Below are 115,343 nucleotides of genomic sequence, written 5' to 3'. Positions count from 1 at the left end.
CTTCAGAATATGCTTTGTAATCTTCTTCTCCGGGAGGCCGCATGCTCTGCCATACAGGACATAATCTTCGTTCAGGTTGCTGATCATCGCACTGCGGACGAAACGGAAGTAAATGCCCGCATAGCTGATCGCGATCACAATAACCGGAAGAACATAGCTGGCTAACGAGTCCATCCCGCTTGTCGGCAGTAAGTCCAGCTTCACGGAGAAGTACCAGATCATCAGAGCCGCAAGCCAGTAAGAAGGCATCGAAGTCAGGAAGAACGATATGCCTCTGACCGATTTATCCACCAGCCTTCCTTCTCTTAGCGCACAAATCACACCCAAGGCGATCGACAGCAGGACAATAACTGCAACCGATACCAAGGTAAGCTTTAAGGTATTGAAGAAAGCCGGCCCCAGGATCGACCACACCGGCTTTCCAGTTACATACGACTCTCCAAAATCCAGCCGCAGGCATGCCACCGCCCACTCTATGTACTGGACCAGGAAGGGCTGATCCAGCCCCAGTTCTTCCCTTGTTTGAACAAGCAGTTCCTCCGTAATGACAGGGACCTCCTGAGCCTGCAGCACCAGCTCGGCTGGATCATGTGGAGACAGATTGATAAGGATAAAGGTCAGGAATGAAATCACCAGTAGTAAAGGAATAGAGATCAGCAGCCTGCGAACGATATAGCGCCCCATAGCAAATCTCCTTTACTTATTCAAAGTGCATGCGTTCAAATGGCAGCTCGAATTGTGTTTGCTTGAATGATATGCCCTGCAGCTGCTTAGGCGCAACCATAGTGACACTGCCATTCGTCAACGGGATAAAGACAGCTTCATCATGAACCACCGTCAGAATGTCAGCATACAGCGATTTTCGTGTTTCCTCATCGGTCGAAACCATAACATCCTCGATTTTCTGGTACAGCTCATCGGCTTTCGCAATTCCGCTTGTCGTATGCAGATAAGAAGACGGTGAGGTGAAAGCAGAGATGGTGCTCTGCGGATCATATGCCAGTCCCCAAGTCTGGTTAAACAATAAATCGTAATCCCCCGTTGATCTCCTGTTCGCAATAGAGGTGGACTCCTCGCCGATCAGCTCCAGCTCCATGCCGATCTCCTTCAAGGAATGCTGAATAAATTCCGCCTGCACTTTCTGAGAGGATGAATTAACGTCATAATACAGGCTCATGGCTAAAGGCTTGCCGCCTTTCGTTCTGACCGCACTGCTATTCTCCCGAGTCCAGCCTGCCTCTTCCAGCAGCTTGACTGCCTGCTCCACGTCATAGCCGCGTTCCTTGAGGTCAACATTAGCGTAATTGACATTGGAAGAGAACAGCGTATTCGCCGGGGCTTCCGTACCCTCAAATATTTGCTCGCTGATCGTATCACGGTCGATGGCATACCAGATCGCTTCACGGACAGCTGTTTCCTGTACCGGATTACCCGCTCTGCTGCTGTTGGCCACAATCATCTTCGTATTCATCGGCTCACTTCTGACAAGCTGATAGTCACCCGATTCAACCAATGTGTTCATCGCTTCGACGTCCAGGCTGTCAGCACCCCGGTCATCCGTGAATACCATATTCACTTCACCTTTTTGCAGGGCCAGGAATGTCGTTTCTCCCTGCGGAAGAACTTTGGATATAATTCTCTTCACCTTTGGCGCGCCGCCCCAGTAGCTTTCATTGGCCTCAAAGGTCGCATACTGATCGACCTTGTGTTCCACCAGTTTATAAGGGCCGGTACCGCTGAAGCCATTCACGCCATCCTTGGTTTCTCCGTTCTTGAAATCGTTCGGGGAGATGAACACATAGGGTCTGGTCATCGACAATTCTACCAATGCAGGATAGTAGGTATCGGATAGAACGAGCTCGACTGTGTGTTCATCCTTCACATTGACGCTTACGATTTTTGTAGACAGCTTGATCCACGAATGCTTCTCCGCATTGTTCTGTACAGCATCCATGTTCTTCTTCACGGCTTCGGCGTTAAACGGTGAGCCGTCATGGAAGGTGACACCTTCACGCAGATGGAAGGTATACACCTTACCGTCCTCGGAGATATCCCACGATTCAGCCAGCAGCGGCTTGATTCCATCAGCGGTATTCTCTACCAGTGACTCATACACCATTCCTTGGGCCGGCATGGAGCCTGAATACAGATGCGGATTCATATCGAGAATATCCTTGGACGATGCATAGATAATCTCCTGCTTCGTTTCCTTGGAAGCTGATTTGGCTCCCGTATCTGTTGTCGTTCCTGTATCTGTATTGCTGCCGCTGCTGCAGCCTGCCACCAGGACAACGGATAGTGTGCAGATGGATAGAAATTTGGTCATTTTGCTCGATTTCACTTGGCTTCCCCCTGTTAGTAAACGCTAGTTCAACGCTTCTGATTCTGTAAATTTTACAATCCCGCTGCATATCATCTTCAAATCTTCCTCAAAGCTGCGGATGACGAAGGCATCGGATAGTAATTCGCCCTGACGGGCTTCAGCAGCATGCCTCAGCTTGCTTTCATAAGTTGCGATGAAGGTATCAATGGTTGGACAAGCAACGCCCAGATACTTGGCGATACCCTGAATGATCTTGATCCGGTAATAATCCTCCTTCGGCATTCTCGGGATATCAAGATATCCTTCCCTGTTCACAAACAGCTGCCGGAGCGGCACAGCAGAGAAGTCGAAGTACCTGCCCTGATCATCCGGTTCGGAGAACGGGTCAATCAGCAGAGATGTATAACGTATGTACAGCAAGTATTCCTGATGGATTGGTTCCAGGCGGGAGAAATTCTCGATATCATGCCGCGATAAGCTCTCCAGTCTCACCGGATAATTGTCATCGGTCATGAATTTCAGCAGGTTAACGCCCGTCATATTCAGCCTCTCGGTAACAGCCGTGATCTCCTTCCACTGGGCCAGCATACTGCGGATCAGCTGCTGTGTGATCGGCCCCTCCGGAAACATCTTATACACGTACTTGGGCACGTTAACCTCTCCGAATATGACAGCCAGCGAGAAGTCGTTCATGAACAGCGGCGGATGTACGTACAGCGATATGTTCCGGCTCTCTGCCTCAAGCGGCGAATCCATGACTTCCAGAGTCATGCCCAGCTGCTCATACAGCTCACACAGCCTGCCAATATTCTGGGAAGGACGGCGTGTTGAGCCGATGAAGACCTTCCTCTTCACTGCAGTCGTCAGTACCTGGTTGGATGGCCGCTCATGCTTCCAGCGTGTGTCTCCCAGATAGGTGGAGAAGCTGATGATCTCCGCATCACTGTTCCGGTCCTTCATATATTGTCTCACCAAGCTGTTGGAGCCGAACGTTGGCGAGATGAGAACGATGCATTTGACCTGCTTCTTCACCTGGTCATTGATCTGCTTCAGGACACTGATATACGCATCCGTTGTTACAGACATTATCAGAGTGTCCCATTCCCCCGTTATCGTTCCGTACCCCCGGAACACTTCATCCAGCAAGCATTCACCTTCGAGCTGTCTGTGCTGTTCATTCTGAATATCTGCCCGGATGAGCTGACTGCTTTCCTTAACAGCCTGGAAGAAGGATTCCGAACGGACCGATTCCCGCCCGGCTATTCCAACTGCACATCCCAGCTTATTCTTAAGGGACACAGCAAGCTGAATGGAAGCAGGACCCGTCCCCAGTACCAAGACACGCTTGAAATCACTCATACAGACCTCCCTTTCCCGAAAAAAGATGATCTACGCTTTCGTATACAAGGCGATATCAAAGATATGATCCGGACGAAGAATACGGTTGGCCAACTGCCACTTGCTGCCATCCACCTCACGCATTGGATAATTGAACAGGGACTTTAATTGGTCTCCGTAACGCATAGCTACGACCACCCGTTCGTTGGTTAAGCTATGTAACTGGTCGAGCAGGTCATACTTGATTGCTACAGTCGAACTAAAGATAATATGAGTCACGTCCTGAATACATTCGAGCTGATCCACATACAGTCTCTCCAGCCGGATGTTTAATCCGCTTCCTAACCGGTCCACCACCTGTCGTCCGAGATCAATAGCTTCCTCGTCTATATCGATGCCGACCACCTCGGCTCCTGTCCGCTTAGCAATTAATAATGGCGTCATGGGAAAAGATCCCGATCCTACCAATAACACTTTGGAATCAGAAGTCACCTGGAAGCTTCCGAATTCCTGCTCAATGCAGGCCTCAATGTTCTGAAAATAATCACCCAGTTCGACTTGGCCGCCCAGCAGCTTCATGGCCCGGTATTTCTCCATAATGGCGACGCAGCGCGCCGACTGCTGTCTCAGTTCCTCAACAAGCGAATTGAATGCCTTTGAATCCTGCTGCTCAAGCTGCTCCCATATGTCCCTGTTACTCTTGTTCGTTATGTAGGCGGAATATTGATCAATCAGCTGCTCCAGCTCCAGGCTGTGCTGCGTAGTGTGATTATATCTCGCTGCCAGATCGTTAAACTTATCCAGAAAATCAGTTAAATGCAGCTGTACACTTGCGGTTGCTTGCACTTGTGATCACCCCGATCCGATTGGTTGGTGGACTAGTTATGCAGGAAAGCCTTGCCTTCAGCTACGATTGCGACAGCTCCTTGGATTGTAATATTTACGATATAACCCTGGTGATAATCAGCTTTTACTTGGATCGTCCCGCCGGGCTGCTTGATATGAGCCGCGATAGCCCCGCCGCTCTTCCATGCCAAGTAGGCTCCGATAGAGGCTGTACCTGATCCGCACCCCCTCTCCCATACCATGCTGTCGAGAGATGGAACGTAGATAAGCGGAGCCATTTCCTCCGAAGCCGGATTGTACAGCAGAATGCCTATCAAGCTCGCTCCCAGCGTCACGCCAAGCAGCTTAGCCAGTGATTGCGCCCTTGTCCTCTCAAGCTCGTTGAAACGCTCTTCCTCCATGACAATATGAATACATTCCTGATACCTGACAATGATAATCTCCAGCTCGGTGCCATCGTAATGGATGGACCGCAGTTCAATCTGCCTCGGAACCGGCATCGAGACCTGACAGTCGTAGAGCTCGGCATTCTTCTTCACCAGACACTTGACCAGATAATCGGTCCCCGACGTCTCCAACACAATTTCCGTCCATCTTTGCTGCTCCACTGCCTGTTCGGATGCGATCAGGGCGGCCAGTGCCATACAAGCGTTCCCGCAAAACTCGCCTCCAGCCATCTGCAGGTGTGCTGCTGCCTCCTTATTCGCCGGTTTGCCAATAAATCCGACCTGTTCCGCATACACACTGTCATAGGACATGATTCGAGTAGCGATCCGCGTGTAATCCTCAGCCGGATGATCGGTCCGAACTAGGATGGTCATATTCTGGGTCGGACTGCATTTAATAAAATCGATTACCTGTGCCATCTCAACATCCCTCTAGAACAAATTTTTAAATTAGAGTCGCTTGCCCTGTTGAGTAAAGAATGTAAAGATTACGATTATCATTTTCAACAAGATTATATCCGCTGTGTCCTACAGCGTCAATATAAATCTCTCTTTTTTTGTAAAAATTACTTTAAGCTGCATGGAGCTCCGTATTCAAGCCAAACAAACCAGCCGGAACCGGTTGGTTTGTTTGAACGTTCTATACAAAAAGCTGCCTTTTTGTGTGCTAACTCTCAGACCATTATCCCTTCAGAGCGCCCTGCGTAATCCCCGCTACAAACTGCCGCATGAAGATCGAGACCATTACGAGCAGAGGAATTGTCGCAAGGAAGGTTCCGGTCATAATCACCGCATTGTCCTTGTAATACACCTTGTTCAGGTTGCGGATCGCAATTTGGATGGTCTGTACCGAAGGGTCCTTCAGGACGATCGACGGCCACAGAAAGTCATTCCACACATTCATGAAGGTCAGAATAGCCAGAGTAGCCATAGCTGGTTTCACAATCGGAACCACAATCTTGTAATAGGTCTGGAAGTTGGTGCAGCCGTCCATTCTCGCTGATTCGATCAGCTCGCGGTGAACCGCACTGTCCATATACTGCTTTAGCCAGAATACACCGAATACACTGACGAGACCGGGAAGCAGTACGGCCCGCAGATCATTAATCCAGCCGAATTTAGTCATAATAATATACAGCGGCACAATGCCGAGCTGCCCCGGAATCATCATCGTCATGAGCAGGAAGATGAACAGGAACGATCTGCCTTTAAAGCTCAGTCTGGAGAATGCGAATGCAGCCAGCGAGCAGAAGAACAAGGCGCTGAGTGTCAGCGTTGTAGCCAGCAGTGCCGTATTGCCAAGGGCCCGGAAGAATTGAATGTTGTACTCATTAAACATCTTGTCGATATTGCTCATGAACTGACTGCCCGGGGTGAAGGCCGGCGGAAACTTGTTGGTGTCGGCAGTCGTCCGGGAAGCGATTACGAACATCCAGTAGAACGGGAAGATCGAGAATACCAGCATCAGGGTTAGGAAGCTGTATGATATGATTTTGCCGATCGGTTTATTCATCCTGTATCCCCTCCTAGTCCGCCGAATTGATTTTGCGCGTCAGGTAGAAATTAAATACTGAGAACGCTACGATGATCAGGAACATCAACCAGGCTATTGCGGAAGCATAACCGAATTGGTTGTTGGTAAAGGCGGTCGTATACAGATACAGCACCATGGTGAGCACCTGTCCCTTCGACCCCCCCTGGTCTCCGGCGAATATCATCGGTTCAACGAACAGCTGCATGCCGCCAACCGTGGATACGATTACCGTAAACAGGATAATCGGACGCATCATTGGGATCGTAATATTGAAAAACTGCTGGACTCTGGAAGCGCCATCAATTCTGGCCGCCTCATATATATCACTCGGGATGCTCTGCAGAGCCGCCAAATAAATAATCGCGTTGTAGCCGAGCCATCTCCAAGTGACCATTAGCGCAACAGCGAACTGAGCGCCCCAGTAGGAAGCCAGCCAGTTAAATTTGTCGAATCCAAGCTGGCTGAGCAGCCAGTTAAGAATACCGTAATGAGTGCCAAATATGCTGCCAAAAATAACAGCCACCGCTACCAGCGAGGTAACGTTCGGAATAAGTGCAGCGGTCCGGAAAAGAGCTTTTCCCTTCAGCATGCTTTGATTAAGTACAGTTGCCAGGACAAGTGCGAAGAACAGCTGGGGAATCGTACTAATAATCCATAATGTAAACGTATTGCCGACTGCCTTCCAGAATCTAGGGTCGTCTGTCAGAAGCCAGATGAAATTTTGAAAGCCGATAAACTCTTTGCTCCCCAGGATGTTCCAGGAATAGAAGGAAATCTGGGCAGACCAGAGGATCGGAAACAGTGTAAATATGCCAAACAGAATAAAGAAAGGGGCTATATACAAGTAACCTGACACATGGTCCTTAAAGGACTGTGAGTTGCGAAGCTTGCGGGTTTTCTTCGTGTGTGTGCCTATTCTCGGTTGCATCTTGGCGCCTCCCTCGTGAATCATTTACGCCGGCCGACTCGCTGTCGGCCGGCGTCATGATTCCCTGTTATCTTCTCAGTTCACGTTCAATTTGAGTAATGGCATCCTTCCACATGGCTTCCGGATCCGCATTATTGTTCTGTACTTCGCCCAGCGCATTCGTGATCGGCGTATTCGCAATCACATAGCTCGGTCCATAGTAGACTGGCACTACCTTCTGTGCGGCTTCGGCATAGATCTTGCCTACCGGTGCATCACTGAAGAATGGATCGCTGAATGTCTGGATGGCTTCGCTGTCATAAATGGAAGGCGTTGAAGGGAAGTTGCCGTTTGCCTTGAAGTTCTCAAGCTGCATCTCCGGAGACAGCAGCCAGGAAATCAGCTTGTAGGCTTCTTCTGTGTTCTTGCCCTGCTTTGGAAGCGTCAGGAAGGAACCGCCCCAGTTGCCAGAGCCCTCAGGCATTTGAATGACATTCCACTTGCCAGCCGAGTCCGGTGCATTGCCTTTCATGAAGCCCATCATCCAGGCTGGCGAAAGCATTACAGCGAAGTCGCCATTGTTCATGCCTGCACCCCACTCTGGTGTCCACTGTGCAATGTTCGCTGAGAGCCCTTCTTTGGCTACACGAACGGCAAAGTCATAGGCTTTCTTCATCTCCGGATTTGTTCCCGCGATCAGCTCGCCCTTGCTGTCGAAATAGTGCTCATTCTTCTGGCCCTTCACAACATCGAATACGGACAGGATGCTGTCGACCATTGGCTTACCTGTTTCTGCCTTGATCGTTTTGCCTACGGTAATGAAATCTTCCCAGCTCTTGATCTTCTCCTGCAATGCTGCAGGGTCAGTCGGCAGGCCAGCCTGCTCGAAGATGTCGGTCCGGTACATCATAGCCATCGGGCCTACGTCAGTCGGAAGGCCGAAGATGAAGCTGCCGTCCTGGCTGGATGCCTGAACAACCTTCCAGTCCAGGTAGTTGCCCATAATGTCATTTGCGCCGAGGTCCGCAAGGTTGTGGAAGTTGTTCTCTTCTGCCTTGAAGCGATCCAGATAGCCAATCTCCACCAGGGAAATGTCTGGTGCGCCGCTGCCTGCTGCAAGTGCTGTAACGAGGCCGTTATGATGATCCGCATATTCTTGCGCTTGAATATTTACTTTCACATGAGGGTTTTCCTTCATATACTGATCGACTAAAGGTTCGAGTCCGGTACCCGTGAACAGCCACATATTCAGTGTTACCTGCTTCTGACCGCCGCTTCCCGATGCTTCGCCTCCTGCATTATTAGCAGGAGTGCTGCCGCCGGAGCTGCCGCCGCATGCCGCCAAGGAAAAAACAAGCACAAAACTCATCAGCATTATTCCGAGTTTCTTCATTGTGTTTCATCCCCCTATGGTGTAAGTGGACTTCTGTTTCGTCCTGATTAAATTGTACTTCAGCGGAACCATTAAAGGTATGTGAGCGCTTTCATATTTGCTGATGTTTTTTAAGATGTTCACCTGAGAATCTTACACCCAAAAGAAATAACCGGAGGGTTACCTCCGGTCCGGCCTCATTATTAAGTTCTCCCAGGCGGTTCAGGTACGCGCATGCTTCTCACGGTATTCATACGGGTTCATGCCTTCGAGTGACTTGAAGACGCGGCTGAAGTGAACCTGATCACTGTAGCCGACCTCGCTGCTGATCTGATAAATCTTCAAATTCGTCTCTCTCAGCAGCCGCCGGGCATGCTGCATCCGAGTGCGGGTTACATATTGGCTGAACGTCTGGCCCGTCTCTGCTTTAAACAGGGATGACAGATAGTTCGGATGGACAAACAGCTTCTCCGACAAAGCAGTTAGCGTCAGCTCGGAGGCATATTCCTTGTCGATCGTCTCCTTGGCCATTCTAATAATGCGGTGCAGCTTCGCTTCCGGCTCGTTCTTCTCCGGTCCTTGTTCAAGGACTCCGATCTGCCTTAGCGCCTTCTGATACAGCTCACTAACGGCAGACAGCTCACGGGCTGTGCCGCCCAGCCTGATCGTCAGCTTCAAGCGCAGCATTCCGCTGATCGTCTCCTGCGCATTCTCTAGAATTCCTTCCCAGTCTGCTTCCCGCTCGTTATTCAGGAACAGAATACAGGTCAGATGTGTTTCCTCAATGACGGTTACCGATGTGCCGTATTCGGCCAGCAGATCACTCAGCATGTTCTTAATGGAAAACCGGATATTCCTTGTCCGGAAGCCGGGATCTGATGATGTCAGACACATCACGCCCAGCTCCCTGAAATCAGGGAACAGGGATTCATCATAATAAGGCAGGGGCATCTCATAGAGCAGGTCCGTCACCTTCTTCTCGAATAAATCCCGGGTGCGCAGCTGGGTAATTTCTGCTTGCTTGCGTTTATTGGATAATCTCTCTTCTACCTGAGCGATGATACCCTTCACAACATCAACAGCTACCGGTTTCAATAGGTAGTCCTTCACACCATATGCCAAAGCTCGCCTTGCATAATCGAATTCCGCATGGCCGGTTAACATGACAATTGCAGTATCAGGGTAGTGCCCGCGAATATGCCCGGCCAGCTCCAGACCGTCAACGGCCGGCATCTGTATATCCGTAATTACCAGATCAAACGCCTGGCTATCCAGCATTTCAATGGCGTCCTCCCCATCCTCAGCTTCGTGCAGCCGGTAATGGTCCGCTATACCGGAGATCATTCGTGCCATTGAGCTCCGAACGATCGGTTCATCATCAACAAGAAGTATATTCACAGCTGCTCACCTCCTGGTCTTGACCGTCCGGTCTATCAGATCCATCGCTTCCTGCCAAGCCTGCGCTGGTTCGGCTTCTCCCCGCTCCACCTTGAATATGGCGTTCTCCATAATGGTAGTAATCTGATGCTGCCTGGGTCCTTCATAGACCATCGGGACCTCGGCCGCCGCCTCGGCAAAGATTTTCCCCAATGGGGCATTATTGAAATAAGGATCACGCTTGTTCTGAATGCTCTCTGTATGATAGATACCCGGTGTGGACGGAAAGTTGTTGTTCCGGTTGAACATCCGCAGCTGCTGTTCAGGTGCGGTTAGCCAAGTGATAAGCTTATAGGCTTCTTCAGGGTGTTTGCCCTGCTTCGGCAGGGTCAGGAACGACCCGCCCCAGTTTCCCGCTCCTTCTGGAACAAATGCGACATCCCATTTGCCAGCGGCGCCCGGAGCGGTCTGCTTGATATGATCCAGCAGCCAGGCTGCAGCAAATATGACGGCAAAATCCCCTTTCTCAATGCCTTCACCCCAGCGTATACTCCAGGTCGGCGCATCAGCGGACAAATTCAATTCATTCGCCTTCATTGCCAAACTCCAGGCGCCCTTCACAGCCTCGCTCTGCTTGACGATCAGTCCGCCGGTATCCCGGTCATAATACTGCTCGGGCTCCTGAGCGAGCCGGAACCGGTAAAGCATGTTAATGGTATCAACCATAGCTGTGCCTGTGCGATCCCGAATCTGCTGACCCGCCTTCAGGAAATCGTTCCAGGAGGTCATCATGGCACTCACTTCCCAGCGGTCCGCCGGTAATCCGGCAGCCGCGAACAGATCCGGCCGGTAAGCCATTACCATAGGACCGGTATCAGTAGGCAGGCCGTAAACCATGGATCCGCCGCCGTCAACAGCCTGGTTCCACTTCCAGTCTAGGAATAGCGGCTGCCGTTCTTCCGCTCCATAGTCCGCCAGATTGTAGAACTGTCCGGGGAAAGCTTTGAAAGTTTCCAGGAAGCTGATTTCTACCAGGCTTATATCGGGCGCGCCATACCCCGCAGCGAAGGCGTTAAGCAGGTTCTCATGAACATGCTCGTACTGCGCAGTAACAACATTGATCTGAATCTCATCATGCTGCCGGTCATACTGCCCGATCAATTCTTCCAGGCCGGTGCCCGGCCAAAGCCACAGGGTAAGTTCAGCCGGCTCTCGAGTCTTCGGACCGTTCTGAACTTCCACATCAGGCGGTGACGGGCTGCAGGCTAATGGCATTAGCATTATGATAACCAATACAGGGATTAATCGGCACAGTCTGTTCATCATGAGATTCTCCCTTCGTCATCCGATTCGGGCGTTACTTCTGTATCCGTCATGAGCAGTGGAATATCTATCGTTACCTTGAGACCCCCAAGATCGCTGCGAGACAGATGAACGCCATGCTCCCTTCCGTAAATAAGACCAATCCGCTGATTCAGGTTGGTTAGTCCGATTCCCGTATTCAGCGTCTCGGTTACATCAGCTGCCGGTATGCCAGCGAGTACCTTGCTTATGCTGTCATCCGACATGCCGATCCCGTTGTCCTCCACAACTATATGAAGCCGGTCCTGCTGTCTCCCCAGCGAGATGCGAATACGCCAAGGCCGGCCCTTGACCCGTTCAAGACCATGGGTAAGCGCATTTTCGACGAGCGGCTGGAGCAGCATCTTCATCATCTTACTCGGCAGGACTGTATCCTCCACTTCTATCTCTGTATGAAGCTTGTCACCGAACCTTGCTTGTGCGAGATCAAGATAACGTTCCAGCTGCTTAAGGTCCTGCTCAACCGTCACTAGCTCCGACCCGGGCTGAATACTATACCGCAGCAGGTCGCTTAAGGTTAGAACCATACGGGCTACCTTATCCTGTCCTTCGTTAACCAGTGTCCAATAGATCGTGTTCAGCGAGTTATACAGGAAGTGCGGCCGGAATTGGGCCTTCATCGCAATCAGCTGGGCCTGCTTTTCGCTGATCTGTTTGGCAGACAGGTCCCTCACCGTTTCATTCAGGTCGCGGAGCATCTTGTTATAGCTCTCATACAGAACATGTACTTCCTTGTTGCTGAACCTTGTCTTCGCTGGCGTCAGAAGACCTTTATCCAGCCGCTGCAGCTTGTGGGCGAGCAGCCGGATTGGGCTTGAGAACGTCCAGGAGAAGAAGGAAATGAACAGAATGGCAATGAGAACACCTGCTATCCCGATAACGATGGTGGAGCGGCCAACTTTCATTAAATCGGCAAACAAATCATCCGCCGGAACGAATGCAGCCACAGTCCATCCGCTGTATTCCGACTTGGATGAGGACACATAGGAAAGCGTGTCATCCTCCTTCCAGGTAAACATTTCACCGGCATGCTGCTCCAGCGACATAAGCAGCTGGCCGCCAGCAGGACTTCCGGCACGTATTCCCTCCCGGCTGGAATATACCACCCTGCCTTCAGGGTCAATAATGAGTATGCTGCCTGTCTGCCCGAGATTGACCTGGCCAATGATCCGTTCAAGGCCTGCAACGGGGAAGGCCGCGTACAGATTGCCGAGCTTCTCTAACGTTTCGCGGTTATTTACCTGTCTCGCTCCTACGACAGCGGGCGTCAGCCCATTCCTCCAGACCAGGCTGGACACCCAGACCATTTTGCCTTCACCTGCAGCTATTCGCTCATACCAGGGAAGGTTAACAGCCAGTTCCGCCTCTCCCCGCCAAGGCAGCGACTGGGTTGTTGTGGAACTATAATGGTTGTCAGCCAGATCATTAAGCAGGATGACAACATCATTTTCAAGATAGCGTCCGATTCTGGAGAAGTGCCGCTCGACCTCATAAACGCTCAACAGCGGCCGCTGGTTCTCCTCTACTCTTGTCAGATGCTCCTGAACGTCCTCCGAGAACATCAGCAGCTGCAGCAGCTTATCATATTCCAGCAGTTTGACATCAATCTTCCCCCTCAGCTGTGCGACAGACTCCTGCAGATACTGTGAGGTTTTATTCAAAATAATCTGGGCTGAATAGCGGTAGCCTACATAGCTTGTCGCAGCCAGAATGAAGAGCAATATAACCGAGAACAGGACAATTAACTGGATCAGCAGCGGCACTTTACGGCTCATGATGTCTTCCCCTCCATGCAAAAAAATAGACTGTGCGGCTACAGTTGTGACTGTGAGTCTACAAATATGATATATCACGATCCGGCAGAAAAAAGTAAGCGTTTTCATGATGTTTTACTTTCAGTATACTCGGATAATTAAGCTGCTGCCATATCGTTCGTTCGTTAATCAAGGAACGATAAGGAAAACTGATATAAGTTGTCGAAACAAGCTGTTCTTATGTATAGACCGATCATGCCTCCAACCGTAATGCTTGTGAACAGGTTATTTGTCATGAATGAGAACCCCTCCGCGCTAGTTTGGCTTAGTTTGTGCCAAAAGCAGGAACAACATTCCGAGTGCACGATTCCTATTTGCTGTATCATATGACTGCCTTGTTTTCCTTCCTCTCTGATTGGGGAAAAACATATATATACATAGGGAGGGAATGCCATGAAGATCAGATCGGCAGAGCTGCCGGGCATCGGCAAAAAAATCAGCTTCATTACCGCTGAGAACAGCATGATTGTTATCATCATTCACCATACTGGCAAACGGGACTTGTATTTCTTCGAGGACAGCGATAATGATGAAGCGGATTTCAGCATCAACCTCTCCTCCGAGGAAACACGGGAGCTGGGCGCTCAGCTTCTAGGTGCATTGTACCAGCCCGTCGATCTCGACAGGCTCGAATTCTTCCGGAAGCAGATTCGGATTGAATGGCTGGAGCTTCACCCTGAATCGCCTCTTGCAGGCAAGAGCATTGCAGAATCGCGTATTCGTTCCCGTACAGGTGCTAGCATCATTGGCATCGTGAAGGAGGATGATGTTCAGGCAGTTCCGGATATTGACATTCTGCTGCATCCGGGCGATACCCTGATGGTTCTGGGTAAGCGAGAGCAGGTCCGGGAGCTGGAGGCATTATGTCGTAAGGAACCAGAATAATGAACAGTCATCTGCCTTTTCCGTTGCTTGCAGGATTACTGCTGTTATTCCTGTTCGTTGGCGCGGCGCTTGGGAACCGCCTGCGTATTCCCGGCGTCATTATCTTTATTCTTACGGGACTTGGCCTCTCCTTCTTCCTGACTGACGATCACTTGATCCACACAGCGGCGGAGCTCGGCATCATTCTCTTGTTCTTCCTGCTGGGACTGGAGTTTCCGGCCAAACGGCTGCTAAGCATTGCGTCCAGGGTATGGCGCGGCGGCATGCTTGATATTCTGCTGAGTTTGGGAGTGACGGCATTAATTTGTATCCTGTTCGGGCTGAATGTTACGACATCCCTGCTGATTGCAGGCCTCGTATACGCCACCAGCTCTTCAATCACGGCCAAGCTTCTGGAGAATACCAAGCGGCTGGCAAATGCCGAATCCGAGTTCATTCTTGCGCTTCTGATATTCGAGGATCTGGTTGCGCCAATCGTGGTCGTACTGCTGGTAACACTTACCTCTGGAGAAGAGATGACTGTACTGCTGTTCCTTGGTGTAATGGGAAAAGTGGCGGCCTTAACAGCGGGAGCTGTGCTAGCAGGCAGATATGTATTCGCCAAACTAAGACGGTTCATTGACCGCAATCATGAGAGTGATCTGTTCGTATTGTTCTCAGGCGGAAGCGCATTTGCTTATGGCGGACTCGCACTGTACCTTGGCCTGTCGGAGGTGCTTGGCGCCTTCCTGGCCGGCCTAATGCTCGCTGAGGCCAGACAGACTGAGAAGATTGAAGCTTCCTTGCTCCCCATGCGCAATCTGCTGCTGCCTTTCTTCTTCGTATATTTCGGCACGACAATCGTATTCGACGAGGGAGTTCCCATGCCACTGCTGCTCGGTGTCATTCTCTTGTGGTCGATCGCAGGCAAAATTGCAACGGGTTACCTGGGCGGCCGCTGGTATGGTCTAAATCCCAAGCCGTCACTGCGCGCCGGTCTTTCTCTTGTCTCTAGAGGAGAGTTTTCCGTTATCATTGCAGCATTAGCAGCAGATACGGTTAAACCATTCGCAGGCATCTATATTATATGTATCTCAGCTGTCGGCATTATTCTATTCCAGAATGCATCCCGTCTCTCGACCAAATTGTATGGCGGTAAATCAAAGGCCAAGCGGGGGAAGATTGCGGTGCCAAAGGAATAAGTATCTGTCTGGTCATATAAACTGTTTGCAAAAAAAACAGTAAAAGCAGTCTGAGGAAGAGCTGCTTTTACTGGTTTTTTGTTGTTTCCCATATATTTAATGCAATTAATGACTAACTCGGTTAAACAAATGTTGTGTTAGCAATTGTAAAGGTTACCGCGGCAATTTCGGCACTTTCACCGGTTTGACGCTTGACTCTCTCTTGTGCTTCCAGCAGGTCGAAGTATTTGAAGTACACTTCCGCATCCCCAAGCTGGCTGACCTTATACGGTGCCTCTTCAATGAAGAAGCAGCCATCAGCATAACGCAATACATAGCCCTTTCTCACCCGAGACAAATGTCTTCCTCCTCCTGTCGCGTTAATATACTCTTTCACTTCTTCTGTTGATCCGGTTGATCTCGCAGGAGAGAGCGTAATTCTTGCATATCTTACTGCCGCTGCACAGCTGGTCAGAAGACTAACGGCGAGCACATGATTAATATTGCTGGTGTTATTATTCGGCTGCCCTGGCCTTTCATACCTGTTCTCATACCTAAAAAGTTGTGTGCATATCGAATGCTTTTTTGTATAATAAGTTCGATATCGGTCGCATTACGCGTTATGACGGTTTCTCCACTTCTAAATCTTAACACATAACGCGAACATCAGAAAGTTGACTTATTTTGCGAGGATTAGGGAGGTGGTCTGTGATCTTTGCTTCGCTATATAACTCTGTATACAGTTTGATTAATAATTATGGAGGTGCCGTTTATGAGGTTCCTGTCTAACGTCCGTCCAAAGTGGATTACAGCGTTATGCCTCACAGTTATTCTGCTGTGCAGCTCTGTCCCGGTTGCGGTGGCTGAGCGGAATATTATCGACGAGTTCAGCAGTTCGCCTAGTGATTTCGACCTTAAACGTTACCTCTATTTCGGTACCAATGCAATCCGTATACACGACCGCCAAACCAATACAGATATCTCGGTCAATTTTCCGACCCAAAATCTGCAGAGTGGCTACCTGACTGGCAAGGGTGCTGTGCTGGTAACGCGGACGAAGTCCGGAACCGGCTGGGATGATTACAGCTACAGCCTGTACGAATGGTCGGATGGCTCCGTTCGCAAAATTACAGATGGTATCGTTAACGACACGATGAGAAATAACGGCGATTATATTGCATTCGTTGTACGCACAGATGGTCAGCAGCATGTGTGGCTGTTTGATAAACGAGATCATTCTTACCGCAATATTACGAATGAAAACAATTATCCGTTCTTGAGGTTAATCAGTCTGTCACCGCAAGGCCATCTCGCTTATACCACGACGGACAACAAGCTGGTCCTCTATTCTAACGGACATACGGAGCTTACGGACATTACACCCGAGGACAATATCGCATACGATGGCTCTAAGCTTGTCTATGATGATTACGTGGGAACAACACCAGGAAACGAAAGATACGCCATCCTTGTCCTGGAAAACGGTCAGCGAAATGAGCTTTCGGATACCAACTATTATTATAACCGAAGTCCACTCCCCTTCTTGTTCAATAACGGATGGATTGTCTACCAGAAGCAATCTCAGCACATTCTTAGATCCCCAGAGGGCGAAGAAACCGGATTAACAATCCCCTTATCCGACAATGGAGTTGTTATCCCCTTATTCCTCTCATCGAGTGGAGAGGTCATTTACGGGAGCGAGAAATATTACTGGTATACCAATTCACAGATGAACGGTTCTGCCATCATAACGGAATCCATACATGACAGTCTGCTGCCGTATTCGGGCTATTCTTACTTTAGAGGGTTCGAAGAGCTGGAGGATGGAAAGATATATGGAATCATGACGGACTACATGGATTTTGATCAAGACGTGCTGTTTGAATATCAGCCGGTCCCTGCACAGATTAAAGACATCTATGTACAAGGTGAGATTAATCAATTGACCAAGGGAGAGTCCATGCAGCTGAATGCCAGTGCTGCGCCGCCTTATGCAACAGAAACTGCATTACTCTCCTGCTCTTCCAGTGATGAGTCGGTCGTTACCATATCCTGTCCAGATGACGGGAGCAGATACTATGTCTCCTATACGATTACTGCGGTGGGCGGCGGAACGGCCACCGTCACGATCACTGCCAAAGACACGATTACAAGGTCATGGGATATAAACGTGTATTCGCCGCTTGAAGGGCTAAGCCTGGATCACAGTGAACTGACTTTAAATACGGATTCGAATAAAACCGCTCAGCTGCAGGCGATTTTCCATCCGGCAGATGCAACCGATAAGCAGCTGACCTGGACCTCAACGAATCCGGCTGTAGGCGATGTAGATCAGAACGGTCTGGTTACAGCCAAGACCAGAGGGACGACGATGATTAAGGCGTCTTCCGGCGCTTTTACCGCAAACTGTATCGTAACGGTTCAGTCCAGCCAGACGGACACAACGCCGCCGGTCATCTTCGCGGCCTATGCTGCTATTGGCGGAAAGAACTATCCGGCTGTCATCAGACCCCACACGAACACCATACATTTCACGCTGCCGGGATCCCTGCCCGACTCTGCCATGTTTACCGGCATCAGCGTCCATGCATCTCCAGACACAAAGAGCGGCGATTTCACGGTATCCGGCTTTACCAGGTCGTATTCGTTCACGGAAGGTGTCGCCCAATTCACCGTGCAGCAGCTGCTCGGCCCGGAATTCGATCCCCTGGGAGACGGGCTTAGCGTGCGGACCCTTCGCAAATTCGGCGGTTTAACTCTGACTGGGACGCTTACTGATTATAATGGTAACGTCACGCAGGGGAAACTGATTTTGCATATGGAATGACTCCGCCAGCCAACAGAAGGACCCGCCCAGCGATGGACGGGTCCTTTCCTATTTTTCGGCTGTTCTATACAAAACCCCCAAGCCACAGCAAGCGCGTTTGGGGGTTTTCAGTTGATCATTATTGGAGGTGTCCAGCTCAGTACAGTTTCCAACATATGAAGCAGACCTTTGGCACGGTGCAGATCTGGCTTCCTCTTCAGCTGCTGGAATTCTTCATGAATGTGGCAGATGTAATCGTTTCTCAGCTTGTTTAGCTGTTCTTCGCTCAAGACATACAAAAAGTTTCGTACATCTTCATAAGAAAAGTATCCTTCTCTGCTCTCCAGAAATGTCCATCCGGCATGTTGATACCATTGTCTAGCGTGCTGCTTTAAGGCTATTAGCACAGCCTCATGACCATCCGACACAGCCCTAAGTCGTTCCTCCGAAATTAGATTCCGGTACTGGATAGCACTGCCTTCCGGATAAGTATTCGGCAGGGCATAGAACTGCAGGATTTTATCAAGAATTTCAACAAAGAGCTGAGGATCAGCTGGATCTGGACGAAATTGTATTTGCACTGCCGCATGGGCAATGCCTTGGAGCAAGGCGAGAGCCTCTGCCGCCTCCTGCTTGCTCGGGGTGCCTGCGAAGAATATCCCTTGGTTCCCGGCCCGTATATCCGCCCGGTCTATAGCCTCATGCAGCTCATCTTCGAAATGATCCTTGCTGTAGGGCGCCCACTGCTTCAAGCGATCCGTAAGCTCTGACTTGATTCCGAACTCTCTGCGCAATACTGACTGAAGTTCAATTCCCCCGCTGCCGCTTACCTGCATAAATATCTCATGCAGCAGACGCTCCAGCGATCTGGCTTTCCTCACAGCGCTTATGACCTGGTCGGGGACCACATAAACGGCCGCAGCCTCTTTACTCTCAAGTTCAGCTGTAAATTCAGCCAATTCAGAGAGCAGCCTGTCCTCCATCGTCATCCCACCTTCTTCGAGAACCTATCTCTATAATTGGCCAAAGGTTCCATATCCATACGAACAGATACTGCAGGCAGAGTGCAGCAGCTAATTACCGGACTTTTGTGCAAGGTCAGCCATTCCTGACTGCGTAAGCTCGTGACGGATCAGCATTTCCTTCATCTTCAAGCCTCCGCGATAACCGGTTAACGACCCGTTCTTGCCGATCACGCGGTGGCAGGGAACGAAGATAAGAGCTGGATTAGCACCGATTGCCGCTGCCACAGCACGGACCGACGCTGGTCTGCCGAGCAGAGCGGCTATATCCGTATACGACCTAGTCTCACCGTAAGGTATGCTGCCAAGCAGATCCCATACAGCTCTCTGAAACGGTGTGCCGCGCAAGTCCATAGGGATTGTAAAGGACCGCCGTGCCCCCAGAAAGAACGCTTCAAGTGCAGTCGTATAAGGCTGCAGCTTTTTGTCATCCCGAACAATCGTATAACCTGGACAACGGATATTCATCCACGCTTCAAGCTCCCGGAATGAATCACTCCAGGAACCGGCGAATACCAGACCAGCTTCCGTTGCAGCCAGATGCATGCTTCCGTGGCTTCCAGTAAATCGCGTCCAGTATAAACTGCAGTTAATCGGTGATTTCATGGCTGAATTTCCTTTCGATTGTATTCTCCCTGCTTCTGCGGTAACAAGCAGGTGTCTCACCCGTTATCCGTTTGAACAGGGTTATGAAGTAAGCGGTACTGGTTAATCCCACAGCAGCTGCAATCGCAGCTACCGAATGATTGCTCCTGCTTAATAGCTCTGCTGCTGCAGTTACCCTCTTCCTTTGCAGATACTGCACAGGCGTAACTCCGGTGATCCGCTTGAAGGTGCGCTGTAAATGATAAGGGCTGCCATGGCACAGCTCTGCTAATAACTCAAGTGTTATCGGTTCTCTGTAGTGATTATCCAGATAACTGCTGATTTGATCCACCCATTCATGATCGGGCAGGCGCTCGCCTGTCGGTTTGCACCGTTTGCATGGCCTGAAGCTATGCGACAGCGCATCAGGGGCATTGCTGAACAAACGGACATTCTCCCGTCTGGGGGGCCGGGATTTGCAGGATGGCCTGCAAAAAATACCAGTCGTCATGACCGCATATATAAACCGATGGTCGTACCTTGCGTCATTTGCCAGAATAGCCTGCCAATGCTCTTCTGTCAGCCGCTGCCGGTCCTGTTTCTCGCCAGATGATAGCATGCCGGTTCACCTCCACTTACAGTATACCTTTGCTGCCGCTCATCTGTATGCATGCTGGAATGGAAGAGCAAGATCGAGTAATGCCGCTATGCAAACAACGATAACAGAATAACCCGCCAAGTGGCGGTTATGAGGAAGATCTATAGGCTCGAAGGTTAGATCTGTGTAATCCTCTGCTGCCAGGCTGCTTTTTGCAAACATCCATCCGTCGTTAAACAGCGGCTGTTAACGATACAGACCTCCCGTACAGCAGGAACTAAGTTTTACGAAGTAAATCCTATAGTTCACCTGCCTAAACGCCCTGCCCGTGCCTAAAATGAAGGTGATATAATCGGTATCAACATCCGTTCCATTCGCTATTTAAACCCTGACTCTTCCGTTAGAAAGGAAGCTGCTGATGTTAACGACCATTCGTGAAGTGACCGATGGCTTGGTTTTACCTGCCTGCTCCGATCGCCTCGGCGTCGACAAGCTGGAAACAGGCCTGCCGGATACCGCTATAACAGCAATTGCCACAGCCTTCATGCCCACACAGCACGTGATTGAACAGGCCTTGAAGCTGGGCGCTAATCTTCTGATCGTCCACGAGGGTTTATATTACAGTCACCACGCCCACCGCTTGGACGAGAATGATCCGGTATATCGAACCAAGCGCCGGCTCCTTGAAGAATCCGGGCTCGCGGTCTACCGCTGCCATGACCACTGCCATAAGCATGAACCAGATATCATCATGACGGGATTGCTCGAATCTCTCGGCTGGGAGCGGTATGTTGAAGAAGTGCTGCCGGCTGCTGCCGTACTTCAGATTCCCGGTATGAATCTGCCTGAACTCGGGTCCTATATCAAGAGTAAGCTTGGTCTTGCTTATCTGCGGGTGTCCGGACAGTTATCCGGCACTTACAGCCGGATCGGCGTATTGGTTGGCTACCGGGGAGGCGGCGCAATGGCTATCCCTCTATTGCAAGACAAGCGGCTCGATCTTGTCCTGGCAGGAGAAGGCCCTGAGTGGGAAACACCAGAATATGTAAGGGATGCGGCGCATCAAGGCTGGAATAAGACACTGATGACGCTGGGGCATGCCGAAAGCGAGGAGCCGGGAATGCGTTATCTAGCGAGGCTTATCCAAAACAAGCACCGGGATATCCCGGTGCATTATATTCCATCTGGACCAGTTTATCATATTGTATAGCAGACCAGCTGTCCATGCAGCAGCTACAGCTTTGGTGTCCCGTACACAACCGGTATCATCACTTCATAATGAAGCTTATCGTTCAAGTAATGTCTCTCCATACTGGGACCAGCTGGTTCAAAGCCGAAGGACTGCAGAACCAGCATATGACCAAAGCATGCGTAAGGATCATTAGACAGACAGTCGAGCGATACGAATAATGCCGGGGATACCGCTTCAATGAAGGCACCAGCCTTCTGCAATTCATCTGGAATGGCATGCTTGCCGCGAAGGCGATAACCAATAATCCCCAGCATCTCATCCCCATCCATCTGGATCTGCCGGATGAATGCTTCCTGAGTGTGTAATAGATCATAGCTGCTCAACATCTCTGCCCCTTCATCAATGGCCTTTACGAATGGATTCAGCTTGCGCTCGACCCGGCTGCGGAACCAGAGCATATGAACAGGCGTATCCCATTTTACCAGCCGAACATGCTCATCCTGACTTTTGATGCCGTGCAAATATTGTTTGGCTGCGTTCAGTGATTGGATCTTGGAATCGATATCCTGCCGCCACTTCTCAAGCCAATCCGCCTGTTCGGCTCGCTCTGCCGCAAGATACGCCTTCAGTTCGGCTAGACTTACCCCTGCTTGTCGCAGAGAATGAAGCTTGATGGCTCGCGGGACCTGACTTTCGTTATAGAGGCGGTAGCCGTTATCGGCCCGTATGTCCGGTATGAGCAGACCTTCCTTCTCGTAATAACGCAGCGTACTGGCAGGGAGACCGGTCCGGTCTGAGAACGCCTGAATCGTCATTTTTCCCTGCACCTGTATCTCCCCTGTCACTTAATAATAAGTCCACACATTCAAGCGGTTGCCATCCGGGTCGTAGAAGTGAAATCCCTGCCAGCGTTCTCCCACACTATCCGAAACTTCAATCCCCTCATTCTTAAGCCATGTATTCGCCTGGTTAAAGTCTTCCTGACTCTCTATGTGAAAATACAGTCGCGCTCCCGGGTTCGCCTTGGGCTGACCGGGCGTCATATCGACCTGCTGCAGCCAAGCCACGTCCCATCCTTCTCTGTCATCCTGCATCAAAGCGAAGCCTTTGTCTGAGTAGTCCGTATCAGAAAGGGCTAATCCAAGGTAACGTCCATACCATTCAATTGCGTTATTGAGCCTGCTTACACCCAGCCACAATGGTTTGGAAGCAAACTGAATTACACGCGAATCAGGAAACTGTCCATCAAGGCTGCGGTCTTCATTCAGGGAAAGTCTAATTCCGCCAAACGCTGTTATGTCCGCGGACCGGCTGCCATCAGGCATTACCACTGGGTCTGAACATGTCACACCCTGTTCCTTGAAATAAACTAAAGCATTATCCAGATTACCTGTCTGAAAGCAGAATCTGCAGTGTCCTTCCTCGTATCCATCACGTGTAAAATGATCAATCCCGCTTTCGAAAGCCTTGAGATTAGCCTGTCCCATGCCGGGAAGCCCGAAGAAGGCCTTCCTGCCAACGGGGGTATCTGCGGTGCCCTTCAATTGCCAACCCATCTTTTCACCATACCATTCAACAGCCTCGTCGAATTGATCCCAGGGCACCATAATAAAGCCGCCGTCAAACTTGAAGTAAGGTTTATTCATCGTAATGTGTCCTCCAGTTCTGCTTAAATTTGTATGGTTAAATCATACACCTTCAAGCAGCTTTAAGGTCAACTCTTAATTCAGTCGCGGCCTTAATTTTGTTCCTTACTGCGGCTGTTCTGCTTTTTCCTGCGGATATACAGAAACCCGAAGACAGCTAGGCTTAAACCAATTAGTCCGTACACGATATTAGAATAGATATCCAGATAGCTTGTAATCTCGTTCCATGAAGAACCGACAGCCGCTCCCAAGTATACGAGTGCCGTATTCCATATCAAGGAACCGAGTGTTGTCAGCAGAATGAAGGCAATGAGGTTCATCGACGCGCTCCCTGCTGGGATGGATATCAGGCTGCGGACCAGCGGCAGCAGACGGCAGAAGAATACAGCTGGCATGCCATGCCGGTCAAACCATGCTTGTGCTTTGCGGATATTCTCCGGCTTCACGCGTAGCAGACTGTGATGACGTTGGACCATCTCCTCCAGCCTGCTCGTTGACAGCATTCTTCCAACACCATAGATGCACAAAGCACCAGCAACGGATCCGGCGGTTGAAGCCGCGACAACACCCCATATATGAAGTTCTGAAGATGAAGTCATAAAACCGCCAAAGGTGAGAATGATTTCCGAAGGAATCGGCGGGAACACATTTTCAAGCGCTATTAGAAGAAATATGCCGAAATATCCGTAGGACTCCATGAAATCGGTAATCCAGTTCTGCATACACACACCCTCCTCTAGATTTGCGGAAACCATATAGAATCGACCCGATTACAATTGGTAATCGGGCCGGTTCTATAAGCTGCATATTGGTATTGTTGTCGTGTCTTAATTGCGCCTGGGGTTACAATTGGCCTTTGATGTGATTAATTTCATCAATTAGCTGGCGTGTCCTCTTGGCATTGCCTTCCGCAAAGTTCTGCAAGCGAACCCGAAGCTCCTCATTATCCTGAATTCTCTCCGAAGCAATGACGTAGGTTCTCAGCAGCTCGTTCTCAATCTCGAGGGTCCTCTCCAGTACTCGAAGCAGCTCATCTGTATGTAAGGGAACGGTATGTTCATTATCTCCTGCCATCTCAGTCACCTCCTAAAACAGGTATTACCCGACAGGCGGCAAGGGCAATCGCTTGATCGCACAAAATAAGGGAATAATGCGAACTCCGCATTATTCCCTTACAGTTATCCTGCAGGCTTAAATAGTCTTGACAGCTGTTCGGTCACCGACCCGGCTGCTGACAGGAGCGCATCGGCGTCCAGAGGCGATGACCGATTGCCGAGCAGCAGAACGCCGTAAGCTTTATGATCAATTAATACCGGGATGGCAACTGCCGATTGCAATTGTTCAGCCAGCATGATCGGATGATCACAAGCTGTACTTTCTGTATCTCCAGCGGCTTGCGCAATCACTACCATTCGGCCAGCGCGCAGCACTTCCCCTGTAATTCCCTTGCCCGGTTTCAGAGCCATGCGTCTAAATCGCTCGTTACGGTTTCCGGATGCAGCAATCCACCGGATGCGCCGCCCTTCCTCATCCTTCCAAGCTAAGGCTGCTAGATCACTAGAAGCCGTGTTTCTCAGTTCATCCAGTATTCTGTCTATAACCTTTCGCGTCACTTCATCCATGGCCGTTCCTCCTGTTTCTAAAGCTGCAGCGGGATGAATCATTACTTCTATTGTAATATGCGAACCGCTCCTTGTATGTCGGGGGAATCCCTGAATTACCCGTTGATATTTACTTGGTTCACAAGTTTTTTTTCCTGAGGACGCGCATCAGTCAGGCTGGCGTTGTTAGAATACAGGGGATATCTGCACAATCACTCGGTCTTACGGCTGTTGTTTCTGTTATCTGATGCCATCTTGATTTGGAATGACTTCATAATCCTGATGAGGTTGCGGGTAAACAGCTGTATGCTGCCCAGCAAGAACAACAGTACACCTGTGTCCTTACTAACCGGGTAGAAGAAACAGATCGACCCTGCAATATACCATATTGAAACCATCGTATCGTTCAATATTGGAACAAGAACTTGCCGGTCATGAATGATTAACTGGCACTTCGTAAATTTGATCACCTTATAGCTTCTACGGCCTTCCTTCTTCCTGTAGATCACATTGCCTTTTGGAGTATGGATAATCATTCACCTCTTTTTCAACCCAGGTATTCTTTTGTTCTTACCACCGCTCATGCATGGACAAACCCTGCTAAATTGCTACAGACACCATTTTTTTGTATGCAAAATATACCAAACGGATGCCCTGTCTTTAGCGGCATCCGTTTGGCACAGTCAAATTATCTTCTGCTTTGTCGCTGCTTCTACATTATCGTGAATTTTAATATGGCTTCTTCCAGACTAATGCTGGTTAATGAATCCACTCTAACGCCGTTAAACTCGTCAAACAGCAGCTCAGCTGTGCTTGGGTTAGGTACTGCAATACAGCACAGCCCTGCTCTTGCTGCAGCACGCACCCCGTTCGGCGAGTCTTCGATTGCGATTGCTTCCCCGTTCGTGACGCCGAGTGCTTGCAATGCTTGTATGTAGAGCTCTGGATCTGGCTTCACTCTCACTACATCATCCCTGGTCCGCAGCACATCGAAATAACCCAAGAGTCCGTGCTTTTGCAAGAACCCGGTCACCCACTTGCGTTCAGAGCTGGAAGCCAGGCCAATCCTGAGGCCCAGCCTTCTCGCATCATCCAGATACTTCTTGACACCTTCTCTGATGTCCTGCTGCTCCAAGATGGCTTCGTGCTTCTGATATTGAGACCGCTTAAGCTCGGCACGGTCAAGCTGCCTGCCAAGCATTTGCTCAAGCGGCGCGTAAAGATCCGTTCCCTGGGTGCCAACAGCCGTCCCCCAAATCTCCCGGCTGAATGCGGCGCCGTGCTCCTTGTATATCTCGCAGAAGACATCATACCACGGTGTTTCCGTATCCAGAATGGTACCATCAAAATCAAAAATAACCGCTTTGATCATAAGACCTGTGATCCCTCATTTCCTTTGCCATACTTGCCACCTTGATGATAATATTACATTACCACATGTTCAAGGCGGAAAGTCGACTGAAATCCCGTGAATCAAGAAATGGAGAGGTGCAAGATGAAGAAGTTCATGATCGCACTAATAGCCGCTGCGTTATGTATAGGCACTGTACCGGTTAATGCCGCCGATCAGGCAAAGACCTACAAGAATTGTAAAGAGCTTAACAAGGATTACCCTGGTGGTGTCGCCAAGTCGTCAAGCACCAAGAATAAAGGCGGCAAGACCAAGCACAAGCCGCATGTCTCCAAGGAATTATACGATGCCAACAAGAAGAGCGACCGTGATAAGGACGGAATCGCTTGCGAGAAGTGACAGGCGCTTAATACATAGAAAAATCGTACATAAGTGCATAAGACTTATGTACGATTGAATAATTAGCTTTTACCTATATGTCTACGATTGATAATTATGCTGTTCCTCGATGCGTCCTTCGTCAAACCCTGTTTCTGGCCTGAAGAAACGGATAATTTCTATTACAATGACAGCAAAAAGCCTGCAATCATCTTTCAGATTGCAGGCTCAAAGCCAGCTATATTTATCAGCTTGATTCATCAGCTTTTGTCTCCTCGCTTCATTCCACCGTGTCAGTCCCAACGGTGATACTCTCGTGGTGTATATTCTAGGAAGTTGTTATCGCACCAGTCCTATTGGGTTTCCTGATTGCTTTATGTTAGTCGCGGTTGCCTCCGCGGCTTCTTTCTCCGCCTTTGCGGCCCGCTTCCTCCAAGCTCATCTTGCCGTCTTCGCCGTCTTGGTCAGCGCGTGCACGGCCGCCTTTAGAGCCGATCTCCTGGTAGAATTCCTTATCATGGGAATCAGAAGTGGACTCGCCGCCCTTCTTACCAATCTCTTGATAGAACTCTTTACCGTGGGAATCGGAAGTGGCTTCGCCGCCCTTCTTACCGATCTCTTGATAGAACTCTCTGCCATGAGATTCGGAAGTAGCCTCGCCGCCTTTGCGCCCTGCTTCATTCACCGTCATGTTGTTTTTGTTTTTGTCAGCCATTTCTAATTCCTCCTTTTGTATGGTGTTGTTTTCCTGTTACGTGATCTTATTAACCGTTGTGAGACGAATGAAACAAGAAGATGTGCGTTCTATTTTTCATCTTCGTATCCAAACACAATGGTTATCCTTGATAATGGCGTTGTTTTCCACATACTTTTTTACAGTTAATGGACAGTCAGCAACCTACCAAAAACGGCCCCCAAGCGGCGCTAAATCTTCTGCGCTGGGGACCGTTAAAAAGTGGTGTGCAATTATGCTGTTGTCTACACTAGCTGCATATCCGCTATACAGGTGTTGTCATTTTCAAATGTAGAAATTTCCGACGTAGCAGTCTTGTCTCCATACGTGATGGTTACCCGGTACTTCCGGTCTCGCGGCAGCCACAGGTCCACAAATCCGTTAGCTTGGGACTGCATGGTCTCGCTCAAGACGACGCTGCCTTCCAAATCTACAATCAACACATCAAACTTCTCATTCTTCATTTCACCCCGGCAGGTAGCCAGGTTATGGATCGCGCAGGGATGAGTATCATTGATGTAAGGAGCAATGGAGACAAAAAATTCATCCTTGGGAAGCTCGTAGGTTGACTCAGTGTTATCGCTGTTTATGACAATGAGCTGATGGGAATCGATCGAGGCGGACTGTGCTTTAATATCACCTTTACTTAAATCAGCGACGAGTTTTGTAATATCCTCACTCCCAGCATGATCGGCCCCGCTGCTGCCCGAGTTTAACGACCAGACCAACACCCCCAATGCTACAACAACCAATCCTGTAACCCCGATCAACAGCTTCTTCATTATTACAATTCCTCCTGACTAACATGGATTCTTCCTTCCATTCTATCATAACGAAACAGTCTTCCATTATGAGTAAAGTCATACGGAATAATGAAAAAAGGGAGAAAAGGCAATTATTATGCCCTTTCTCCCTTTCATTCTGCGATCATGTACCGCAGTAGGTACGGTAAGGACGCTCTGACGGCTCGGGCGGCGTACAGTAGTCGCCCTGTAACTCATTATGCGCATACGGATGCTTTAAAGCTTCGAGCAGCCGCTCCATGACGCTGTAGTCTCCGTCCTTAACGGCAGCATCCAGCGCCTCTTCGACCCGGTGATTACGCGGAATGACGGCCGGGTTGGCGGACCGCATCAGCTCGCGGGAAGCTTCCCATGCGTCCTGCTGCCCCCCGAGTCTTGCCTTCCAACGCTCATACCACTTGCCGAACTGCTCTGCATTGGCCAGGCCAGTCTCTTCTATTCTGTCATGGGTAAGCGCCCGGAAGGTGTTCGTATAATCAGTACGGTGTTCACGCATCATACCCAGCAGATCCTTGATAAGTGTCTCATCTTCCTCTTCTTCATTCCGAATACCCAGCTTCGCCCTCATGCCCGCGAGCCAGTACCCATGGTATAAACCTGGGAAGTCGGAGATCGCTTCTTCCGCCAGCTTGACGGCTTGATCCTCGTCATGATGGAGCAGCGGCAGCAGTGATTCCGCAAATCTCGACAAATTCCATGCCGCAATAGGCGGCTGATTGCCGTAAGCGTATCTTCCCTGTGTGTCGATAGAGCTGAACACGGTAGCCGGGTCGAAAGCGTTCATGAACGCGCAGGGACCATAGTCAATCGTCTCGCCGCTTATGGTCATGTTATCCGTGTTCATGACGCCATGAATGAAGCCCACCAGCTGCCACTGTGCTATCAGCGCAGCCTGCCGCTTGATCACAGCCCGCAGCAAATTTAAGTAACGGTCATCATCTGCTGCGATATCCGGATAATGCCTCTGCAAAGTATAGTCAGCCAAGGCTCTCAAGTCCTGTCCTGTGCCCATATTAGCAGCATATTGAAAGGTCCCGACACGAATATGACTAGAGGCAGTCCGGGTAAGTATGGCGCCAGGCAGCTCTTGTTCACGAAATACCGGTTCCCCTGTTGTAATTACAGCCAGACTGCGCGTAGTCGGTATTCCTAGGGCATGCATCGCTTCACTAATGATATACTCACGTAGCATCGGGCCGAGTGCCGCCCGCCCGTCGCCCCTGCGTGAATAAGGTGTTCTGCCTGGCCCCTTCAGCTGTATATCCACCCGGCTGCCTTCTGGTGTAACCTGTTCCCCCAGGAGCACTGCTCTACCGTCGCCAAGCATGGTGAAATGTCCGAACTGATGTCCGGCATAAGCCTGCGCGAGAGGTTCAGCACCGTCAGGCACTCTATTACCAGCAAGAACCGCGAGCCCTTCATGGCTCTTTAAAGCATCCGCATCAAGTCCTAGCGATTCCGCCAACGTCTCGTTTAGAACTGCCAACCCTGGTGCACGAACCGGCATTGGTTCCTGTCTGGTATAAAATGATTCCGGGAGCTGTACATAGCTGTTATCAAAGTTCCATCCTATCTTTACCACCGCTTTATTATCTGACATTCTATCACCGCCTTCATCACTTATCTGAACATCTACTAGCACCCGATAAAAAGCTTGTAATCCGCGATATTGCGGTTCTAGTGTTTACTTCTTCCAATGTATTATACCCCTTACCCGGGGGATTGGCGCAAGACAGCCGCTTAACCGTCGTTCCCTCGACTAGATGTCCGTCAAAAGTTAAAATTATCTATTCCGAATAATTGAGACCAGCTTACGAATAATATGTCCGCATGCAATAAATTGTCATAAGGAGCTCATACATGGAAACCACATACATGGAATCAATCGAGGCCGAAGATAAGACAGACTCTCCTGCTCTGCCCGACGAAGCTGTCGAGAACGCGCAGGATAATCTCTTCGTTCGCTCTACATTAAACGCACAAGCAGCACCTCCGGCATGGCTGCCTCGCCGGAGGTGCTGCTTATTGTCATAATAAACCGAGTGAACATGCTCTCCTCCTCCCTATAATGAGGAACAGATGCGACTGAAACGTCCATTAAATCCTGATTCATAACGGAGGAATCTTAAACAGTATGAAACCAGAGCATACGCAAATTAACCCGAATGACCGCCGCTCCTTCTTGTCTCTCTTGAACACCGCCTGGCACGAATGGTCTTTACGGCTGTTCCTTGCCGTTACCCTCCTTCATTGGGCGGAGCATCTGACACAAGCCTATCAAATTTGGGTGATGGGCTGGTCACGCCCTGAAGCGCTGGGCTTGATTGGCTATTATTACCCCTGGCTGGTACATTCTGAATGGCTGCATTATGGGTATGCAATCGTCATGCTCCTCTTCTTCTTCCTGCTTCAGAGAGGGTTTACCGGAAAGTCACTTGTCTGGTGGAGAATAGCGCTTATCATCCAGTTCTGGCATCATATCGAGCATGCTCTTCTTCTTGGTCAGGCACTGGCTGGTCATAATATTGGAGGCGCTGCTGCCGCGACGAGCCTTATCCAGCTGGTCGTCCCTCGAGTAGAGCTGCATTTATTTTACAATACGGTCGTCTTTGTGCCGATGATCGTGGCCATGCTTCTTCATATGCTGCCAACGGAAGCTGAGAAGTCGAGCATGAGATGCAGCTGTTCCATACGGTAGCGAGCAATCCATTGTGAAACGGGAGGCGCAATTATGTATACAATTATTAGAACTATAGGAGCCTGCAATTGGCTGCATGCCTCACACGGAGCCTCGCATCACACAGCAGGCGGCTCGTTAGCCTTTGCAGTTCTGCTGCTGTTCATCGTAACGCTCAGCGCAGCTGTGTTATTCCTCTCGTTCAAGCCGAAGCCAGACAAAACGAACAGCAATTAACCCTTAAAGAATACGCGCCTTGCTCTTCATTTCAGGATTGTCCAGAACGACAATCTGTGTGGATGCTGCTCTGGCTTCCGACTTGGTATGATGCACCAGATCAATGATATTCTGATAGGTCTGCTTGACTCCCATAAGGATCAAAGGTACACCGATCGTATTCATCTTCAAGGCACGGGACAGGAATCCGCCGATTGTCATGGGAAACGGTACGGTCGGGGACGTATTAGATAGTATAATTTTCTCCTCCAGCTTGTGCTCATCCACCAGCATTGCCAGCGTATTTACTATACCAGGCACTAGTATTTTGGACGCCCCTCTGGCTACTGTATATACCCGGCTTCCCTCCTCGTCCGTACCATGGTAGAAGAGCTTGCCGCGGTCCTTGGACACAAGCTTGTTGAAATTGTGCAGATTAAGCACTTCACTATCGGTAGGCTCCCTGTCCTCCGTCAATTTCTTGAGATGATACGAGGCTGCCAAGACAGTGGTATGCGTGCCGCCGAAATCATTGTAAATATAGATCATATCATTAACCTCCTCCATAACCGGCTCTTCTATCATCCCCTATCATTAACTTGCTTATTCTTCATGCTCTGTCATTGAGGCTGCTTGATAAACACTGCGATGAATAGTGAAAAAGCCGCTTCGCAGCGGCATGTTATCGTGAATGGCAATTTGCTGTTAGCGGCTAGTCTCCTTGGAGAGCCGTTGTGCCTGCTCCAGCTGACGCTCGATCAACGAGCTGCAGTGACTGTTGCCGTTTCTCTTATCGAAGGCTGCTGCCAGCCTGTCACATTCATCCCGTACCCACTCAGGTGTAACATGCAGCGGTACAGCTGGAACTGACCGTCTCTTCTTTCTGTACCATTGACTAAAGAAGATGCGAACTGCCAGCAGAAATTTGAACCGGGTCCAGTCTTCTCTGGTTTGCAGCGCATAGGGTGTCAGCCTTTCAACAATCCGCTTGGCTTTCGGCAGATCAACGATGGCATAATACCGGAGGTAATCAGCATAATAATCGAGATCGCCTCTCCCCTCTGCAAGCAGTCGCAAGCCTTTGCGTGAGATAGCTGCCGCCTGCTCGGCCCGGCCTGCTTCTAGCAGCGGAAGCAGCGCATTGCTGTACGTGTTCTTGGGAACTGATCTGCAGCTGATTTTCCCATCAAATATTTGCTTCACCTTCTGAAGCCCTCGCTTATAATGTCCCAGCTGATAATGATGTTGGCCGAGCGCGTCATGATCGCATGCTTGGCAGTCAGACAGGGCATCCCGCCGGGCTCGCTTCCATTCCAGGTAAGCCTCCGCCGCCGCTGAAACATCGCCCCTAGCCATTGCGAAAGCACGTAAATTCTTATAGTAAGGACCCAGATGATAATCATACTTCAGGCACTTGGTTTTGAAGTCCTCGAACATCCGGTTGATCAGCTCTAAGGGAAAATCGGTAAAGCGCCAAACCTGATTCAATATCCATTTATAATGCCAGAGAATGTGGTGGGATGAGTAATCGCCGGGATTGCGTTCAAACTCTGACAGACACCAGCCGAAGGAGATGAACATCCGCTCTCCGCAGCCGCACATCAGAGCCTCATCGGTATAATCCATACGGGCATCATAAGCCTGCTGCTTCGACATATACTCATCTGCAAGGCGAATGCTCTCCTCAAGAACCCGGAGCTTCTGATTGCCTGACGGCATGCTCCAGGCTTTGCTTCTTAACTGCTCGTAGCGTTCCTTCATGAGACGCCGCCCCCCGTGTTCGCCAAGCCAAGGTTAAGCAAAGTCATGAACGATTCGTTCATCATCTGGAGCTCTCCCGATTGCATCGGATAGCTCCCAAGCAGAAGTGACTGGGTATAAAGCGACTTGATCGTCAGGTCCTGAATCTGCAGATCCTTGCACTCTGCCATCTTGCGCACGATCGGGTTGTTATAGTTGAAGCAGAGCCGGGCGAACGGCAGTTCGTGCATCTCGTTGGTGATAATACTTGCCGCCTCATCAAACAATTCGTTCAGTTCATCTCTTCCCGATTCAGCCATACGGAGGAATCCGACATCTTCACTTGTCGTATACAGGACTGCAATATCGGCAGGCTCAAACCACCGGACAGCGGATTTGCATTGGTAAGGAAGAAGCAGGGCATCCGCCATCTCTAATACAGGGCTCATCTGCTCCGTATCCTCCCGGTCCAGCTCCTGAAACCGTTGGAAGAACTCGAGCGGGTCTACAATCGTGACCTCCAGCTCAGGATAGACATCCGGAAGCCTGCGGATGAGCTGATAATCATGCACATATCCGCCGTTCACAACCAGCAGGTCCTGTGCCTTGGCAACTCTTGAAATCTGGCGGAATTCATCCAGCGTTGAAGTCAACAGAATATGCTTAGTCTTGACGGCCAGCTCTTCTGCTTCCAGGGTTCCTTCGGAAGTCTCGAACGCAAGGTAAGGAATGAACAGCTCGTAGGAATCCTCGTCCTCTTCTGCCAGCGTTTTCAATGAAGAATAATGAATTCGAATGATTCTTCGGAGAAGCTCCGGATTTTGCTCTGCCAATTGGCGAAAATGCTGCTTGATTACTTCTCCCATCTCATTCTGGACGGCATAGTAGATATCATTCTCATAGAAGGCTTCCCTGGAGGCCGTGGGTCTTAAGCCGTTGGCATTGATTACGGAAGTGGCGAAGAAAGCCCAGGATGGCAGAATGCTGTCCATCTTGTCCGAGAGCAGCATCTGCTTCACATACATCTTATGCCTTCTCTCAGCCTGCAGGCTGACAGGATAAGGCAGGATATAAGCTACGCCCTCTACCTCTCCGACTGTTGAGCGCAGCTCTATGACATCCAGACAATCCAGATTCAATTCATCCTTGGCATAAGCGAGAGCCTCTTCGCGGGTCATAGACCAAGGCGCCTTGTCATGATTAACCTTGCACTCATAGCCGTCCTCAACCAGCCAGATTGCCGCAGGAAGATAGGCTCCATAATGTTCAAGCAGCTCATAGACACGGTACCATTCCCCATACTCTTCGTAATCCTGCTTAAGCGTCAAGTATACCGTCGTTCCGATTGACACTTCCCGGTCCAGCTTGCGGATGGTATAGGTTCCGTCCGGTCTGCCCCGCCATTCAATTGAATCCCCTTCCATAGCAGAGCGGGTTATAAGCACGATTTCTTCACTTACGACAAAGCAGGCCAGCAGTCCCACACCGAATTGGCCAATATATTCGTCGGCGCTATCGGGATCTTCCCGTTTGGACGTATGGCCGATTTGAGCCAAAAATTGTATAATCTCACGCTCTGTCAGTCCGATCCCGTTGTCTTGGACAGCTAAAGTATGGGAGGAGGGGAACAGCTCCACTGTAATTTTACCTGACAGGTTATGACCTAATCTCTTGCGGGCGGTTACGGCATCTGCTCCGTTCTGCAGAAGCTCTCGAATGAACACGCCAGGATTGCTGTACAGATGGTTGGATAGCAGATCAATCATACCCTTAAGATTAACTTGGAAATTATATTCGCTCATTCGTCCAACCGCTCACTTCCTGCTTGTAGTCGTCAACACCTTGTAAGAGTTATTTCGGTATATTGACACAGGATGTTAAGGCCTGACAGCTCTCTTGGTCTTACAACATGCAAAAAAAACGGGGGATTTGCTCCCCCGCTATCAACAACAGGAATACGATGAAGCTGAATATCGCAAGAGACCTGGCGCCACTATTGAACGACCGATTCCTTCTTTGAAAAATACTCCTGCAGCAAATCAGCTCCCCTGATGCTTCCGCCTGCTTGATGCAGGGCAGCCTGCATGACTCTTACCCTCTCCCTGATGGTTACATCGCCGGTAACCGACTGAGCGGCTTCCTTTAACTGGTCCGCATTCAGCGTGCTTATATCCATCCTTAATCCCAAATTCAATTCTTCCACACGGGCGGCTACCATGGGCTGGTCAGAGGTTAGCGGAACAGTAATGAGAGGTACCCCATACCAGAGAGATTCCATAACCGAATTCATGCCGCCATGAGAAACGAACAGGTCAGCATGCTTCAGAACCTCCAGCTGCGGCACAAAAGGATAGATCAGAAAATTCGATGGCTTATTTGCCGGCATGGTTTTGGCTACCATAACCACTTTCCAATCCGAATCTGCAAAGGCATCGATACACATGTCATAGAATCCGGGATCTTGAAGGATGCTGCCAAGCGATATATAAATAGTAGGGTGATCCTTAATCTGGTCAACAGGGAAGTCTATTTCATTCGTCCTGTCTATGATTGTCGGCCCGATAAACTCACAGGAACCTTTCAGATATTCAGCGTCAGGCTGAAATTCCCGGGGGATCGGTGCAAGAATAAGCTCATCCTTCATTCTGAACATATTCGATACCAGCTCGGAAACTTCTCCGTCAAACATTGATGAGATGTTCTGGAATGCCGGTAAATCGGTTGTAATTACAATACCCGAATAAAACATGACATGGGGAAAATGAAGCTGTTCTATAATCGTCCGTCCCCACATGCACATGGGATCACATATCACACCATCCGCACCTTCAGCCCTCACCTGGTCAAGCAGCCGGCTGGACTCCTGAATGTGAACGTTCAAGTGATGAAAGAAGTCCTCGGGAGTCACATGCTCAGGGGGAATTCCCTCCCCATCCTTTAATAAAGAGCGAAAACCAAACTCCTCCCCGATTACTCTTATTTCCGCACCCGCGCCGCGGACCCTTGTGCTGAATTCCTCAGTTGTATAATAGATGATGTCATATCCTCTGCGTACCAATTCGTTAGCTACCGACAAAGTGGGATTGATGTGACCATGAGCAGGAAGCATGAAAACCAGCAGCTTCTTCATTCATTGATCTCCTCTCCAATATAGGGTATGGAAACTTCTTACAGTACGGCAAAGCCTACTATACATAATTTTCCAGATACCTGTCAATACTGGATCGGTCTTGTTAAAGATTCTTAATATTAGTAAGTAAGCTAACTATAGCGTATGGGTCAGCCTGGCATATTTCTCCCGGATAGCCTTGGCCGCCTCCACCATGTTTCGCAGTGAAGCTGCTGTTTCTTCTATTCCCCTTGTCTTCAGTCCACAGTCAGGATTGATCCAGAACAGCTTCGGATCAAGCACACGCAGAGCACGTTCGATCATGGCGATCATCTCGCCAGGCTGGGGTATACGCGGACTATGGATATCATAGACCCCGAGGCCGATGCCCAGCTCGTAGGTCTCCTGTTCAAAGCTGCGGATCAGCTCTCCGTGACTGCGTGAGGTTTCAATGGAAATCACATCGGCATCCATCTGCTTAATTGAATCAATCATGTCATGGAATTCGCAGTAACACATATGGGTATGAATTTGGGTAGTATCCTGCACCGTGCAGGTCGCTGCCCGGAACGCCCTTACCGCCCAAGACAGGTATTCAGCGTGATAAGCTTCCTTCAAGGGAAGTCCTTCCCGCAGTGCCGGCTCATCGACTTGGATCATGCCAATGCCCGCTCTCTCCAGCGCCTCCACTTCCTGTCTTAAGGCGTAAGCCAGCTGGCAGGCCACAGCTTCTCTCGGAATATCTTCTCTCACGAACGACCAGTTAAGAATCGTGACTGGCCCGGTCAGCATCCCTTTAACCGGTCGCCGGGTCCGGGACTGCGCATAGCTGGTTTCTTTCACAGTCATCTCACCAATATAAGCCGCATCACCATAAATAATCGGCGGTTTGACACAGCGGGAACCGTATGACTGCACCCAGCCGTTCTGTGTGAAGGCGAATCCGGCCAGCTTCTCACCGAAGAATTCAACCATATCAGTCCGCTCAAACTCTCCGTGCACAAGTACATCCAGACCAATCTCCTCCTGCAGCCCGATCCACTTATCAATCTGGCTGCGGATAAAACCGGTATACTGCTCGCCGTTCCATTCCTTCCTGCGCCATAACTGACGGGCTCTTCTCACCTCTTGGGACTGCGGAAAGCTGCCGATTGTAGTTGTAGGGAACATAGGCAGCTGCCATTTTGCCTGTTGAACGGCATAGCGTTCGGCAAAAGGCCGGCTGCGCTCAAGCGGTTGTTCTCTAATAGCTGCTATAGCCAGATGAACATCCCCCCGGCTGCGCTCTTCAGATGCCTTTAGTGACTGGGCCGCCTGGCGTACGTCTTCCACCGTCTTCGCAACAACGGATTCCCCCTGTGCTACTGCCTTGGTGAGCAGAACGAGCTCATCCAGCTTCTCATCTGCGAATGCCAGATTATTCCTCAACACAGCAGGAAGCTGATTCTCCTGCCGAAGGCTTACCGGAACATGCAGCAGGCTGCAGGAGGATTGAAGCAGCAGTCTGTCAGCAGACACGGATTTTCCAAGCTCATCCAGAATAGCTGTCTTGTCATCCAGAGGCGCTCTCCATATGCTGCGTCCGTCAATGATACCCGCGCCAAGGACCTTATTCTCCGGGAATCCCTTGGTTTTGATTGAATTCAGATTATCTTTCAAGCCGTGTACGAAGTCCAGGCCAATACCTTGAACAGGCAGTGTAACGAGCTCATCATAATAGTCAACGGATTCAAAATAGGTTTGCAGCATGATACGGATAACCGGAGCCTGCTTGGTGAGATAGTCATAACTACTCCGCAGCCGCAAGAGATCAACCGGTTCCAGCTTAGTTACCAAGATAGGTTCATCCATCTGCACCCACTGCACACCCTCAGCTTCAAGCTCCTGCAGAATTTGCCCATACAGCGGGATCAGCCGTTCCAGCCACTCATCTGTATCACTCAGGCTGTACCCCTTGGACAGCTTCAGGAAGGTCAGAGGACCAAGAATGACCGGCCTCCCCTCTATGCCCAACTGCTCTTTCGCTTCACGGTAGGCGGACAGCGGCTTGTTCTCTGTGAGGACGGGCGATGAGCCATCTAACTCGGGTACAATATAGTGATAATTGGTATTAAACCATTTCGTCATCTCGCATGCCGGTGCTTCCCTGCTGCCTCGTGCCATAGCATAGTAGGTGGTCAGCGGCACGGGGCCGTGTCCCTCGTAACTGAACCGGCTTGGTACAATTCCAAGCATCACAGCTGTATCCAGCACATGGTCATAATAGCTGAAGTCATTTACAGGGATGATGTCGATCCCCTTCTTCTGCAGCTTGCTGAGATGACTTAACCTGATCGCCTGCAGCTTGTGCTGCAGTTCAGATTCCTGAAGCTTGCCCGCCCAGAATGCCTCGAGCGCCTTCTTCCATTCCCTGTTCTCGCCAATACGCGGGTAACCCAACACACTGCTTTGTACCATTCTTGTTAACGCCTCCTGCCATAATGTGGATCATGAGTGATTACAAGAAAGATACCATGGACGGCTAGCTATAAGGTAAATCCAGAAAACTATATTCAGTTATATCTACAGACTATAGCTCAATGCAAAAACAAGGCGATCAGCTGATCGCCTCCTTCAATGCTTCAACATATGCGGTTCCAAGCCTGGTGAGCGGCATACTGCGATGAGAAATCCAGCCTACATGGATGCTTTCCTCGCAATCCAGCGGAACTGGAATGATTTCGTTGCCATTGAGATCAGCGCTTAATACCCCGGTAGAGATGGTATAGCCGTTCAGCCCGATCAACAGGTTAAACAAGGTTGCCCGATCATTGACGCGGATACTCTTGGGGTGGTTTAAGGTGCTTAAGATCTCTTCAGAGAAATGAAAAGAGTTATATTCACCTTGGTCAAACGAAAGGTAGGGATAATGCTTCAGCTCTTCAATCGTTACGGCCGGCTGCTTGGCCAAGGGATTGCGAATGCTGATGAAGATATGCGGTTTAGCGGTAAATAGGCTGTTGAACTGCAGATTAGCATCCTTAAGCAGCTTGTTAATAACCTTTCCATTGAACTCATTCAGATACAGAATGCCGATCTCGCTGCGCAGGTTACGGACATCCTCAATAATTTCATACGTCTTCGTTTCACGCAGGGCAAATTCATACTCCTCCTGCCCGTGTTCCTGCACGAGCTGTACGAAGGCATTGACTGCGAATGCGTAGTGCTGCGTAGACACCGAGAAATGCTGCGTGGAAGGCTTCGCATGAAGGTACCTTGTTTCCAGCAGCTCAGCCTGCTCCACCACCTGTCTTGCATAACTGAGAAATTCAATCCCGTCCTTCGACAAGGTAATGCCTTTATTGGAACGCTCGAAGATTGTAATCTGCATTTCAAGCTCCAAATCTCTTATCGCGTTGGAGAGGCTTGGCTGGGAGATGAACAGCCGCTTGGCTGCTTCGTTAATCGAGCCCTGCTTCGCAACCTCAATCACATATTTCAACTGTTGAAGCGTCATGAATTCATCGATTCTCCTTCTATCATTCTTCTATGATGTTTAGTATACATGATCTGCATTTTCTAATCTTGTAGTCGAACTTACTTATTAATCGGTCCTTGTCTGTCTCTGTATGTCTACTTCAACAGTCCAAGATAGGCAATCCAGGGGCCGACATCTGCGCGGTACCTCCCGCCCATAATGCGCATGATCTGTGCCATGTGTGTCAGGTCATGCACTACCCAAGTGGAGATTAGTTCGCGCGCCTTAACGACTCCAAAATCGGGATGAAGCCCAGCAGCTTCAAGCTGTTCTTCGCTATGAACAAGTGCTTTCAGCTTCTTCAGGCTGCCCATTCTCTCCCTGCGAAACGCTGCAAGTATTGTCTCAATTGGATAATCCCTATCCTCTGCTGCTTTCAGATGCGCATTCCGGTTAAAGGGCGGGAATGTCCTGCCTATTCCCTCTTCCAGAATCATCTCCAGCCTTGGCAGCCAGTTGGTCCTCTCTCCTTCGGTAAGATGCGCAACGACTTCTGTTACCGTCCAGCTCCCTTCGCCTTCATTGGTATGCAGCCAGCTATTGGGCAATCCGATCAGTAAATTCTCTAGTATGGCCGGTGTCCGCTCAAGCACAATCATCGCCTCATCTAATTTAAATATCACAGAAATCCCCTCCTTCTTGAGTGTCCTCAAACGCAAAAGAAGCCGAGTATTGTCTGCACTCGGCTGCCTTAATACATATATGCTTGCTTCACATTATATCAGTCATTATCCTACTTGTATTCCTGCTTAGCGCCTGTTGAAAATTTCACTTCAATCTCCAGCTTCTTCAGCATCCTCCGCTTCACGCTTCACCTCCAGTTTGGAACCATTGGCGAACTTAATGACGGCCTTCAGTATCTTAATATCCGCTGCCTCCAGCTCGAAGGTACGGCTGATAGCCTCGACAACCTGATTGTTAATAAATCATTTGTTTATCTTGCGCTTATATCCAATATAGATAACTAGCATGATTACCATTGAGCCGGCAACCGGGAATGAATATTCCTTCAATAGCGCTGAGACCTGACTCCAATTCTCTCCAAGCTTCATACCAAGATAAATGTATGCATAGGTGATAGGCAGCATAGCCAGCGCTGTGTACACTATAAAAACGGTCAAGCTCATCTTGGCGACTCCGCACGGAAAAGAAATTAATGTTCGAACACCGGGTATAAACCGGCCGAAAAAGGCCACCCCAGGCCCATATTTATCGAAAAACCGCTCTGCCTTTTCTAATTCCTTACTGCCCAACAGAACATACCTGCCATAACGTTCAAGCAGCGGTCTTCCGCCGTAACGTCCCAGCGCATAAAGGATTAACGGGCCTGTGACACCGCCAGTTGTTCCAGCCATAACTGCCAGCACGAACCCCATATCCCCTTCATGAACCCAGTACCCGACCATTGGCAGAATAAGCTCGCCCGGAATAATCTCGATCGACAGCATGACGATAACACCAGCATACGACAATTCTTTCCAAAACAATATGATATCGTGAATCCACTGCTCCATGCCTTACACTCCCCATATAGATGAACTCTGATTACTCAGGCATTCGTGTATATGGAGATACAGCCACAAAAGTAGATGTATATTTAAGAGGGTAGAGCAGAAGCTGCTTCAGCCGAAGCGGGATAAACAGCTTCCTTCGATAGATGGAAGAAACCAAAGCAAAGGTTAGCAAAGAAGCAATTCGAACATGCGGCAGCTGCACAGGAGAATACTTGCTGATCTTGGCGGACAAGGTTGTTTTCCAGACAGCAGCCGATAAAACAGATTCATCAGCTGACAGCCTTGTCTCTGTTAAATTTGCAGGCTTGTCGTTGAAGGAAAGCGGCAGCAGCGAGAAAACGAGTAAAAACGTGAATACAATAATCGTGTGTTTACGCAGCTTATGCGTCCACAAAATCAAAGCGTCTGGCCTCCTTCTTCACAAAATTCTGCTAGAATCTTAACACGGGCTAATCCGCAAATACAATATTGGATTTGAAGCGCGCTTGTTTACTATGGATTCCGGTTCATCTTATCTCTCTCGTCTCCTCGGGCAACGAAGATCCGGCCGTTCTGATCCGCTTGTGCGATGAGAATTTCCTTAGGGTCAATCTCATCACCGTACTGCTCCCGAATCATATCGACCGTTATATCAGGTTTTATAGGAGATTTGGAAGGTTCATCCGCAAGAGAGCCATCCATGTATAGTAACCGCGGCACCCCCCTTTCCATAGAATTCAGACTCATATCCTGAACGGTTACAGGCAGCAGCGCCCCTTTCTTTTGAACGGTAACCGTCCCATCCTTTTCCAGGAAGGCAAAGGAGATCTCATCCAGGTAAAATACATTTTTCTTCCTCAGCTGCATGAGCAGATCATCCATGGTAACTCTGGATTTCTCTAAGGCCTTGCGGTCAATCACGCCGTTAATAATCAGCAAATCCTCTTTGCCATTAAACCACTTTCGCAGCAAACGGCTCTTAAGTGTCAACCAGTCCGTTCCAATTGCCAACACAGAGAAACCTGCGAGTGCGGCGAGGCCTTGGATTAGCGGAACTTTATCCGTAAGGATAATCGTGCCGCCAAGCGAGCCGAACGTTACGCCTGCAATAAAATCAAAGAACGTCATCTGGGATATAATCTTCTTGCCGACCAATCGTGAGAACAGCATGAGGAAGAGGTACGTTAAGACAATTCTGATAAACAGCTGCGACCATTCCATTGTAAACCCCCCTTGGTTTGTTAAGCTGAAATAATTCACCGGTTACTCACGAACAACAAAACCGTGTAGACAAGAGCTCCGAGAAAAAATGCCCACACGCTGCTCTGCTTCTGGTGAGGCAGCTCCTCCTTCATAACATTCACAAGGATGGCCCCTGACAGGAAGGCGAAGAGTAAAGATAGAGCATAATCGGGTATATCGAACGCTATCCCGCATCCCCAACCGATAAGTACAGACAGTGCCAGCAGCCATCTGCCGTACTTGTTATACTTGTCCCTGTGATGCTCATGCAGAGCATGATCGTTGACCAGGAAATGCATGCCCATTGCAGCAAAATACAACAGTAAATTCATTAAATCTCCGCTCTGAAAACGGTCGACCAGCAAGTAACCGATCAAACCGTTATAAACGGCAAAAGAGCCAGTATGTATCCAGAAGATCCGGGCTTCCCTATAGTTGGGACTGCCCTTCCTGCTTCCCCTGACAAATCGCTGTAAGCCATAGTAAAGCACAAGACCAGTCATGCCGGCCAGATAGGCATCCTTCTCAACAAATTCCAGCCAGTGAACGCTGCTTCTCTTAAGAACAGCCTCATGATGGCTGAGTTCGGGCAGTATATGGATGAACACATACGAAACCGCAATTCCTCCGGATAAGGAGAGCACCCAACTCTTGCTCATCATGGAGCTAACCAGCCGGATTTTCCCCAGTATGTGGATAAGGGCAAGCACAAGCGCCAGCGATAAGGTCAGCCACAGATTCATCTTCGAGGCTCCTATTAAGTGAATTTATACGACTCCTCCATCCCATTGTTTCCTGCTTGGCAAACAATAAACGCTCGCTGCTGGTTGAACTATACGACAATTTCACCTGTTTAATCGAACAAGAGCAGGGTTAATACGGCATAACGAAAATTTACCGTTAAATAACCAGTCAGACAGGAGGACTTAAATGAAGAGAAAGTAGCTTGGATGAAAGCGATGATTCCACATCACTCTATCGCCATTCTTACAAGTGAGCGGGCGAACATCTCTGATCCGCGTGTTCAAGAGCTCGCCAACCAGATTATCGAATCCCAGCGGGAAGAAATCAGTGAGATGAAGCGGCTGATTGAAGACCTGGAAGCGAGCCAATAATGATGGAGATCTGCCAGACAGGTAAGCTAAAACAAGGAGAGAGCGGACACGGCCGCTCTCTCCTTGTGTACAGCTATCCGCTTATCCTCAGTCATCTGCTGCTTTGCTCATCCAATTGAGTGGCCGAAGCTTTCCCCTTCTGGACCAAACTAGCAGAATTATGATACTTAATACGATCGTTCCGATGTGAATAAGATAGTATCCGTTCCTCGACAGGTACTCAACCTCGATGATTGCCCCGCTGTCAGGTACAACGATATACCGGACCATTTCAAGCCATGCCAAATGATAGCCGATACACATCCATAAGTTGCCGGATAGAATACGGGACAGCTGCAGAGCCGTGCCGAAAACCGCCAATGTTAGGACATACTCCCAAGTCACGGCATCCCACGAACCTATACCTGCAGCGACAAGACCTGCGATGATTGCCAGGGGAGCTAATATGAACAGCAATACCTGAGTGATTAGGGCAAGCCATGATGGCAGCTTCGTATTCAGGTTTTGGAAAATGTACCCCCGGAATGCCAGCTCCTCGGGAAATGCCTCATAGAAGAAAGCAATTAAGAGATTAATCATCATGGCGAGCAACGTCTCGGCCGGGATTTGAACACCGACCACCTTGATCCAGCCAAATACAAGACCAGTGAGAAGTGTTATGCCGGTCGACAAGAGAAGCAGTCCTGCCCCCTTTAGCAGATAGGCAAGCCCCTGCGGCGGGGAACTCAGGCCCAGGCCGCTCCAAGGCTTTCTGTCAGCATATTTCCGAAGCAGGTAAATCAGTGGGACCGATACCCCTGTGGTCACAACCGCCAATATAATTTGAATCGCTTCTCTTTGAAACCCATATGCCTCAGCCACCTGTGCTGCTGCCACTGCGAGTCCGAGCCCAATGACAAATGACAGCCATCCAAGGAGAACTCTTAATGGCATTCGCATAGCTGGTGTCCTCATAGACTTACTCTCCCTTCTTCTCTTCCAAACTAACTTTAATGAGTACCGCTACTATATATAAGCAGCTTTCATTGCTTTGGTGAGGGTGATAAACCATCACCCGGAGCTTAATCGAAACTATATATTATTTACGGATGTGATATTTAGCATATGAATTCGACAAATTATTCAGATATTTATCGACAGGTATCGACCCTTGCTATATACTAATTTTAAGCATTAACATCAAGCGTTATGTAAGCGTTAACAGGCATCTGGGAGGGATAACAAACATGGCAGCATTTACACGCAAGCTGGGATTTGAAACATTGACAGGGAAATTTCTATGGAGTATCGGTGCTGTCCTGCTTATTTTATTCTCCTCTTTATATGGATGGAGCTACAGTCATGTCAGTAAACCGATTACCGATCAGTTTATGGAAGAAGGCAAATCTTTCGCTACAGCTCTTGCTGGGACGATTGAGAGCGTTACAGAACAGGATATACGGAACGGCATTACACTCTCAACTGGCGACAAGATAAGCGGCCCGCAGCTGCGAGAACTGTTGTTTGATGATTCCCTTACCCCTCTCTCCGAGAATGAGGCTGTTGCCGAGCTGAGGCAGCAGGATCCTGAATATGCGGCTGCCAAGCAGCTGTTGTTCGATGGCTCTGAGATTCCTTTGTGGCAGTATGAGCAGAAATTCACCAGTGTCTACGAAGGATATACGGACGAACGCTGGCAGGGAATTATAGATAGCTTGGCTCTAAGTGATGCTGTTGTGTTTGCGCTCCCTATCGCGTTTTCCGAGAATAAGGAGGCGGCGGGCTTTATTGCCACCCACAATACGGAATACAGTCCTGTTGGGGAATCTTCGGTGGATAAGTGGGGCAGCGAGGACATTCTTAGCCAAAAATATCGGGCAAACCGCGTATTTAACGATGCTATTGGTTACCGCGCGGCGGCTTACACCAACAAGGAAGCCCCTCTCGTTCAGACCTATCCGCGTGTGATCGAAGGCAAGATTGTTACGATGTGGGACATCTCCTATCCCCTATATTTTGACGGAGATCACTGGGGAGCCGTCCGGATTGCGATGTCGAAGGAAAAGGCAGACATGATGATTGCGAAGCAGCGGGAACAGCTTCTCATGCAGTACGGCTTCATGTTTATCTCCATCATGCTGATGCTGTCCGTTCTTACCAAGTTCCTGGTTCAGCGGCGGATTAAACGGCTCACGGCAACGACTAAGCAGATTTTTGCTGCAGGAAAAGTAGATCTAAGCCAGCGTTTCACACTAAAGGGACGAGATGAGATTAGCCAGTTGTCCGCTGAGATTAATACACTGGTGCAGCATCTAAGCGCGTTGGTGCATTCGATCCGTACAACTTCAAACGAAGTGAGCGCCTCCTCCCGCTTCCTTCTGCAAAGTATCAATAATTCGAAGGATTCTGCTTTACAATTCCATACCACCATGCAATCTGTTAGCCGCGGCGCAGAGCAGCAGGCGGCCGGAGCGCATGAAGGGGCGTCTGCGATGAACGAAATGGCTGGCAATGTCAGACACATCGCAAACTTCTCAGTTGAAATAGCAGAATCATCCCAGGAAACACTTAATCAGTTTGAGGAAGGCAGCCAAAATGCCGAACATGCGGGTGAACAAATTCAGGACCTGCTCGCTTCCACTCTGTCTGCAAGAGAAACTATATTGAGACTCAATCAGCTCTCGGGCGAAATTGGCTCATTCGCTTCCTTCATTCACGGAATCGCAAGTAAAACCAATATTTTATCGCTGAATGCTTCCATTGAGGCAAGCCGTGCGGGAGAGCATGGCAAAGGGTTCCAGGTCATCGCAGGAGAAATCCGCAATTTGGCTGAACAGACTCAACAGTCCTCTGACAAAATCATGGATATGATTCTGGATATTCAAAAGCAGACATCTTCTGCAGCTTCATCTATGGAACAGAATGCCCAAGGGGCGCAGGCAAGCGTCCATGCCGTGCAGCAGGTTACAGAGTCACTGAAGAGGATACTGGAGGCAACTCAGCTGGTAGACGCTAACGTTCAGCATGTCTCGGCCACCTCTCAAGAGCTCACTGCGAGCGTTGAGCAGGTGAAGACAACCATAACAGACATCGCTTCGATCTCAGATACATCAGCTAACCATATCTCTGCTGCTGCCTCTTCCTATCAGGAGCAGCTGAGCGAAATTGAACGTATGGCTGAAGCGTCGACAAACTTAAGCAGACTGGCCAGTCAGCTTGAAGCAAGTGTTCTGCTCTTTAGGACTTCTGAAGATAACAATTGATGGCAAGAGTGATCAGCCAGTATTCTTTCCAACCATAATTGAAGCAGGCAGAGTCCCGTGCGGGCTCTGCCTGCTCTTCTATTAACCAGCAAGGAAGCTCTAGTAATGCTTATAGGAGACGGTTTTGTAGCAGTGCTTTGTAACCTTCGGCTTGTAGCAAACCTTCGTTACGTAAGTCTTTTTAACCGTCTTGATGATTTTCTTGCATTTTGGTTTACGGTGACCGTGACAGTTGTGACCATGTGAATGGTGACGGGGCTCACAGTGCTCATGATGACAGGGGTTGTGTGTAGGTTTGTGACAATGGCAGCAATCGCAGCTGTGGCGCTTGGGCAGCTGACTGCGCTTCGGTTTCCAGTGCTTATATGGTTGACACCAGGATTTACATCTCATCGATCTCGACCTCCTCGTATAAGTTACACTTCCAATATATGTACATGGGACAAAGCCGAAACGGCCAAGACCTACTGTCAAGAAATTGGCGTAAGTGCCTTGTCTCTCGTCCCTCAATCGTCAGCATTCTCCGACACCCGCCCGCGACAACAGATCAGGATAGACATATGATAACCCAGTGTATAACACGAGGACCGCAGCCATAGAGGAGGTGTAAGAGCTTGAAGGCAAGTAAGCAATTAAGCCGGGCAACAGGCAAGAAGAAGACACGACCCTTCTATACCCGCCGTCTGCTGAAGAGCAAGAAGCGGCTTACAGCTAACAGAAAACGTCAGGCAGCCAGACGAACATCGAAAGGCAAGGCTGGTAAAGCGAGCCTGATAATTAAACCGCGATTAGGCAAACGTCGAGTATACCGGAAACACAAAAAGCGACCAGGCGCAAATCCGGTCATACAGCCTCCTCCCTTGTCACTTCCTGAAGTGAGCCATTACAAGCTCCCGTCAGACACTCGAGCGCAGCCTGGTTCCCGCCTCCCGTTAAATGTTCTCTACATTGTGCATACATTCTACCCGGAATCCTATACTGGCACAGAGAAATTTGTTCTTAACCTGGCACGAGCCGCACAGAAGCTCGGGCACCGAGTAAAGGTTGTGACTTACAGCAGCACCTTATCTGCTGACCTGCCTTCCCATAATCCGGATATCGTAAGCCAGGAATATGAGTATGAAGGCATCCCAGTCATCGCCTATCGGCAGCTTCAAGGGGATACTCCCCCGCCTGTCACAGCTGATGATTCCTTATTATCTATGTTTGCTGATGACATCTTGACACGTGAGCAGCCGAGCATTATACACATTGCACATCCCATGCGCGGTATAGCCTTTATGCAGTCGGCACTGCGTCTTGGTATACCCTATGTACTCACACTGACAGATTTCTGGACGGTATGCCCGAAGTCTATTTTGCTTCATTCTAATCGTCAGCTTTGCGCTGGTCCCGAAGGCGGCTTGTCCTGTCTGGCTCACTGCCAGATCCCGGATGCCGCAGAACGGCTCCAAGCTGTAACACCACTTTTGCTGGCCGCACGGCATATACTGGCCCCATCCGCCTTCCTGGCATCATTCATCAAGCATGTTATCCCTTCTCTGCCGATTGAGGTGATTCACCATGGGATGCGTCATGAGACACTTGTCCCTAACGAGAGACAATACCATAAGAACAGCTCGTTAACCCTGCTGTACGGCGGATCTCTAAATGAACACAAAGGCGTGCATGTGCTTATTAAAGCAATGTCATTCGTTCCTTCGAAACGGATCAAGCTGCTCATTTACGGATCCGGTTCACCGGAATACACCGCTTTGCTGCACCGTGCGGCGCGCAAGGATAAGCGTATTCTGTTTCGAGGAACGTATACAGAAGCAGAACTGCCCTCCCTGTATCAAGAGGCTGACATTGCAGTCGTTCCGTCCATCTGGTATGAGAATCATCCATTGGCCTTACATGAAGCACTGGCTTCACATGTGCCAGTATTAAGCTCTAATATCGGCGGCATGGCAGAAAAAATTGTTGACGGATTGAATGGCTATACCTTCCGTACCGCCGACGCCCGCCACCTGGCTCAGCGAATTAAGCTGCTTGCTAACAATCCCTTACTGATTAATAAATTGAAGAATAACATCCGTGAGCTGCCGCTGCCTGATCTTGAACTCGAAGCATCTGCATACGAATCCCTATACTATTCGCACACAAGAATAAATTAGAAGACAGTCCAGTAAGCTGCTGCCCCGTCATTTGACATGAATGCTATTAATTCTGCACAAACCTCGATAATTCGACAAGACAATCCATGATTATTAAGTTATAATAGAAGCATCAACCGCTCATACAGGAGGCACGGCAGTGATTGACTTTACTAACTCCAAACATCAGAAGCTTCTGAAGGTTCTCACCAAGCAGCATGAACTGATCACCAACAATATCTCCAATGCCGATACGCCCCATTACAAGGCGACCCATGTCGCGTTTCAGGATGAATTGGACCGGATTCTCGGCCGTCAGCCATCCGATGTTTCACTCAAACGCACACATGACAGACATCTGCCCTTACAGACGGATGAATCAATTAAAGTCGTTGAATCCCGGAACAAGACCATGAATAACAACGGCAACAACGTTGATATTGATGCCGAGATGTCCCGTTTGGCTAAGAATCAGCTTCTCTACAACTACACGATTGAACGGGTTAGCGGACAGTACACCAAGATGAGCAATCTCCTGAAGGATCTAAGATAACAACACACAGCCATTGATAAATAAAAAAAGCTGATCGCAGGCACAAGGCGATCAGCTTTTTTTGTGTGAACCCGCGAAAATTGAATGCCAAAGTGTCTAGTCGTTCGTTAGCTGTCCGACATACTATATAGCATTAAGCGCGATAGGAGGTGGATCACCATGACAGCAGTTGGAGCTGCAGGCTTCTGGACCAGCACAGGAACTATTCTTGTGTTGTTTATCCTCCTTGTTATTATCACTCGTACAATTCTCATCTAATGAGGTTGTGCACGCATGGTAAAAAAGGCCTTCCTGGAAGGCCTTTTTACTATTTCATCGCTGTAGTTCTCCTATTGTCCCGCAAACATGATGATTATATTCGGTGCAATTCCAACAGTTTCTCAATATTCGGATTAGCCATCGATATGCCGTCCGGCTGGCTGGATACCCGCCCCGGCAGCTCAAGCAGCTCAGACATGAGCGGAGTCTGCCCGGACGTCAAATGGGCCGCCGGACTACTTGATCATCTGCTTGATTAATTCCCGGTTGCGGCTGCTGAATATATCGTTATGGGAAGAGACCATGCCGCCTTTATGCGCTTCGGGCTGGATATACAGCTTCGCCTGATTTACCGCATTAGCAGCATCCTGGAAGGCGCCTGCGATCAGATGCAGCTTGCCCTCATGTGTAAGAATATCTCCTGCCGCATAGATGCCTGGAACGGAGCTCGCACTCGTCGGCTGCCCATCAATATAATACCCGTCCTTCAGTTCGGGCTTTACTTTGCTGTTCTCCAGCAATGTCCCGTCCCGTTCGTAGCCATGGTTAATGATCACCTCATCAACGGGCAGTTCCAGAATTTCACCGGTCAGGTGGTTGGTAAGCACAACACGTTCTATACATTCCTGTGTTTGTGATGCGATCAATTTGGTAATCGTCGAATGAAAGAAGCATGTCACCGAGCTGTTCATCAGCTGCTTGACCTGTGCTTCATGGCCATTAAGTGCGTCTTTCCTGTAGGTGAGGTATACTTTGGCGGCGATTGGCTCCAGCTCGTTCGCCCAGTCTACAGCCGAGTTCCCCCCGCCCGAAATAATGACCGTCTTATCCTTGAACCGCTTCAACGATTTGACCACATAGTGAAGGTTGCTCACTTCAAACTTCTCGGCCCCTTCCAAATCAATTCGTTGCGGCTCAAGAATACCGCCGCCCACCGCCAGTATGACTGTTTTGGTATAATGCTTCTCCCCTGTTGCGGTATGCAGGACGAACACACCCGACTCCTCCTGTTCAATTGAGGCTACGCGCTGATTAAGCACCACCGTTGGATCAAATGTTAATCCCTGCTCAACCAGCTGATCAATAAGCTTGGAGCCAAGCGTCGGCGTCAGCCCGCCGACATCCCAGATCATTTTTTCCGGATAGACATGGACTTTGCCGCCCAGCACCGGCTGATACTCAATCAGCTTCGTCCGCATCTCCCGCAGCCCGCTGTAGAAGGCCGAGAACAGTCCGGCAGGCCCTCCTCCTATAATGGTTACGTCGTACAAATCCATGTTTTGTTCGATCATATTCATTCTCCCCTCTGCATGGAAGCAGACCACTCCTGTATGTCCATCTGCTCTGTCAATTAAAGTGATATTGATAATCAATATCATTATAAACGGTTTAACGCTACTATAGCAAAACTATTATGAATTGGAAATGCAGCAATCCTGAAAAGGATGGATTATTCCTGAATATACAGAAGGCCAGGTGACAGTATTGTCACCATCCTAGTCACCGTGGAGTCATATTCAACAGCTATACTGAGCCTACCAGCCTTATAGGAAGCAGCTAAGGAGAAATCCAGCTCAACTCCAATAAGAATCTAAATGAAAAGGTTAAGTGATCGCAAACATGAAGACTCCTTTTAAGCAATCTGCATTTGGAATGAAACTAATCTTGATCTGCATGGCAGCTGCGTTGGGCTTAAGTGCCCCTTCAAGTGCAGATGCTGAACGTCCAGACATCGACACAGACACGATCGACAATTTCATCGTTTCTGCCATGCAAAAGCTTCATATCCCCGGCGCTGCTCTAGGTATCGTCAAAGGAGATCAGCTACTCTATCAGCAAGGATATGGCTATGCAGGTCCGGATAAAACACCGGTTACACCGCAGACTTCCTTTGTGATCGGCTCCGTGAGCAAATCCTTCACCGCGCTGGCTGTTATGCAATTGGCCGACCAAGGCAGGATTGACCTGGAAGCCCCTGTGCAGCAGTACTTACCATGGTTCCGGTTGGCGGATGAGGCTGCATCCAGCAAACTACTGGTGAAACATCTTCTTCATCAGACCAGCGGTCTCTCTACCTATGACGGACAAAAGTCGCTGACAAAGGGAAACCAACCCATCGAACAGCACCTTCGGAGTCTTGGCGGGACCAGGCTTACCGAACCTGTAGGGTCTGTCTTTCAGTATTCGAATCTAAACTATGATATTCTCGGCGGTATTATCGAGTCCGCATCCGGCATGAGCTATAAGGAGTACATAAACAAGCACATCTTCATCCCGCTTCATATGAATAACAGCTTCGGTTCTCCAGATGATGTAACGAACCTTTTGGCAGCTGGTTATCAGCCCGTCTTTGGCTTCATGCTCCCTACGCGGCAGGCTGAACATCAGGGCACAGTTCCGTCCGGCTATTTGATTTCAAGTGTGGAAGATATGACTAACTATATGATAGCTCAACTGAACAAGGGGGATTTCAGGGGCGTTTCCGTCGTATCGGAGCAAAGTGCGGAGCTGATGCACCGTCCAGCTGCTCCCATGTGGGGCGACAATTTCTATGCCATGGGATGGACCGTCAACAATAACAGGATCTATCACGACGGATCTACTGAAAACACCTATTCGAAGATAGTTCTGGAAGGCGATTATGGAATAGTGCTGCTCACTAATTCAATAGACTTCTTTCATATCGATTCTTACGATCAGTTAATGGAAGGAGTAAGCCGTATTCTTCACGGCAATGAGCCCATGGTAGATATAGCTGATCCTGATCAGACGTACCTGGTCATCGGAATAATTGTATTGATTGCATTAGCTTATACAGCTCGTTCTGTCTACACGCTTATCACATGGAGATCCAGACTCACAACGACGAGATTGAAGCTTATTATGCATGCGTTGGAAGTCCTGCTGTTGAATATTGTGATCCCGCTTATTATTCTGCTGCTTGTCCCGAAGCTGTTAGTGCCATGGTCCGTGATATTTGTTTTCTTAGTCGGCATTGGCCATTTCATGTTTGTTATACCTGTCATTCTGCTCACGGTCGGAGCAGCAAAAGCCGTATTGCTCCTTCTAAGCATCCGAAAGCTTGAACTTTAGTTCAATGGTGTGCCTGATGCCATTAACGCTGTTTTAGGTGTATATCGCCTTCCTGCTGGTCAACTTGAAAAGGGTTAGAATTAACCATACCATTCTGATGGCGGTAACAATTCCAACCCTGCTCATAGCTGTCGTACAATACTTTATGTTCATCCCATTAGCCTTCGATTATACAAGTGTTGTCTGCGGATTCTCCCTGATTGTTGCTCTGTTCGAACGAAGACAATGGTAATCAACTTATTAATAACATTAAGTATTAATTACTTTAATCAAATGAATAATGGTAAGCTTGTCGTCTATAACCGTCTTCCCCGACTCCTCGAATCCATGCTTGCGGTACAGCCGGATGGCGGGCTCATTGGCGGCTCCCGTGGAAACGGCTATATTCATTACCTGTCTTCCCTGTTCAACAATCGCCTCCATGAGCCTGCTGGCAATACCCTGATTGAAATACTGAGGATGCACCATCATCTTGCAGACCGTCAGGGTTACCTTCTCAATCTCAAATGCGGCCGCACCGGCCAACCGGCCCTCCTTGCTGCAGCCTAAGTAGATTTCCTTCGATTCCATAATGTCTCTTATGTTCTCACGCAGTGGGGGCAAATCGTTATAGCCGATAATATCGGCTTCTACTTGATAAGAGGCCATCTGCAGTGCCAGCAGCTCTGCTGCTGTCTGTTCGTCCCGATGGTTAATCAGGTTAATCATCTGTTTTCACTCCTTAGTAAAAGCCAGGTCCTCCCCGCTGCTTGGGTAAGACCTGGCTGCTCTTCAGTTCACAATTTTAGACTTTCTTGCCCCACACAGCTACGCCGAATTGGTCCTTGCCCGTAAATGCAATAGTGGGCTCGCCCACCTGCCAATCCCAGGCTGGCGTTACGATCAGCGTTTCCACTACATTCCCGTACGAAATCGAGATTGTGTTGCCGTCAACGTACGTCCATTCACCCTTTACCGAGCAGCATTCAAACTCGCCGTTGTCCCGCAGAGTCATGGGAACGGAATTCAGGACTCCCTGTGGCACAGCAGGAGCCAGCTTGATCCGTTCGTAGTCCCCTACAAGCCACTCCCTGTCAATAGACTGCGTTTGTTCGCCGGCATAAGGCTCCGGATTAAGGGCCGGCCAGCCGTCAGGCGTCCAGAACATCTTATAGATGTGCATTGTGGCGATCTGTGGTTCCTTATGGTTATGCTCCCGGATATGGCAGGCCAGGTACCACTGGTTGTCCGAGTCGCGCAGTACCGAATTGTGCCCAGGACCCATGTAGCCCTGCCCGTCGCCGTATTGGAACCCGCAGGCGATCATGTAGCCAATCTCGTTCTTGTAGTCCTCCAGATCCGTTAAATCCCTTCCATTAGGGTCCAGATACGGACCGGTCACCGACCGGCTTCTGCCCACACGGATATTATAATCACTCTTAAGTGATCCATAGGATACGAACAGATAGTAATAGCCTGTGTCTGGGTTAAAGCGGATATATGGGCCTTCAATAGCGCCATCCAGCCACTGCGGTCTGCGTGCGATACAGGTTCCGATGCCTTCTTCTGCCGCCAGGCCGGTCTCTGCATCAAGCTTGAGAATATGCATCCCGCCCCAGAAAGAACCGTAGGCCATGTACTGCTGACCGGTCTCCTCGTCGATGACCAGATTGGCATCAATCGCATTTACAGAGGATTCATGGCTGGTCTTCAATACAACTCCTCTGGGGATAAAAGGACCTTCCGGGCTGTCGGAGACAGCAAGGAAGATAGCGGATTGTCTGACTCCCCAAGTAGAATTGGAGCAGTATAGGCGATACTCGTCTCCCACCTTGATGATATCAGGGGCCCAAATCCCCTCATCTCCAACCCATTCCGATGACTCCTTAGGGGGTGCCTCCACAACTTTGCCGATCGTCTCCCAGGTAATGAGATCGGGGGAGCGTCTGGCGATTGCGCCAGTACAATACGTATAATAGCTGCCGCTTACCGGATCACGGTAGATAGCGGGGTCGTGCGAGCCCCACAGGCTGTACTTCTCCGGCTCGGCCGGTTTCTCATTTTCCTTGAATACCGGTTTCAGCGGTTGTGCCGGCGGTTCAGCGGGAAACTTCAATGGACAATTCTCGAATGAAGCCATTAGGGAAAGCCTCCTTAATGTAAACGATATCATAACGTGTTCTATTTTATATCTTTATTTATTGATTAGCAATAATGTAAAGATATAATTCAGCCCTCTCCCTAAAAAAGGAGCCCGCCAGGACTCCTCTGTTCTTCCTATTCTTCTTAACAGCAACTGCTGCAGCATAGCTGGTATTTAGCGCCTTTAACAGCCTTCCTGCTAACGAATAACCGTTTAACTCGTGTATATAGTATCCTTCCCAGGGATAAGTTATGCGGCGTCAAGCTATGATCCATCCAGAATAGTGCGGCTTTCTTCTCCAGCTGTTCGCGCGCTTCGTGCATTAATTTTTCGGCCGTGTATAGATTTAGATTATTCATCTTCTCCGACCTCTCCTTCCCCCATGTTTCTTTACGGCTTGACCGCTTGAATGACTGCTGAAACGATATACTGCTCGATGCGGACGCCAGGTACCCAGTCTTTAATAAAAGCCCGCGAATCCTCCTTGGGTTCAATTGTAATCCCACTAAAACCAGACTCCGCCAGCATCTTTCGCAAATCCTCGATACGTGATGCCCCTGCTGCACAGCAGGAGTATAAGTCCCTGCCAGCAGTCAGCTCTTCGGGCAGATCGGCTGTCATCACAACGTCTGAAACAGCGACACGCCCGCCTGGCTTCAGCACGCGAAATGCTTCACGGAACACCTGCGGCTTATCCGGCGACAGGTTGATCACACAGTTGGACAGGATGACGTCAGCCGTGCTGTCCGCAATCGGCAAATGCTCGATCTCCCCAAGCCGGAATTCCGTATTCGTATAGCCGCCACGAGCTGCATTCTGCCGGGCACGGCTGACCATCTCCGGGGTCATATCAACGCCGATCACAAGGCCGGTTTCACCTACCTTCCGGGCAGCCAGGAAGCAATCGAAGCCTCCCCCGCTGCCAAGGTCCACGACAACCTCACCTGGCTGCAAAGCAGCAATGGCCTGCGGATTCCCGCAGCCAAGCCCCAGATTCGCACCCTCCGGAACGCTGGATAAATCTTCAGCTGAATACCCTGCTTTGGAGGATGCCTCATCTGCCGGACTGCAGCAGCCCGCTGCCGGACTGCAGCACGTATTAGGTTCGCTCTCCTTCTGTTGACTCTGCAGTGAAATCTCCCGGTAACGGGTTCTTACCTGTTGACGAATCTGATCATGCGTAAGCTCATTCATGCTTATCGCCCTCCTTATGATTGGTTGCTTATGTAGACGAAGATGTCTCGTAAAGGACGCAAAATAAATAACGGCTGGCAAAATTGCGTCTTTTCTTCCCTAACACCGTCTTATATAGTAAGAACATCAGCGAGCGTTACGGAGGTCAAACAAATGCTTAACATTGAAGAAGTGTGGACATCATTTCACAGTCCGCTGCACAAATTTATAGTCGGGAAGACAGGCAACAGAGCAGCGGCGGATGACATCCTCCAGGATGTCTTCGTCAAAATTCTGAAACGGCTGGATACCCTACAGGAAGAAGAGAAGCTAAGAGCCTGGATGTATCAGATCACAAGGCATGCCATCGTGGACTATTACCGCAAGGAGAAGCGTATGGAGGAACTGCCGGAGCAGCTGTCGGAACAGCTGGAGCAGGAAGAGCATAACCTGAATCAGGAATTTTCCGCCTGCCTGATGCCCTTCCTTGATGAGCTGCCAGCCAAATACCGGGAAGCCCTGATTCTTACCGAGCTGAATGGCTGCTCGCAGAAGGACGTCAGCGACATGCTGAATATCTCTTACTCAGGGGCAAAATCCCGCGTACAGCGCGGCAGACAGAAGCTGAAGGAAATACTCGAAGCCTGCTGTCATTTTGAACATGACCGTTACGGCAATATTCTGGATATTGTACCCCGCCAAGCACCTGTGTGCGAGGAAGAGAATACCTGCAGCTGCAGCGGGTAGAATATATGGCTACGCACAAAAAAACAACCTGCCGGCATTTTGCCTGCAGGTTGTTCATCATTCTTACTCCTTATTGCCTGTCACATTGCCCATCGCATTCGAAGCCGTATTCGTGACCTTCTTCGCGGCTGTAGACGTCGCGTCGCCAATGACGTCGATTGTATCATGCACTACATCGAAGCCTTCTTTGGAAGCATTCTTGGTCTGATTCATGAACGAGCTGTTATCATTATTCTTGTTAGCCACCAGGATCACCTCGCCATTCTAAGTTAAGTTAAGTCGTCGCCACATCTCTAGTGGGTGGATACCTGGTTAGGTTTAGCATTGGAACGTTAAAACATGCACAGACGCTGCACCTAGTTCTTCATCTTCGGGTCCAGCACATCACGGAGGCCGTCACCCATCAGATTGAATCCAAGCACAGTCAGCATAATAGACAGCCCCGGGAAAATAACAGTCCATGGCGCGGTCGCAATAAACTGCCTGGAATCCGAGAGCATCTTCCCCCACTCCGGCTCCGGCGGCTGGGCGCCTAATCCAAGGAAACCAAGAGCGGCAGCCTCAATAATTGCGGTCGCAATGCTAAGCGTCCCCTGCACGATGACAGGTCCGAGGCAGTTCGGCAGAATGTGATGCATAATAATGCGTCCGTTCCTCATGCCGAGTGCCCTGGCGGCTGTAACATACTCCTCATTCTTCAGGCTCAGCACCTTGGCTCTAACCAGTCTGCCGAATACCGGCACATTGACTACTGCAATGGCAAGAAGCGCGTTCTGCAAGGATGGGCCAAGCGCTGCCACAATCGCAATTGCCAGCAGAATGCCAGGGAAGGCCAGCAAAATATCGAATCCGCGCGAAATCAGCATATCCACCCATCTTCCGTAATAGCCTGCCGCGATGCCAAGCAGCGTTCCGATGAGTATCGAGCCCATAACCGAGCTAAAGCCTACCCAGAGCGATATCCTCGCTCCGTACATAATGCGTGTGAAGATATCTCTCCCCAGGTCATCCGTGCCGAACCAATGCTCGGCCCCCGGCGCCTGCAGTCTGCCCATCAAGTCCTGTTCCTTATAATCAAATGTTGTGATGTAGGGTGCCGCTATTGCTGCTCCGATGAATAACAGGATCATGAAGAGACCCGCCATGGCCATCTTGTTGGACCGGAAACTGCGCCATCCTTCCGACCAAGGGTTCGTGAACACAGGCGGCTGTATAACCGTTTGCACCTTTGCTGCAGTTTGCGCCATTCATTCCCCTCCTTAGTCGTAACGGATTCTTGGATCGACAGCATGATACAGCAGGTCGACCAGCAGATTGATCATAACGAATAGAAAGGCGATCACCAGGATGCCTGTCTGAATAACCGGGTAGTCTCGTGAGCCGATCGCATCGAAAATATAACGTCCGATACCAGGCCAGGCGAATATCGTTTCGGTAAGGACAGCGCCGCCAAGCAGCATGCCGGTCTGCAGACCGATAACCGTGAGCACAGGAATGAAAGCATTGCGCAGTGCATGCTTATAAATCACAAGAAACTGCGACATTCCCTTGGATCTGGCTGTCCGGATATAGTCCGAGCGCAGCACCTCCAGCATGCTGGAACGTGTCATCCGCGCAATGATCGCCATTGGAATTGTTCCGAGCGCTATACCGGGCAGTATGAGATGCTTGACAGCCGTCCACAGCTGATCCCATCTGCCCGCAAGCATCGCATCAATTGTATAGAGGTTGGTGACCGTCTCAATCGGATCCCGCGGATTCATCCTTCCAATGGACGGAAGCCACTGCAGCTTCAGGGAAAATATCCACTGCTCCATCAGGCCGAGCCAGAAGACCGGCATCGACACGCCAATTAACGCAATAAGCATACTCGCGTAATCGAACCAGGAATTTTGCTTCCATGCACTGATGATCCCTGCATTAACTCCGACAAATACGGCGAAAGCCATGCTGACGATGGTCAGCTCCAGGGTTGCAGCCAAGTAAGGCATAATCTCCTCGCTGATCGCTTCCTTCGTGCGGATCGAGGTGCCTAAATTGCCGCTTACAAGCTTCTGGAGAAAATCTCCATATTGGACATACAGCGGCTCATCCAGCTTAAGCTCCTGACGCAGCGCCTGCTTCGACTCCTCGGAAGCCTTCTCGCCCAGAATAACCTCCGCCGGATCACCCGGAATGGCATGGATAATGAGAAAGACGATGATCGTCATGCCAAGCAGGACCGGCACCAGCATAAGAAGCCGGCGGATGGTATAATTCAACATCATAATCACCCTCTGACCTGTGGTGTGCTGTTAAAAGGGAATTCAAGCGGCAGATGACTGCCGCCTGTTCCCTTACTTATCCAGTCTACTTAAAGGTTACCGTGCTGTAAGGCTCCGAGCCTGTCGGCGAAGGGATATAGCCGTCCAGCTTGGCGCTCGCTGCAAGAATCGGCGTTGAATGCACCAGCGGTATCCAAGGCGCATCCTGCTTGATCAGCACCTGAGCCTGTTTGTAAAGTTCTTCCCGCTTGGCCGCATCCTGCTCGGACTGTCCGTCGACAAGCATCTGATACACTTCTTCGTTACCATAGAAGCTGTAATTATTGCTGCTTCCCTTGGCTAGCAGAGCGTACAGGAAGTTATCCGGATCCCCGTTGTCACCCTGCCAGCCAAGCATATACAGATCATCCTTGTCGCCCTTCTTCGTATCATCCAGATAGGTCGCCCACTCCGGCGATACAATGTTGGTCTTCACGCCGATCTTCTCGAAGTCTGCCTGTATTGCCTCCGCTACCTTCTTGCCGTCAGGCATGTAAGGACGGGCAACAGGCATGGCGTAGAAGGTGAACTCACCTGGCAGCCCATCCGGATAACCGGCTTCGGCCAGCAGCTGCTTCGCTTTCTCGAGGTCATACGGGTAGTCCTGCACATCCGGGTTATAGCCTAGCGTAGCCGGCGGCATCGGGTTGATAGCCGGTTCTGCCAAACCGCCATAGAAGGCCTGAATGATGCCCGCTTTATTCACAGCGTGGTTCAATGCGATCCGCACCTTCGGGTCATCGAACGGCTTCTTCTTCAGATTAAAGCCTAGATAACCGACATTGAAGGACGGACGGGTCAGCTTCTGAAGCTCCGGCGCGCTCTCCAGCTTGGCGAGGTCATCCGGATTGAGGCCCTCCATCAAATCAATCTCCCCATTCTGCAATGCCGTGAAGCGGGCCGAGTTATCGGGGATAACAGTAATGATGACGCGGTTCAGCTTCGGCAGGCCCTCCTGCCAGTAGTTCGGATTTTTCTCAACGGTTATAGATTCATTCCGCTTCCATTCCTTGAAGACGAAAGGCCCCGTGCCAACCGGCTCGGATTTGAACTTCTCCTTCTTCTCTTCAATGGCTTTCGGACTGCCGATCGCGAACGGCGGCATGGCCAGATTTTGCAAGAAAGGCGCCTGCGGCTTGTTAAGCACGAACTCCACCGTGTAGGCATCAGCTGCCTTGACCTCTTTGATCACCCGGTCATCCTCCGGCCCAAACATCGAATCATAATAGTAGAAGGAATCCTCGGCAAACTTGTAGGGACTCGCCGGATCGCTCCAGCGGTTGAAGTTGAAGACTACGGCATCGGCGTTAAAATCAGTTCCATCATGAAACTTCACACCCTGGCGAAGCTTAAAGGTATAGGTGAGACCATCCGGGGAAGCGGTCCAGCTTTCGGCAAGCAGCGGTTCCACCTCGGTAGTCCCGTCCTTATAGCCGAGCAGCGGCTCCAACATCTGCTGTGTCGCCTTAAACGATTCACCGTCCGTTACGATAGACGGGTCAAGAGCAGCCGAATCTCCGCCCCTTGCAATAATCATCGTGTCCTGTGTGCTTGCTGATGGCTCAGAAGTGTCCGAGGTCTTGCTGCTTGCATTGCCTGCAGGCTCGGCCGTATTGCCATTACCGCCAGTTGCGTTGTTGCCGCTGCAGCCGGCCAGCAGCAGTGTAAGCGCAAGTATGCCTGCCGTACTGAACTTTGCCCATTTGTGTAACATAGAACCTCTCCTTTTACTAATGAAAGTATGTATGAATGTGCCGCTAAACCGCGGGTGAAGCATAGAGGTGGCAAGCTACCGCATGATTGTGACTGGTCTGCTCAAGAACAGGACGCTCGTGCCTGCACCGCTCCTCCGCCATGGGACAACGGGTGTGGAACACACAGCCCTGCGGCATATTGGCTGGACTAGGCACCTCGCCCTCCAGTATGATGCGCTCACGTGGTCCTTCGGGGTCCGGGTTAGGCACCGCCGACAGCAGCGCCTTCGTATAAGGGTGCCGGGGCTCACTGTACAGCGACTCTTTGTCCGCCATCTCCACGATCTGCCCCAGATACATGACGGCAACGCGATCACAGAAGTGCTTGATCACACTTAAGTCATGCGCTATGAAAACATAAGTCAGCTGAAACGACTGCTGAAGATCCTGCATCAGATTCAAGATCTGGGATTGAATGGAGACATCCAGCGCAGACACAGGTTCATCGGCAATGATCAGCTTCGGTCTCAGCATTAAGGCTCTCGCTATGGCAATCCGCTGACGCTGACCACCCGAGAATTGATGGGGATATCGTTCGAGCTGGGAAGCATTAAGACCCACCGTTTCGATCAGCTCGGCCACCTTCTCCCGCCTCTCCCTGACCGTACCGAAGCCATGAACCAGGAGCGGCTCCTCCAGAATTTTGCTTACCTTGTGCCTTGGATTGAGAGAAGCAAACGGATCCTGAAACACAATCTGCATATCTCTTCTCAGCCTGCGCATGGCCTCTTCGTTCAAGCGGGTTACATCCTGCCCTTCGAATATCACTTCACCGCCTGTCGGCTTGATAAGCTGCAGAATGGATCTGCCGGTCGTGGATTTGCCGCAGCCGCTCTCACCTACGATCCCGAATACCTCACCTTTATTCACTCGAAAGCTAACCCCGTCCACCGCTTTGACATATCCCGCTGTTCGCTGCAGAATCCCCTTGCGGATTGGAAAATAGGTTCGCAGCTCATTTACTTCCAGAATGGTTGTCTGCATAGCAGTACCTCCTCACGTTTACAGCCAGCAGCGGCTGCGATGCCCCGGCTCTTCCCCCTGCAGCTCGGGTATCTCTGTCCTGCAGCGTTCATAAGCATGCTCGCAGCGGGGAGCGAACCGGCAGCCCTCTGTAATCGTGCCGGGCAGCGGCACGCTGCCGGGTATGGAGTACAGCCGCCCGCCGTCGCTGTCCATCTTCGGAATGGAACGGATAAGTCCGCGTGTATACGGGTGTCGCGGCTTATAGAAAATATCTTTAACGCTGCCTTCCTCTACTACCTTGCCTGCGTACATGACGACTACACGATGACACGTTTCGGCCACTACACCAAGGTCATGCGTAATCATCAGTATGGCTGTGCCTGTCTCTTCGTTAAGCTTCTTCATCAAGTCCAGTATCTGTGCCTGAATCGTTACATCAAGCGCGGTGGTCGGTTCATCGGCGATCAGCAGCTCCGGTTCGCAGCATAAGGCAATCGCAATCATGACCCTCTGGCGCATCCCGCCGGACAGCTGATGCGGGTACTCGCGCACTATGCTTTCCGCTCGGCAGATCCCCACCTTATCCAACATAGCAATCGATTCTCGCCATGCTTCCTTCCTGCTCATGCGACGGTGAATCCGAAGTGACTCGGAGATCTGTTCACCAATGGTCATTAACGGGTTCAGCGACGTCATCGGCTCCTGGAAAATCATCGAGATTTCGTTCCCGCGCAGCGCCTGCATCCGCCTCTCCCTGGTGACCGCCAAGTCCTCGCCTTTAAAATAAATATGTCCGCCGGCAATGGTGCCTGCCGGCTTCGGCAGCAGACCCATAATGGATAAAGAAGTGACACTCTTCCCGCAGCCAGATTCTCCGACTATTCCGACAATTTCGCCTTTGCGAATATGAAGGTCTATGCCATCCACGGCAGGAACGGCTCCTTTATCCGTGACAAAGTGGGTTTGAAGGTTCTGGATTGTCATTAACGGTTCAGCCATGGCACCTTCTCCTTCTTCATAAAGGATTACATTTCATCAGACGACCAAACAAGTAAGTGAGCTATTGAGTAATTTTGTTAACACCGAATTGTAATTTATCCCTCTTTCAAGTAGTTAATTACCTACCAAGTATATTATTATGTCAATTTACCTGTCAATGTAAACTTACAACCTACGGAACAACCACTTTAATGCAAGAAAATATGACACATATAACCAGGTCTGTAGGCTCCGGTATAAGAGCGGTTTCATTCATGTTTATGAAGTATTAAGGCTTGGCATTCATCTAAATGGAAATAAGCAGGGGAATTATTAGGGGGTTATATTGTATACGTCTTTGTCGAGGAGTTTATGGACCAGCAGCTAACAAGGACCGTAATGCGATCAACCGCACTGACGGCCCTTGCCTGCAGCAGTTATTTCAGCAGCCGCCTTAGAAGCTTGACTGCAGCTGGCGATCTGCCGTAACGAATGCTCATATCGAAGCGAGTGGTCTGTTTTAACACACTCTTCCGGTGTGAGAATGCCTCAAAGCTGTACAGACCATGATAAGCACCCATGCCGCTCGGACCAACTCCGCCGAAAGGCAGCGAGGGAGATGACAGATGCATCAGCGTATCATTAACACAACCGCCTCCGAAGGAAATGTTCTCCAGCACAAGCTGCTGAACCTCCCTGCTCTCGGTAAACAGGTATAGAGCCAGTGGTTTGGGCCGTGACTTCACCTGCCGAACCGCTTCTTCTATTTCGCTATACACCAGGATAGGCAGGATCGGACCAAAGATCTCATCTTGCATGACTGGACTCATCCATTCCACATCTGTCAGCAAAGTGGGCTCAATCAGACGCCGTCCGGCATCCGTTCGCCCGCCGTGTACAAGGCTGCCGTCCTTCAGCAGAACAGCCAGCCGTTCGAAATGCCGGTCATTTATTATAGAGGGGAATTGAGTACTACCACCCATTACATCATCATATGCCTTGTCAATCTCCTGCTTAAGCTTTAAGATCAGTTCTTCCTTAATATCCTTGTGCACAAGGATATAGTCCGGCGCAACGCATGTTTGCCCAGCATTCAGGAACTTGCCCCATACGATGCGCCTGGCTGCCAGATCCAGCTTCGCATCCTGATGTACGATAGTCGGACTTTTCCCGCCCAGCTCAAGAATGGTTGGTGTCAGATGCTTGGCCGCCGCCTCTGCAACCACCCGGCCAACATTCGTGCTGCCTGTGAAGAATATGACATCGAACCGCTGCTCCAGCAGATGCGTGCTGACATCCACACCTCCCTCAACTACAGTGATATACTCTTCCGGGTAAAGTCCGGCACATAGGTTGGCGATAACAGCAGAGGTATGCGGCGTCAGCTCCGAAGGCTTCAAGATCGCACAATTCCCCGCTGCAATCGCCCCAACCAAAGGAGCAAGCGCCAGCTGAAATGGATAATTCCAAGGCGCAATGATAAGGGACAGTCCAAGAGGCTCGGGAACAATGTAACTCTTCGACCCAACTAGAGCCAGTGAACCGGCCGCTTTACGAGGCTTGACCCACTTGTCGATATGCTTGATGGCATGACGAATTTCTGCCAGCAGGAAGCCAATCTCTGTCACGAACGTCTCGATCTCCGGCTTGCCGAAATCCTTGCGGACAGCTTCGGTCACCTCTTGCTCGTTCTTCCGCACAGCATCATACAGGAGACACAGCTGCTGCTTGCGGAATGCGACCGGTATGGTCGCCCCGCTGTTGTAGTACGCTCGCTGTTTGTCCATCAATTCCTGCAGGTTGATATTCATTGGTGTGATCCCCTTTCTCCCCCACGATTCGGACAACTAGTATGCGAACATTCTATCACAGCCTTGTGTAAACAGAAAAAATCTTGCCGGTTCTGGCGAAGAACCCGGCAAGGTCAGACTGCTTGCTTCCGTAATTATTCCTTGGCTGCTCCCTTTCTCGACCAGAGACCCACAGGTATCAAAAGAAGCGACAGGATCGCACCCCCCAATGACAATACAGCGTAGCTGGATTGTGCCACGACCATCCCGGACAGCGCACCCCCGGAAGCGCCCGCAAGAGCAATCAGCACATCGATCTTCCCTTGTGTCTTCGCTCTTGTGGCCGGTGTTGTCGCGTCTACAATAATGGCCGTCCCGCTGATTAGGCCAAGGTTCCAGCCTATTCCCAGCAAGGCAAGAGCAATAATCAATGCAGCCATAGACTCAGCAGGCGCCAGCGCCGCGAGCACGCCAGCTGCAAGCAGCACGGCACCCGCAGCATAAGACATCGCAATGCGACCGATCTTATCTACCAGTATGCCTGTTACGAGGGACGGCAAGTACATAGCGCCGATATGTATGCTGATCACAACCCCGACTTCTCCCAGACCATATCCGTGGTGAATCATATGTACTGGCGTCATCGTCATGAGGGCAATCATAACGATTTGTGTCAAGATCATAACCGTTGCTCCGACAATTAGTTTACGTTTATGCGCAGCCTGTCCTCCAACTGTACCTCCAGCTTGTTCGGATTGTCCCTTGCCAAGCGGGGCTTCGAGGGAACTTGCCACAAGGAACGGATCAGGCCGCAGTAAAATGAATAACACCAGGCCGGCCGCAATGAACGCTGCACCCGCCAGCAGGAACGGGCCGCCAAGCGCCGGGACTCCGACCGATAAGGCAAACCGGCCTGTAGCATCTACCAAATTCGGGCCCGCTACCGCGCCAAAGGTCGTTGCCATCATGGCGATACTAATAGCAGTCGCCCGCTGATTGGGCTTCGCCAAATCCGTTCCGGCATACCTGGCCTGCAAGTTAGTCGAGGTTCCTGCGCCGTAAATAAGGAGAGAGATGAATAACAGCCAAATGTTATGAGCGACTGCAGAGGCTGCAACCCCTAATGCGCCTATACCGCCGGCTAAGAACCCTGCCGAGAGCCCGAGCCTGCGCCCACAGCGCTGCGACAGCCGCCCGACCAGAAAGGCTGAAGCAGCGGAGCCAAGCGTTAGCAGTGCAGCAGGCATACCTGCGTAACGGTCGGTCCCGAGCATATCCTGCGCGAGCAGGGCTCCTACGGTTACCCCCGCGGCAAGTCCCGCTCCCCCGAATATTTGCGACAGAACGACTACAAGCAGTGATCTTCTGTACAGCTGCTGCCGCAAGGCTGCGCTTGTATAGCCGGACATGCCTGGTTTCTGCATGGTATGTTGAATGGTTTGGGGCTCAGCCATGTTCATTGGCACCACCTTTCTTGTCAGATGACTTACGGAATAGTTGGAATCATATAACCATTTTCTGGAGGTGTCAATGGTTTTGTCACCGAAGCAAATGAAACAAGAGACGAATCCCTACGTTCAGGAACCCGTCTCTTGTCATGAATGGTCTTACAGCCGCCAATGCTTCTTCACAAACACCGCTGCGTTCCGCTGCTGCGCCGGCTCAACCATATGGCCCGTGAATGGATAGATATCCAGCCGCTTCTCTTCGGAGGCAATAGCGTGGTACATAGGAAACACTTGCTCCGGCATACATACGGTGTCTTTCAAGCCCACCGACATCAGCACCGGGCCACGGATACGACTGCCAAGATGAAGCATGTCGAAGTAGCGTAAATTGTCCATCACTACCTCGGTCTGATCCGGGGATCTCCGGCAGAAATCCGCCACCTCAGACAGCGAGCCTGTCGAGTACAGAACCCCATAATCCATATGACACAGGTTAGGAATGTCCGCATTAGTGAGGGATACCGCAGGATGCAGGGCTGATACCAGCAGCGACAGTCCCCCTCCCTGACTTGCACCTGTAGCGCCAATTCGGGCCTGGTCGATATCCGGCTGCTCCGTCAGCCACTGTACAGCCCGCAGGCTGTCGACCGCTACAGCCTTATAATAACAGTTGTTCTTATCGAGTATACCTTCTGTAATCCAGCCCTTACTCGTCCCATGCATACTGCCCAGCATGCTGCCTGTGCTGCCGCCCTGTCCCCGCACATCTACTGCGAGCACGGCACAGCCCATCAGAATCCAGCTTGCGTAGTGCTCAGGCTCCCCCTTGCCTCCCGTGTACCCGGGGAATGTAACCAGGCAGGGATAAGGCCCTTCCGTATAAGCCGGTGTCATGTAGAGAGCATGAATGGTGGTGTTCGCATAGCCATCGAAGGCTGCCTCCCATACACGCATGCCGCTCATTAGGCTTGTCACTTCTGTTCTGACCGCATTCAGAGGGGCAGCAAGCGCCTCCTGCACAGTAAGCTCCCAGAACAGTTCAAGATCGTCCGGCGGAATCGAATTAGGCCTCAATTGATGCAGCTCATCGATCCTGCGGTTAATGGCGTTCATACTTTCTACCCCCATTCCTATACGGGTAGATAATAGCATGCGCCGTGTTGTTCAGCAATGCTGGAATTGCTGACATTCCATTACATGCCCGCCCATACATCCTTGGCGTAGCGGCCTTCCAGCTGCAGCTTGCTCAGCCAGTCTGCCGCCTCCTGCTCGGTTGCCCTTTTCGCCTCCTGGTAGCCCTTAACGAACTCAGCCTCTACCTCGGGCGCCATTCTGCTTCCGTCTCCGCAAATATACAGTCTCGCGCCACGCTCCAGCAGTTCAATCAATTCAGGAAGCTGCTTGCGGATCAAATCCTGAACGTACGTCTTGGGTGTTCCTTCCTTGCGAGAGCATGCGGAATGCAGCTGTACGATGCCATCAGCATGATACTTCTCCAGCTCTTCCCGGTACAGGAAATCATCATCATTCCGGCAGCCGTAGAACAGATGGGCAGGTCCCAGCGGGCGGCCCTCTGCCTTCAGGAACGCACGCGCCTGCAGGAATCCCCGGAATGGTGCCACACCCGTTCCCGGACCTACCATAATGATTGGCGTTTCGGAGTCCTCTGGAAGCTGGAACCCGGAATCCGGTGTGCGGATGAACATCATAACCGACTCTCCAGCAGCCCGTTCTGCCAGATAGTTAGAAGCTACACCGCGGTATTCTCCACGACCACTCCAGGCCTCCCCTTTCACTACTCCTACCGTGATGCTCGCTTGATCCTCCATTACACGCGGTGAGCTCGAGATCGAATAATACCTCGGCTTAAGCGGCGGCAGCAGCTCAAGGAAACGCTCGAACGGCATTTCGCAGGCTTCATACTTAAACAGCAGATCAAGCATGGATATCCGCTTCCCAAGCACCTCCGATCTGTAGAGCTCCTCGTTCAGAAGCGACTCCAACTCCCGCTTGTGAGGAGGGCAAACCGTAAATTCCGCCAGCGCCTTCAGCTGCGCGCGTGTCGCCGGCTCCTGCAGCTCTACGCAGCTGCCCAGCAGCTCCCCTGCACGAACCGGCATACCCAGCGGCAGATGAGACAGACGCTCTCCATCCGCTTCGAGTTTGATATAGGAATTCGGCTCCATACCGAATCTTCTCATAACAGCATCGATCAATTCCGACCGGTTGCTTGGCAGAATGCCAAGATGATCCCCTTCCTGATAGGAAAGCTCCTGCGGCAGCGCGATCTCAATATGACGGGTGCTTCGGCCGCTTGCCGGAGATTGGAGCTCACGGTTCGCCAGAACGGCAGCCGGTACAGCCTGATAAGCTGCTGCGACGGGTGATGAAGCTGGACCCTGCTGCACAAGCTGGATGGATAATGATCCTCCCGGGCTGCCCGCCATCTGTTCCTCATGTCTTACAAATCCGAACCTCTCCGCCAAGCCGTTCCATAGACCGGCACGCCAAGCATCCAGATCCTGCTCAAAATCTGCGCTTGCATCTCCGTCGCCGCGCTGCGTGATCCGTACAGCCCCCGCCTTATGCATCTGTTCGTCTATGAAGCGGGGCACCGCTTGATAAGTGCTGGCCCAATTGCGGTCCCCGCAGCCGAAGACGGCATATTGCACACCATGAAGCTCCTTCGCTTGAACACGCTCCAGCCATTCGACAAATTCACGTGCATTATTGGAAGGTTTGCCGTTATAGGAGGCAGCGATGATCAGTACGGCACCTTCCTCTGGCAGCCTGCCCGCCCATTCATTCAATGGTGCTGTTCTGCATTTCATGCCATTCTGACGGGCGGTGTCAGCCAGTTCCCTCGCAATTCCCTCTGCGGTTCCCAGATTAGATCCGTACAGAATGAGCAGCGGGAAGCCTTCTGCACCCTCTATGGCCCGGGTTGCCCCGCCCTCCTCATCCCGAACGGCAGTCGCGGCAACTTCAGCGGCTGGACTGCCCGCAGTGAAGGCGATGGGTTTGCGCTCCTTCACCTTAATCGTGAACCCGTCCGGCTTGAGGGTCAATGTTTCCTTGACTTTCAATTCGTATTTCGAATGATCGATGAATTCAAAATGCTTCAAGACCATGCCCAGCACCAGGGTCGCCTCATGAAGCGCAAACTGCTGGCCGATGCAGGCACGCTGTCCGTTGCCGAACGGCTTATAGGCATGCTGAGGCACTTCCTTCTGGTCGGCAAACCGTTCGGGATTGAATTCGTCCGCATCCTCGCCCCAAGCGTCCACATCACGATGCAGCTTTGGAATCAGCACATTTACACTGTCGTGCTTCTGCAGCGGATATTTGCCGCCGAGCAGCGTGTCTTCCTTCGCATACAAGGAAAAAGCGGGAGCTGTCGGCCACAGCCTCAGCGATTCATTTAAGACCATGCGGACATATTTGAGGTCCAGCACCTGGCGGTAAGTCGGAACGGAATCCGTCAGTACCCGGTCGACCTCCTCTTGTGCCTTCTGCAGCTTATCCGGATGCTTGAGCAGGTAATACACAGCAAAGGACAGCAGTCCGCTGGTCGTCTCGTGTCCTGCGATCAGGAAGGTGATAATCTGATAGCGGATATTCTCGTCATCGAGCCCCTCCCCTGTCTCCGGGTCCTTGCTGTTCAGCATCCGCGCCAGCAGGTCCTCCGCATCCCGGTCGCCGCCCGCCTTGCGCTCGGCTATGATTTTGTCCACAAGCGAGAACATGGTCGAGATATCCTGCTGAAATCTCTTCTTCGTTCTAATCATAAGCTTATCCTGTATGTTAAGCCGCAGCAGCTGATTCATTGCTTCATCCAGCGCACGGACCATACTGACGATGAAGGGATGCGGCTGCTCACGGTAGAAGCTGTTGAACCGGTAATTAAAGCCGCAGAGCCCGATCGTATCAAGCGTAAGCCGGGTCATGTCTTCGGCGACGTCTACTACCTCATCGGGGTTAAGACGAGACCACTTCTGCACGAGCTGCACAGCGATATCAACCATCATGTTGTGGTAGCCCTGCATCGCCCGCTGGCTAAAGCTCGGCAGCAGAATATTATGCGCCTTCTGCCAATTCGGCTCACTCGTCCAGCTTGTGAACAGGCCATCTCCTGCGAAGGCCCTCACCCGCTCGAGCGGCGCCCATACCTTCTTGTCAAACTTGGATTCATCACATGCGTCGGCTACGAGCTTGTGACCCGAAATATAGAGCTCCTTCCGGCCGCCTCCGTAGCGCATCTGGAATATCGGACCATGCTCATAAGCCAGCTTGACCAGCGACTGTGTCGGCGCCTCCAGGTCAAGCAGCGGCAGATTTCCGAGCGGCCCATAGGTTTTTGGCTGTGGAATCTGAACGGATGTTTCGGTTGGCATGATCTTCCCACTCCTTATAATTGTTCTTGACCCCTCGCAGTATCAATACCCTCCCATTCTCCTATTTGGTTAAATTTATCTATTATCTCTGTATCTGTATCTTATCAATCCCCCATGATAAAATAAATTTAATTATACTTAATGTGAGTTAAATTACAGTTAAGGATGTGAACAAGATGAATATGATGCAGCTTCAGTACCTGATTGATGTGGGTGAGATGGGTTCCTTTACCGATGCAGCCCGTAAAAATCATATCACCGTGCCCGCGATCAGCCAGTCGGTCAGCCAGCTCGAATCCGAGCTAAACGCCCCCCTCTTCCTTCGTTCCAAGAAAGGTGTGGTGCCTACCGAGCAGGGAATCAGAGCGATCCAGCACGCATTGTCGATTTTGAGATCTGTCGATAAGATGAAGCATGAGCTTGTGAACACACAGCTGGCCAGTCAAGGGAATGTCATGATTGCAACCATCCCTGGCATTGTCTCTCAGGTCGTGTCCACGACCATTGAATTTACCGAATACAATCCGCTGGTTAATGTGAATCTGATCGAAGGGGATACCAAGTCTGTGTTAAGGCGGGTCCGCAGCGGACAGGCAGATATGGGGTTCGTTTCCCTGGATTCGAGCCATTACGATGAAGCATTGGCCTGGGAACCGATCACCCGGGGGACAGCTGTCCTGGTCGTCAATAAGAAATCTCAGCTGCGCTTTCATAAGACTATTACAGGGGATGAGCTCGCGCATCAAGTGTTCGTGCTGTATAATGACCCCTTCCTCAGGCGTATCGCCCAGCATCTGCTGATCAATAACCCCTCGAACAGGATCGCCCTCACGACGAACAACCTGGAGGCGCTGTTCCAGATGGTCACCGTAGGCAACGCCGTATCTCTGGGACCGGATTATATCGTAAGCGCCCTTCCTGTCCATCTGCAGGAGGAACTTGTCACTATCCCGCTCAGCGGCTATGACAGCAATCCCAGTTACTTATGGCGCGTAACCCGCAAGAATGTGGAAGTCCCAGGCGTTATCGAACAGTTCACCAGCAAGCTGCTGGCTCACTTTCATTCCTGAGGAATATCACGCAACTAAAAAAGAGACCCAGCGTGTTAACCGCCGAGTCTCTTCCGTGGGAAGCGATTGTTATGCTAAGCAATTGTCCAATTGCTAGGGTACTTTACCAACAAAGGATTTCAGAAAAGCTAAACGTTTCCTGCGTCTCCGAGTGTTCATGGCGAATCAACAACCTTTCCATCTGACACAAGTCAAGCTGATCAGGTGCTGTTCTATATTAACCACTTCCCACTTGTCTTCCATTACCCTGAAGATCCGGAGATAAATCACTTTAAACGAAGCTTCTGCAAAAAACTTCTCTGCATGCTTCTTAATGTCCGCCTGCGGCAGCCACTGGAGCGCTGCCGGTGGTGGCTTTTACCCCATTCCAGTTAAGCTTAAGGTAACGCCAGCCGTTAGCCAATGCCTGTAGGACGATCAAGCCGATCAATGCCGTCCAAGCCCCTACCTGGCCCAGATCGAATACATAGGTCAGGATAATGGTTCCTGGAATGAAGACACACCAATTCAGAACAAGAGCTACACGCGACAGGAAGGTCGTATCGCCAACGCCGCGCAGCCCCCCGCCAAAAATGATCTGAGCGCCCGTGAACAGCTGTACAAATGCGGCCAGATGAATCAGTGATATGGCGGTATTGTATACGTCTGCTTCAGGGGTATACAGCTTGGCGATCGGCAGTGCAAAGAAGAAGAACACGATGGAAATGAACGTCATGAAGACGAGTCCAAGATATACCGTTACAATTCCGAACCGCCTTGCTTCCGTGCGGTTTCCTCTGCCGATCTCCTGTCCTACCCCGATCGTAGCCGCCGCACCAAAACCGTTAGCCGGCATGAAGCCGAAGGAAAGAATATTAAGCGCGATCTCGTTCGCCGCAATGGCCGTTGTACCAAGCCGCGTTATACAAGCAGTGAACACCAGCATGCCGATACTGTTCGAGAGTTCAGTAACACCAAGCTTGATGCTCTCCATGAACATCAGCTTGACCTGCGGCCGCTCAATCGGCACCCACTTTCTGGTCAAGTACTTCTTATGCAGGCCCATAAAATAGACCGCTGCGCAAAGCAGGAGTGTGACGGCTTCAGCAATTACCATGCTCCAGGCGGCACCTTGAAGTCCAAGATCAGGGAAGCCCAGCTTGCCGTAAGCAAGGACGTAAGTTAACGATACGATCAGCAGGCTGTTGAAGACGGATAGATACATGGGTATTGTTGTGTTGCCCACAGCCCGCATATACGCGAAGAAGACGATACAGAACAGGTTGAAGATTAGAGCGAGCATCCGCACCTGCAGATAAGGAGCCCCAAGACTAAGTATTTCTTCATTCGATCCCATCAGGTAGAGAATGCCATATGGCAGCACAAAGCTGCCGGCAAGCAGCACAACTCCCTGAACAGCACCGATCAGAAGCGCGATCTGCATGCGCTGATTTCCTTCACTCATGTTGCCAGAGCCATTATTTTGGGCGACCAGATAGTTAATCGAAGCCTGAACGCCGGAGAACATTGCCCACAGGTTGTAGATAATAATATTGACGATACCGACTACCGCGATCGACGCAGCACCCAAATTGCCGACAATCATCAGGACCAGCAGCCCTGTGAACGTCATCGATGAGAAGGTCGCAATTGAAGGGATTGCAAGTCGTAAAATTCGTGACACCAGCTGCACGTTCTACCCCACCATTTCTTGTAAGTTACCTACTTATGAAGTGTTTCATAACTTCCTTAAGGAAAGTCCACGCCGAATTATATTACCACAAATCTTGAAGAATACCAGTCTCTTTTTACCGGCAGATCTTTAAGTTATTGTTGCGTCATCAATCGTTGTTCATGAACGTCTTATGATAGGCATTCCGAAACTGCGAGGGTGTCATGTTAACTTGCAGCCGGAACAGCCGCATAAAGTACTTGTCATCCTGGAATCCGCACATGGCTGCAATTTCCTTCACCGTATGCGAGGTTCTCGACAGCAGCTCTTTCGCCTTCTCTATCCGGACGGTCTGAATATAGTCAAGCGGCCCCTTCCCTATATGCTGCTTGAACAGCCTTGTCAAGTAATCGCGGTTATAATTGAAGCGGGCTGCTATATCCGCAACTGTAATCGCCTCCGTCGCATGGATGCGGGTCCATTCCGCTATCTTGGAGAAGTGTACATCTCCCTTCAGATCGCCTCTTCTCGTCACTCGCCCCAACAAGGTCTCCGAAACCTCAATCAGCAGAGAGGTAAGCAGGTAGTTGACACTCTGATAAGTATAATAACCGGCATTGGCCACATGCAGAATTTGTTTAATAATAACGGACATCCGGTCCTGCAGCCCGTCCTTCATAAACTGCGGTACATACAGCTCTCTGACCGACCAGGCTCTGTTGGCATGACCATTGATCCCCTCCATGTCCTGCTTCAGCTCTTCCTCATCAATCAGTACAGCTCCGGACTCAAACTCCATATGCAGCCAGTAAAATCTAACGCCCGGCTTCGAAGGCTGGTATCCGCCATGCACGCGTCCGGGCATTAGCATCAGAATGTCGCCGGGACCGACTTCAAACCGCTCACCGCCCTCCTCCATATAGACGGTTCCTTCAACGCCGATAATCAGCTCATAATTGTTCATGGTTCGGCTGCTGTGCGTCCAGCCGGTATCTGAGAAAAATTCGCCAGCCGCCAAGAAATGAACCGGTCTGTCCACATTAACTTTCACACAGGTCATGGTTATACAGCCTTTCATCGAGAGATTATAATGTCGGATTTGTCCACCATTTGTACGACCTGGCTACCGACAAATCATAAGGGAGATGATAACGTAATGATAAGAATAATACACTTGACCACCAGAGGTGGCAAGATCGATTATAGGGAGGAATCTGAATGAACGCGAAAGCCTTTGATCTGCGCCAGGTTCATGTTGATGGCGGGCCGCTCAAGGCTGCCATGGAGCGCAATGAGCGGTATCTGCTGGCGCTTGAGCCTGACCGGCTGCTGTCACGCTTTAGAGAATATGCCGGCCTTGAGCCCAAAGCTCCTCATTATGAGGGCTGGGAAGCCCGCGGCATCAGCGGACACTCGCTCGGCCATTATCTGTCCGGCTGTTCGCTAATGTATGCCTCTACAGGAAACACAGAGCTTCTTGATCGTGTTAACTATGTTGTCGACGAGCTGGAGCTGTGTCAGAATGCACACGGCAACGGCTTCATATCGGGGATTCCGCGCGGCAAGGAGATCTTCGAGGAAGTGAAGGCCGGCGACATTCGCTCGCAGGGCTTTGACCTTAACGGCGGCTGGGTGCCGCTATACACCATGCACAAGCTGTTCGCCGGTCTGCGTGATGCTTACGTGCTTGCCGATAATGCGAAAGCGCTTCAGATTGAGATCAAGCTCGGCGACTGGCTGGGTGACGTATTCGCTGGTCTTAGCGATGAGCAGGTTCAGCAGGTTCTTCACTGTGAATTCGGCGGCATGAATGAGGCGCTTACCGACCTGGCAGAGCATTCAGGCAGTGAGCGTTTCCTTAAGCTTGCGGAACGCTTCTATCATGGTGAGGTGCTCAATGATATCGCAGCTGGCCGGGATTCGCTGGGCGGCCGTCATGCCAACACGCAGATTCCGAAGATTATCGGTGCCGCCCGGCAGTATGAGGTTACCGGCAGCAAGCAGTATGCCGATATCTCCCGTTTCTTCTGGGACCGTGTCGTGCATCATCATTCTTATGTCATTGGCGGCAACAGCTACAATGAGCATTTTGGCGAGCCAGGCAAGCTGAATGACCGCCTTGGAGAAGGCACCTGTGAAACATGCAATACCTATAACATGCTGAAGCTGACCCGGCATATGTTCGAATGGGATGCTTATGCCGAGTATGCGGATTATTATGAACGTGCCATGTTCAACCATGTCCTTGCGGCTCAGGAGCCTGTTGAGGGCAAGGTGTGCTATTTTGTATCGCTGGAGATGGGCGGCCACAAATCCTTCAACTCGCAGTTTGAGGATTTCACCTGCTGTGTAGGCTCCGGCATGGAGAGCCATTCGCTGTACGGAGCGGCCATTTATTTTCACGATGACAACTCGGTGTACATCAATCAGTACGTCCCTTCCACGGTCAACTGGCAGGAGCGCCAGGTGCGCATCAAGCAGGAAACCGCCTTCCCGGCTGCCGGGAGCGGTACCATCAGGATTAACGTCAAGGAAGCAGCCTCCTTTGGACTGCAGCTTCGCTGCCCTTATTGGGCGCAAAGCGGAATGAAGGTCAAAGTAAACGGTGAAGCTGTCTCATCGGATGTTAAGCCTTCCAGCTACCTTACCATCAACCGTACTTGGCAGGACGGCGACGTAGTGGAATTCGATATCCCGATGAACCTTCGCATCGAGCATATGCCGGACAACCCGAACCGGATCGCATTCTTATACGGGCCTCTCGTTCTTGCGGGTGATCTCGGCCCGATCGACGGTGAGCCCCAGGGTGAGCGTGCATTGGCATCCGTGCTGATCAGTGAGCGGGATACGCTGCTGAATAATATCGAGCAATCTGGTGATGATCCTCAGCTGTTCACTATAAGCCAAGTACCTTATATCGGCACTCTAAAGCTGCGTCCCTTCTACCAGATGCACGATAACCGTTATACCGTCTACTGGGATCTGTTCACACCGGGCGAGTGGGCTTCGGAGGAAGCGGCGTACCGGGCAGCCCAGGAGTATAATCTGCAGCTGGAGCAGCGGACTGTCGATTTTGTACAGCCCGCCGAGATGCAGCCTGAGCGCGACCATGCCTTTGAAGGTGAGCATGTAGGCCTTGGCAAAATTCATAACCGCAAATACCGGGATTCCTGGATTGGCGGCTGGTTCTCTTTTGTTATGAAGGTTCTGCCTGAGACACCGGTTAACCTTGCGGTCACGTACCTCAAGTCATCCGATTCCTCCATCGGCTTTGATCTGACCGTCAACGGCGAGCTGCTCACCGGCGGCAAGCTGGAATCCGAAGAGATGAACAAGATGGAGACGATCGTATACGAGCTTCCGGCATCACTTACGAGCGGCCTGGAACAAGTAACCGTGAAATTTGCATCCCATCAAGGACACAAGGTAGGTCAAGTGGCAGGCCTGCGTATCGCGAAACGGTCATAGTCACACAAGAGGATATGAAACAACAACAAAACCTGAACGCCGATCGTCTGGCCGTTCAGGTTTTGTTGTTTATTTAACGAGCGCTGCATGTGGGTCACTTGTGATCCAGGTCTCATGCGGCCGCCAGCCCTATAAATAGCAGTAGCGCCTGCCCCATTACAGGGCAGACACTACGCACGCGCACACATGAATGATTAACCCGCAAAGCCTTTTTTGAAAACCCTAATGGCTCAGATTTTGGTCACAATCCGGTCGACAAGTCCGTACGCTACCGCTTCTTCCGCCGTAAGATAATGATCTCGTTCGGTATCCTTCTCAATGCGCTCGACCGGCTGCCCCGAATGCTGGGACAGGATCCCGTTAATCTTCGTCCTGAGCTTCAGAATCCGCTCTGCGTAAATTCTTACTTCTGTAGCCTGACCGCTTGCACCGCCGAGCGGCTGATGAATCATAACTTCGCTGTTAGGCAGTGCCATGCGCTTGCCCTTGGTTCCGCCCGTCAGCAGAATCGTACCGAAGCTTGCGGCCATGCCCGTGCAAATCGTCGAGATATCCGGCTTCACGAACTGCATGGTATCATAGATCGAGAAGCCTGCAGTGACAGACCCTCCGGGGCTATTGATATACATATGGATGTCCTTCTCGGGATCTTCAGCTGCAAGATGCAGCAGCTGGGCAACGATTACGTTAGCCATATGATCCTGAATCTCTCCTGATACCATAACAATGCGATCTTTCAGCAGCCTAGAGTAAATATCATAGCTGCGTTCACCGCGGCTGGTCTGCTCTACTACATAAGGAATGGTGCTCATACTTTACTCTCCTTATTACGCTGCCCAAACCGCCTGCAACCCGCCGGAGCATGGAATGCTTACCTGCATACTCATCTGCATATTCATTTGCGTATTCATCTGAATACTGCCAGTCTGCATGCTCTGATGCAAAATTTGCGGTGCTGCCGCCTCCACGTGGAGAGCATCCTGCATGACCAGGTCAACCAGCCTGCGCGCACTGCCTGACCGGAAAGCGGCGAGGTATGACTGAAGCAGCTCCTGCTCATACTGACCATCCGGAAGACGCAGCCTTACCTGTCTGCCTGTGCGCCTGCATTCTGCGAGCGCCGATCTTGCACGAGCAAGTGCCGCTTTTACAGCGCCTTCACTGCAGTCCAGCCATTCGGCCGCTTCCTTCGTGCTGTAGCTTAGAATATCACGCATGATGTACACGGCCCGCTGCCAAGGTGACAGCCATTCGATGACCGCCGCCATCGCCAGTTCCAGCTCCATATTATACCGGTCAACGTGCTGCTTTTCCGAAGGAAGACGTTCAGCTGTACGCTGTGAGGCAGCTTGCTGACGGTTCTGATCCACCCACAAATTACGAGCCGTCCGAATCATGTAAGCTTCCCAGCACAATGTCGGTGGCAGCTCCTGATTCTGTCCGCTTGCGCGGCCCAGAAGCTTCAGACAAGTGCTCTGCAGCAGATCATCTGCATCCCATTGCGAACCGGTTAGTGACAGGCAGTATCTGCGCAAGGAAGGCAAAACCTTCTCAAGCTCGGCATACGTTTGATTTGGTTTAGTAATTCGCTTCATCCATTCGGATTTCACAAAGGCCATGTGGTTGGGGCCCCCCTTTGTTCAGTCCTTGGTGTTACATCTAGTAGACGTAATCAGCCAAGGAAAGGATACGCACATTTTTTTCTAATCATATATCAATTCATTGTAAGGAGCTACCTGCAGCCGAAAGAAGACCCCGCTCTCGAAGGAGCAGGGTCTTCTTGGGATGAAAAGTGTTACTTGGTAAGCGTTGCGAGCTTGTTCACTTGTTCCTGAGTCAATGCGCCTTCGTAAATACGAAGTTCGTCCATTTGACCCTTGAACGGTATATCCCAATAGTTAACGCCAAGGCCGAAGGTTCCGTTGTCCGTTGTGAAGATATCCGGGAAGTTCGTTCCCTCGAATTTGGCAGTGCCATTCACATAGAGTGTGATAACGCTATTATCTACTGAGAATGCAATATGAGTCCACTCGCCTGCTTTAATGGTCAGGCCTGCAGGCGCGTCATACCATCTTCCGCTTCCCGACCAGACCATTGTGTTATTGCTTGCAGGTCCGCTAGGCACAAGGCTTATCCAGTTGTTCGCATCTCTCGCACCAAAGAATGTCGTCGTGAAAGCAGTTACCTGATCCGGGTTCAGCCAGAGAGAAACGGAATACGAGCTGCCTTGAATCAGACCGTTCGGCAGGCGGATGCCGGATTCGCCATTAAATACTGCTGCCTTACCACATTTGCCGTCTGCGAATGTAATCGTACCGCCGGTATTATCGATACGGTTGCCTGTAACCGTTCCTTCCGCGAAGCTGCCGGTCTTCTCGCTTAGGTTGCTGTCGAAGGAATACTGGGCCGCAAGCGCTGCTTCCTTGATTGGCAGTACCGTAATGGAAAATGCTTTGGTTGCAGTTACGCTGCCCTTGGTGATCGTAGCGGTCAAGACAGCTGACACCTTGTCGCTTCCTGCTTCAGGACGATTAATCACACCCTGATCAGTTACGACGCTGGCATCAGAGGTTGACCAGCTGATCTGTGCATTCAAAGCGCCAACAGTCGGCAGCTTTAGATTCGTGATCACTTTAGATGTATCACCAAGATTGAGTTCTTCTTTAATTGCAGCAACAACCTGCTCATCAGTTCGCTCCTGCTGTCTGCTTCCCCAGATCGAAACGCCATCCCCGGATACTGCCGTGAACGTCATGACATACTGCTCAGCAGCAGCATCCCAGCCGCGGACAAATACACCCTTGTAGGTTACACCGTCCAGCGTCAGCTCAGCCTGATTATGTCCGGTCTTCTTCCAGGTGCCTTCTACAGCGCCTGTAACCTTGTTGTTCTTGTGCAGCCGGATATAGTCCGAGTAGATAATATCAGGTGAATTGTGGCTGCCATGGTTGATGAATTTGTAGTCGCCTGCCAGGTCCTGCTTATTGACTATCGCCGCTGTTCCGCCTGTGTAACGGTATGGCGCAACAACCGGCCAGCCGTCTTCAGTCATGAAGATTTCATGGACGCGCAGCTCATGCATTTCGCCGGTCTGCGGGAAACGGCTGTGGAATACAAGGAACTTCTGGCCTGTTTCCTCATCATAATAGACAGAGTTGTGGCCCGGGGAAACATAACCGGTCCCAATACCTGTTCCAGGATCTCCAACTTTACGGTCAAACAGGTAGTTACTGATCAGCTTGTTGCCAAATGGCGCGTTATCCGTGTCACCAGGAAGCACAGCATTTTTACCCTCTGAGTCAACATAAGGTCCCGTAGGATTCTCCGAGCGGAAGAAGCGCATGTTGTACGCGCCGTCAGCACCCAGCCAGCCATAAGTGACATACAGATGATAGTAGCCTGTCGCCTCATCGTATTTCACATAAGGGCCTTCACCAGACTTATAATATCCGCCGGAAATCTTCGTGCCGAAGTAGCGGTCGATCAGACGGCCGTCTTCTGTTGTTCCATCCTTACCAGGATAGATGGCTTTGCCTGTAGCCGGGTCAATCTCCAGGATGAAGATCCCGCCTGACCAGGAACCATACGTCATCCACAGCTTGCCGTTCTCATCGTAGAACAGGTTCGCATCAATAGCATTCGGGAACAGCGCGTTATTATAGGAGCCATTGCTGTTGAACCAGCCGGCTCTTACGCCTTCGATCTTGCCGTTGTCAAGCAGCTGCTTAATATTCGTATTCTCCCACTGCTTATTCACATCACTGTTCGCATCATAGGCCTCATCTCTTGTGAAGCCGGAGTAAATCAGCGTATCCGCATATTTATACGGCCCCTCAATTGTCTTGGATACAGCCAAGCCAATCGCGGAACGAATATACGTGGACGACGCGCTGTAATACATCAAATAGGCGCCCTTCGTGCCATCTTCGTTGATGTACTCAGAATTCCAGATCACATCCGGAGCCCATACGGCAAACCCGCCCTTGCTGTCTGAATCGTCTTCCCCGGCCCATTCGAAGGATTCCGCCAGGTTCGCTGACAAATCACCGTACAGCACATTGTTCGGCGTGGTATAGCCATTCGTAAATGTCGTCCAGGAAACAAGATCCTTGGATTTGGCTGCCTCAATATGCGAGCCGAATACATAATAAGTATCGTCAACCTTAATGATGGATGGATCATGAACGGAAACATTTTTGAATTTCGGTGCTTCCCCATTCTGAACTTGACCAGGCCGGTTCCCCTGCTCCTGCTCTTTCCCCATAACTGCTGAAGGTAAAATTAATGAAAATGTTAACAATAAAGCTGCTATGTTTCTCAGTGCTCTTTTGCTCATTTAGACAATCTCCTCTCTCGCCAAGCTGGATGTAAACGCAACCAATTCTAAACCTGGGTTGTGCCTCCGGGCATTTGCTTCTAGGTGTCTTGTCTTGCTGCCGCATGTGCTGACTGCTTTGGGTAATACGTACACTTCCGAAATACCATCCCCTATCTTCAAGGACTTTGAGACCTGGTCGATAAACCGCTTCCAATAATATATATGTTAACGGATTCACCAACAAGTGAATGATACTATATTTTCCGGGATCTATCAAGGGATACAATGTGTATCCTGGAAGCTTCTCACAGAACTGGCCGGTCGATCAGTTCCGACGGAGGCGCATGACAGAGCGTTTGGCCTTCGCCCGGAGCCATACGAATAGTAATAAGGGCAGCAGTACAGCGTAGACAAGCATCAGGAACGGACGGAATTTAGCCAGCTCCACCAGCTGGTTGCTGCTTTCGAAGAACCAGTACGAGCATACAAGCCCTGATAAGCCGACTGGTCCGGTGACGATCCTTGCGCTCGCGATATTTGCCAATCGGTGAACAGCCAGACTAACGGCGTAAATATACAAGCTGATTTTCACAAAGACGTTCAGCATCCACACTGCTAAGATTGGAAGGTCCAGCCTGTCCAGAAAATCCGTTATTCGGATCTGTCGGATCAGCATGTAGGGCGGGTCAAAGAATAACGAAGCCAGCTCCGGACCGAACACAAGCAGCGATTCAATTAATAGGATACCGAGCAGCAAAGTGCCCAATGCCAAGCCATAATATGCGCTCCTTAACCGAAATGCAGGATATGGCGCTATGAACGGCAGTACAATGATCTCGGACAGTCCTCCGAATGCATACAGAGCTGATTTTAACTGGCCAGTCACGTTCCACTCCAACGGATCGATATTGCGTATATCAGCCTGGGTTCCAAGCATGAGCGGCAAAGAAAGCACCAGCACTGCCAAGACGGGAAAAAACAGCTGGGCGAGTCTGGCGACCGCCTCAATGCCATCACGCGCTGCATAGTAAGCAGCTAAAGCAACCGCAAGTCCTGTCACTTCAATGGGGGTGGTCGGCAGCAGCAGAATATTGGTCAGTCCAATAATAAAACGTATATCATGAGCGAGCATGAACAGGAAATAGGCCAGGTAGGCCAGGACAATCACCCTCCCTGCCAGCGGTGCCCGCTTAATCAGAACCAGGAACAAATCCTCATTCGGAAACCGCTTGGACAGACGGTACAGCATCCAGATGATTGGACCCGTTATCAGAACACCTGCGATATAACCGACCCATGCCCCTTCCCTGGCCGCTTCCATCATAACGACAGGAGGATGCTTCAGCCCAACTACGAGAATGATCAGGGCAGTTAGCATGACAACCTGCATTCCGGAAACCTTCTGCATACTCATCACTCTCTCTTCAAATCGTAAGCTTCTCCAGCCAATTCCCCAGCTGCGGCAGCCTCTGGATGACCCGGATGAGCACCCAGCCTATCCCGGCAGCTGCCAGTAAGGCTCCATATAAATACCTGCTGCCCCTAGATCCATTCTTAAGAGCAGACAGGTCAAGAACGACGAACAAGGCCATAACGAAAACCATTTCAAACAAGGCGCCCCACATATCAGGAATTCACCTCGACGTGCTTGCGGATAATACTATTGGAGACAGTGCCGGTGTGCTCTATGTTAAAATCGATCTCAAAGTAGACATCAGCCGTGCTGTAGAGCTCAAACCAATCCTTCTTATGTTTCCTCCAGAACGTATAGTTACGGTCTCGAACTCTGCTCCCAAGGCCGATCGGGTCGGCTTTCAGCTTCTTCAATTGGCTGACCACTCCCTTCATTGCTTCCCTCACATGCTCCTCCGCATCCTTCTCCAGCTGCCGATTCGCTATACCGGTAGAAATATTTTTGGCCGTCGTGTCCTCCATCACGGAGCCTTTCGCCATAATCTTGATTCGGAAGGAAACCTCATCTCCCTGAATAACCGGACGAACATCCACTTTATTTTGTTGAAACTGGAGTACGATATATCCCTTCTTCTCTGGATAGTCAAGCGTAATCGACGGCAGCCGGTTCATTTGGTTCAGCCACAGCAGATACTTGGCATCCTCTTCCCGGAATATACTGACCAGACGGTCCTTCTTCATGACGCCAAGACCGGTCATCTGGATCGTCTTATCCTTCTTCCCTTCCGAGCCAGGTTTTGTTTCAGCCATCTTCATTACCGGCAGAACAGGGTCTTCTCCTTCCTTCAGCAAATCTTTCATGAAGATATTCAGCAGCAGCTGCTTACTGAAGCTCAATGAAGCAAGTTCACGTATCACCTCGGAGGGCAATTGCTCAACAGGCGCCTTGGCATTAAGCAGATCGAGCGCTTTACCTTCTGCGATGACGGGAAATACCGTCAAGCGGTTTTGCGGAGCCCGAATAAGAATATCGATAACAGAAACAATGCCTTCCTTCGCCAACTCCTCACCTAAGACAATCACGCGGCGATGGGAAAAATTCAACACTCTTGACAGACGCTGCTGAAGCTTCTCAAGAGCACCGCGCAATGTCTTGTCTTGCTCAGAATCCAGATACCAGCTCTTCTCACCGCTTGTGCCGCCGCCGCCTCCCTCAGGCCCTCCCATCTGACCGGGCAAAGGGATTTGAACGCCTACCCTATAACCATCCCCTTCCTTGTCGGCAGCGGAAGCGGCCACAAAGGCAACATCGTTAACTTCCCTACGATCCCAGCAGCCGCCAAGTAGCATTAGCAGCATAACGGATACAAGGAATCTCTTCCCGAGCTTCATACCGCACCTCGCTTGATCAGGTTTTATTCGGTCTGTTAAGCCTTCTGCCTTCTGCCTTCAGCCGACCCGCTATACGTTATGGGGCGCGTCTTCATTTTTCTCCACGGCGCCCTGACGAATATATCCTTCAGTTCCTTACGTCTAAGCGGGGCGTAGCCTGACATATAGGGAACGCCGAAGGAACGCAACTGGCACAGATGGGCAGCAATAATGTACGTACCAATCATAACGCCGTATACGCCAAGCACGCTGGCCGCAATCATAAGCGGGAACCGGAGCATGCGAACCGTAATAGCCAGATTAAATCGAGGTATAGTGAACGAGGCAATACCGGTCAGTGCCACGATAATAACCATTGGCGCCGAGACAATACCTGCTTGTACAGCCGCTTGGCCGATTACAAGAGCCCCAAGTATGCCAACGGCTTGGCCAATTGTTTTGGGCAGCCGGATGCCTGCCTCCCGCAGGGCTTCGAAGGAAACTTCCATAATCAGCGCTTCGACAAGCGCCGGGAAAGGGATGGCTTCGCGAGCGGAGGCAATGCTGTACAGTAGATTGGTTGGCACCATATCTTGGTGATAGGTTAGAACAGATACATATATCGACGGCAAATAAAGGGCGACAAACATAAACACATACCGCAGCCAGCGCAGCAAGTTGGAGATGTAGAAACGTTCATAGTAGTCCTCACTAGCCTGCATGAGCAGCCAGAAGGTAGTCGGGCCGACTAGGGCGACCGGTGTATTATCTACGAGAATGCAGAACTTCCCTTCTAACAGATGAGCAACAGCCGTATCAGGACGTTCAGTATAATGCATCTGTGGATAAGGAGAATAAGGATTGTCCTCAATTAACTCTTCGATATATCCGCTTTCCAGGATCCCGTCGATCTTAATCGACTGCAGCCTTCTCGTCACTTCCTGAATGACTTCCGGATCTGCGAGCTTATCATGATAGGCTAAGATCACATTAGTCTTTGTTTCTTCCCCGATCGTGAAGGGTACCATCTTCAGCTTGGTTGTTTTCAGTCGAAACCGGATCAAGGCTGTATTAGTCTGAATATTTTCTGTAAATCCTTCCCGGGGACCCCTTACTGTCGCCTCTGTCGGCGGCTCCTCCACTGCTCTTCTGTTGCCGCCTCTGACGTTAACGGTAACAGCATATGGCTGATTGCTTGCCAGTAAAGCGGCCTCGCCATTCAGTACTGCCTCCGCCACTTCCCCGACTGTCTCGGCCCTTGAAACCTGACTGTTCTCAACTGCTGCCGCGGAAGCCAGGTCACGGGTCAGAAGAGGCTGAAGGGTATGTTCCTGCAGCTCCTCTGTATTGATAAGTCCAGCCAAATATACAACAGCAGCTTCATAGCCCTCCGAAGTAGGAACCTTACGAATAATTAAGTCGTTGCATTTGTCGAACACCCCTTGAATATTCTCAATATTCCGGGACAAGTTGAGCTCTAATGAAGCTTGAAGCTCTTCCTTCCCTTCCTTATCCAGTCCCTTTCGTTCGGTCACGCTGGTCACCCCCTTTGCGTAAACCATATTTTCCCCTCTGCCCGGAAAATTATGTATAACAAAGCAGGCATAACAAAAAAGACGTCTGCCTAAGCAAACGTCCCAGGATAGTGCCTGTTCAAGACACCAACTTTAATAATCCCTCTAATCTTTGCGAAGCCAGCAATTCAACACCCTCGTAACCTCAGAAGCTAGAACCGGTTTACTAATGTAGTCTTTCATCCCCGTCCGCAGGCACGCTTGCCGGTCCTCTTCTCTTGCAAAGGCAGTGACTGCTATGATGACAGGCTGCTTGGTTCGCTCCCTTGATAAAATGGCTGCTGCTGCTTCATATCCGCTCAGTTCAGGCATCTGCAGATCCATAAATATCAGATCATACAGCTCTCTTTCCGAAGCCTGAACAGCTTCCCGGCCATTAACAGCAAGCTGAGCCTGTAGTCCGTTCTTTTGCAGGAGCTTAACCATAAGCGTGCGGTTAACCTCATTATCGTCTGCCACCAGAATCCGAGGGGAGTCAACAGACTGTGTATCCGTCGTTGTGTAAGCAAGTATCTGCTCAGCATTCTTGTCTGACCTATCTGACCGGATTATATCTGCAGCATTATGTGGATGAACATCATCAGCCGCAAGGGTTAATGGAAGTGTGAAATAGAACACAGAGCCTAAATCCTCCCGGCTGTCCACTCCAATAACTCCACCCATCAGCTCAACCAGCTTCTTACATATTGCTAGACCCAAACCTGTTCCGCCATACTTGCGGTTAAGGGAGGGATGCAGCTGCGAGAAGGACTGGAATAGCAGCTCCTGCTTATCAGCCGGGATCCCGATTCCGGTATCCTCAACATAGACACTAAGAAATTCAGCTGTTTGGTCTCTGCCTGTCTTCATGAAAGCCGTTATAGACACACTGCCCTGCTCGGTGAATTTGATCGCATTTCCAACAAGATTCACGAGCACCTGCCGGAATCTGCCTTCGTCTCCAATGATGAGATGAGGAAGGTTATCATCAATGTGACAGGTGAATGAAATCCCCTTCTCAGCTGCTCTGGGGGAGAATAGCTCCATTATTTCGGCTATTACCTTCCGAATGTCAACCCGCTCGAAGCTCAGGTCCATCTTGCCTGCTTCCAGCTTGCTGAAGTCCAGGATTTCGTTAAGGATTCGCAGAAGCGAGCCGCAGCTTGCTAGAATTGTCTCCATATAGCTGCTCTGTTCCTCTGTCAGCTCCGTGTCCGCCATCAAATCCGCCATACCCATTATTCCATTCATTGGCGTGCGGATTTCATGGCTCATGACAGCAAGGAATTCAGATTTAGCCTGATCCGCCCGTTCTGCTGATTCCTTGGCTCGAAGTATTTCCTTCTCACTGGTAATGTCCCGGAACACGACCACAGCTCCTCTTACTTCACTCTTATCGATAATAGGAGTGACCTGGTAATCAACCAGAAAGCTCGAGCCGTCCCGTCTCCAGAATACGGCTTCACTGTGACGGTAGACACGTCCACTAACAATCGCATTCAGTATCTGTGATTCTTCGAGCTGCAGAAGCGAACCAACGGGTGCAATCTGCCTAAGAAGTCCTTCATGAGAGAGCCCTGTCACTTCACCATCAGGATAACCAAACATACCAGCGGCAGCCGGGTTCATGAAGGTTGGGCTGCCTTCTGCATTAAAACCGATTATCCCTTCCGATACAGCGCTGAGAATTAAATTATACTCGTTGCTGAGCTTCTCAATCTGAGCAATATACCGTTTGCGCTCGGTAATATCATACGATATTCCAAACACGCCCACTACTTCTCCGTCAACGACAATAGGGATATTCGTCGAGTTAATCTCAATCGGATGACCGTTCTTATGAATAATAGTCAGGTCATAACTCTGCGGCTGTCCTTTGGTGGCAAGGCCAAAATGATACAGCGTCTTCGGAAGGTCCTTCGGGTCTACAATCGGTCCCCAGTACATGCCGATTAATTCATCGAGAGAGTAGCCGGTCAGCTTCTCCAGATTGGGATTAGCCGTTTCGTAATCACCATTGAGCTTCATGGAGTACACGGCTGCCGTATTGTGGTCAAATAGTGACTTATAACGCTGCTGGCTTTCCTGTAACAGCTTGTCCGCCTTACGGCGTTCGGTTATGTCTCGGGATATAGATATAATCTCCTCTATTTGCCCCTTCTCATTCTTAATGGAGCGGCTGGTTGTCTCCAGCCAAACATACGTCCCGTCTTTGCGGCGCACCCGGCAGATGCCTTTCTCCTGCTGCGCCTGCTGATTTAGGACCAGAAACTCACGAATACTGTCCTGATCCTCAGGATGAATAAGGTCAAATGCAGCAAGTCCAATTATCTCCTCAGGTTCATAGCCAAGCAGTGTTCTGCATACAGGAGATGCGTACGTGACCGTTGCCCGGTGATCGGGCTTGTGCCTTGTGATCCAATCCACCGAAGCTTCCGCAATCAGCCGATGCTTGCGCTCACTGGTGCGGATTTGTTCCTCTAACTCATGCTGTCTGGTCTTGTCTTGATTGACCCCAATAATCCTGACAGATCTTCCATCCTGATCGGTAAGCACTTCCCAAACCCCATGCAGCATACGTACACGGCCGTCCGGCAGCAGAAGCCGAAAGTTTATCTCCCCGGACATGCCTTCAGTAACGGCTCTGGTCAACTGTTCTTTTACTCTTAGCAGATCTTCAGGATGTACCAGGGACAAGAAGGGATCTGGCGATGTTTCTTCGGCTTGGATGGCATTAGCAAAGATATGGCGAAGTTCCTTGGTGTAATAAAAGCGTTCGGTCCTGATATCCCATTCCCACGCCCCGTACTCAATTAAACTTTGGGAATAAGCTTGAAGAATTTCGTTCTTGCGCCGCTCCGTGATATCACGTCCAACTGACATAAGATGAACCTCAGAACCACTTCCTGGCTCACCCTCTATGAGCCGGTCCGAGAATTCGATCCATAAGAAGTGTCCGTCCTTGTGACGCACTTTACTGACTCGCAGGGAATCATACACGGGCAAGTCGAGTGAAAGCGCCGACGGCTCATCATCAGTAAATTCATATTCAGAGCGGTGCCGCCCAATCATCTCTTCTTCTGTGTAGCCAAGAATTGTGCGGCAGGATGGTGAGATATGCACGATAATATCATTCGAATCATAGAAGCAGACAAGCTCTTGGCTGTGATTCAGCCATAGCCCGCTCCACTCCGGCATGCCCTTAACCTCTGAATTATTCATGGTTGACAAGATTCCCCCCAAAGCCAATAGTGACTGCTTCTGCTGATTATCCCAGCTGCTGCAGGAAGGAATCGACTTCTTCTGATGTCGGCATACCCTCTTGAGCGCCAAATTTAGTTACCGCAAGTGCCGATGCCAGAGCTGCATAACGGATGGCCTCCTCAAGCCGGCACCCCTTCGCGATTGCTACCGCGAGTGCCGCGTTATAGCAGTCCCCGGCTCCAGTCGTATCAACAACCGGTACCTGGTGGGCTGGGATCAGCTTCACCTTGCCAGCAGGATCCAGGAACGCAGAGCCTTCGCTGCTTAGTGTTGTGATCACCTGCCCGGCTCCCTTAAGCTTCATACTGAGCATTCCTTCCATCAGCTGGCCAGCTTCCGCCTTCAAACCCGCATAACTGGTCAGCTCAGTCCGGTTCGGTGTGAAATAGTCGATACATGCAAACAGTTCATCAGGCAGCGGCTGAGCAGGGGCAGGGTTTAATATAACTGTCTTCCCGTACTCCTTCGCTCTGCGGGCTGCATACTGTACAACAGGAATGGGGATTTCCAGCTGAAGGAGAACAATATCCGCCTCCGCTAGCAGGTGCGTATGCCGCTCTATATCCTCAGGACTTAAGGTGTGATTCGCACCAGGCACCACGATGATGCTGTTGTCGCCTTGCGCAACATAGATGGAGGCGATTCCTGTTGCTGCTTCTGAAGTTTGCTTGACACCCGATACATTCACGCCATTATGCATGAGACTGTCCAGCATTTGCCGGCCGAAGGTATCGCCACCCACAGCGCCGATCATTGAGGTATCCGCACCGAGCCGTGCAGCTGCAACAGCCTGGTTCGCCCCCTTCCCGCCAGGGATGAAACGGACTCGTTCACCAAGAAGCGTTTCTCCCACCTGCGGGTATCGTCCGGTCTCAACTACTATATCCATATTAATACTGCCTATCACGACTATCTTAGGTTTCTTCATTCCTGCCTCTCCCCTGCCCTGCTGCCTTCTATAGTAGTTACTGATTACGATTCCTTAGCCCTCATTATATGGGTTGCTTGTGGAAATTTCCATTCCTATCCCTTCGTTCCCGCCGTCAGGTCCATACCTTCAATAAAATAACGCTGGAAGAAGAAGAACAGCAGAATAACGGGCAGTAGAACGAGAAGCGAAGCAGCCATCAGATAATGCCACTGTGTATCGTTCGTTCCTTTGAAGGTCTGCAGGCCGATCTGCAGTGTATAGAGTGCTTCGTCATTAACGTACAGCAGCGGGCCGAGGAAGTCGTTCCATGCTCCGTTGAAGGAGAATATGGTGATTGTCGCAATAGCTGGCTTGGCTAACGGCAGCATGATTCTTGACCAAATCCGCAGGTGGCTCGCCCCATCGATCTTCGCTGCCTCGATAATTTCGGTAGAGATCGTCATATAGAACTGCCGCAGCAGAAAAATGTAGAACGCGCTCGCAAAGAAGGGCGGGACGATAAGCGGCAAGTAAGAGTTCATCCACTGCAGCTTCGAGAACAGGATATACTGCGGAATCATCGTGACAAAGCCGGGAATCATCATCGTAGCAAGTACGACGGCAAACAGAACATCTCTGCCCTTGAACCTGATTTTGGCAAAGCCGTAGGCAACGAATGAGTTGGACAGCACACTTCCGATAACTACGAATACCGTTATGATTAGCGTATTCACCAGCCAGAGGGTGAAGTTCGCTGCCGGTGATGTCCATGCCTCTACATAATTTTTAAAGTGGAACTCCTCCGGAATAAAGGTCGGCGGGTACTGCATAATCTCTTGCATCGATTTCACAGAGGTTGCAAACATCCACCACACCGGGGATAGAATAATGACGGCTCCCGCGGTCAGGATCAGGAAGACCAGGAGATTCGCAGTCCGATTCCTCGATCTGCGGCCGCTGAGGCGGGCCGGCTTGCCAGCATACACACGTCCACTCATCAGCGGTCACCCCCTTCGTAATAGACCCATCGCTTGCCCAACCATAGATTAATGAGGGTAAGCACCATAATAAAGGTGAACAGCACCCAGGCCATTGCCGTTGCATAGCCCATATCGAATACTTCAAAGGCCTTATTCCACATATGCAGGTTGTAGAAGACGAGTGAGTTCTGAGGTCCCCCGTCTCCGCTCTCCGACATGACATAGGCCTCCTGAAAAACCTGAAAGCCTCCAATCGTGCTGGTTACAATATCGAAGAAGATGATCGGAGTAATCATGGGCAGCGTAATTGTGAAGAAACGCCTTAGCGGCCCCGCCCCATCCAACTCAGCAGATTCATACAGCTGTTTCGGAACGCCCTGCATGCTGGCCAGATAGAGGAGCATACCGCTTCCCACTCCCCACAGCTTCATGAGAATAAGCGCAGGCTTCGTCCAATCCGGGTCAAACAGCCAGGCAGGACCATCCACTCCAAACCAGCCAAGCACGGTATTAACAAGCCCTGTAGATGGGCTAAGAAGCTGCATCCAGAGCAGGTAGACACCAACACCCGACAATACAGCCGGCAGGTAATAGACTGTCCGGAATATACGCTTGCCAGGTATGGTCTGATTAAGCAGTGATGCCAGGATGACGGCGCCGGCTGTGGTGAGAGGAACCATAAAGGCCACATAGTATAGGGTGTTGTAAAGCGATATCCAGAACAAGCTGTCGATCGTTAACATTCGCTCATAATTGCTTAACCCAATAAAGTCCATTCGGGAGGTTATATTATAGTTCGTAAAGCTTGCATACAGCGAGAACAGCATCGGACCAAGCGCAAAGCACAGGAATCCGACCAGCCAGGGGGATACGAATAACAGCCCCTGCATCGTTTCCTTGCGCTCGATCGTCAGCCATCTCTTCCTGGGCGCTGACTGTCCGGTATAATGACCTCTAGATGATACGGATGGCCGCAAGGCTGAGCGGCCAGTCTTTGTTTTCATCGCATGCTCTCTCCCTACTTCGCCAGGATTCAAAAATATAGAACGGCGGCTTGTTCGCTGCCGCCGTTCTGATTGCACTACTGTTTGTTTCTTGCGACCAATGCTTCCACATCTTCCTGTGCCTGCTCGAGGGCCTCCTCAGGCATCTTGTCACCCTGCAGCGCCGCATCCGCCTGCGGATTCAGCAAGCTGCGGTAATCCGGCGCGAAAGCGGGAATCGGGAACATCTTGGTCACATCCAGATTGCGGACAGCCTCGGAGTATACCATCCTGCCTGTCTCACTAAGCTCATCACTGCCCGCCGCTTGGCGTGAAGCTTCAATATTGGCGATATTGTCGAAGTTCTTCACCGCCCAATACTTCTGCGCCTCCACATCGGTCAAATACTTGATGAACTCCCATGCTTCGTCGGGATGATCTGATCCATATGGAATCTCGACTACAAAGCCGCCGCCCGAGCTGTAATGACCAGAGCCTTCCTCATACTCCGGGATTGGAGCAATGCCAAAATCAACATCCTGACCATAATCCCTCAGCTGTGTGTAGAAGGTCGCCATCTCAATGATCATACCGACCTTACCCGCGATGAACGGGTTGGACTGCTGCTCACCAAATTCCGCTTTATAAGCATTTACGGTCGATGAACCCAGCCGGTCCGTCCAGTTATTAATCCACTTCAAGGCTTCGACCTTCCTCGGTGTATGAATCGTTACATTGCCTTCCTGATCCACGAACCCGCGCCCGTTATCTGCATTGATCATCCAGCTGTCCCAGCCCCAATTGCCCCATGTCGGGTAGAAGCCAATCCGTTCGTAACGGTCTCCGTTCTTCTTGTCCAGCTTCTGTGCATATTCCTCAAGCTCCGCCCATGTGCCCGGCGGCTTCTCCGGGTCCAGGCCAGCTTCACGGAAGGCTTCCTTGTTGTAATAGAGGAACCGGGTGTCTGTATTGAACGGAAGGGCATAGGGTTTTCCCTCATGCGTCACAGCCTGCCATAGCTCGGGGAAGAAGCGATCCTCCACCGGTTCCTTCCGGGTATAAGCGCTCAAGTCGGCAGCCTGCTTGTTCTCAGCCCGCTGGGCAACAGTTGCAATATCATTGACAATGACATCAGGCGGATTGCCTGCTGCGATTGCTGCCAGATTTTTAGTCCAGATATCCCCCCAAGGCAGGTATGTATGCTTAACGGTAATCCGGTCCTGTGACTGGTTAAAGTCCTGAATGATCTTCTCAATAATCGGCCGGCGTGTTTCCGAGCCCCAGAAGGTCCAGAAGTCCAGTTCCACCTTCTCAACTGCCTGGCTGTTAGAGGAATCCGTATTAGTGTTCGAACCAGCGTTCGAGCTGCTGCTGCCTCCTCCGCCAAACCGGCCTCCACAAGCCGATAATACAAGACTGGCCGCGACCAGCAGGACAGCCATTCTCGGCCAAGTCCAAGTCGTTCTCTCTCTCATTCTTCGTCTTCCTCCCAAATCTCAAGTATAAGCCCCCACAATTCCGCACAAACAGACGGATCTTGTATCGTATACCTATTTACCCAGCATGTCTTCCTCGTAATCTTCTGCAGCCTTACAAGGTTGAATGCGAAAAAACGGCATCCGAGAGTTGATTGCTCGAATGCCGCTATATAAATTTTTTTAGAGATTCGGAGGCCTGCGATGCAAGGTAGCCTGCTCGTAGCTGTATGCCAGACGGATTAATAAGCCTTCACTGAATTGACCGCCTATAAAGGTTAAGCCTGACGGTTCCCCGCATGCTGTGTATCCTGCTGGAACGGTAATGGAGGGGTAACCGGCTTTGGCAGGCGCGGCCACTCCATCGTGACCGGGCGACAACAGCACATCCAGGTTGTGGTTCGATAATATGGCGTCAATCCCGTTCTCTCTGGATTCTCGCAGATCCCTCAGCTTGGCCTGAATGTATTCCGGTTCCGTTAACGTTCCGCTCGTCCGTTCAGAGGCGATAAGCAGGTCCTGACCATAGGCTTCAATAAGCTCACGGTTATGACGGAAGTTGAAATCGATCATATCCCTCAGGCTGTGAACCGGAAGGTGAGGACTCAGCTTGGCCAGATAACGGTTAATAGCAGGCTTGAATTCATAGACCAAGGCCCGCATATCCCACTCCTGCCTCTCTAGACCAGTAATGGATTCCACTTCAACCATCTTCGCCCCAAGCTGCCGTAAGACTTCAATCTCTCTCTCCACCACCTGTTGATGCTCCGCCGGCAGCTTGGGAAAATTAGCATCCGGGGGGATTCCAATCCTGATCCCCTGAAAGCCGTTCTTCTGAAGAAATATCGTGTAATCGGGATAGCTCTTATTCTTCGCCATTAAGGTCGAAGCGTCTTCCGGATCATAAGCAGCCAAAACAGAAAGCAGGATCGCCGCATCCTTAACCGAACGAGCCATTGGGCCTGCTGTATCATGGGTGGGCGCCAGCGGCATGATTCCCCTGCGGCTGACCAGCCCAATTGAAGGGTTAAGCCCTACGATGGAATTCTCCACAGCCGGATTAATGATCGAACCCAGCGTTTCCGTACCTACTGCCACCGCCGCCAGGCTTGCGGCAACGGCTGCACCTGAGCCGCAGCTTGATCCGCCAACATCTAGCTTGCCGGGAGCATACGGATTACGCACACATCCCCCTCGCGAACTGAATCCGTTAGGAATATGGTGCGTGAGAAATTTGGCCATCTCGGACATATTCGTCTTACCCAGAATAATGGCACCCGCCTGCCGCAGCAGCCGGACAACATAGGCATCCTCACTCGCATAATGTCCAGTGAGCGCCAGACTCCCAGCGGTGGTATGCATAAGATCACAGGTATCAATATTATCCTTTAGAAGGATCGGGATGCCATGAAGAAGCCCGCGGTTCATTCCGGCTGAGCGTTCATGGTCCCTGGCTTCTGCAATGAGAATAGCCTCCGGATTGAGCTCTATAACAGAATTAATACAGGGCCCCGACTTATCATAAACGGCGATTCTGTCCATATAGGCAAGCGTTAGTTCCTTGGACGAGAATTCCCTATTCCTCATACCTCCCTGTAAACCGGTGATATCCGCTTCAGCCACATATGATGAAGAGCATTCTGCCACAGTTCAATCTCCTGTCTCTAGCGGTATGCAGTTTCATCCATTCTGCCCACCTGTCGACAGGTTTATAACTCTTATGAAAGCTTTATACCTTGTCCCCTGATACGTCAGGCTTCCCTTGTCTCCCTCTATAACCTCTCCAAACTGATTGGCGTCAACGCGCAGCTCTTTCCGGGTCCTGTCCCTAAACTCGAATGTAATGTAATGTTTTTCCCTCCTGCCTCTTACGCCACGGACTGCCACCGTTCTCTTCGCCACAACCGAACAGGCCACGATTCGTTCCGCATTGATCCGTTCATGCAGCACGTTCAGAAGCCATCTGATTACAAGGAATAAACAGATACCGCCGGTAAGAGACATGACAAATATAAACAATATATGAAAGTACCATGGCAGTCCCAGGAGCATATCGACAAAGCCTGTTAACGGCGCACTTGCTCTCATACCCTGATCTTCCTTTGTCTCATTATGTAACGAACCGAACGCCCTCAATATACCTTAACCATTAAATAGTCCAGACAGGCTGTCAGGATCGGGCACAGTCCCTCCTCATTGATGGTGATAGACCGTCTCCGGTAATCCAGTCCTTTCCCAAACTGAATCACAGCGATTTCCAGTCCGCTCTCGCGCTCCGTAACCACTGTGCGCCTGTGCAAAAGCTCTCTGGTTAGGTCCAATGTACGGTCTTCCCATAGAATCTCAAATCTTGGATTCAGCTTGATCTTCGTGATGTCATTCACCTGAGCGGAGGTTTCCTGCCCATTCTCCAGTATAGCTGCATTCCACTTGTTCCTGCCTAGCCAGATATGCCGGTCGATGAGCTGCACAGCTTGTGCGTGATTCGCGTCTTGTCCTTCTATATTCATGTCATAGGAATCCATTGCCCAGCAGATCAGCTGTGACAGTCTATTCCGGTAACAGCGCCTGATGCTCCCCGCCGGCTCACCGTTCTCGTCTCCAGCGTATATCGTAATCCATGCTGAAGAGAGCTTAACTACTGGCAGGGTATAGTGGAAGGTCTTCACGACTGACTGCCTTCCGCAGCGGTGAACTTGCAGCGAAGCACGTAGACCAGTTCGTTATTCTTAATCGTCTCTTCTACATCGCTAGTCGTCCCGCCGCTATTCTTGTTCCAGGCTAATAGCGCAAGATCATGAGTTTTCCCGGGAATAATCTCTTCGACGGGCAGCGAGTGCACAATGCCGCTGGTAAGATCTTTTAACGGCTGGGTCATTTCTGTCATAGCCAACCCCTGGTCCTCTCGTAACGCGATCGTTATCTTCTCCTGTTCAACGCTGTCAAGCTTCGAGAAGGTATAATACAGTTTGTATTCATGATTCGCCTGATGGGATGGATCTGCAGCATTTATAAATTCGAATGGGACTACACCTATCATGCTCGTGAATTTACCCTTGTCATACCTGTCAATCCAGGCATCAACCTGAGTAAATCTCTGGCTGCCCAGCTGCAGGTCATACACCATGGCGATGTCCACACCTCCAGCCTTCAGGATGGCATATTCCGCATTATCGCTTGGCAATTGAATAATTTTGCCCTTATCCAGGGGTGCTTGCTCTTTCACTTTTACGACAGCTTCTTTATCATCCTGCTCTATGACGGCCGGAGCCTCATTATTCTGACAGCCGCCAAGCGATAAGGAACCTATAGCGATCAGCAATGCAAGTATAAGTTGTTTTCTCAAGCTATCCCCACTCTCTAGTTATGACTTACTAATTATACCATATATGGTTCGTTAATGAGATTAAAAAAGGAACTCTTTCAAGAGTTCCTCCGGTTATTTTTTTCTACCTTGACGAGAAAAGGCGTGAAGAATAGCGCACAGACTGCAATTAACAGCACGAGCGCGAGGGTCCCGGGCAGTGGCTGCTCAGGAAAGTAGAGCATTCGCATAAGCAGCGGAAAGACTACTACCAGTAAGGAGACAGCAAACCGCGAGGCTAATGTGATGGTATGAGCGTGCTGGCATGCCGGACACACCATGGACCGGTACCCGGACAATGCGGAGACGGTTTTCAGTACATGGGGGTAGCTGAAGCGGCGGCCGCAGTTATTACATTTAGGCATAGAGCCCACCCTTCCTCAAGAACATGTCAATAGTTACCTTGATAAGACAACCACTATCATATAAGAAAAGCCTGTTTATCGCCACCCTTACCTGCTCACACCCTCGGAATCTTCCTTCTCCCATAAAGACAGCAGTACCCACACCACCGCAGCGATCAGCGTGGTGATGCCAAGCGTATACAGCAGGCGGGCTATATCTATCTTATATGAGACTGAATATCCGTAACCTCATGACTATCATCAACAAGATTAAATAAGAACGTGTAGGTATAGCCATGAACGGTATTGTCAGGTCCCCAAACCGCTGCTGCGGGTATGAATACAACCCCTTCCAGAATAATAACTGCCAAGTATACGCAGAGTATAATACCCTTCGGACTTATACGATTTTTAAGCATAGTTCCCCCCTTCCTGTATGGTTAACCCTGTGGCTGTGACGTCCGTTGAAGCAAGGAGAGCATCCGTTCCTGTTCCTCCGGAAACGAGAGGGAAATATAGTCATAGAAGTCGCTGCGCTTGGCATAGGCTAATCTCTGCTTGCTTGAACCAGCGAGAAACTCGTTCAATTTACTGCTATCCTTTAAGACATCCAGATAGGGCAAGACTCTCTGGTCAATAAACTGTATAATCTGGCTGAATTTTTCGTCCGTGATTTTATAGACATTGCAGGTATGCCCCAGAATTTCCACTGCCTCGTCGGAAGCTTCATCCCTGCGGCGCATCTCTTCTCCATAGATATGCTTCACCCGCACAGTGCCCGAAGGCTCATCAGTAATGGTATGAATGAAGATTGCCGGGTATCCCAGAATCATGCCATCGTTCGTTTCCTGCCGGATCCCCCTTGCTTTCTTATTTTGCAGAACCCGCTGGGAGAAGAAGTAGGGCAAAATCTCGAGTGTCACCTGGTCGCCAGGCGTATTGTTGTTTGACCACATATGTATTTCAAGTCTAAGATCAGTTTCTTTATAAACCAGCTTGGGCCTGGAGCGAAAATATTTAAAGCCTTTAGCTTCATAATGCTTGCCTAGTCGATCACATACGGATTGAAATATTTCTTTGCAGGGTGTTCGGGAACCGTGATCAAATAATAACTGCTCCGGTTTTTGTGCCTGATTCATCAAGAAGCCCCCTTATTTCGTTGGATTAAGACAAAACCCGACCCCAGACAGCTCTTATCTAAGATCGGGTGTGGAATAATGCTTGAGCTACTTCCATAATTATACATGATATCCTGAAAAACTCTATAAAGTTTCCATAAAAAATAAAGAGAATGATTAACTGATCCCCCGGTATATTCCGGTTCTCAGCTCTTTACTGTAAGCTTCCAAGTCCGGCATCTCTGCCTCTACAGCATCGCTGATGGACCGCTCGATATCATAGGGAACTCTGACAAACTGCAGCTGAATCGTATCCTGTTCGCTGCTGTTTAACTTGCCCTGCAAAATAACATAGGAGGCTTGGGTGATATCCAGCGGATTGCCAACACTGCCAACGTTGAACAAGGTTTTACCGTTCAGATGCTGAAGGTAAGCATTATGAATATCCCCGTAGCCGGCAATCTCAGCCGCCGATTGGCTCGGACAGTGCTCGGAGCCTTCGAATAGAGAGAGCCGCTGATTGAGTTCATCCCAAGGCTGCGTACGCTCATACAAGCTTCTGGGCGACGCATGAAATAACCGGACCAGCTTGCCGCTCATCATGAATTCTATCGAGAAAGGAAGCGCAGCCAGATAGGACAGCCGCTGTTCCCCAAGCAGCCGCTGATGCCACTGAAGGGTCTCGCTCTCACAAGGCCTCGTTATAAAATCATCCCAATTCCCCTGTATAACCTGCTCGCACTTATGTTGAATGAGATCGACCACAGCATCCGAGTCCGGTCCCTTGCCGATCAAATCACCGAGACAGAAGATGGTCTTGACGCCCCGTTCCTCGATGTCCTTCAGCACCGCCTCCAGTGCGGGCATATTGCCGTGTATATCGGATATGATTGCTATCTGATCCATGCTTTCCCCTTTCCGTACATGCCTTATTAATGTTAGTTGTCCTGGACATCGCCCGGTTATGTTACTGCCCTTCTATTAACGAGCGGGCAATCTCATTGGCTTCCGCCTGCGTGCTGGCAGGACCAGCTATGTATCCATTCTCCATGTTATACCGCTTATCGAGCTCATCGAGCCAGATCCATACCCGGTCCAGCTCCTTGGATGCATATACAGTACCTTTTGTTTGGATAGACTTGTCACTGTTAAAGGACACAATCGTGCCGAAGAATCCGCTGCCCGATTCGGACAGCTTCACATCATAGGCCAAATCGTGGTCGACGGTCAGCCTGCCTTGAAAGACGCGGCTGCTGAATGAATGGCGCTGCACGTTTCCAACCAGCTGCACGACCGACTGCTTCTCCACACCTTCTTCGGTAGAGTAGATCACACTGGCTATTTCCTTATCCACCGCTGCCGGCTTAAACGCTGTATAGAGGAAGATAACGGCTGCGATCACGACAAGCGAACAAATGATAATGGTGATTTTCTTCATAACCACTCACTTTCTGCGCCATAAGCTCGCCCACAGGAACCTTTTCCCGAAGACAGGCTCATTCTGCGCATGCTCATTCATCAGGCGGACTTCTACTGGCTCAAAATAGCCAGACAGCAGATAAGTCAACCGCTCCTTGCTATACGACAATCCACTTCCGGAACCAACCACCCGGTAGACATCCTTGTCAGACCGTTCTGCGGCACCGCCTTCTTCCTCAAAACCCGGGGCGAAGCAGACTAAGCCTAAGTGGCCGCTTGGTCTAAGCTTGCTTGCCAGCAGGTCGACATATTGAATTCTTCTATGCGGCCATAGGTGATGAAACAAGCCCGAGTCATAGATTACGTCATACGGGATGTCAGGAAAACTGGTTGTAAATACATTACCAGCTTGAAAGTTTACCGTTATCTCTTTCTCGGCAGCCCTCTCTCTTCCCCATGTAATCGCTCGTTCCGAAAGATCCAGCGCATCAACTGTACAGCCTTGCTGAGCCATATAAATGGCATTCCGACCGGCTCCGCAGCCAAGCTCCAGGACTCGGCCTGGCTGGATTATCCCCATTTCAAAATAAGCGGCCAGATTCTCATCCGGGGCATCAACGAAAAACGGTATATCCCGGTCCCGGTCTTTATAAAATTCCTGCCACCGTTCTTCCTCATTACGAAACAAGTCATCCAGAAGCTGCATCAGTTCTTCCTGGTTACGTATTGTATCTTTCACGGCGTATACTCCCCTAGATAGAGCAGAAGCAAGCGGCTACTGCCGTTCGTTCTGTTCAATGATTTTATCCAGCCGGTCGATAATTCGATGATTATTTCACTTCTATTGACTGCTCCAGCAGCTCCTTCAGCTTAACCTGACGATAGGTGATAAAGGAGGTCATATACCGCTCCAGAACCAGCCTGTCGAATAGTCTGCCTACGATGCCAAACGGTGAAGAGAAGTCCAGAATATCCGTCATTATTGTTCCGCCTTCTGTTTCCTTAAACAGATGCGTGTGTGTCATATGCTTGAAAGCACCCTTCAGCATAATGTCTGCAAACATATAAGGCCTATTGTACTCCGTAACCTTGGCCTGCAGCTGCTGCCGGATGCCAAGATGTCTCGCTTCAAAGGTAACCGTCTCGCCGTTGCCGATTAATCCTGCAGTAACACCGCCAACAGCCCGTTCACGCGTATGCTTCCACACCGTCTGTGAATGAATCTCAATATTGCGAGCCGCATCAAAGCAAGCTTCAATTGGAGCTGTAACGAAAATTTCCTTGTGTACGTAAGCCAAATTCCATTATTCCTTTCCAATGAAGACACTAATACCAACTATTAGTAAGATTGCGGTAAGCACTACCCCAAAGGCGATCAAGAAGTTCAGCCAAAAAGGCCGCTCATCACCCTCATTATTTTCCATAACAGCAAGACGTTCATCAATCGACTTCAATGTCTCTTTAATCTCCCGCAGCTCCTGTTCACTGCTCATAATACCCCTCCTTGCTTCTACTGGCCTTCACAGCTGCCGTTTAAACTTCCACCAGTATCGAACGATATAGTAGACCAGTGATAAGATTAACCAAGCTAATAAGCTGCCCGCCAAACCGCCCCACTCAAATCGATAGACTTCCCCGAAGCTGACCTTATGCTGCAGATAATCCACTGATTCATATTCGTTTACAATATCAGGCACGTAGTACATGGTCATCAGATATCCGCTTACCCCTTGATAGGCCGTGTATACAAGATAGACAACTAGAGGAAAAAGTAGCGATTCCACAGCGATGCGTCTGTTCCATTTTTTCAATCGAAATCCCCCTGGCTGCATCAAGCCCAGCTCTTCATTCGTTCCTGTAATGTAGACGTGTGCAGCTCCAATTCAGTTTCATCCGGGTCCAGAAAATTTATAGCCCAGCCCCCGCCTCGTTGAACCGGTCCCCGCACAATCGGCACATTGTACCGTATCAACTCTTGCACTGCTTCATGGAAATCTTCTTCCTGTATATAGAACGCGATATGATCGGTTCCAATATGCTTGGTGCCTGCAGCCGGGAAATCGGGCCTATCGAGCAGACAGATCCAGGCGCTCCCCCACTCCAGATATGCATCCTTGTTCCCCTTGTGAATGACGCGCATGCCTAGCAGATCCCGATAAAATGCCAGTGACTGCTCCAGGCTCCGAACATTGATGGTCACATGACTAAACCCCTGTACCTTCACTGCTTCTCTCCTCCGCTGGATCTGTATATTGGATGTAACCGGTTCTTCTCAAGATCAATTCCGAGAATGGATTGAGGTCTGGGATTGGGCGGTCAAGCGGAAAATAAGCAAGCTCCAGCCCCTCGTCATCTTGAATGACGGGTTTCCCCTCCACCCCATGCGCTTCAAATACCGCCAACGCATTGTAAATTTCATCGCCATGAGGATAACGGTAATACATATCCTTGCCCGACAGGAGAGCAATGAACGTATACCTGCTTGCGGTAAGGCCAGCTTCTTCATATAACTCTCGCGCAGCTGTTTCCTCGAATGACTCTCCCAGCTCCATGGCGCCGCCAATCGTTCCCCAGTCCAGGCTGTCGGTCCGCTTCTGCAGCAGAATATGCCCCTCTGTATTCAACACAATTACACAAGCCCCTGCCATAATCAATGGCCTTGTCCCTACGAGCGCTCTAAGCTCACTTATGTATCCCAACGGTTTGTTCATCTCCTTGTCATCAGCTCACGGTTATGAAAATGGATAAAAACAAGGGGCGAATGTCGAATAACATGCCCCTTGTTTATTTGGAATCTTTTTATCCTATAAGTCAGTAAACGTATAGCTCACAACCATCTCGCCCCATGGCGCAATTCCTTCTTCCACAAAACCGGCTTTGGCATACAGCCTGCCAGCCGCATGATTGTCCGGATTATAGCCAAGCTTCAGTACCGCTGAGCGGTCCTTCATCTGGCGTATCTCTTCCATGACCAGCTGAAGGGCCTCTGAGCCGTAACCATAACCCTGGCGGTCACCCTCTATCATGAACCTGCCGATCCAATAGTTGCCGTCGTCAGCATCGATGCCGTACATGACAAACCCGACCATTTCCTCGGCCTTATAGATTCCTTTACAGACATACCCATGATAATGCGACTCTGCTAATGAATACAGGTTTGATGCGACAAAGCCTTCCTGCCCCTCCTTCGGCTTAAGCTCGATGCAGGCCTGCCAGTTTGTCTTGTCAATGCTTCGTAATGTGATCATTTACCAGAATTCCTCCTCTTATTGCGGCAGAGGAATCCCAACAAACAGACTCTCTACCGCTCTAACCTCTCAAGCCTTTCCTCCGTTACAACCGTTAACAGCTGATGAATGTTTGTTCTCATACTGCATCACTCCTTTCAAGATATAGGGCAATCTATACAGCGCTTCTCCCGCTCGTCAGAACAACCGATGTTTCCACCTGCCGCTCGGATATTTGCCAATACTGCTTCAGCAGGATGCTCTTCTCCTCTTCCGACACTAACTCAAACCCATTGCGGTGGTAGAATCGGATGGCCCAATCGGCAGCTGCCCAAGTACCAATAAGCACAGTCTTATCGGCTCTCTCGGTCAGGTGGCGGAGCAGCCGGGTTCCAATCCCCTTGCTTCTGCTTGTTGTCCGCACATAAGCATGCCTGATTAACGTGACATCCCCCTTATCCTGAATGCCCATCACCCCAATCAGCTCGCCCTCCTCCTCGTACCCCCAAAACTCAACGCCATCCTGTATTTCCCGCTGCAGCTCCTGTTCCGGCATGTAGGGCTCATGGTAGCGGTCAGCCGGGATAATCCCCCGGTAGGCTTGCGCTGCATCATTAATAATCGTATGTATCATGCCAAAGTCATCAGCCTTGCACGCTCTGATCAATGCAACCACTCCGATCCTATTCTGTTGACGGGTACCATTTGGGCTTAATCCGTTCAAAATAATCATGATCGTCCAGCACCCGGTTGATCTTCAGCATCATGGCCTTCATGTTGCCTGGCTGAACCTGAAGCGTCCATACAACAGAAGAAAACAGGCACATGGCAATGTATATGGCATATAGTCTCCAGAACAGCTCCGTTGGCGGCTGCTGCCTATGATAGCCATCGATCTGGCCGATCGAGTATGGAATACTGAGCTCCGTACAGAACATTCCAAGCTTCAGGAAATCATGGACCGGATCGCCCCAGTCATATCTCTCAAAATCGATAACGCCAGCCAGCTTCCCGTCCCTCATTACAAGGTTGGCGAGATGGTAATCATCATGCTGCAGACAATCCGGCCTGCCCTGCATGAGCGGCAGGTTCTGTTCAATGAAAGCCATAACTTGTTCATCATGCCGTATCCGTACACTTTGATTCAAATATGCCTCTATGTATCTTCTATGCTTGGCGGTTTTACGTTCATACCAGGATTCTGCTAAAGCAGGTGCGGCAAAATCGTGGATTTTCCTAAGCTCAGCTCCCGCATCCAGTCCGATTTGATACTGCTCCTGCTGTGTAAATTCAGAGATGACCTCCGCTGCTTCCTGGCCTTCTATGTATGAGGCAATTGTGTAACCCAGCTCAGGGGCCAGTCGGCCGATAGCCATCGGCTGGGCACACCGGATACCGCTGCCGTGCAGCTTTGCCATGAGGTCGAATTCTATCTGCTTACGTTCTTCAAGGTCTGTGGGAAAAGTCCGCAAGAGATAACGGTTAGTAAGATCTTTACCGGCACGTTCTGTAACGAGAAATTTTCCGTCACCGGACATTCCTCTGTATATAGGCCAAATATCGGCATCTGCTGAGAAGAGAGAGCGCTCCCCGATCAGCCTGATGATGTCTTCCTTGTTCATGAACATTAGGATTCCTCTCTATAGCACGTTGCCCGAAACAAATGCACACAGCTGGACCATATAACGGTTTGTCTTGATCATACCATAGAAATCCATTCCTTGGTAAAGAGTCCACATCAGGATCGTCAGGAGTGCATCATTCCTATGGCATGTTCAACTGCGGCAAACGAGATGAATCTTTTCCTGTCAGCCAAACAGCCCGCACTCGCTAATGATCTCTTCCGCACTAAGCAGCGTAGCCTCTTGTATGCCGATTTTATTTCTCTTCAGGAAAGATTGCACCACATGATAGCCTACCGAGTATCCGGCAAAAGGCGACAGGCCTACCGGCTGGTACCCCTGCTCTCGTGCGAACGTATCTCCAAACATATAGCTGCTGACCTCTGCGAAGCCTTTAATGGGTAATGCATTCTTCATAACTTCCAAGGAATAGGCCAGGTCCTCTTGGTTTATCGAAGTCACCCAAGGCCCCAGCAGTGTTTCTCCGTACAGCTCCTGTGCGAATGATTCTGCCAAGCCTTCAATGACCAGATAATCACCGACAGTTACATTGCCATGATCCCAGTTGAAATAAGAGAACCGGATATTATGATGAAACTCATGTGCTACAACTGCGGGCAGCCGCGGCAGATTATATGCATTGGGGTAAAGCATAATCTGTATGAAGCCTGGTATCCCTCCGAAACCCGTATAACCATGCTGCAGCTCCAGCTTGACCGGATCGGCAACATACAGCCCAAACACCAGCCGGCCCGCACGGCAGTTGAGGTTGTTCTTCTCTGCATAGGCAAGACAGTGCCTCAAGGTATCCTGCGCTGTCTCCATAGCATGCCGCTCCCTTAGCATCTTCACCGCAGTCCTTCCCATTGCCGTCTCTGACAAAGGCAGGTAACCAAGCATACCGGCTGCCATCACGACATCATAGCCACCGGGCTGCTTGGCCTTCAGCGGTACTTGAATGGTGCTCCACATCTTCTCGAAGGGCTTCATCATCTGATAGCGAAAATAATCCTCTCTGCCTTCATTCAGTGCATATAAATGATCATATTGTTCAAGTGTATTCGCTAATACAAGCTCCATGTCTATCACGCTCCCTGACCCTACTCTAATGGATCACGCAGCGTTAGGGTCAAGGGCAAGTCCTTATTTCCTTGGTGCCAGTGGAATATACAAATCAACTTTTGCCTTGCCCTCCGGATCCTCTGCAGGATTGTTCATACAGAACTCCAGGCAGTGCCTGTCATCCGGTTCATAGATGCTGTTAGGAAGCCACTGGCCATATATGCTCTGGTAGGCGATCGCCAGTTTATCAATAGTGTCGTAGAAGGAATACAGGCCGTACAGGCCTCCGGGAAGTGTGCGGAATTGCACCTCTGAGCCCCCCTCTTCCCTTGCATCCGGCGGAATGGTCACACAGGCATCATACCGGCAGGCGTACTCCTCTGTAACGCTTGGATCATCAAGCGAGATGCCAATGTACATATGTGCCGGGGGAAAGAAGCCTCTGCCTGCAGCCCACGAACCTATTTTTCCCCAAGCCTGATAGGTGTCCAAATAACTTCCAACATGCCTTACATAGGCGACTTCCATATCCTTCAGTTCTGTAATCGTTACATTCATTTGCCATACCCTCCTGAGAAAAGAATAATGATGAATACCTTCATCATAACGCGGAGGGATGGCTGATTCTCCCTGCTTATTGCCGTCTACTGACGGTATATTGCGGTTCTGGAGATGTTCTTTTCTCTGCTGGCTTGGTGTCTTGTGGAAGTGCTTCTTGAAGGCTGCGTTGAAATTCGACAAGGAATCAAACCCGCATTGGACGGAAATGTCCAGGACACTCATGTCTGTTTCGGTCAGATAGCGGGCTGCACGGTTAAGCCGTAGCATATTTAAGTAAGCGAGCGGCGTTGAACCGGTGACCGAACTGAAGATCCGAGAGAAGTGATACTTGGAAAATAGCGAAATCTCCGCCAGCTGGTCCAGCGAGATTTTCTGTGACAGGTTGTCCTCCATATACCGGATGACCTGGTTAATACGGCTGGCATAGCGGTTCATGCTTGTACTCCTTTAAAATGAAGCAGTTGTTAGTTAGCCGTCCTATGATCGTGCCGACTCGACGAAGTGCGGCGACAATTACAAGATTGTTGATAGGAAGCCCGCTAGCTGCGGCCCTGTCCTGCTGTCCATGTTGTTCGAATGTAGCCGATTCTCATGCCCGCGCGCTCCATGTTTCGATGGCTCTGTGACAGGAAGGAACACTGGCCGACTACGATCTTGCTGTTAGCCTTGGCTGCTTCTACAACCCTTCTCTGAATAAGGGCAGTTTGCAAGCCTTGACCCCGGTGCTCCGGCAGAGTCGCCGCGAAGGTCAGGGAGGCAGCGCCATTATTCTGATACATCACTGCTGTAGCTGCAGGAATGCCGTTCAAATACGCGACAAGAAACTTCCAGCCCGGACGATGATAGAGAACCTTGTTATTGGCTGCCACATGAGGTATTCCGTTATCCGGCAAGCCTGTACCCCGGCAGTGCAGCATGGCGTACAGCTCGAATTCATCCTCCTCCAGCTCTTTCACAACAATCTCTCCATTGTCTATCATTAGGTCTAAACTCGGCTCTCTATATAACGAAGCATGGTAGCCTGATTGATAGAAGCCCCGTTCAGCCAGTGCATGAAGCGATGGTCCATCCACCAATCCCGGAACCATCTCGAACTGTGCATTGCGAGCCTTGGATGTATAGAACGCCAGAATATCATCCAGGAATGGCAGATTCTCAGAGGTAAATCCTTTTACCGTATTGAAGGAAGGCCAGGGCATCGTTGCGCTGTACAAGCACAAGGCGCTGCCGAATCGCCCGATTTCCACTCCTTCCGGGTTACCCGGCCTGGCCTGGATCGCTGTCATGCGGTCGAACATATAATCGTTTTCCGAAGCTGCAATGGCTCTAACGATTGCTTCGGATGGAAGAATCTGCGACATTTATTCACCTCAATATGGTTATGTATCTCTGTAATTACAGCTTTGCCGATTTAAATTGCATTACAGCAGCAGTTCAAACTCAACTTCATGTTTAACCGGGATATCATCATAACCTAGAAGCGGAATAGTGGGTTTAATAATTCTCGCTTCTGTTATTGCATTCCGGTGAACCGCTGCCATATCAAATCCGCGTTTCTGATAAAACCGTATCGCCCGGATATTATCATTGGATGTTATAAGCCAAATACGCCTGCAATTCTCCTGCTTTGCACATTCAATTACCGCCTGAATCAGCTTGGTGCCAATTCCCCTATTTTCTACCTGACTGTCCAGCGAGACAATTTCGCACTCCGAGTTAGCCATATAGTACAAAATACAGCCAGCCAGCTCTTGTTCATGCATGACAACATATCCTGGCAGGCTCTGCAAACGATGAACTCGGCCTCTGGAGACAATAATTTCACCACTCAGGGCAGCAATCTGTTCACGCGTTTGTCCATCACTAATCTCCATTATCTTAACATCCATACTTGCTGTCCTAAGAAGCGTTAAACTCTTCGTCTTCAAGCAGCTTGCCATCATATTGAAGAGTATGCTCCTTAACATCTCCTTTCTCCTGTATCAGCATTAACATTGCCGGCATCAAACACCGTTCTATTGGATTGGCTTCACTACTATGCCTGACGTAATCTTCATGCAAGGAGCAGCTGTATAGCAGGATTCTTGTGAAAATAACTCCGAAAGCTTCAGCTCTGCTGCATACTGCTGTTCTGCCTCCTCACGGCTCAGTCCCCGACTCACAAGATTAGACAGAAACGCCTCACGTTCACCAGGACTTGTGCCTATGCCTTCAGCTACGAGAGACTGATACAGCCGGGTTTTCCCCTCCCCGCTCGCCTGCGGGTCATAGAAATTCACCTTATCGCTGACTCTGCAATCGATCTGAGTTACACCCGGCTGGCTCAGATAGGCAGGGAGCTTGATGCCGATATTGCCGTCTTTTCCTGAATGGGCTGCATCCGCTTCATACAGCCGCTGCAGGCTGCCAAGCGATACGATGTCAGCGTGCGAGGTTTCATCAATCATCCAGCTTGCCATATTAGCGATCCAATGCGGCTCAAAGCAGATGATCCGGCCCGGGCTGGCGAGGGAGTTTATCATCGTCTTGAGGGTATGCAAAGGCTCTGTCATATGCAGCAGTAGCGCATGACAAACTACGAGGTCATACGACTGTTCCGGATGGTAAGTGTTAACATCCCCCTGCACAAACTCAGCCTGATAGGGCAGCCCCGCAAATATTCGTCTTCCCGTATTGAGCAGTTCCTCTCCCAGGTCGATCCCTGTATATCTCGAGCCTTCCGGAAGCAAAGGCAGCAGCTTGAGGCCAAGGAAGCCCTAGCCACAGCCGTAATCAAGTATGCTGACAGGGGTTGTTATACGCCATACCTTCTGCACAAGAAATTCGAGGTAATCATCATTGTAATACAGGCCTCTTGTTTGCATCAGGTAATCAATTCGTTCATCCCATTCATAGGCAGCCATCTGCGGTCTCCTCAATGAAACTATTCTTAGTCACAAAAAACCTCCCGGGACGGGTCACGCAGGAATTCGAACAACCCCCGGATCTGCCGCTCCGTATTGCGTTCAATTGAGAGCTCCGGCAGATTGTCTTCTCTGTAAAATGCAGCGCCCATCGTCTCACTGCTTTCCTGAGCTTCCCCGCCTACAAGCCTGCAGAGTATAAAGAATTTATAGACATGATAAGGTGACGGCGGATGATCGTGAAACTTCTTGTCATGGACACCTAGTAACCGGACCGGTACAACATCATAGCCCGACTCTTCCTTCACTTCTTTGACCGCTACTTCCATCGGTGACAGGCCAATATCCGCCCAGCCGCCGGGCAGCGCCCAAGCACCGTCAACACGCTCCCGAACTAGTAATATCTGATCTTCCTTGAACACGACAGCCCGAATATCGACCTTGGGGGTCGCGTAGCCTGTCTCACTTGCGAACAGCTCCCTGATTTGCTCGGTCTCAACCCCTACGTACTCTTGCATAATGGTTACGCTCAACGAACGCAGCTGCTCAAACCTCTCGAGATCATAGACATCCCTGGAATATTCCAGCCCCGCCTGACTAATCGCCTGAATCTGCTTGGCCCATTCCAGCCATTTTAGCTGCATTTATAAAAACCTCCTATATACCCCATCAGTTGGTTTATAAACGTAACCACTGTATACAATTTATTTGTTATGTTCACTTGCGGGCTCTTCGCTTGAGGCCTTGTGTGCAGGACCAACGTTTACCCCATCTGTTCATATGTATTACCTAGGAAATTAGCAAAATCATTTAAAGTAACTATTCCTATAATAACGATTATAGCTATGAATAATAGAATAATAACGATGACAGTGTTCTTCTTCAATGATATCCCACCCGTCCGCTTATTGCCCGCACAGTAAATTCCTCCAGTCATGAGGATCTTTTTATTAGCAACACAACTGCTTGATCCGCTTTGCCATCCATCTAATCTGGCCCCGGTGATTTATTTCATCCTCCATAACATGGAACCAGCGGAATTGAATATTGGACGGCTTCCCGTCAAAAGGTTTTTGGATTTCCAGCCAGCTGTCATCTCTAGATTTCATGCCGAGTAGTGTCAAGGTTCGCTCCTGATGAAGCAGGTCGAGATAATAACTGAGCGGGTGCCCTTTGATTTTCTCTCTTGCCGAATCACCGAGAGCTAACGCCGGTTCCCAGAAGGCCAGTTCTTCCTTAGTCGGTTTCCTGTCTTCCATCGTTACTGTCCGGTAATAATAATCGACTGCTGCGATATGGAGAAGAAGCGCTCCAATGGAGTTACAGCTATCATCTATTAAGTAATCCAGCTGGTCTACCGTTAGTCCTTCCACGCTCTTGACCGTTGTGTAACGAGCGTAATTCATCATACCCACAAGCCGGCTAATATTAGGCGTATATCCGTCCTTACTTGTAATAAGATATAGTTCCTTATTATCCATATCCGCTCTCTTTCTGCCCGCAGGCGATACCAGCAACGTTTCTACAGCAAGAATGCGAAATCTATCTACTGATTGAGTTTGCGTAAAAAATCTCTCAATTTTCCATCATCCCAATCATACATGTCAAGCAGGGCCTGATAGGGATCACCGCTAATATCCAGCAGTCGGGCAAAAGCTGGTTCGGTCTTTAACCCGTTTCGTTTCAACTCTATGATCCTATTCCTTGCTGAGTTTTCCAAAATAGAGAGAATCCGCGCTTCAATGACCATATGACGGTATGCATTTTGCCGGGATGATGGAATAGGCTGTCCGAACAGCTCGATTGTCCAGTTGTTACAGACAAAGCTGCTAACTACCCGGTGCGTACCGTTAACCGTCCTGCTTCGAACACTGAATCCTTCCTCTTCACCATACAGTTGACTCACAACTTTAGCGAACGTTTCAGGCTCATATACCTCACATATGATATCTAGATCACTGGAGGGAAGATTAATGCCAATCGGGACAGTCCCGGCTAGTATGGGGTTATAGTTACGCAGCTGCTCGAAGATATTAAGCTGTACCAAAAGTTCATATACTTCTGCCTGCTCATGGCTGCCGTTCTTGAGATACTCAAGCGAGGTGTAGTCTATGTAGTACCTGTTCTTAGAGTTATTCATAGTTGGACAGTTCCAGCAGGTTGCCGTCAGGATCTCTGAGGTAGATAGACCGTATACTGCCCTTCGCCCCCGTTCTGCTAACCGGTCCTTCTTCAATGAAAATACCGCGGCTGCTTAAGAAATCAGCATACTGCTCGACCGGGGTTCCCGTTACGAAACATAGATCAGCCGATCCTGGCCGGGGACTTAATGCCTTAGGCTCGAATTCCTTGCCATGTTCATGGAGATTGATCTTCTGATCCCCAAATGCCAAAGCCTTGCGGCCGCTGCCAAAGGTAACTTCCTTCATCCCTAGCAGCCCGGTGTAGAACGCTATGCTTTTCTCAATATCCGCTACCGTCAGCACAATATGATCCAGCGACTCGACCTTCAACTCGAACACCTCCCTAGATTAGTAAAAATCAATATCTCTAACAAAAGGGATATAGTTATCCGTCTGCATAATATAAACCGCCGCAGCAATCAAAATGACAACCATTAATGCGTTAAACAGATAAAATCGTCTGACTAACCGGAAGTAAGTTATGATTGTGATCACACTTAGTAGCAAAGCCAAAAATAGAGATGCTATAATACTGATCCAGAACATTGCCTGAACAGCCTCAATCGATGCCAGATTGATATTGGTGACACTGAGATGAAACGTATAATTATCCGCGCAAATGTAAAAGAAAATCCACAGTGTAAGAAACGCTGCTGTAAACAATAATATGCCGCAGGAAACTTTTGCTAGCTGTCTCATGTTGTGTACTTCTTCTCCTCCAGTCAATCTTGGACGTCATCTAACAGTTCGCGAAGCATCTTATCCTTGCGATTGACGAATTCCTTCATGACAATATAGTGGTCAGTCTCTTCTAAGGTTGTTACCTCAATTCCATCTGGTGTCAGATAATAGATCAGGGAATCGGGATAGGCCATTACAATTGGGGAATGGGTGGAAATAATAAACTGGCTGTCCTGCAAAACGAGTTCATGTATACGGGTCAGCATAGCCATCTGGCGGACCGGAGACAAAGCAGCTTCCGGTTCATCCAATATATAGAGTCCCTGCCCGCCAAACCTGTGAATAAAAGCAGCGAAGAAAGACTCGCCATGCGACTGTTCGTGAAGCGATTTTCCTCCATACGAATCTCTAATTGGCGGACCGAACGAAGGTTCCTGATACATATCATCTATATTCGATGCCAGATTGTAATAGCTTTCCGCACGGAAGAAAAATCCGTCTCTTGGTGTTCTCACCCCACGAACCGGTCGAACGTACTCATGTAAGGGTGAATGGGTCATCCGTGTGGAGAAGTTATAGTTCTTGGTTCCGCCCTCCGGATTAAAACCCCAGGCTACGGCGATAGACTCCATCAAGGTTGATTTGCCCATGCCATTCTCACCAGCTATATAGGTTACCTTGGGATGAAATCTGAGCTTGTCCAGCTGACGGATTGCCGGGAGGTTGAACGGATACTTATTCGCGGAAGGATAGCGCTTCCTGTCAAACTCGACCCATTGCAAAAATAGACCATTTTCGCTCATCATCCCAACTCCTCCTATCACTGCCGTCTCTTCTTCGCATAGTTTAAACCCAGCAGTACAGCTAAGAGCAGCACAGCAGCAGCTGCCACATAATAAAGGCCATGAGTCTTGCGTAATGCTTCCATTATCCACATGGATGAAGATTCTTTGCCCCCGGGGTATTTCCCTATATACTCTGCCCGCAAGTAGGTGTGCTGACCGGTTTGAACAGCAATGGCCTCGTCGGCTACAATACCTTGAATGGTGTAATATTGGGTTCCAGCTGGGAATGTATTCGAAAAATTACCGCTGTAAGTCCCCTCTTCATCCGAATACCGGGTAACCTCACCCACCCGTTTGGTTATCTCAGCCTCATCAATAACTTCGTCTGTAACCTGATAACTGTTTCCGTCATATACGACAAAGTTATAAGCCCAATCAGCCAAGCATGCAGACGTGCCAATGAACATGAAACTTAAGAGCAGTGCTAAGATCCTCACAGCATTCACCCCTTTGTAACCTATGTATAAATTGGTGGTTGCTCTATATCGGTTACCCGCCTCAACTATAATCTTCGATCAGGGAAATCCGGCCATCCTTAAACTCAAAGAGGGACAGCCCCTTCAGGTTTATTCTTGAGCCGGCTTTCAGCCCGTTGGGCATGCCATCAGCCAGTACGCCTTCGAACTCTATCGTCGCTTTCATGCCGCTGTCTGCAGCCTGGATCTCTTCAACCGTTTGGCAGCGCTGGGCAAACAGCTTCGCTCCTTGTCTGGCTAACTGGCGGAACTGCTCGATACCTGTGGTCTCTACTTCCATAACGTTGTTCGAGTAATTACGAAAGACAATATTCGGATGCAGTACGCTGAGCATGCCTTCTATATCGAAGTTATTATAGGCGTCTATATACTGCCGAATCAGTGCTTCCTTCTGCATATTATCCATATCGAACCTCCCGGTTGATACTTAATTACTCTAATTATGACTCACGGACTGGCGAGCTTTAGTGAGGATTTCCTCAATGAAGGGATGCTTGGCAGCCGTATACCCGGCACGGTCATTAGGAAACTGCTGGGCAAGCGTCCTCTTAAGAGCTATGTACAGATTCCTATCTTCCTTGTTGTTCCTGAGGTGATCCCGGAATAGCAGATTGTCTTGCCAGTATCGTGTCCCAAACTCGTATACATGAACATGGTGAGTGCCGGCTCTCCATTCCCCCTTGCGAAAAAACCTTCGATGCGGGAACTCCGCATGCTCCACATGCTCATAACCTGCTTGGTTCAACTGCATAATGTGATGCTCCGTCAATTCCGCTAAACCCCTAACTCCAACGGCAATATCGATGCAGGGCTTCGCTGCCAAGCCAGGCACAGATGTGCTGCCAATGTGCTCAACTGCCACAGCAATATTTTCCAATATACTCCGCAGCAGTTCCTCTTCCCGCTTAAAGAGAAGAACCCACTCCCGGTTATACTCCAATAACTTAACCTCTCCCATACGACCCCCGACTTCTTATCTGTTCCAGATGGTGCCTGTCATGCCATAAGAAACGCTGGACTGCAGTGTCTAGCCGGAGTATACCGAAAGCTTCACTATTCATCGTCCGATGAAAGTCTTCATGATCTAAAGTTCTCAAGAGGGCGACAAAACGAGAATAGATGGCATCGATCAACGACAATGAACAGTCTACAGGCATCATATAATCCGCTAGAGCTGCCCACTTATCCTGTTGATACGAAGAAACGTGAGGGCAATCCTCTGTCAGTGCCCGCTTGAATCTGAAGTATGCGTTCATATTGTTATCTGCAATATGATGCACAACCTGTCTAACCGTCCAGCCGCCCGCCCGGTAAGGGGTGTCCAGTTCAGCATCATTGAGCTGTCCCACAACCTCCCTTAGCATGGCTGGTGTCTTCCCAATCTCACTAATCCACGTATGTATAACATCCAAGTCGGGATTCTCACAAGCTTGAAACGGCCCTATTGGATAAGACGGGTTTACAGTCATCTACACGTCCTCCTCCGGTCTGCTTGTCGCTCTATCTTCCACCTTGTGCTCAAACCTTGCCCGCTCCGAGAGGTTAAGGTCAATACTCCTCATATAGTCCGTATCCAGAATCAATGCTTGGATCGCAACGTTTTCGAGAAATACCTTATGGTTCTCCGGATTTTGGTTCAATCGGTCAAACCATTCGTATTCCTTGGCGAGCTTCTTGATTCTGGATTTAATTTTACTTCTGCGGCGATACCGATCCACCCGGCCTGCACTCTTGTACGAGAACAATTCGGCTATGAATTCGACCAGCAGTTCAATTACAAAGCTCATGCATTTTACTCGCTTTCTGCTCTTCCACTAATAATGTTGTCGTCCCTTAATTCTTGTTTATGTGATACGTTGAATACCCCAGGGGTCCAATCCTCTAAAGTACCAATACCGCCGATAATTCGGCCGTCCTTTTCATAGATCATTACATACAGCCTGAGACCTGTTGCTTGTCTTTCCTTAAGCACATATGTGGTTCGTTCTAGACTTTGATTCTGATAAGGTTCCAGATCGAGGCCGGCATTCCTGATCATCTCATATGCCTCCGGCAGCAAGGTGATGTCCACCGATTCAGTGGGATGTTCTACAGTATCAATATGCCAGCCATACTCCTTCAAATACTCAGCATGCAGACTGTTTATCCGAGGCCCAGGGTCACTAGTTCTACTACACCCCATACAGGCTATTAGCAACAATACATAGAACAACCAGACACAGCAGCGCATATTTACATGCCCCCATTACTCATCCGACCGCTTCACCTTGTCCGCTGTTGCTTGGCAAGGATAGGAATCTTCCGACCCATTGTACCACACCTCTACTTTGTCGCCGACTTTGTACCAATTAAGTCCCACCTTTACCCAGCAGGCATTGGGATACTTATCAGAAGACGCCAAGAGATCGTTAATATCGAGTCCATCTGCAATCGCCTCTTTTGTAACTCCTTCTGCTACAAGGATCTCCCCTCCGTCTTTATCCACAATCCTGCCAACCATTGATGGTTCTCCTGAAGCGCTGCTGCAGCCGAGCATACTTATCAGAACCAACATTGCGAGCACTGCTGGGTAAATATCCCGGTAACGATTCATATCCGGTGCCCCCCTCTTAAATCGTCAAGACCGATGAGTTTCGCTCGTTAGAACCTGTACACTCTGCGCTTAACTAGTCTCAGCCGCCTTCTTAAGATGAAAGCTAATCCTGTTCCCACTACATTACTGACTAGAATCATGATACCAACAGCCGGTAAGCCGATTGTTAAGAGCATGAATCCTGCAACATAGCTCTCCTCTTCTACGCCTGCGGCAGCTGGATTAACGATTCGCAAGATGACTAGGAGAATTAGGAGAGACCGTTTCCATACTCTCTCTCCGCCTGTGCTAAATAATAATGGCTTGCGCTTCAATCTCTACTAAGAGTTCCGGGTCAATTAACGC

115 protein-coding genes and 2 pseudogenes (2 of these 117 running past the window's edge) are annotated in these 115,343 nt (G+C 50.1%); 16 read left to right on the top strand and 101 right to left on the bottom strand.

Annotation, left to right across the window (positions count from 1 at the left end):
* The 11 genes from opp1B to DNH61_RS03390 all read right to left on the bottom strand — a co-directional run.
* A protein-coding gene (gene opp1B, locus DNH61_RS03440; RefSeq protein ID WP_111145271.1) for a nickel/cobalt ABC transporter permease crosses the window boundary here: on the bottom strand, positions 1–684 show its 5' portion. Its footprint begins 249 nt before the window's first position; the window shows 684 of its 933 coding nt (coding positions 1–684); its start codon is at positions 682–684; its stop codon lies beyond the left edge, outside the window.
* Positions 685–700: 16 nt separating this feature from the next.
* The gene (gene cntA / locus DNH61_RS03435) at positions 701–2,326 is read right to left on the bottom strand and encodes a staphylopine-dependent metal ABC transporter substrate-binding lipoprotein (protein ID WP_111145308.1); all 1,626 of its coding nucleotides are present in this window, start codon (positions 2,324–2,326) and stop codon (positions 701–703) included.
* Positions 2,327–2,365: 39 nt separating this feature from the next.
* Complete coding sequence (locus tag DNH61_RS03430; protein WP_111145270.1) at positions 2,366–3,682, bottom strand: opine metallophore biosynthesis dehydrogenase; 1,317 nt, start codon at positions 3,680–3,682, stop codon at positions 2,366–2,368.
* A 30-nt stretch (positions 3,683–3,712) separates the two neighbouring features.
* Positions 3,713–4,507 (bottom strand): methyltransferase domain-containing protein, encoded by a 795-nt coding sequence (locus DNH61_RS03425; RefSeq protein WP_111145269.1) that lies wholly within the window; start codon positions 4,505–4,507, stop codon positions 3,713–3,715.
* 32 nt (positions 4,508–4,539) lie between these two features.
* Positions 4,540–5,373 (bottom strand): histidine racemase CntK family protein, encoded by an 834-nt coding sequence (locus tag DNH61_RS03420; RefSeq protein WP_111145268.1) that lies wholly within the window; start codon positions 5,371–5,373, stop codon positions 4,540–4,542.
* Between the two features lie 262 nt (positions 5,374–5,635).
* The gene (locus tag DNH61_RS03415; RefSeq protein WP_111145267.1) at positions 5,636–6,466 is read right to left on the bottom strand and encodes a carbohydrate ABC transporter permease; all 831 of its coding nucleotides are present in this window, start codon (positions 6,464–6,466) and stop codon (positions 5,636–5,638) included.
* 13 nt (positions 6,467–6,479) lie between these two features.
* Complete coding sequence (locus DNH61_RS03410; RefSeq protein WP_111145266.1) at positions 6,480–7,415, bottom strand: carbohydrate ABC transporter permease; 936 nt, start codon at positions 7,413–7,415, stop codon at positions 6,480–6,482.
* A 67-nt stretch (positions 7,416–7,482) separates the two neighbouring features.
* On the bottom strand, positions 7,483–8,787 hold the full coding sequence (locus DNH61_RS03405; protein ID WP_111145265.1) for an ABC transporter substrate-binding protein: 1,305 nt from the start codon (positions 8,785–8,787) through the stop codon (positions 7,483–7,485).
* 201 nt (positions 8,788–8,988) lie between these two features.
* Positions 8,989–10,164, bottom strand: a complete 1,176-nt coding sequence (locus tag DNH61_RS03400; protein ID WP_111145264.1) for a response regulator — start codon at positions 10,162–10,164, stop codon at positions 8,989–8,991.
* 6 nt (positions 10,165–10,170) lie between these two features.
* Positions 10,171–11,469, bottom strand: a complete 1,299-nt coding sequence (locus DNH61_RS03395) for an ABC transporter substrate-binding protein (RefSeq protein WP_111145263.1) — start codon at positions 11,467–11,469, stop codon at positions 10,171–10,173.
* Entirely contained in the window at positions 11,466–13,280 is a 1,815-nt protein-coding gene (locus DNH61_RS03390) for a cache domain-containing sensor histidine kinase (RefSeq protein WP_181438567.1), read from the bottom strand. The genes DNH61_RS03395 and DNH61_RS03390 overlap by 4 nt, the downstream gene beginning before the upstream one ends.
* Positions 13,281–13,712: 432 nt before the next feature.
* Here DNH61_RS03390 and DNH61_RS03385 point away from each other — a divergent pair, with 432 nt between their 5' ends.
* Positions 13,713–14,204, top strand: coding sequence for a cation:proton antiporter regulatory subunit (locus tag DNH61_RS03385; protein ID WP_111145261.1), 492 nt, complete (start codon positions 13,713–13,715; stop codon positions 14,202–14,204).
* Positions 14,204–15,385: a cation:proton antiporter gene (locus DNH61_RS03380; RefSeq protein WP_111145260.1), complete on the top strand. Its 1,182-nt coding sequence runs from the start codon at positions 14,204–14,206 to the stop codon at positions 15,383–15,385. The genes DNH61_RS03385 and DNH61_RS03380 overlap by 1 nt, the downstream gene beginning before the upstream one ends.
* Before the next feature lie 121 nt (positions 15,386–15,506).
* On the opposite strand, the gene DNH61_RS03375 is transcribed toward DNH61_RS03380, so the two are convergent.
* On the bottom strand, positions 15,507–15,722 hold the full coding sequence (locus DNH61_RS03375) for a hypothetical protein (protein ID WP_111145259.1): 216 nt from the start codon (positions 15,720–15,722) through the stop codon (positions 15,507–15,509).
* A 414-nt stretch (positions 15,723–16,136) separates the two neighbouring features.
* On the opposite strand from DNH61_RS03375, the gene DNH61_RS03370 reads away from it, so the two are divergent.
* On the top strand, positions 16,137–18,191 hold the full coding sequence (locus DNH61_RS03370; RefSeq protein WP_181438566.1) for an Ig-like domain-containing protein: 2,055 nt from the start codon (positions 16,137–16,139) through the stop codon (positions 18,189–18,191).
* A gap of 107 nt (positions 18,192–18,298) precedes the next feature.
* Here the strand turns inward: DNH61_RS03370 and DNH61_RS03365 are convergent, their stop codons facing one another.
* The 3 genes from DNH61_RS03365 to DNH61_RS03355 form a co-directional block, all read right to left on the bottom strand.
* Complete coding sequence (locus DNH61_RS03365; protein ID WP_111145257.1) at positions 18,299–19,153, bottom strand: Clp protease/crotonase-like domain-containing protein; 855 nt, start codon at positions 19,151–19,153, stop codon at positions 18,299–18,301.
* 90 nt (positions 19,154–19,243) lie between these two features.
* On the bottom strand, positions 19,244–19,798 hold the full coding sequence (locus DNH61_RS03360; RefSeq protein WP_111145256.1) for a methylated-DNA--[protein]-cysteine S-methyltransferase: 555 nt from the start codon (positions 19,796–19,798) through the stop codon (positions 19,244–19,246).
* Complete coding sequence (locus tag DNH61_RS03355) at positions 19,782–20,396, bottom strand: bifunctional transcriptional activator/DNA repair enzyme AdaA (RefSeq protein WP_111145255.1); 615 nt, start codon at positions 20,394–20,396, stop codon at positions 19,782–19,784. The genes DNH61_RS03360 and DNH61_RS03355 overlap by 17 nt, the downstream gene beginning before the upstream one ends.
* Before the next feature lie 397 nt (positions 20,397–20,793).
* On the opposite strand from DNH61_RS03355, the gene DNH61_RS03350 reads away from it, so the two are divergent.
* Positions 20,794–21,585: a Nif3-like dinuclear metal center hexameric protein gene (locus DNH61_RS03350; protein WP_111145254.1), complete on the top strand. Its 792-nt coding sequence runs from the start codon at positions 20,794–20,796 to the stop codon at positions 21,583–21,585.
* Positions 21,586–21,608: 23 nt separating this feature from the next.
* On the opposite strand, the gene DNH61_RS03345 is transcribed toward DNH61_RS03350, so the two are convergent.
* The 7 genes from DNH61_RS03345 to DNH61_RS03315 all read right to left on the bottom strand — a co-directional run bounded on the left by DNH61_RS03345 (position 21,609) and on the right by DNH61_RS03315 (position 26,186).
* Positions 21,609–22,394, bottom strand: a complete 786-nt coding sequence (locus DNH61_RS03345) for a helix-turn-helix domain-containing protein (protein ID WP_111145253.1) — start codon at positions 22,392–22,394, stop codon at positions 21,609–21,611.
* An 18-nt stretch (positions 22,395–22,412) separates the two neighbouring features.
* On the bottom strand, positions 22,413–23,213 hold the full coding sequence (locus tag DNH61_RS03340) for a VOC family protein (protein ID WP_111145252.1): 801 nt from the start codon (positions 23,211–23,213) through the stop codon (positions 22,413–22,415).
* 92 nt (positions 23,214–23,305) lie between these two features.
* Positions 23,306–23,935, bottom strand: a complete 630-nt coding sequence (locus tag DNH61_RS03335) for a DedA family protein (protein WP_111145251.1) — start codon at positions 23,933–23,935, stop codon at positions 23,306–23,308.
* A 121-nt stretch (positions 23,936–24,056) separates the two neighbouring features.
* Positions 24,057–24,287: a hypothetical protein gene (locus DNH61_RS03330; protein WP_111145250.1), complete on the bottom strand. Its 231-nt coding sequence runs from the start codon at positions 24,285–24,287 to the stop codon at positions 24,057–24,059.
* A gap of 104 nt (positions 24,288–24,391) precedes the next feature.
* Positions 24,392–24,835 carry a GAF domain-containing protein gene (locus DNH61_RS03325; RefSeq protein ID WP_181438565.1) on the bottom strand — a complete coding sequence of 148 codons (444 nt, stop codon included), beginning with the start codon at positions 24,833–24,835 and terminating at the stop codon, positions 24,392–24,394.
* 191 nt (positions 24,836–25,026) lie between these two features.
* Complete coding sequence (locus DNH61_RS03320) at positions 25,027–25,350, bottom strand: YrhK family protein (protein ID WP_111145248.1); 324 nt, start codon at positions 25,348–25,350, stop codon at positions 25,027–25,029.
* Positions 25,351–25,526: 176 nt separating this feature from the next.
* A complete protein-coding gene (locus tag DNH61_RS03315; protein ID WP_111145247.1) occupies positions 25,527–26,186 on the bottom strand; it encodes an HAD family hydrolase in 660 nt (219 codons plus the stop codon).
* Between the two features lie 123 nt (positions 26,187–26,309).
* Between DNH61_RS03315 and DNH61_RS03310 the strand changes: the two genes are divergently transcribed.
* The gene (locus DNH61_RS03310) at positions 26,310–26,564 is read left to right on the top strand and encodes an excalibur calcium-binding domain-containing protein (RefSeq protein ID WP_111145246.1); all 255 of its coding nucleotides are present in this window, start codon (positions 26,310–26,312) and stop codon (positions 26,562–26,564) included.
* Positions 26,565–26,922: 358 nt separating this feature from the next.
* Here the strand turns inward: DNH61_RS03310 and DNH61_RS03305 are convergent, their stop codons facing one another.
* From DNH61_RS03305 to DNH61_RS03295, 3 genes are all read right to left on the bottom strand, one after another.
* Positions 26,923–27,258, bottom strand: a complete 336-nt coding sequence (locus DNH61_RS03305; protein WP_111145245.1) for a KGG domain-containing protein — start codon at positions 27,256–27,258, stop codon at positions 26,923–26,925.
* A 263-nt stretch (positions 27,259–27,521) separates the two neighbouring features.
* Positions 27,522–28,058 carry a CueP family metal-binding protein gene (locus DNH61_RS03300; protein ID WP_111145244.1) on the bottom strand — a complete coding sequence of 179 codons (537 nt, stop codon included), beginning with the start codon at positions 28,056–28,058 and terminating at the stop codon, positions 27,522–27,524.
* 145 nt (positions 28,059–28,203) lie between these two features.
* Positions 28,204–29,679, bottom strand: a complete 1,476-nt coding sequence (locus DNH61_RS03295; protein ID WP_111145243.1) for a protein adenylyltransferase SelO — start codon at positions 29,677–29,679, stop codon at positions 28,204–28,206.
* A gap of 534 nt (positions 29,680–30,213) precedes the next feature.
* On the opposite strand from DNH61_RS03295, the gene DNH61_RS03290 reads away from it, so the two are divergent.
* Both DNH61_RS03290 and DNH61_RS03285 read left to right on the top strand, forming a co-directional pair.
* A complete protein-coding gene (locus DNH61_RS03290; protein WP_111145242.1) occupies positions 30,214–30,777 on the top strand; it encodes a hypothetical protein in 564 nt (187 codons plus the stop codon).
* A 33-nt stretch (positions 30,778–30,810) separates the two neighbouring features.
* On the top strand, positions 30,811–30,993 hold the full coding sequence (locus DNH61_RS03285; RefSeq protein WP_111145241.1) for a hypothetical protein: 183 nt from the start codon (positions 30,811–30,813) through the stop codon (positions 30,991–30,993).
* A 3-nt stretch (positions 30,994–30,996) separates the two neighbouring features.
* Here DNH61_RS03285 and DNH61_RS03280 read toward each other — a convergent pair whose 3' ends face one another.
* The 11 genes from DNH61_RS03280 to DNH61_RS03230 all read right to left on the bottom strand — a co-directional run bounded on the left by DNH61_RS03280 (position 30,997) and on the right by DNH61_RS03230 (position 42,816).
* Positions 30,997–31,521, bottom strand: a complete 525-nt coding sequence (locus DNH61_RS03280) for a DUF3189 family protein (protein ID WP_111145307.1) — start codon at positions 31,519–31,521, stop codon at positions 30,997–30,999.
* Positions 31,522–31,677: 156 nt separating this feature from the next.
* Positions 31,678–32,733: a hypothetical protein gene (locus DNH61_RS03275; protein ID WP_111145240.1), complete on the bottom strand. Its 1,056-nt coding sequence runs from the start codon at positions 32,731–32,733 to the stop codon at positions 31,678–31,680.
* The gene (locus DNH61_RS03270; protein WP_111145239.1) at positions 32,730–34,514 is read right to left on the bottom strand and encodes an HSP90 family protein; all 1,785 of its coding nucleotides are present in this window, start codon (positions 34,512–34,514) and stop codon (positions 32,730–32,732) included. The genes DNH61_RS03275 and DNH61_RS03270 overlap by 4 nt, the downstream gene beginning before the upstream one ends.
* A 191-nt stretch (positions 34,515–34,705) precedes the next feature.
* Positions 34,706–35,842 (bottom strand): nucleotide disphospho-sugar-binding domain-containing protein, encoded by a 1,137-nt coding sequence (locus tag DNH61_RS03265; RefSeq protein WP_111145238.1) that lies wholly within the window; start codon positions 35,840–35,842, stop codon positions 34,706–34,708.
* Between the two features lie 135 nt (positions 35,843–35,977).
* Positions 35,978–38,278: a 5-methyltetrahydropteroyltriglutamate--homocysteine S-methyltransferase gene (gene metE, locus DNH61_RS03260; RefSeq protein ID WP_111145237.1), complete on the bottom strand. Its 2,301-nt coding sequence runs from the start codon at positions 38,276–38,278 to the stop codon at positions 35,978–35,980.
* Between the two features lie 139 nt (positions 38,279–38,417).
* The gene (locus DNH61_RS03255) at positions 38,418–39,317 is read right to left on the bottom strand and encodes a LysR family transcriptional regulator (protein WP_111145236.1); all 900 of its coding nucleotides are present in this window, start codon (positions 39,315–39,317) and stop codon (positions 38,418–38,420) included.
* A gap of 116 nt (positions 39,318–39,433) precedes the next feature.
* Positions 39,434–39,961: a DinB family protein gene (locus tag DNH61_RS03250; protein WP_111145235.1), complete on the bottom strand. Its 528-nt coding sequence runs from the start codon at positions 39,959–39,961 to the stop codon at positions 39,434–39,436.
* A gap of 303 nt (positions 39,962–40,264) precedes the next feature.
* Entirely contained in the window at positions 40,265–40,852 is a 588-nt protein-coding gene (locus DNH61_RS03245) for a DedA family protein (RefSeq protein WP_111145234.1), read from the bottom strand.
* Positions 40,853–40,883: 31 nt separating this feature from the next.
* Positions 40,884–41,252, bottom strand: coding sequence for a hypothetical protein (locus DNH61_RS03240; protein WP_111145233.1), 369 nt, complete (start codon positions 41,250–41,252; stop codon positions 40,884–40,886).
* Positions 41,253–41,344: 92 nt separating this feature from the next.
* Positions 41,345–42,052, bottom strand: a complete 708-nt coding sequence (locus DNH61_RS03235; protein ID WP_111145232.1) for a DUF421 domain-containing protein — start codon at positions 42,050–42,052, stop codon at positions 41,345–41,347.
* A 35-nt stretch (positions 42,053–42,087) separates the two neighbouring features.
* Positions 42,088–42,816 (bottom strand): hypothetical protein, encoded by a 729-nt coding sequence (locus tag DNH61_RS03230; protein WP_111145231.1) that lies wholly within the window; start codon positions 42,814–42,816, stop codon positions 42,088–42,090.
* Between the two features lie 207 nt (positions 42,817–43,023).
* On the opposite strand from DNH61_RS03230, the gene DNH61_RS03225 reads away from it, so the two are divergent.
* The gene (locus tag DNH61_RS03225) at positions 43,024–43,188 is read left to right on the top strand and encodes a DUF305 domain-containing protein (protein WP_220036915.1); all 165 of its coding nucleotides are present in this window, start codon (positions 43,024–43,026) and stop codon (positions 43,186–43,188) included.
* 87 nt (positions 43,189–43,275) lie between these two features.
* On the opposite strand, the gene DNH61_RS03220 is transcribed toward DNH61_RS03225, so the two are convergent.
* On the bottom strand, positions 43,276–44,142 hold the full coding sequence (locus tag DNH61_RS03220) for a CPBP family intramembrane glutamic endopeptidase (protein WP_245947888.1): 867 nt from the start codon (positions 44,140–44,142) through the stop codon (positions 43,276–43,278).
* A 272-nt stretch (positions 44,143–44,414) separates the two neighbouring features.
* Between DNH61_RS03220 and DNH61_RS03215 the strand changes: the two genes are divergently transcribed.
* From DNH61_RS03215 to DNH61_RS03200, 4 genes are all read left to right on the top strand, one after another.
* Positions 44,415–46,430 (top strand): methyl-accepting chemotaxis protein, encoded by a 2,016-nt coding sequence (locus tag DNH61_RS03215; RefSeq protein ID WP_111145230.1) that lies wholly within the window; start codon positions 44,415–44,417, stop codon positions 46,428–46,430.
* A gap of 614 nt (positions 46,431–47,044) precedes the next feature.
* A complete protein-coding gene (locus DNH61_RS03210; RefSeq protein WP_111145229.1) occupies positions 47,045–48,586 on the top strand; it encodes a glycosyltransferase family 4 protein in 1,542 nt (513 codons plus the stop codon).
* Between the two features lie 139 nt (positions 48,587–48,725).
* A complete protein-coding gene (gene flgB, locus DNH61_RS03205) occupies positions 48,726–49,118 on the top strand; it encodes a flagellar basal body rod protein FlgB (RefSeq protein WP_111145228.1) in 393 nt (130 codons plus the stop codon).
* Between the two features lie 159 nt (positions 49,119–49,277).
* On the top strand, positions 49,278–49,376 hold the full coding sequence (locus tag DNH61_RS03200; protein WP_111145227.1) for a dihydroorotate dehydrogenase: 99 nt from the start codon (positions 49,278–49,280) through the stop codon (positions 49,374–49,376).
* 236 nt (positions 49,377–49,612) lie between these two features.
* On the opposite strand, the gene DNH61_RS03195 is transcribed toward DNH61_RS03200, so the two are convergent.
* Positions 49,613–50,668 (bottom strand): NAD(P)/FAD-dependent oxidoreductase, encoded by a 1,056-nt coding sequence (locus DNH61_RS03195; RefSeq protein ID WP_181438564.1) that lies wholly within the window; start codon positions 50,666–50,668, stop codon positions 49,613–49,615.
* Positions 50,669–50,996: 328 nt separating this feature from the next.
* Here DNH61_RS03195 and DNH61_RS03190 point away from each other — a divergent pair, with 328 nt between their 5' ends.
* Positions 50,997–52,469 carry a serine hydrolase domain-containing protein gene (locus DNH61_RS03190; RefSeq protein ID WP_245947886.1) on the top strand — a complete coding sequence of 491 codons (1,473 nt, stop codon included), beginning with the start codon at positions 50,997–50,999 and terminating at the stop codon, positions 52,467–52,469.
* Between the two features lie 249 nt (positions 52,470–52,718).
* On the opposite strand, the gene DNH61_RS03185 is transcribed toward DNH61_RS03190, so the two are convergent.
* From DNH61_RS03185 to DNH61_RS03170, 3 genes are all read right to left on the bottom strand, one after another.
* The gene (locus tag DNH61_RS03185) at positions 52,719–53,177 is read right to left on the bottom strand and encodes a GNAT family N-acetyltransferase (protein ID WP_111145226.1); all 459 of its coding nucleotides are present in this window, start codon (positions 53,175–53,177) and stop codon (positions 52,719–52,721) included.
* Between the two features lie 76 nt (positions 53,178–53,253).
* On the bottom strand, positions 53,254–54,588 hold the full coding sequence (locus tag DNH61_RS03180; protein ID WP_181438563.1) for an arabinan endo-1,5-alpha-L-arabinosidase: 1,335 nt from the start codon (positions 54,586–54,588) through the stop codon (positions 53,254–53,256).
* A 393-nt stretch (positions 54,589–54,981) separates the two neighbouring features.
* Positions 54,982–55,785, bottom strand: a complete 804-nt coding sequence (locus DNH61_RS03170) for an arsenite methyltransferase (RefSeq protein ID WP_111145223.1) — start codon at positions 55,783–55,785, stop codon at positions 54,982–54,984.
* Between the two features lie 153 nt (positions 55,786–55,938).
* Here DNH61_RS03170 and sigZ point away from each other — a divergent pair, with 153 nt between their 5' ends.
* Entirely contained in the window at positions 55,939–56,511 is a 573-nt protein-coding gene (gene sigZ, locus DNH61_RS03165; RefSeq protein ID WP_111145222.1) for an RNA polymerase sigma factor SigZ, read from the top strand.
* 63 nt (positions 56,512–56,574) lie between these two features.
* Here sigZ and DNH61_RS03160 read toward each other — a convergent pair whose 3' ends face one another.
* The 10 genes from DNH61_RS03160 to DNH61_RS03115 all read right to left on the bottom strand — a co-directional run bounded on the left by DNH61_RS03160 (position 56,575) and on the right by DNH61_RS03115 (position 70,144).
* A complete protein-coding gene (locus DNH61_RS03160) occupies positions 56,575–56,757 on the bottom strand; it encodes a hypothetical protein (RefSeq protein ID WP_146240937.1) in 183 nt (60 codons plus the stop codon).
* Positions 56,758–56,867: 110 nt separating this feature from the next.
* The gene (locus DNH61_RS03155; protein ID WP_111145220.1) at positions 56,868–57,758 is read right to left on the bottom strand and encodes an ABC transporter permease; all 891 of its coding nucleotides are present in this window, start codon (positions 57,756–57,758) and stop codon (positions 56,868–56,870) included.
* A 12-nt stretch (positions 57,759–57,770) separates the two neighbouring features.
* Entirely contained in the window at positions 57,771–58,775 is a 1,005-nt protein-coding gene (locus tag DNH61_RS03150) for an ABC transporter permease (RefSeq protein ID WP_111145219.1), read from the bottom strand.
* Positions 58,776–58,860: 85 nt separating this feature from the next.
* Positions 58,861–60,528, bottom strand: a complete 1,668-nt coding sequence (locus DNH61_RS03145) for an ABC transporter substrate-binding protein (protein ID WP_111145218.1) — start codon at positions 60,526–60,528, stop codon at positions 58,861–58,863.
* A 43-nt stretch (positions 60,529–60,571) separates the two neighbouring features.
* Positions 60,572–61,552: an ABC transporter ATP-binding protein gene (locus DNH61_RS03140; protein WP_111145217.1), complete on the bottom strand. Its 981-nt coding sequence runs from the start codon at positions 61,550–61,552 to the stop codon at positions 60,572–60,574.
* A gap of 18 nt (positions 61,553–61,570) precedes the next feature.
* Positions 61,571–62,533, bottom strand: coding sequence for an ABC transporter ATP-binding protein (locus DNH61_RS03135; RefSeq protein WP_111145216.1), 963 nt, complete (start codon positions 62,531–62,533; stop codon positions 61,571–61,573).
* Between the two features lie 416 nt (positions 62,534–62,949).
* On the bottom strand, positions 62,950–64,323 hold the full coding sequence (locus DNH61_RS03130) for an aldehyde dehydrogenase (protein WP_111145215.1): 1,374 nt from the start codon (positions 64,321–64,323) through the stop codon (positions 62,950–62,952).
* Between the two features lie 134 nt (positions 64,324–64,457).
* Positions 64,458–65,711, bottom strand: a complete 1,254-nt coding sequence (locus DNH61_RS03125) for an MFS transporter (RefSeq protein ID WP_425452201.1) — start codon at positions 65,709–65,711, stop codon at positions 64,458–64,460.
* A 198-nt stretch (positions 65,712–65,909) separates the two neighbouring features.
* A complete protein-coding gene (locus DNH61_RS03120) occupies positions 65,910–66,863 on the bottom strand; it encodes an acetylxylan esterase (protein WP_111145214.1) in 954 nt (317 codons plus the stop codon).
* A gap of 80 nt (positions 66,864–66,943) precedes the next feature.
* Positions 66,944–70,144: a bifunctional cytochrome P450/NADPH--P450 reductase gene (locus DNH61_RS03115; protein ID WP_111145213.1), complete on the bottom strand. Its 3,201-nt coding sequence runs from the start codon at positions 70,142–70,144 to the stop codon at positions 66,944–66,946.
* A gap of 176 nt (positions 70,145–70,320) precedes the next feature.
* Here DNH61_RS03115 and DNH61_RS03110 point away from each other — a divergent pair, with 176 nt between their 5' ends.
* On the top strand, positions 70,321–71,214 hold the full coding sequence (locus DNH61_RS03110) for a LysR family transcriptional regulator (protein WP_111145212.1): 894 nt from the start codon (positions 70,321–70,323) through the stop codon (positions 71,212–71,214).
* Positions 71,215–71,524: 310 nt separating this feature from the next.
* Here the strand turns inward: DNH61_RS03110 and DNH61_RS03105 are convergent, their stop codons facing one another.
* Positions 71,525–72,886 carry an MATE family efflux transporter gene (locus DNH61_RS03105; RefSeq protein ID WP_111145211.1) on the bottom strand — a complete coding sequence of 454 codons (1,362 nt, stop codon included), beginning with the start codon at positions 72,884–72,886 and terminating at the stop codon, positions 71,525–71,527.
* A 148-nt stretch (positions 72,887–73,034) separates the two neighbouring features.
* The gene (locus tag DNH61_RS03100) at positions 73,035–73,925 is read right to left on the bottom strand and encodes an AraC family transcriptional regulator (protein ID WP_111145210.1); all 891 of its coding nucleotides are present in this window, start codon (positions 73,923–73,925) and stop codon (positions 73,035–73,037) included.
* Positions 73,926–74,083: 158 nt separating this feature from the next.
* On the opposite strand from DNH61_RS03100, the gene DNH61_RS03095 reads away from it, so the two are divergent.
* The gene (locus DNH61_RS03095) at positions 74,084–76,333 is read left to right on the top strand and encodes a glycoside hydrolase family 127 protein (RefSeq protein WP_111145209.1); all 2,250 of its coding nucleotides are present in this window, start codon (positions 74,084–74,086) and stop codon (positions 76,331–76,333) included.
* 230 nt (positions 76,334–76,563) lie between these two features.
* On the opposite strand, the gene clpP is transcribed toward DNH61_RS03095, so the two are convergent.
* From clpP to DNH61_RS02850, 48 genes and pseudogenes are all read right to left on the bottom strand, one after another.
* On the bottom strand, positions 76,564–77,145 hold the full coding sequence (gene clpP, locus DNH61_RS03090) for an ATP-dependent Clp endopeptidase proteolytic subunit ClpP (protein WP_111145208.1): 582 nt from the start codon (positions 77,143–77,145) through the stop codon (positions 76,564–76,566).
* Between the two features lie 15 nt (positions 77,146–77,160).
* A complete protein-coding gene (locus DNH61_RS03085) occupies positions 77,161–77,952 on the bottom strand; it encodes an RNA polymerase sigma factor (protein ID WP_111145207.1) in 792 nt (263 codons plus the stop codon).
* 176 nt (positions 77,953–78,128) lie between these two features.
* Complete coding sequence (locus tag DNH61_RS03080; RefSeq protein WP_111145206.1) at positions 78,129–80,669, bottom strand: LamG-like jellyroll fold domain-containing protein; 2,541 nt, start codon at positions 80,667–80,669, stop codon at positions 78,129–78,131.
* 307 nt (positions 80,670–80,976) lie between these two features.
* Entirely contained in the window at positions 80,977–82,059 is a 1,083-nt protein-coding gene (locus DNH61_RS03075; protein ID WP_281272366.1) for a GerAB/ArcD/ProY family transporter, read from the bottom strand.
* Positions 82,060–82,075: 16 nt separating this feature from the next.
* Complete coding sequence (locus DNH61_RS03070; protein WP_111145204.1) at positions 82,076–82,276, bottom strand: hypothetical protein; 201 nt, start codon at positions 82,274–82,276, stop codon at positions 82,076–82,078.
* 1 nt (position 82,277) lies between these two features.
* Positions 82,278–83,456, bottom strand: coding sequence for a Ger(x)C family spore germination protein (locus DNH61_RS03065; RefSeq protein ID WP_111145203.1), 1,179 nt, complete (start codon positions 83,454–83,456; stop codon positions 82,278–82,280).
* 35 nt (positions 83,457–83,491) lie between these two features.
* Positions 83,492–84,970, bottom strand: a complete 1,479-nt coding sequence (locus DNH61_RS03060; protein ID WP_245947884.1) for a spore germination protein — start codon at positions 84,968–84,970, stop codon at positions 83,492–83,494.
* 144 nt (positions 84,971–85,114) lie between these two features.
* Positions 85,115–88,210, bottom strand: a complete 3,096-nt coding sequence (locus DNH61_RS03055; RefSeq protein ID WP_111145201.1) for a PAS domain S-box protein — start codon at positions 88,208–88,210, stop codon at positions 85,115–85,117.
* Between the two features lie 46 nt (positions 88,211–88,256).
* On the bottom strand, positions 88,257–89,180 hold the full coding sequence (gene rbsK, locus DNH61_RS03050) for a ribokinase (protein WP_111145200.1): 924 nt from the start codon (positions 89,178–89,180) through the stop codon (positions 88,257–88,259).
* 95 nt (positions 89,181–89,275) lie between these two features.
* The gene (locus DNH61_RS03045; protein WP_111145199.1) at positions 89,276–90,160 is read right to left on the bottom strand and encodes a carbohydrate ABC transporter permease; all 885 of its coding nucleotides are present in this window, start codon (positions 90,158–90,160) and stop codon (positions 89,276–89,278) included.
* Positions 90,160–91,146, bottom strand: coding sequence for a carbohydrate ABC transporter permease (locus DNH61_RS03040; RefSeq protein WP_111145198.1), 987 nt, complete (start codon positions 91,144–91,146; stop codon positions 90,160–90,162). The genes DNH61_RS03045 and DNH61_RS03040 overlap by 1 nt, the downstream gene beginning before the upstream one ends.
* A gap of 77 nt (positions 91,147–91,223) precedes the next feature.
* Entirely contained in the window at positions 91,224–92,600 is a 1,377-nt protein-coding gene (locus DNH61_RS03035; protein WP_245947882.1) for an ABC transporter substrate-binding protein, read from the bottom strand.
* Between the two features lie 183 nt (positions 92,601–92,783).
* A complete protein-coding gene (locus DNH61_RS03030; protein WP_281272365.1) occupies positions 92,784–94,223 on the bottom strand; it encodes an amidase family protein in 1,440 nt (479 codons plus the stop codon).
* 57 nt (positions 94,224–94,280) lie between these two features.
* A complete protein-coding gene (locus DNH61_RS03025) occupies positions 94,281–94,688 on the bottom strand; it encodes a DUF2500 domain-containing protein (RefSeq protein ID WP_111145197.1) in 408 nt (135 codons plus the stop codon).
* Between the two features lie 44 nt (positions 94,689–94,732).
* Positions 94,733–95,269 (bottom strand): tubby C-terminal domain-like protein, encoded by a 537-nt coding sequence (locus DNH61_RS03020; RefSeq protein WP_111145196.1) that lies wholly within the window; start codon positions 95,267–95,269, stop codon positions 94,733–94,735.
* Positions 95,266–95,946: a hypothetical protein gene (locus tag DNH61_RS03015; RefSeq protein ID WP_146240935.1), complete on the bottom strand. Its 681-nt coding sequence runs from the start codon at positions 95,944–95,946 to the stop codon at positions 95,266–95,268. Before DNH61_RS03015 ends, DNH61_RS03020 begins: the two co-directional genes overlap by 4 nt.
* Before the next feature lie 77 nt (positions 95,947–96,023).
* Positions 96,024–96,329 carry a TIGR04104 family putative zinc finger protein gene (locus tag DNH61_RS27160; protein ID WP_111145194.1) on the bottom strand — a complete coding sequence of 102 codons (306 nt, stop codon included), beginning with the start codon at positions 96,327–96,329 and terminating at the stop codon, positions 96,024–96,026.
* Positions 96,330–96,748: 419 nt separating this feature from the next.
* Positions 96,749–97,447: a hypothetical protein gene (locus DNH61_RS03000; protein WP_111145192.1), complete on the bottom strand. Its 699-nt coding sequence runs from the start codon at positions 97,445–97,447 to the stop codon at positions 96,749–96,751.
* A gap of 156 nt (positions 97,448–97,603) precedes the next feature.
* Positions 97,604–98,332: a metallophosphoesterase family protein gene (locus DNH61_RS02995; RefSeq protein WP_111145191.1), complete on the bottom strand. Its 729-nt coding sequence runs from the start codon at positions 98,330–98,332 to the stop codon at positions 97,604–97,606.
* A gap of 61 nt (positions 98,333–98,393) precedes the next feature.
* Positions 98,394–98,864, bottom strand: coding sequence for a hypothetical protein (locus DNH61_RS02990; protein WP_111145190.1), 471 nt, complete (start codon positions 98,862–98,864; stop codon positions 98,394–98,396).
* Positions 98,865–98,870: 6 nt separating this feature from the next.
* Positions 98,871–99,584: a class I SAM-dependent methyltransferase gene (locus DNH61_RS02985; protein ID WP_111145189.1), complete on the bottom strand. Its 714-nt coding sequence runs from the start codon at positions 99,582–99,584 to the stop codon at positions 98,871–98,873.
* A gap of 91 nt (positions 99,585–99,675) precedes the next feature.
* The gene (locus DNH61_RS02980) at positions 99,676–100,143 is read right to left on the bottom strand and encodes an SRPBCC family protein (protein ID WP_111145188.1); all 468 of its coding nucleotides are present in this window, start codon (positions 100,141–100,143) and stop codon (positions 99,676–99,678) included.
* A 6-nt stretch (positions 100,144–100,149) separates the two neighbouring features.
* On the bottom strand, positions 100,150–100,338 hold the full coding sequence (locus DNH61_RS02975; protein WP_111145187.1) for a hypothetical protein: 189 nt from the start codon (positions 100,336–100,338) through the stop codon (positions 100,150–100,152).
* Between the two features lie 134 nt (positions 100,339–100,472).
* Positions 100,473–100,587 (bottom strand): annotated as a pseudogene (locus tag DNH61_RS27095) (cytochrome b6); the annotation flags it as partial.
* 89 nt (positions 100,588–100,676) lie between these two features.
* The gene (locus DNH61_RS02965; protein WP_111145185.1) at positions 100,677–101,069 is read right to left on the bottom strand and encodes a VOC family protein; all 393 of its coding nucleotides are present in this window, start codon (positions 101,067–101,069) and stop codon (positions 100,677–100,679) included.
* On the bottom strand, positions 101,050–101,544 hold the full coding sequence (locus tag DNH61_RS02960) for an NUDIX hydrolase (RefSeq protein WP_111145184.1): 495 nt from the start codon (positions 101,542–101,544) through the stop codon (positions 101,050–101,052). Before DNH61_RS02960 ends, DNH61_RS02965 begins: the two co-directional genes overlap by 20 nt.
* 105 nt (positions 101,545–101,649) lie before the next feature.
* On the bottom strand, positions 101,650–102,093 hold the full coding sequence (locus DNH61_RS02955; protein ID WP_111145183.1) for a GNAT family N-acetyltransferase: 444 nt from the start codon (positions 102,091–102,093) through the stop codon (positions 101,650–101,652).
* 154 nt (positions 102,094–102,247) lie between these two features.
* Complete coding sequence (locus DNH61_RS02950) at positions 102,248–102,739, bottom strand: GNAT family N-acetyltransferase (protein ID WP_245947879.1); 492 nt, start codon at positions 102,737–102,739, stop codon at positions 102,248–102,250.
* 16 nt (positions 102,740–102,755) lie between these two features.
* Positions 102,756–103,700 (bottom strand): aminoglycoside phosphotransferase family protein, encoded by a 945-nt coding sequence (locus DNH61_RS02945; RefSeq protein WP_111145182.1) that lies wholly within the window; start codon positions 103,698–103,700, stop codon positions 102,756–102,758.
* A gap of 180 nt (positions 103,701–103,880) precedes the next feature.
* On the bottom strand, positions 103,881–104,774 hold the full coding sequence (locus tag DNH61_RS02940) for a DUF2268 domain-containing putative Zn-dependent protease (RefSeq protein ID WP_111145181.1): 894 nt from the start codon (positions 104,772–104,774) through the stop codon (positions 103,881–103,883).
* 63 nt (positions 104,775–104,837) lie between these two features.
* Complete coding sequence (locus DNH61_RS02935; RefSeq protein WP_111145180.1) at positions 104,838–105,752, bottom strand: AraC family transcriptional regulator; 915 nt, start codon at positions 105,750–105,752, stop codon at positions 104,838–104,840.
* A gap of 104 nt (positions 105,753–105,856) precedes the next feature.
* Positions 105,857–106,678 (bottom strand): GNAT family N-acetyltransferase, encoded by an 822-nt coding sequence (locus DNH61_RS02930; protein WP_111145179.1) that lies wholly within the window; start codon positions 106,676–106,678, stop codon positions 105,857–105,859.
* Between the two features lie 60 nt (positions 106,679–106,738).
* Positions 106,739–107,191: a GNAT family N-acetyltransferase gene (locus tag DNH61_RS02925; protein WP_245947877.1), complete on the bottom strand. Its 453-nt coding sequence runs from the start codon at positions 107,189–107,191 to the stop codon at positions 106,739–106,741.
* Between the two features lie 141 nt (positions 107,192–107,332).
* Positions 107,333–108,220: pseudogene (locus tag DNH61_RS02920) on the bottom strand (methyltransferase domain-containing protein).
* Between the two features lie 26 nt (positions 108,221–108,246).
* Positions 108,247–108,864: an NUDIX hydrolase gene (locus DNH61_RS02915; RefSeq protein ID WP_111145178.1), complete on the bottom strand. Its 618-nt coding sequence runs from the start codon at positions 108,862–108,864 to the stop codon at positions 108,247–108,249.
* Between the two features lie 306 nt (positions 108,865–109,170).
* Positions 109,171–109,701 (bottom strand): DinB family protein, encoded by a 531-nt coding sequence (locus DNH61_RS02910; RefSeq protein ID WP_111145177.1) that lies wholly within the window; start codon positions 109,699–109,701, stop codon positions 109,171–109,173.
* 65 nt (positions 109,702–109,766) lie between these two features.
* Positions 109,767–110,360: a DUF4269 domain-containing protein gene (locus DNH61_RS02905; protein WP_111145176.1), complete on the bottom strand. Its 594-nt coding sequence runs from the start codon at positions 110,358–110,360 to the stop codon at positions 109,767–109,769.
* Positions 110,353–110,733 (bottom strand): VOC family protein, encoded by a 381-nt coding sequence (locus DNH61_RS02900; RefSeq protein WP_111145175.1) that lies wholly within the window; start codon positions 110,731–110,733, stop codon positions 110,353–110,355. The genes DNH61_RS02905 and DNH61_RS02900 overlap by 8 nt, the downstream gene beginning before the upstream one ends.
* 18 nt (positions 110,734–110,751) lie before the next feature.
* Positions 110,752–111,102, bottom strand: a complete 351-nt coding sequence (locus DNH61_RS02895; protein ID WP_111145174.1) for a hypothetical protein — start codon at positions 111,100–111,102, stop codon at positions 110,752–110,754.
* 23 nt (positions 111,103–111,125) lie between these two features.
* A complete protein-coding gene (locus tag DNH61_RS02890; RefSeq protein WP_425452200.1) occupies positions 111,126–111,890 on the bottom strand; it encodes an AAA family ATPase in 765 nt (254 codons plus the stop codon).
* Positions 111,891–111,904: 14 nt separating this feature from the next.
* A complete protein-coding gene (locus DNH61_RS02885) occupies positions 111,905–112,366 on the bottom strand; it encodes a hypothetical protein (RefSeq protein WP_111145173.1) in 462 nt (153 codons plus the stop codon).
* Positions 112,367–112,427: 61 nt separating this feature from the next.
* A complete protein-coding gene (locus DNH61_RS02880) occupies positions 112,428–112,811 on the bottom strand; it encodes a nuclear transport factor 2 family protein (protein ID WP_111145172.1) in 384 nt (127 codons plus the stop codon).
* Positions 112,812–112,841: 30 nt separating this feature from the next.
* Complete coding sequence (locus DNH61_RS02875) at positions 112,842–113,363, bottom strand: GrpB family protein (protein WP_111145171.1); 522 nt, start codon at positions 113,361–113,363, stop codon at positions 112,842–112,844.
* Positions 113,350–113,874, bottom strand: a complete 525-nt coding sequence (locus tag DNH61_RS02870; RefSeq protein ID WP_111145170.1) for a YfiT family bacillithiol transferase — start codon at positions 113,872–113,874, stop codon at positions 113,350–113,352. The genes DNH61_RS02875 and DNH61_RS02870 overlap by 14 nt, the downstream gene beginning before the upstream one ends.
* Complete coding sequence (locus tag DNH61_RS02865) at positions 113,875–114,192, bottom strand: hypothetical protein (protein WP_111145169.1); 318 nt, start codon at positions 114,190–114,192, stop codon at positions 113,875–113,877. It lies immediately after the preceding gene.
* Positions 114,193–114,197: 5 nt separating this feature from the next.
* The gene (locus DNH61_RS02860; RefSeq protein WP_181438561.1) at positions 114,198–114,527 is read right to left on the bottom strand and encodes a DUF4830 domain-containing protein; all 330 of its coding nucleotides are present in this window, start codon (positions 114,525–114,527) and stop codon (positions 114,198–114,200) included.
* A 123-nt stretch (positions 114,528–114,650) separates the two neighbouring features.
* Positions 114,651–114,998 carry a DUF3221 domain-containing protein gene (locus DNH61_RS02855; protein WP_111145167.1) on the bottom strand — a complete coding sequence of 116 codons (348 nt, stop codon included), beginning with the start codon at positions 114,996–114,998 and terminating at the stop codon, positions 114,651–114,653.
* A gap of 288 nt (positions 114,999–115,286) precedes the next feature.
* Positions 115,287–115,343, bottom strand: the end of a protein-coding gene (locus DNH61_RS02850) for a RidA family protein (RefSeq protein ID WP_111145166.1). It continues 339 nt past the right edge of the window; only the last 57 of its 396 coding nucleotides appear in the window; its start codon lies beyond the right edge, outside the window — the gene reads right to left on this strand; the stop codon is at positions 115,287–115,289.

It is taken from the genome of Paenibacillus sambharensis (genome assembly GCF_003233845.1).
GTDB lineage: Bacteria > Bacillota > Bacilli > Paenibacillales > Paenibacillaceae > Paenibacillus_I > Paenibacillus_I sambharensis.
The sequence above is the reverse complement of the archived record's forward strand: the minus strand, read 5'-3'. Positions and strand labels throughout refer to the sequence as shown.

Bases quoted from the DNA above. Each gene is read 5' to 3' on its own strand.
- DNH61_RS03385 (WP_111145261.1), top strand. From the start codon at position 13,713: ATGAAGATCAGATCGGCAGAGCTGCCGGGCATCGGCAAAAAAATCAGC.
- DNH61_RS03055 (WP_111145201.1), bottom strand. From the start codon at position 88,210: ATGAATAATTCAGAGGTTAAGGGCATGCCGGAGTGGAGCGGGCTATGG.
- DNH61_RS03065 (WP_111145203.1), bottom strand. From the start codon at position 83,456: ATGAAGCTCGGGAAGAGATTCCTTGTATCCGTTATGCTGCTAATGCTA.
- DNH61_RS02870 (WP_111145170.1), bottom strand. From the start codon at position 113,874: ATGACTGTAAACCCGTCTTATCCAATAGGGCCGTTTCAAGCTTGTGAG.
- DNH61_RS03335 (WP_111145251.1), bottom strand. From the start codon at position 23,935: ATGCAGAACTGGATTACCGATTTCATGGAGTCCTACGGATATTTCGGC.
- DNH61_RS03270 (WP_111145239.1), bottom strand. From the start codon at position 34,514: ATGAGCGAATATAATTTCCAAGTTAATCTTAAGGGTATGATTGATCTG.
- DNH61_RS02890 (WP_425452200.1), bottom strand. From the start codon at position 111,890: ATGATGAGCGAAAATGGTCTATTTTTGCAATGGGTCGAGTTTGACAGG.
- DNH61_RS03280 (WP_111145307.1), bottom strand. From the start codon at position 31,521: ATGATCTATATTTACAATGATTTCGGCGGCACGCATACCACTGTCTTG.
- DNH61_RS03025 (WP_111145197.1), bottom strand. From the start codon at position 94,688: ATGAGAGCAAGTGCGCCGTTAACAGGCTTTGTCGATATGCTCCTGGGA.
- DNH61_RS03200 (WP_111145227.1), top strand. From the start codon at position 49,278: ATGACAGCAGTTGGAGCTGCAGGCTTCTGGACCAGCACAGGAACTATT.
- DNH61_RS03360 (WP_111145256.1), bottom strand. From the start codon at position 19,798: ATGAAATCACCGATTAACTGCAGTTTATACTGGACGCGATTTACTGGA.
- DNH61_RS03370 (WP_181438566.1), top strand. From the start codon at position 16,137: ATGAGGTTCCTGTCTAACGTCCGTCCAAAGTGGATTACAGCGTTATGC.
- DNH61_RS02940 (WP_111145181.1), bottom strand. From the start codon at position 104,774: ATGGAGCTTGTATTAGCGAATACACTTGAACAATATGATCATTTATAT.
- DNH61_RS03225 (WP_220036915.1), top strand. From the start codon at position 43,024: ATGAAAGCGATGATTCCACATCACTCTATCGCCATTCTTACAAGTGAG.
- DNH61_RS03100 (WP_111145210.1), bottom strand. From the start codon at position 73,925: ATGACCTGTGTGAAAGTTAATGTGGACAGACCGGTTCATTTCTTGGCG.
- DNH61_RS02910 (WP_111145177.1), bottom strand. From the start codon at position 109,701: ATGGATAATAAGGAACTATATCTTATTACAAGTAAGGACGGATATACG.
- DNH61_RS03040 (WP_111145198.1), bottom strand. From the start codon at position 91,146: ATGAAAACAAAGACTGGCCGCTCAGCCTTGCGGCCATCCGTATCATCT.
- DNH61_RS03325 (WP_181438565.1), bottom strand. From the start codon at position 24,835: ATGGATGAAGTGACGCGAAAGGTTATAGACAGAATACTGGATGAACTG.
- DNH61_RS03195 (WP_181438564.1), bottom strand. From the start codon at position 50,668: ATGATCGAACAAAACATGGATTTGTACGACGTAACCATTATAGGAGGA.
- DNH61_RS03305 (WP_111145245.1), bottom strand. From the start codon at position 27,258: ATGGCTGACAAAAACAAAAACAACATGACGGTGAATGAAGCAGGGCGC.
- DNH61_RS03000 (WP_111145192.1), bottom strand. From the start codon at position 97,447: ATGAATCAGGCACAAAAACCGGAGCAGTTATTATTTGATCACGGTTCC.
- DNH61_RS02935 (WP_111145180.1), bottom strand. From the start codon at position 105,752: ATGAACCGCTATGCCAGCCGTATTAACCAGGTCATCCGGTATATGGAG.
- DNH61_RS03080 (WP_111145206.1), bottom strand. From the start codon at position 80,669: ATGAGCAAAAGAGCACTGAGAAACATAGCAGCTTTATTGTTAACATTT.
- DNH61_RS02990 (WP_111145190.1), bottom strand. From the start codon at position 98,864: ATGAAGAAAATCACCATTATCATTTGTTCGCTTGTCGTGATCGCAGCC.
- DNH61_RS03045 (WP_111145199.1), bottom strand. From the start codon at position 90,160: ATGAGTGGACGTGTGTATGCTGGCAAGCCGGCCCGCCTCAGCGGCCGC.
- DNH61_RS03285 (WP_111145241.1), top strand. From the start codon at position 30,811: ATGTATACAATTATTAGAACTATAGGAGCCTGCAATTGGCTGCATGCC.
- DNH61_RS03395 (WP_111145263.1), bottom strand. From the start codon at position 11,469: ATGATGAACAGACTGTGCCGATTAATCCCTGTATTGGTTATCATAATG.
- sigZ (WP_111145222.1), top strand. From the start codon at position 55,939: ATGCTTAACATTGAAGAAGTGTGGACATCATTTCACAGTCCGCTGCAC.
- DNH61_RS03265 (WP_111145238.1), bottom strand. From the start codon at position 35,842: ATGAAGAAGCTGCTGGTTTTCATGCTTCCTGCTCATGGTCACATCAAT.
- DNH61_RS03365 (WP_111145257.1), bottom strand. From the start codon at position 19,153: ATGGAGGACAGGCTGCTCTCTGAATTGGCTGAATTTACAGCTGAACTT.
- DNH61_RS02995 (WP_111145191.1), bottom strand. From the start codon at position 98,332: ATGGATCAGATAGCAATCATATCCGATATACACGGCAATATGCCCGCA.
- DNH61_RS03070 (WP_111145204.1), bottom strand. From the start codon at position 82,276: ATGTGGGGCGCCTTGTTTGAAATGGTTTTCGTTATGGCCTTGTTCGTC.
- DNH61_RS03095 (WP_111145209.1), top strand. From the start codon at position 74,084: ATGAACGCGAAAGCCTTTGATCTGCGCCAGGTTCATGTTGATGGCGGG.
- DNH61_RS03330 (WP_111145250.1), bottom strand. From the start codon at position 24,287: ATGGCAGGAGATAATGAACATACCGTTCCCTTACATACAGATGAGCTG.
- DNH61_RS03145 (WP_111145218.1), bottom strand. From the start codon at position 60,528: ATGTTACACAAATGGGCAAAGTTCAGTACGGCAGGCATACTTGCGCTT.
- rbsK (WP_111145200.1), bottom strand. From the start codon at position 89,180: ATGAAGAAACCTAAGATAGTCGTGATAGGCAGTATTAATATGGATATA.
- DNH61_RS03085 (WP_111145207.1), bottom strand. From the start codon at position 77,952: ATGGCCTTTGTGAAATCCGAATGGATGAAGCGAATTACTAAACCAAAT.
- DNH61_RS03295 (WP_111145243.1), bottom strand. From the start codon at position 29,679: ATGTCAGATAATAAAGCGGTGGTAAAGATAGGATGGAACTTTGATAAC.
- DNH61_RS27160 (WP_111145194.1), bottom strand. From the start codon at position 96,329: ATGCCTAAATGTAATAACTGCGGCCGCCGCTTCAGCTACCCCCATGTA.
- DNH61_RS03035 (WP_245947882.1), bottom strand. From the start codon at position 92,600: ATGAGAGAGAGAACGACTTGGACTTGGCCGAGAATGGCTGTCCTGCTG.
- DNH61_RS03405 (WP_111145265.1), bottom strand. From the start codon at position 8,787: ATGAAGAAACTCGGAATAATGCTGATGAGTTTTGTGCTTGTTTTTTCC.
- DNH61_RS03320 (WP_111145248.1), bottom strand. From the start codon at position 25,350: ATGATTATCCATACTCCAAAAGGCAATGTGATCTACAGGAAGAAGGAA.
- DNH61_RS02905 (WP_111145176.1), bottom strand. From the start codon at position 110,360: ATGAATAACTCTAAGAACAGGTACTACATAGACTACACCTCGCTTGAG.
- DNH61_RS03300 (WP_111145244.1), bottom strand. From the start codon at position 28,058: ATGAAGAAGCTGTTGATCGGGGTTACAGGATTGGTTGTTGTAGCATTG.
- DNH61_RS03355 (WP_111145255.1), bottom strand. From the start codon at position 20,396: ATGCTATCATCTGGCGAGAAACAGGACCGGCAGCGGCTGACAGAAGAG.
- DNH61_RS02930 (WP_111145179.1), bottom strand. From the start codon at position 106,678: ATGTCGCAGATTCTTCCATCCGAAGCAATCGTTAGAGCCATTGCAGCT.
- DNH61_RS03390 (WP_181438567.1), bottom strand. From the start codon at position 13,280: ATGAGCCGTAAAGTGCCGCTGCTGATCCAGTTAATTGTCCTGTTCTCG.
- DNH61_RS03340 (WP_111145252.1), bottom strand. From the start codon at position 23,213: ATGAATAAACCTTACTTCAAGTTTGACGGCGGCTTTATTATGGTGCCC.
- DNH61_RS03130 (WP_111145215.1), bottom strand. From the start codon at position 64,323: ATGAATATCAACCTGCAGGAATTGATGGACAAACAGCGAGCGTACTAC.
- DNH61_RS03120 (WP_111145214.1), bottom strand. From the start codon at position 66,863: ATGAACGCCATTAACCGCAGGATCGATGAGCTGCATCAATTGAGGCCT.
- DNH61_RS03290 (WP_111145242.1), top strand. From the start codon at position 30,214: ATGAAACCAGAGCATACGCAAATTAACCCGAATGACCGCCGCTCCTTC.
- DNH61_RS03110 (WP_111145212.1), top strand. From the start codon at position 70,321: ATGAATATGATGCAGCTTCAGTACCTGATTGATGTGGGTGAGATGGGT.
- DNH61_RS02955 (WP_111145183.1), bottom strand. From the start codon at position 102,093: ATGATCACATTACGAAGCATTGACAAGACAAACTGGCAGGCCTGCATC.
- DNH61_RS03410 (WP_111145266.1), bottom strand. From the start codon at position 7,415: ATGCAACCGAGAATAGGCACACACACGAAGAAAACCCGCAAGCTTCGC.
- DNH61_RS03235 (WP_111145232.1), bottom strand. From the start codon at position 42,052: ATGGAATGGTCGCAGCTGTTTATCAGAATTGTCTTAACGTACCTCTTC.
- DNH61_RS02945 (WP_111145182.1), bottom strand. From the start codon at position 103,700: ATGTTCATGAACAAGGAAGACATCATCAGGCTGATCGGGGAGCGCTCT.
- DNH61_RS03245 (WP_111145234.1), bottom strand. From the start codon at position 40,852: ATGGAGCAGTGGATTCACGATATCATATTGTTTTGGAAAGAATTGTCG.
- DNH61_RS03155 (WP_111145220.1), bottom strand. From the start codon at position 57,758: ATGGCGCAAACTGCAGCAAAGGTGCAAACGGTTATACAGCCGCCTGTG.
- DNH61_RS03420 (WP_111145268.1), bottom strand. From the start codon at position 5,373: ATGGCACAGGTAATCGATTTTATTAAATGCAGTCCGACCCAGAATATG.
- DNH61_RS03075 (WP_281272366.1), bottom strand. From the start codon at position 82,059: ATGCAGAAGGTTTCCGGAATGCAGGTTGTCATGCTAACTGCCCTGATC.
- DNH61_RS03430 (WP_111145270.1), bottom strand. From the start codon at position 3,682: ATGAGTGATTTCAAGCGTGTCTTGGTACTGGGGACGGGTCCTGCTTCC.
- DNH61_RS03180 (WP_181438563.1), bottom strand. From the start codon at position 54,588: ATGGCTTCATTCGAGAATTGTCCATTGAAGTTTCCCGCTGAACCGCCG.
- DNH61_RS02925 (WP_245947877.1), bottom strand. From the start codon at position 107,191: ATGGAGATTAGTGATGGACAAACGCGTGAACAGATTGCTGCCCTGAGT.
- DNH61_RS03230 (WP_111145231.1), bottom strand. From the start codon at position 42,816: ATGAATCTGTGGCTGACCTTATCGCTGGCGCTTGTGCTTGCCCTTATC.
- DNH61_RS03125 (WP_425452201.1), bottom strand. From the start codon at position 65,711: ATGTCCGGCTATACAAGCGCAGCCTTGCGGCAGCAGCTGTACAGAAGA.
- DNH61_RS02855 (WP_111145167.1), bottom strand. From the start codon at position 114,998: ATGAATCGTTACCGGGATATTTACCCAGCAGTGCTCGCAATGTTGGTT.
- DNH61_RS03255 (WP_111145236.1), bottom strand. From the start codon at position 39,317: ATGACGCTTCAACAGTTGAAATATGTGATTGAGGTTGCGAAGCAGGGC.
- DNH61_RS02975 (WP_111145187.1), bottom strand. From the start codon at position 100,338: ATGAGCAGTGAACAGGAGCTGCGGGAGATTAAAGAGACATTGAAGTCG.
- DNH61_RS02895 (WP_111145174.1), bottom strand. From the start codon at position 111,102: ATGAGACAGCTAGCAAAAGTTTCCTGCGGCATATTATTGTTTACAGCA.
- cntA (WP_111145308.1), bottom strand. From the start codon at position 2,326: ATGACCAAATTTCTATCCATCTGCACACTATCCGTTGTCCTGGTGGCA.
- DNH61_RS03350 (WP_111145254.1), top strand. From the start codon at position 20,794: ATGTTAACGACCATTCGTGAAGTGACCGATGGCTTGGTTTTACCTGCC.
- DNH61_RS03380 (WP_111145260.1), top strand. From the start codon at position 14,204: ATGAACAGTCATCTGCCTTTTCCGTTGCTTGCAGGATTACTGCTGTTA.
- DNH61_RS03315 (WP_111145247.1), bottom strand. From the start codon at position 26,186: ATGATCAAAGCGGTTATTTTTGATTTTGATGGTACCATTCTGGATACG.
- DNH61_RS03190 (WP_245947886.1), top strand. From the start codon at position 50,997: ATGAAGACTCCTTTTAAGCAATCTGCATTTGGAATGAAACTAATCTTG.
- DNH61_RS03150 (WP_111145219.1), bottom strand. From the start codon at position 58,775: ATGTTGAATTATACCATCCGCCGGCTTCTTATGCTGGTGCCGGTCCTG.
- DNH61_RS03220 (WP_245947888.1), bottom strand. From the start codon at position 44,142: ATGAGGACACCAGCTATGCGAATGCCATTAAGAGTTCTCCTTGGATGG.
- DNH61_RS02865 (WP_111145169.1), bottom strand. From the start codon at position 114,192: ATGAGCTTTGTAATTGAACTGCTGGTCGAATTCATAGCCGAATTGTTC.
- DNH61_RS03275 (WP_111145240.1), bottom strand. From the start codon at position 32,733: ATGAAGGAACGCTACGAGCAGTTAAGAAGCAAAGCCTGGAGCATGCCG.
- DNH61_RS03185 (WP_111145226.1), bottom strand. From the start codon at position 53,177: ATGATTAACCTGATTAACCATCGGGACGAACAGACAGCAGCAGAGCTG.
- DNH61_RS03115 (WP_111145213.1), bottom strand. From the start codon at position 70,144: ATGCCAACCGAAACATCCGTTCAGATTCCACAGCCAAAAACCTATGGG.
- metE (WP_111145237.1), bottom strand. From the start codon at position 38,278: ATGGTACAAAGCAGTGTGTTGGGTTACCCGCGTATTGGCGAGAACAGG.
- DNH61_RS03170 (WP_111145223.1), bottom strand. From the start codon at position 55,785: ATGAATGAGCTTACGCATGATCAGATTCGTCAACAGGTAAGAACCCGT.
- DNH61_RS03215 (WP_111145230.1), top strand. From the start codon at position 44,415: ATGGCAGCATTTACACGCAAGCTGGGATTTGAAACATTGACAGGGAAA.
- DNH61_RS02880 (WP_111145172.1), bottom strand. From the start codon at position 112,811: ATGGATAATATGCAGAAGGAAGCACTGATTCGGCAGTATATAGACGCC.
- DNH61_RS03310 (WP_111145246.1), top strand. From the start codon at position 26,310: ATGAAGAAGTTCATGATCGCACTAATAGCCGCTGCGTTATGTATAGGC.
- clpP (WP_111145208.1), bottom strand. From the start codon at position 77,145: ATGAGCACCATTCCTTATGTAGTAGAGCAGACCAGCCGCGGTGAACGC.
- DNH61_RS03135 (WP_111145216.1), bottom strand. From the start codon at position 62,533: ATGGCTGAACCGTTAATGACAATCCAGAACCTTCAAACCCACTTTGTC.
- DNH61_RS02915 (WP_111145178.1), bottom strand. From the start codon at position 108,864: ATGCAGCTAAAATGGCTGGAATGGGCCAAGCAGATTCAGGCGATTAGT.
- DNH61_RS02875 (WP_111145171.1), bottom strand. From the start codon at position 113,363: ATGGGAGAGGTTAAGTTATTGGAGTATAACCGGGAGTGGGTTCTTCTC.
- DNH61_RS03140 (WP_111145217.1), bottom strand. From the start codon at position 61,552: ATGCAGACAACCATTCTGGAAGTAAATGAGCTGCGAACCTATTTTCCA.
- DNH61_RS03415 (WP_111145267.1), bottom strand. From the start codon at position 6,466: ATGAATAAACCGATCGGCAAAATCATATCATACAGCTTCCTAACCCTG.